Source organism: Tenacibaculum sp. M341 (assembly GCF_004337695.1).
Taxonomy (GTDB): domain Bacteria; phylum Bacteroidota; class Bacteroidia; order Flavobacteriales; family Flavobacteriaceae; genus Polaribacter.
On sequence record NZ_SJXJ01000008.1, the window covers coordinates 1 to 115343 of the forward strand.

The 115343-nt window shown below is 30.2% G+C and carries 101 protein-coding genes, 2 pseudogenes and 1 riboswitch (1 of these 104 running past the window's edge); of the genes and pseudogenes, 52 read left to right on the forward strand and 51 right to left on the reverse strand.

The window, feature by feature from the left end; all coding sequences use genetic code 11:
• Together EYW44_RS10180 and EYW44_RS22920 are read left to right on the forward strand one after the other, a co-directional pair.
• A pseudogene (locus tag EYW44_RS10180) lies at positions 1-107 on the forward strand (IS982 family transposase); the annotation flags it as partial.
• 30 nt (positions 108-137) lie between these two features.
• Positions 138-320, forward strand: a pseudogene (locus EYW44_RS22920) (IS982 family transposase); the annotation flags it as partial.
• A 144-nt stretch (positions 321-464) separates the two neighbouring features.
• Here EYW44_RS22920 and EYW44_RS10185 read toward each other — a convergent pair.
• The 11 genes from EYW44_RS10185 to EYW44_RS10235 form a co-directional block, all read right to left on the reverse strand.
• The gene (locus EYW44_RS10185) at positions 465-1247 is read right to left on the reverse strand and encodes a hypothetical protein (protein ID WP_132723564.1); all 783 of its coding nucleotides are present in this window, start codon (positions 1245-1247) and stop codon (positions 465-467) included.
• 325 nt (positions 1248-1572) lie between these two features.
• Positions 1573-3075 (reverse strand): lipocalin-like domain-containing protein, encoded by a 1503-nt coding sequence (locus EYW44_RS10190; RefSeq protein ID WP_132723565.1) that lies wholly within the window; start codon positions 3073-3075, stop codon positions 1573-1575.
• Positions 3076-3086: 11 nt separating this feature from the next.
• The gene (locus EYW44_RS10195) at positions 3087-4631 is read right to left on the reverse strand and encodes a hypothetical protein (RefSeq protein WP_132723566.1); all 1545 of its coding nucleotides are present in this window, start codon (positions 4629-4631) and stop codon (positions 3087-3089) included.
• 79 nt (positions 4632-4710) lie between these two features.
• Complete coding sequence (locus tag EYW44_RS10200; protein ID WP_132723567.1) at positions 4711-5055, reverse strand: hypothetical protein; 345 nt, start codon at positions 5053-5055, stop codon at positions 4711-4713.
• 148 nt (positions 5056-5203) lie between these two features.
• The gene (locus EYW44_RS10205) at positions 5204-5671 is read right to left on the reverse strand and encodes a hypothetical protein (RefSeq protein ID WP_132723568.1); all 468 of its coding nucleotides are present in this window, start codon (positions 5669-5671) and stop codon (positions 5204-5206) included.
• A 602-nt stretch (positions 5672-6273) separates the two neighbouring features.
• Complete coding sequence (locus EYW44_RS10210) at positions 6274-6822, reverse strand: YbhB/YbcL family Raf kinase inhibitor-like protein (RefSeq protein WP_132723569.1); 549 nt, start codon at positions 6820-6822, stop codon at positions 6274-6276.
• Positions 6823-6952: 130 nt separating this feature from the next.
• Positions 6953-7786 carry a helix-turn-helix domain-containing protein gene (locus EYW44_RS10215; RefSeq protein WP_132723570.1) on the reverse strand — a complete coding sequence of 278 codons (834 nt, stop codon included), beginning with the start codon at positions 7784-7786 and terminating at the stop codon, positions 6953-6955.
• A gap of 470 nt (positions 7787-8256) precedes the next feature.
• Positions 8257-9003 (reverse strand): LytR/AlgR family response regulator transcription factor, encoded by a 747-nt coding sequence (locus EYW44_RS10220; protein WP_132723571.1) that lies wholly within the window; start codon positions 9001-9003, stop codon positions 8257-8259.
• Positions 8996-10408, reverse strand: coding sequence for an ATP-binding protein (locus tag EYW44_RS10225; protein WP_243643640.1), 1413 nt, complete (start codon positions 10406-10408; stop codon positions 8996-8998). The genes EYW44_RS10220 and EYW44_RS10225 overlap by 8 nt, the downstream gene beginning before the upstream one ends.
• Before the next feature lie 428 nt (positions 10409-10836).
• On the reverse strand, positions 10837-11148 hold the full coding sequence (locus tag EYW44_RS10230) for a hypothetical protein (protein ID WP_132723573.1): 312 nt from the start codon (positions 11146-11148) through the stop codon (positions 10837-10839).
• A gap of 170 nt (positions 11149-11318) precedes the next feature.
• Positions 11319-12062: a Bax inhibitor-1/YccA family protein gene (locus tag EYW44_RS10235; protein ID WP_132723574.1), complete on the reverse strand. Its 744-nt coding sequence runs from the start codon at positions 12060-12062 to the stop codon at positions 11319-11321.
• Positions 12063-12361: 299 nt separating this feature from the next.
• Here EYW44_RS10235 and ruvC point away from each other — a divergent pair, with 299 nt between their 5' ends.
• From ruvC to EYW44_RS10285, 10 genes are all read left to right on the forward strand, one after another.
• On the forward strand, positions 12362-12916 hold the full coding sequence (ruvC, locus tag EYW44_RS10240; protein ID WP_132723575.1) for a crossover junction endodeoxyribonuclease RuvC: 555 nt from the start codon (positions 12362-12364) through the stop codon (positions 12914-12916).
• 23 nt (positions 12917-12939) lie between these two features.
• Positions 12940-14667, forward strand: a complete 1728-nt coding sequence (locus EYW44_RS10245; RefSeq protein WP_132723576.1) for a leucine-rich repeat domain-containing protein — start codon at positions 12940-12942, stop codon at positions 14665-14667.
• 64 nt (positions 14668-14731) lie between these two features.
• Positions 14732-15865, forward strand: a complete 1134-nt coding sequence (gene hemW / locus EYW44_RS10250) for a radical SAM family heme chaperone HemW (RefSeq protein WP_132723577.1) — start codon at positions 14732-14734, stop codon at positions 15863-15865.
• Between the two features lie 19 nt (positions 15866-15884).
• On the forward strand, positions 15885-16448 hold the full coding sequence (locus EYW44_RS10255) for a hypothetical protein (RefSeq protein ID WP_132723578.1): 564 nt from the start codon (positions 15885-15887) through the stop codon (positions 16446-16448).
• Positions 16435-17013, forward strand: coding sequence for a cupin domain-containing protein (locus EYW44_RS10260; RefSeq protein WP_132723579.1), 579 nt, complete (start codon positions 16435-16437; stop codon positions 17011-17013). Before EYW44_RS10255 ends, EYW44_RS10260 begins: the two co-directional genes overlap by 14 nt.
• 48 nt (positions 17014-17061) lie before the next feature.
• The gene (locus tag EYW44_RS10265) at positions 17062-17673 is read left to right on the forward strand and encodes a hypothetical protein (protein ID WP_132723580.1); all 612 of its coding nucleotides are present in this window, start codon (positions 17062-17064) and stop codon (positions 17671-17673) included.
• Positions 17674-17734: 61 nt separating this feature from the next.
• Positions 17735-19210, forward strand: coding sequence for a serine hydrolase (locus EYW44_RS10270; protein WP_132723581.1), 1476 nt, complete (start codon positions 17735-17737; stop codon positions 19208-19210).
• 12 nt (positions 19211-19222) lie between these two features.
• Positions 19223-19738 (forward strand): hypothetical protein, encoded by a 516-nt coding sequence (locus tag EYW44_RS10275; protein ID WP_132723582.1) that lies wholly within the window; start codon positions 19223-19225, stop codon positions 19736-19738.
• A 12-nt stretch (positions 19739-19750) separates the two neighbouring features.
• Positions 19751-20077, forward strand: a complete 327-nt coding sequence (locus EYW44_RS10280) for a hypothetical protein (RefSeq protein WP_132723583.1) — start codon at positions 19751-19753, stop codon at positions 20075-20077.
• A 70-nt stretch (positions 20078-20147) separates the two neighbouring features.
• Positions 20148-20900: a cyclase family protein gene (locus EYW44_RS10285; RefSeq protein ID WP_132723584.1), complete on the forward strand. Its 753-nt coding sequence runs from the start codon at positions 20148-20150 to the stop codon at positions 20898-20900.
• On the opposite strand, the gene EYW44_RS10290 is transcribed toward EYW44_RS10285, so the two are convergent.
• From EYW44_RS10290 to EYW44_RS10320, 7 genes are all read right to left on the reverse strand, one after another.
• Positions 20897-21892: a hypothetical protein gene (locus EYW44_RS10290; protein ID WP_132723585.1), complete on the reverse strand. Its 996-nt coding sequence runs from the start codon at positions 21890-21892 to the stop codon at positions 20897-20899. The two genes, EYW44_RS10285 and EYW44_RS10290, sit on opposite strands and share 4 nt — an antisense overlap.
• Positions 21893-21905: 13 nt before the next feature.
• The gene (locus tag EYW44_RS10295; RefSeq protein ID WP_132723586.1) at positions 21906-22901 is read right to left on the reverse strand and encodes a hypothetical protein; all 996 of its coding nucleotides are present in this window, start codon (positions 22899-22901) and stop codon (positions 21906-21908) included.
• Entirely contained in the window at positions 22898-23482 is a 585-nt protein-coding gene (locus tag EYW44_RS10300) for a hypothetical protein (RefSeq protein WP_132723587.1), read from the reverse strand. The genes EYW44_RS10295 and EYW44_RS10300 overlap by 4 nt, the downstream gene beginning before the upstream one ends.
• Positions 23483-23555: 73 nt before the next feature.
• Complete coding sequence (locus EYW44_RS10305; protein ID WP_132723588.1) at positions 23556-23963, reverse strand: hypothetical protein; 408 nt, start codon at positions 23961-23963, stop codon at positions 23556-23558.
• A 90-nt stretch (positions 23964-24053) separates the two neighbouring features.
• Positions 24054-24752 carry a hypothetical protein gene (locus EYW44_RS10310; protein ID WP_132723589.1) on the reverse strand — a complete coding sequence of 233 codons (699 nt, stop codon included), beginning with the start codon at positions 24750-24752 and terminating at the stop codon, positions 24054-24056.
• Between the two features lie 241 nt (positions 24753-24993).
• Positions 24994-25476 (reverse strand): hypothetical protein, encoded by a 483-nt coding sequence (locus EYW44_RS10315; RefSeq protein ID WP_132723590.1) that lies wholly within the window; start codon positions 25474-25476, stop codon positions 24994-24996.
• An 18-nt stretch (positions 25477-25494) separates the two neighbouring features.
• The gene (locus tag EYW44_RS10320; RefSeq protein WP_132723591.1) at positions 25495-26172 is read right to left on the reverse strand and encodes a hypothetical protein; all 678 of its coding nucleotides are present in this window, start codon (positions 26170-26172) and stop codon (positions 25495-25497) included.
• Positions 26173-26406: 234 nt separating this feature from the next.
• Here EYW44_RS10320 and EYW44_RS10325 point away from each other — a divergent pair, with 234 nt between their 5' ends.
• The 6 genes from EYW44_RS10325 (at position 26407) to EYW44_RS10350 (ending at position 29982) form a co-directional block, all read left to right on the forward strand.
• Positions 26407-27021: a DUF4230 domain-containing protein gene (locus EYW44_RS10325; protein ID WP_132723592.1), complete on the forward strand. Its 615-nt coding sequence runs from the start codon at positions 26407-26409 to the stop codon at positions 27019-27021.
• On the forward strand, positions 27021-27386 hold the full coding sequence (locus EYW44_RS10330) for an MmcQ/YjbR family DNA-binding protein (protein WP_132723593.1): 366 nt from the start codon (positions 27021-27023) through the stop codon (positions 27384-27386). The genes EYW44_RS10325 and EYW44_RS10330 overlap by 1 nt, the downstream gene beginning before the upstream one ends.
• Before the next feature lie 16 nt (positions 27387-27402).
• The gene (locus EYW44_RS10335) at positions 27403-27939 is read left to right on the forward strand and encodes a Crp/Fnr family transcriptional regulator (protein WP_132723594.1); all 537 of its coding nucleotides are present in this window, start codon (positions 27403-27405) and stop codon (positions 27937-27939) included.
• A gap of 54 nt (positions 27940-27993) precedes the next feature.
• Positions 27994-28554: a DinB family protein gene (locus tag EYW44_RS10340; RefSeq protein ID WP_132723595.1), complete on the forward strand. Its 561-nt coding sequence runs from the start codon at positions 27994-27996 to the stop codon at positions 28552-28554.
• A 293-nt stretch (positions 28555-28847) separates the two neighbouring features.
• Positions 28848-29399: a 5-formyltetrahydrofolate cyclo-ligase gene (locus EYW44_RS10345; RefSeq protein ID WP_132723596.1), complete on the forward strand. Its 552-nt coding sequence runs from the start codon at positions 28848-28850 to the stop codon at positions 29397-29399.
• The gene (locus EYW44_RS10350) at positions 29392-29982 is read left to right on the forward strand and encodes a CHAP domain-containing protein (protein ID WP_132723597.1); all 591 of its coding nucleotides are present in this window, start codon (positions 29392-29394) and stop codon (positions 29980-29982) included. Before EYW44_RS10345 ends, EYW44_RS10350 begins: the two co-directional genes overlap by 8 nt.
• A gap of 60 nt (positions 29983-30042) precedes the next feature.
• On the opposite strand, the gene EYW44_RS10355 is transcribed toward EYW44_RS10350, so the two are convergent.
• The 4 genes from EYW44_RS10355 to EYW44_RS10370 all read right to left on the reverse strand — a co-directional run bounded on the left by EYW44_RS10355 (position 30043) and on the right by EYW44_RS10370 (position 32968).
• Positions 30043-30486: a hypothetical protein gene (locus EYW44_RS10355; RefSeq protein WP_132723598.1), complete on the reverse strand. Its 444-nt coding sequence runs from the start codon at positions 30484-30486 to the stop codon at positions 30043-30045.
• 207 nt (positions 30487-30693) lie between these two features.
• On the reverse strand, positions 30694-31137 hold the full coding sequence (locus tag EYW44_RS10360) for a cupin domain-containing protein (RefSeq protein WP_132723599.1): 444 nt from the start codon (positions 31135-31137) through the stop codon (positions 30694-30696).
• Positions 31138-31192: 55 nt separating this feature from the next.
• Positions 31193-31801: a DUF1684 domain-containing protein gene (locus EYW44_RS10365; RefSeq protein ID WP_132723600.1), complete on the reverse strand. Its 609-nt coding sequence runs from the start codon at positions 31799-31801 to the stop codon at positions 31193-31195.
• Between the two features lie 3 nt (positions 31802-31804).
• Positions 31805-32968, reverse strand: a complete 1164-nt coding sequence (locus EYW44_RS10370; protein WP_132723601.1) for a hypothetical protein — start codon at positions 32966-32968, stop codon at positions 31805-31807.
• Positions 32969-33329: 361 nt separating this feature from the next.
• Here EYW44_RS10370 and EYW44_RS10375 point away from each other — a divergent pair, with 361 nt between their 5' ends.
• The 5 genes from EYW44_RS10375 (at position 33330) to EYW44_RS10395 (ending at position 40456) form a co-directional block, all read left to right on the forward strand.
• Complete coding sequence (locus EYW44_RS10375; protein ID WP_132723602.1) at positions 33330-34550, forward strand: MDR family MFS transporter; 1221 nt, start codon at positions 33330-33332, stop codon at positions 34548-34550.
• Between the two features lie 58 nt (positions 34551-34608).
• On the forward strand, positions 34609-36006 hold the full coding sequence (locus tag EYW44_RS10380; RefSeq protein WP_132723603.1) for a glycosyl hydrolase family 8: 1398 nt from the start codon (positions 34609-34611) through the stop codon (positions 36004-36006).
• A 165-nt stretch (positions 36007-36171) separates the two neighbouring features.
• Positions 36172-36498, forward strand: coding sequence for a nucleotide pyrophosphohydrolase (locus EYW44_RS10385; protein ID WP_132723604.1), 327 nt, complete (start codon positions 36172-36174; stop codon positions 36496-36498).
• Positions 36498-36746: a hypothetical protein gene (locus EYW44_RS10390; protein ID WP_132723605.1), complete on the forward strand. Its 249-nt coding sequence runs from the start codon at positions 36498-36500 to the stop codon at positions 36744-36746. Before EYW44_RS10385 ends, EYW44_RS10390 begins: the two co-directional genes overlap by 1 nt.
• A 230-nt stretch (positions 36747-36976) precedes the next feature.
• On the forward strand, positions 36977-40456 hold the full coding sequence (locus tag EYW44_RS10395; protein WP_132723606.1) for a reprolysin-like metallopeptidase: 3480 nt from the start codon (positions 36977-36979) through the stop codon (positions 40454-40456).
• A gap of 65 nt (positions 40457-40521) precedes the next feature.
• On the opposite strand, the gene EYW44_RS10400 is transcribed toward EYW44_RS10395, so the two are convergent.
• Positions 40522-41148 carry a PAS domain-containing protein gene (locus EYW44_RS10400; RefSeq protein ID WP_132723607.1) on the reverse strand — a complete coding sequence of 209 codons (627 nt, stop codon included), beginning with the start codon at positions 41146-41148 and terminating at the stop codon, positions 40522-40524.
• Between the two features lie 488 nt (positions 41149-41636).
• Complete coding sequence (locus tag EYW44_RS10405) at positions 41637-42047, reverse strand: hypothetical protein (RefSeq protein ID WP_132723608.1); 411 nt, start codon at positions 42045-42047, stop codon at positions 41637-41639.
• A gap of 288 nt (positions 42048-42335) precedes the next feature.
• Here EYW44_RS10405 and EYW44_RS10410 point away from each other — a divergent pair, with 288 nt between their 5' ends.
• Positions 42336-43199, forward strand: coding sequence for an RsiV family protein (locus EYW44_RS10410; RefSeq protein ID WP_132723609.1), 864 nt, complete (start codon positions 42336-42338; stop codon positions 43197-43199).
• Positions 43200-43406: 207 nt separating this feature from the next.
• On the opposite strand, the gene EYW44_RS10415 is transcribed toward EYW44_RS10410, so the two are convergent.
• From EYW44_RS10415 to EYW44_RS10460, 10 genes are all read right to left on the reverse strand, one after another.
• Positions 43407-44810, reverse strand: a complete 1404-nt coding sequence (locus EYW44_RS10415; protein WP_132723610.1) for an alkaline phosphatase PhoX — start codon at positions 44808-44810, stop codon at positions 43407-43409.
• A 109-nt stretch (positions 44811-44919) separates the two neighbouring features.
• Positions 44920-46419 (reverse strand): SusD/RagB family nutrient-binding outer membrane lipoprotein, encoded by a 1500-nt coding sequence (locus tag EYW44_RS10420; RefSeq protein WP_132723611.1) that lies wholly within the window; start codon positions 46417-46419, stop codon positions 44920-44922.
• Positions 46420-46423: 4 nt separating this feature from the next.
• Complete coding sequence (locus tag EYW44_RS10425) at positions 46424-49879, reverse strand: SusC/RagA family TonB-linked outer membrane protein (RefSeq protein ID WP_165872199.1); 3456 nt, start codon at positions 49877-49879, stop codon at positions 46424-46426.
• 192 nt (positions 49880-50071) lie between these two features.
• On the reverse strand, positions 50072-51031 hold the full coding sequence (locus EYW44_RS10430) for a FecR family protein (RefSeq protein ID WP_132723613.1): 960 nt from the start codon (positions 51029-51031) through the stop codon (positions 50072-50074).
• A gap of 76 nt (positions 51032-51107) precedes the next feature.
• Positions 51108-51629 carry an RNA polymerase sigma factor gene (locus EYW44_RS10435; RefSeq protein ID WP_132723614.1) on the reverse strand — a complete coding sequence of 174 codons (522 nt, stop codon included), beginning with the start codon at positions 51627-51629 and terminating at the stop codon, positions 51108-51110.
• 1127 nt (positions 51630-52756) lie between these two features.
• Complete coding sequence (locus EYW44_RS10440) at positions 52757-53368, reverse strand: hypothetical protein (protein ID WP_132723615.1); 612 nt, start codon at positions 53366-53368, stop codon at positions 52757-52759.
• Positions 53369-53540: 172 nt separating this feature from the next.
• On the reverse strand, positions 53541-54056 hold the full coding sequence (locus EYW44_RS10445; protein WP_132723616.1) for a hypothetical protein: 516 nt from the start codon (positions 54054-54056) through the stop codon (positions 53541-53543).
• Between the two features lie 147 nt (positions 54057-54203).
• Positions 54204-60821: an Ig-like domain-containing protein gene (locus EYW44_RS10450; protein ID WP_207893771.1), complete on the reverse strand. Its 6618-nt coding sequence runs from the start codon at positions 60819-60821 to the stop codon at positions 54204-54206.
• Between the two features lie 313 nt (positions 60822-61134).
• Positions 61135-61353: a hypothetical protein gene (locus tag EYW44_RS10455; protein ID WP_132723618.1), complete on the reverse strand. Its 219-nt coding sequence runs from the start codon at positions 61351-61353 to the stop codon at positions 61135-61137.
• Between the two features lie 119 nt (positions 61354-61472).
• Entirely contained in the window at positions 61473-64577 is a 3105-nt protein-coding gene (locus EYW44_RS10460) for a VPS10 domain-containing protein (RefSeq protein ID WP_132723619.1), read from the reverse strand.
• A gap of 40 nt (positions 64578-64617) precedes the next feature.
• Here EYW44_RS10460 and EYW44_RS10465 point away from each other — a divergent pair, with 40 nt between their 5' ends.
• The 4 genes from EYW44_RS10465 to EYW44_RS10480 all read left to right on the forward strand — a co-directional run bounded on the left by EYW44_RS10465 (position 64618) and on the right by EYW44_RS10480 (position 68265).
• Positions 64618-65850, forward strand: a complete 1233-nt coding sequence (locus tag EYW44_RS10465; protein WP_132723620.1) for a 3-phosphoshikimate 1-carboxyvinyltransferase — start codon at positions 64618-64620, stop codon at positions 65848-65850.
• A gap of 66 nt (positions 65851-65916) precedes the next feature.
• Complete coding sequence (gene queA, locus EYW44_RS10470; protein ID WP_132723621.1) at positions 65917-66966, forward strand: tRNA preQ1(34) S-adenosylmethionine ribosyltransferase-isomerase QueA; 1050 nt, start codon at positions 65917-65919, stop codon at positions 66964-66966.
• 88 nt (positions 66967-67054) lie between these two features.
• Positions 67055-67630, forward strand: a complete 576-nt coding sequence (locus EYW44_RS10475; protein WP_132723622.1) for a Crp/Fnr family transcriptional regulator — start codon at positions 67055-67057, stop codon at positions 67628-67630.
• Positions 67631-67686: 56 nt separating this feature from the next.
• Positions 67687-68265 carry an NAD(P)H-dependent oxidoreductase gene (locus EYW44_RS10480; protein ID WP_132723623.1) on the forward strand — a complete coding sequence of 193 codons (579 nt, stop codon included), beginning with the start codon at positions 67687-67689 and terminating at the stop codon, positions 68263-68265.
• A gap of 66 nt (positions 68266-68331) precedes the next feature.
• Here the strand turns inward: EYW44_RS10480 and EYW44_RS10485 are convergent, their stop codons facing one another.
• Together EYW44_RS10485 and EYW44_RS10490 are read right to left on the reverse strand one after the other, a co-directional pair.
• Complete coding sequence (locus EYW44_RS10485; protein ID WP_132723624.1) at positions 68332-71658, reverse strand: RHS repeat domain-containing protein; 3327 nt, start codon at positions 71656-71658, stop codon at positions 68332-68334.
• 34 nt (positions 71659-71692) lie between these two features.
• On the reverse strand, positions 71693-72631 hold the full coding sequence (locus EYW44_RS10490) for a hydrogen peroxide-inducible genes activator (RefSeq protein ID WP_132723625.1): 939 nt from the start codon (positions 72629-72631) through the stop codon (positions 71693-71695).
• A 528-nt stretch (positions 72632-73159) separates the two neighbouring features.
• Between EYW44_RS10490 and EYW44_RS10495 the strand changes: the two genes are divergently transcribed.
• The 4 genes from EYW44_RS10495 to EYW44_RS10510 all read left to right on the forward strand — a co-directional run bounded on the left by EYW44_RS10495 (position 73160) and on the right by EYW44_RS10510 (position 77377).
• A complete protein-coding gene (locus tag EYW44_RS10495; RefSeq protein WP_132723626.1) occupies positions 73160-74650 on the forward strand; it encodes a catalase in 1491 nt (496 codons plus the stop codon).
• A 171-nt stretch (positions 74651-74821) separates the two neighbouring features.
• Entirely contained in the window at positions 74822-75340 is a 519-nt protein-coding gene (locus EYW44_RS10500; protein WP_132723627.1) for an ankyrin repeat domain-containing protein, read from the forward strand.
• A 242-nt stretch (positions 75341-75582) separates the two neighbouring features.
• The gene (gene rlmN / locus EYW44_RS10505) at positions 75583-76623 is read left to right on the forward strand and encodes a 23S rRNA (adenine(2503)-C(2))-methyltransferase RlmN (protein ID WP_132723628.1); all 1041 of its coding nucleotides are present in this window, start codon (positions 75583-75585) and stop codon (positions 76621-76623) included.
• Between the two features lies 1 nt (position 76624).
• Positions 76625-77377, forward strand: a complete 753-nt coding sequence (locus tag EYW44_RS10510) for a hypothetical protein (protein ID WP_132723629.1) — start codon at positions 76625-76627, stop codon at positions 77375-77377.
• A gap of 44 nt (positions 77378-77421) precedes the next feature.
• Here EYW44_RS10510 and EYW44_RS10515 read toward each other — a convergent pair whose 3' ends face one another.
• Entirely contained in the window at positions 77422-78018 is a 597-nt protein-coding gene (locus EYW44_RS10515; RefSeq protein ID WP_132723630.1) for a hypothetical protein, read from the reverse strand.
• A gap of 183 nt (positions 78019-78201) precedes the next feature.
• Here EYW44_RS10515 and EYW44_RS10520 point away from each other — a divergent pair, with 183 nt between their 5' ends.
• The 4 genes from EYW44_RS10520 to EYW44_RS10535 all read left to right on the forward strand — a co-directional run bounded on the left by EYW44_RS10520 (position 78202) and on the right by EYW44_RS10535 (position 82471).
• Entirely contained in the window at positions 78202-79179 is a 978-nt protein-coding gene (locus tag EYW44_RS10520; protein WP_132723631.1) for a polyprenyl synthetase family protein, read from the forward strand.
• A gap of 136 nt (positions 79180-79315) precedes the next feature.
• Positions 79316-79735 carry an HYC_CC_PP family protein gene (locus tag EYW44_RS10525; RefSeq protein ID WP_132723632.1) on the forward strand — a complete coding sequence of 140 codons (420 nt, stop codon included), beginning with the start codon at positions 79316-79318 and terminating at the stop codon, positions 79733-79735.
• A 103-nt stretch (positions 79736-79838) separates the two neighbouring features.
• Positions 79839-82073 (forward strand): TonB-dependent receptor, encoded by a 2235-nt coding sequence (locus EYW44_RS10530; RefSeq protein ID WP_132723633.1) that lies wholly within the window; start codon positions 79839-79841, stop codon positions 82071-82073.
• Between the two features lie 38 nt (positions 82074-82111).
• Positions 82112-82471, forward strand: coding sequence for a heavy-metal-associated domain-containing protein (locus EYW44_RS10535; protein WP_132723634.1), 360 nt, complete (start codon positions 82112-82114; stop codon positions 82469-82471).
• A 32-nt stretch (positions 82472-82503) separates the two neighbouring features.
• Here the strand turns inward: EYW44_RS10535 and EYW44_RS10540 are convergent, their stop codons facing one another.
• The 3 genes from EYW44_RS10540 to EYW44_RS10550 all read right to left on the reverse strand — a co-directional run bounded on the left by EYW44_RS10540 (position 82504) and on the right by EYW44_RS10550 (position 86405).
• Entirely contained in the window at positions 82504-84669 is a 2166-nt protein-coding gene (locus EYW44_RS10540; RefSeq protein WP_132723635.1) for a hypothetical protein, read from the reverse strand.
• 371 nt (positions 84670-85040) lie between these two features.
• Positions 85041-85760, reverse strand: a complete 720-nt coding sequence (locus EYW44_RS10545) for a hypothetical protein (protein ID WP_132723636.1) — start codon at positions 85758-85760, stop codon at positions 85041-85043.
• 78 nt (positions 85761-85838) lie between these two features.
• Positions 85839-86405, reverse strand: a complete 567-nt coding sequence (locus tag EYW44_RS10550) for a Crp/Fnr family transcriptional regulator (protein ID WP_132723637.1) — start codon at positions 86403-86405, stop codon at positions 85839-85841.
• Between the two features lie 177 nt (positions 86406-86582).
• On the opposite strand from EYW44_RS10550, the gene EYW44_RS10555 reads away from it, so the two are divergent.
• Complete coding sequence (locus tag EYW44_RS10555; RefSeq protein ID WP_132723638.1) at positions 86583-87557, forward strand: hypothetical protein; 975 nt, start codon at positions 86583-86585, stop codon at positions 87555-87557.
• Positions 87558-87625: 68 nt separating this feature from the next.
• Here the strand turns inward: EYW44_RS10555 and groL are convergent, their stop codons facing one another.
• The 9 genes from groL to miaB form a co-directional block, all read right to left on the reverse strand.
• On the reverse strand, positions 87626-89260 hold the full coding sequence (groL, locus tag EYW44_RS10560; RefSeq protein WP_132723639.1) for a chaperonin GroEL: 1635 nt from the start codon (positions 89258-89260) through the stop codon (positions 87626-87628).
• Between the two features lie 45 nt (positions 89261-89305).
• Positions 89306-89656, reverse strand: coding sequence for a four helix bundle protein (locus tag EYW44_RS10565; RefSeq protein WP_132723640.1), 351 nt, complete (start codon positions 89654-89656; stop codon positions 89306-89308).
• Between the two features lie 28 nt (positions 89657-89684).
• On the reverse strand, positions 89685-89960 hold the full coding sequence (locus EYW44_RS10570; RefSeq protein ID WP_132723641.1) for a co-chaperone GroES: 276 nt from the start codon (positions 89958-89960) through the stop codon (positions 89685-89687).
• A 169-nt stretch (positions 89961-90129) separates the two neighbouring features.
• Complete coding sequence (gene secG / locus EYW44_RS10575) at positions 90130-90471, reverse strand: preprotein translocase subunit SecG (protein ID WP_132723642.1); 342 nt, start codon at positions 90469-90471, stop codon at positions 90130-90132.
• Positions 90472-90475: 4 nt separating this feature from the next.
• The gene (locus EYW44_RS10580) at positions 90476-91213 is read right to left on the reverse strand and encodes a hypothetical protein (RefSeq protein WP_132723643.1); all 738 of its coding nucleotides are present in this window, start codon (positions 91211-91213) and stop codon (positions 90476-90478) included.
• The gene (locus tag EYW44_RS10585; protein WP_132723644.1) at positions 91207-91725 is read right to left on the reverse strand and encodes an LptE family protein; all 519 of its coding nucleotides are present in this window, start codon (positions 91723-91725) and stop codon (positions 91207-91209) included. The genes EYW44_RS10580 and EYW44_RS10585 overlap by 7 nt, the downstream gene beginning before the upstream one ends.
• 36 nt (positions 91726-91761) lie before the next feature.
• Positions 91762-93006, reverse strand: coding sequence for a sigma 54-interacting transcriptional regulator (locus EYW44_RS10590; protein WP_132723645.1), 1245 nt, complete (start codon positions 93004-93006; stop codon positions 91762-91764).
• Positions 93007-93195 (reverse strand): hypothetical protein, encoded by a 189-nt coding sequence (locus tag EYW44_RS10595; protein WP_132723646.1) that lies wholly within the window; start codon positions 93193-93195, stop codon positions 93007-93009.
• A 22-nt stretch (positions 93196-93217) separates the two neighbouring features.
• A complete protein-coding gene (gene miaB / locus EYW44_RS10600; RefSeq protein WP_132723647.1) occupies positions 93218-94672 on the reverse strand; it encodes a tRNA (N6-isopentenyl adenosine(37)-C2)-methylthiotransferase MiaB in 1455 nt (484 codons plus the stop codon).
• 317 nt (positions 94673-94989) lie between these two features.
• Here miaB and topA point away from each other — a divergent pair, with 317 nt between their 5' ends.
• From topA to EYW44_RS10635, 7 genes are all read left to right on the forward strand, one after another.
• The gene (gene topA / locus EYW44_RS10605) at positions 94990-97476 is read left to right on the forward strand and encodes a type I DNA topoisomerase (protein ID WP_132723648.1); all 2487 of its coding nucleotides are present in this window, start codon (positions 94990-94992) and stop codon (positions 97474-97476) included.
• 38 nt (positions 97477-97514) lie between these two features.
• The gene (locus EYW44_RS10610) at positions 97515-98675 is read left to right on the forward strand and encodes a formimidoylglutamase (RefSeq protein ID WP_132723649.1); all 1161 of its coding nucleotides are present in this window, start codon (positions 97515-97517) and stop codon (positions 98673-98675) included.
• Positions 98676-98766: 91 nt separating this feature from the next.
• Positions 98767-100143, forward strand: coding sequence for a type IX secretion system lipoprotein PorK/GldK (gldK, locus tag EYW44_RS10615; protein WP_132723650.1), 1377 nt, complete (start codon positions 98767-98769; stop codon positions 100141-100143).
• Between the two features lie 44 nt (positions 100144-100187).
• Entirely contained in the window at positions 100188-100835 is a 648-nt protein-coding gene (gene gldL, locus EYW44_RS10620) for a T9SS inner membrane protein PorL/GldL (RefSeq protein ID WP_132723651.1), read from the forward strand.
• 33 nt (positions 100836-100868) lie between these two features.
• On the forward strand, positions 100869-102401 hold the full coding sequence (gldM, locus tag EYW44_RS10625) for a type IX secretion system protein PorM/GldM (RefSeq protein WP_132723652.1): 1533 nt from the start codon (positions 100869-100871) through the stop codon (positions 102399-102401).
• A 20-nt stretch (positions 102402-102421) separates the two neighbouring features.
• The gene (gene gldN / locus EYW44_RS10630; RefSeq protein WP_132723653.1) at positions 102422-103297 is read left to right on the forward strand and encodes a type IX secretion system protein PorN/GldN; all 876 of its coding nucleotides are present in this window, start codon (positions 102422-102424) and stop codon (positions 103295-103297) included.
• 115 nt (positions 103298-103412) lie between these two features.
• A complete protein-coding gene (locus tag EYW44_RS10635; protein WP_132723654.1) occupies positions 103413-104456 on the forward strand; it encodes an NAD(P)/FAD-dependent oxidoreductase in 1044 nt (347 codons plus the stop codon).
• A gap of 5 nt (positions 104457-104461) precedes the next feature.
• Here EYW44_RS10635 and EYW44_RS10640 read toward each other — a convergent pair whose 3' ends face one another.
• Positions 104462-104845, reverse strand: a complete 384-nt coding sequence (locus EYW44_RS10640; RefSeq protein WP_132723655.1) for a DUF983 domain-containing protein — start codon at positions 104843-104845, stop codon at positions 104462-104464.
• Positions 104846-104980: 135 nt separating this feature from the next.
• On the opposite strand from EYW44_RS10640, the gene EYW44_RS10645 reads away from it, so the two are divergent.
• The 6 genes from EYW44_RS10645 (at position 104981) to EYW44_RS10670 (ending at position 112687) form a co-directional block, all read left to right on the forward strand.
• The gene (locus tag EYW44_RS10645) at positions 104981-106900 is read left to right on the forward strand and encodes an ABC-F family ATP-binding cassette domain-containing protein (RefSeq protein WP_132723656.1); all 1920 of its coding nucleotides are present in this window, start codon (positions 104981-104983) and stop codon (positions 106898-106900) included.
• A 43-nt stretch (positions 106901-106943) separates the two neighbouring features.
• Positions 106944-107882 carry a 1-aminocyclopropane-1-carboxylate deaminase/D-cysteine desulfhydrase gene (locus tag EYW44_RS10650; protein WP_243643641.1) on the forward strand — a complete coding sequence of 313 codons (939 nt, stop codon included), beginning with the start codon at positions 106944-106946 and terminating at the stop codon, positions 107880-107882.
• Positions 107883-108758, forward strand: coding sequence for a glucosaminidase domain-containing protein (locus EYW44_RS10655; protein ID WP_132723657.1), 876 nt, complete (start codon positions 107883-107885; stop codon positions 108756-108758). It abuts the gene before it with no gap.
• 389 nt (positions 108759-109147) lie between these two features.
• On the forward strand, positions 109148-111274 hold the full coding sequence (locus EYW44_RS10660; RefSeq protein ID WP_132723658.1) for a tetratricopeptide repeat-containing sensor histidine kinase: 2127 nt from the start codon (positions 109148-109150) through the stop codon (positions 111272-111274).
• A gap of 2 nt (positions 111275-111276) precedes the next feature.
• Positions 111277-112011 (forward strand): LytR/AlgR family response regulator transcription factor, encoded by a 735-nt coding sequence (locus tag EYW44_RS10665; protein WP_132723659.1) that lies wholly within the window; start codon positions 111277-111279, stop codon positions 112009-112011.
• A gap of 160 nt (positions 112012-112171) precedes the next feature.
• Positions 112172-112687 (forward strand): gamma carbonic anhydrase family protein, encoded by a 516-nt coding sequence (locus tag EYW44_RS10670; RefSeq protein WP_132723660.1) that lies wholly within the window; start codon positions 112172-112174, stop codon positions 112685-112687.
• A gap of 102 nt (positions 112688-112789) precedes the next feature.
• Here EYW44_RS10670 and EYW44_RS10675 read toward each other — a convergent pair whose 3' ends face one another.
• The gene (locus EYW44_RS10675) at positions 112790-113206 is read right to left on the reverse strand and encodes a hypothetical protein (protein WP_132723661.1); all 417 of its coding nucleotides are present in this window, start codon (positions 113204-113206) and stop codon (positions 112790-112792) included.
• Between the two features lie 155 nt (positions 113207-113361).
• Positions 113362-113505: riboswitch (SAM riboswitch) on the forward strand.
• Between the two features lie 139 nt (positions 113506-113644).
• On the opposite strand from EYW44_RS10675, the gene EYW44_RS10680 reads away from it, so the two are divergent.
• Entirely contained in the window at positions 113645-114937 is a 1293-nt protein-coding gene (locus EYW44_RS10680; protein WP_132723662.1) for an O-acetylhomoserine aminocarboxypropyltransferase/cysteine synthase family protein, read from the forward strand.
• A 45-nt stretch (positions 114938-114982) separates the two neighbouring features.
• Positions 114983-115343: the start of a bifunctional aspartate kinase/homoserine dehydrogenase I gene (gene thrA / locus EYW44_RS10685; protein WP_132723663.1), read on the forward strand. The gene runs 3035 nt beyond the window's last position; only the first 361 of its 3396 coding nucleotides appear in the window; the start codon lies at positions 114983-114985; the stop codon falls past the right edge of the window.

Below are 115343 nucleotides of genomic sequence, written 5' to 3' on the forward strand. Positions count from 1 at the left end.
TTAAAACTAGGATACTATCCAAAATAACAGCGCTAACATTGATTCAATATATAAATAAGTTCATTTTCAATAGAAATATAAACAATATCAAAATCAATATTACTTAAAATGCACAACGGGTTATGGTTTATAAAATAAGAATTGAAACTTTGTTCTTTAAGTTGTTAGATTAGTTTATGATTCGTAGAAATTATGCTAAATCTTTTGATAATTTTAAAGATCGAATCTTATCCAAAGTAACAGTAGCAACAATAATTAAGTACATTAATAGGTTTGAATTAAATAGGAATATCAATAGCTTAAAAACTAATTTTTCCTAAATGTATAACGGATTAAATAAGCTATTTCCAAATTAAAATATTGATCATTGTTTATTGACGAACAGATAGATCATTGAAAATGTCAGTTAGAGCACTGCTAAAAACAACGTTTTAAATCTGCACTAACTGACACTTGTATATAGTTTATCCTCTACAACCTCTAATAACTCCGAATAAATAATCATCAGCAGCTTCTGCATATTCGTCACCACATTCGCTGTCAAAAGGATTAGTGCTACCACCGTTTACACGACCACATCTGTCATGATCTAAACAATCTTTAGTCCAAGCACTAGCTAAAGAGAAAAAAGAACCACAACCAGAACCACAACGACCAATACAATCGCTTCCGTTTACTAAAATAGATTCACGTACATTACCGCTATCATCATCATATTCAGCAGTTACATAAGTGTTTTTTCTAATACAAGTAATACCTTCATCTCTGCTTTTTAAAGGTTGATCAATGTTAGAAATAACACTTCTTTTTGAGTGAGCATAACCATTTGGAGATTTTGCCCAATACTCTAACAATCTTAATAAGGTAAATTCAGTCATTGTAAAATCTTCTACAGATTTATCTTCAAATAAATACTGAGAAATTTCATTACCTAAATCTAATAAAGTTTCTTTTTGTTCTAAAGTTAATACCGCGTTTTTACCATCAAAGTCAATTGATTGATTGTCGTATTTTACATTTGCTTGTAACGTAAAATCGTCAATTTTTACAGTAGTAGTAAAGCTTAATTCGTTTAACGCTTTTACTTGGTAAACTAATTGATGTCCGTTGATTGTTGTTTTACCAGAAAATGAATTTTCTTGTTGTTCATCTAAACCAATAGCATCTGCATTTTCGTTGTTATTACATCCAACAATACCAAAACTAATAGCTGTTGCTATGATTAAAGATTTAAAGTAATTTTTCATTTTTAAAAATTTATATGATTATACATTCTTAAAATTAGCTTGGGTGTATGATGGTAAAATGTATTTTACATTACTATAGCATTAAGTAAGTAATAGGAAAAAAAGAAAGTGTTGGGAAGTTATAGTAAGAGTTAACTGTTTGTTTTGTAGTGGGTTGTTTTTTTAGAGGCTTGGTTTTTACGAAGTTTTTAGTTAACATTAATTTTGTATGTACTTGAAGTTAGGATAATAAAAATTTAAAATGATTTGTTTGAAAATAAAAGAAGCTGAATTTCAGACTATAAAAGAAATGAAATTCAGCTAAATATTTAAAAATTAGTGCTTTTTATTCCGTAGTTTCAAAAACTAAACCTTGTAAAACACTTAAAGCATAGGCTCTATATTGATTTACTTCTTCTAAACCAACAGATTCTAAATAACCAACTCCGTTAGGGTGACTATTTGGATTGCCACTTACAAAATTTGCAGGAAATTCTGCACAGAAACTTCCATCAGGATTATTAAAAGTGCCATTATTAAACCAAGGAATCGCTTGTCCTTCAATAGGGTGAAATAATAATGCTAATTCTTCAGCAAGACTTCCATCTACACTATAAAGTTTATAATCTCTCTTGATAGGTATTTTTACTGGTGTACTATGTGGATTGTTACAGTCTGATGGGAACTCTTGATAATCATCCACATCAATATTACCTAAAATAAAAGTAGCGTTCCACGATTTGTTTTCATAATTCGGCTGTAAAAAATATCCATAATCCATTTTTACAGTATTATTGGTAGGATAGTCTCCTAAAATAAATCCTGCACCTGTAAATGACGTATCATTTTCAAGATTGAAATATTGCCAAATCCAACCATTAATAGGAAAATTAGTAGGTGTATGTTGGAATAATTTAGTGTCAGGCTGTCCTTTTGAATTTAAAAGAGAAGCAGTCATTAACTGATGATCTATCCAACCCGTTCCAGCATCAACTTTATATGTTTTGCCTCCTACAGAAATGATACCTGTAACTTGAACTTGAGGCCAGCTATAATACATACCTGGAGTAGGTAATGGAGTAAAACCTGTACCACCGTTTTTTGTTGGCATTCCTTGTAAGAAAAAAGAAGATTCAGTATCAACAAAATAAGATTTTGTTAAGGTTATATCTATTTGCATGTTGTCACCATCATTCACAACTAACCTTAGAGGTAATACATCGATACTTCCAGTTAAAGAATCAGCACCAGAAATAAAAGAAAAAGCATCACCAGGTTTGCTAAAAGAAGTAGTACCACCTTTTAATCCCCATTGTTGATTTTTAGTTCTTCTATAATAACTAGTTTCATCATTAGCATCCATTTTTACGGTTACTGTAGCAATATTACATGTCAAAGCAACTTGTTCATCTGTCCAGTTATTTTCAGCTTGAATATCAGTACCTACAGATCTAATTTTTTGCATGGTATCCATAATAGATAACTTTCCTTTATTACCGTTTTCATCAGTAACATCTAAATGACAACCTATCCAATACCATTCACTTCCCATTTTAGGATGCAATGCATGATCTTGTGGAAAAGAAAGTTGTGATGTTGGTTGACCGTTATCAAATTGAACACTTTCAGATCCAACATTGTTTGCTCTTCCTAGTAAAGAATTGATGGTATACATAATCTCTGTAGGGTTATCAACAGTATCTAATTTTCCTGCTGCTGTATATAAATCAGCGTAATTCGGAATTTGAATTGGATTTCCGTCAGAATCGTTAATTTTTCCTATGGTAGTTTTTACGCTTTCCAGATATTTTTGAATAGCTGCTGCTACATTTTGTGTTGTTGTACTCATGGTTTTTTCATTTAATTGTTAATTGCGCATACAAATAAAGTTTTTGGAGGAGTCACTGAGTAATCGGTAATAATACACGAGTTTCCTTTTACACTATCTGGTCCGAAAGACATTACTAAAGTTGTATTTTCTATAGGATATGCAAGTATGTACATAAGTGGTACATAAATGAAACTTTTCATAGTAATACCGTTGTAAATGATTTCATTATCATTTATAATTTCAAGACTAAGATTTTCAGTTTTACCATTTTCTAAAGTGGTAGTTCCTGTTAAAATTGCACCTCCAAAAGCAGTTAATGGAACTGGGTTGAATGGTGTGTATCCATTGATAGTTTGATTTGCTATTAGCGAACCATTAGCACTTTTTGTTGTGATAATGTTACCAGAAATAGTTACTAATGATCTGTTGGTAGCATCGTAAGTTCTGTTAAATGTAATATGAAAAGAATAGTCTACACCATTAGCGCTTGCCTTTGCTGTTAACACATTATTATTAAAAGACATATTGTTTTCATCAAAATAAAAACCATTAGAAGTTGTTCCATCAGCAGAATAGCTAATAATTACTCCGTAAATGTCAAAAGAATCAATGTTATTGTATTCAGCTTGAATAGAAAAAAAGGCGTTAGGCGCAACTGATGGAAGTGTGTAGTATGCACTAAACTTAGCCAATTCATTACTACTTAAATTAGGAAAACCAGGTTTATCGCTATTAGGAAAAGGTATGGTTAACAACTGTCTGTTTGCAACAGTTTTTTTACCTTCCTTAGGTGTTGTAATTATCATGTTTCCAGCTACCAATCCTTTAGCAGCTCCCGTTCCCATTATTAAGTGGTATTTTTTCTTTTCTTCTGCATCTTTTTTTGAAAAAGAAAAGAAATACATGTTTAAGTTATAAGTATACGAAGGAACTTTTACAAGAGTTCCGTCGTTACTATCGTAATCGAATAAAATTTCATAACCGTTTTTAATTTGTAAAGCTTCCACTTTTGTACCTGGTTTGTTTTCTTTTTTATTTGTACCTATTACATTGTAGTAAGTTCCCTCATAAATTTCATATTTAATAGGGTTGTTGTAGGTAACACCAGATACTTGCACAGGAGAGGCTCCTGGTAAAGCAATATTTCCTGAAAGACTAGCTGTAGTTCCTTTGCTATTATCTTCTCTGGTAAACGTTAAATTTAAGTCTACACTAGTATTATCATTACTAGTTTGTGTTAGTACATTACCATTAAAATAACCTGTAAAAGCATATCTTTTACAAGTTATACCATCTAAGCAAATAAGAAAAGATACATCGTAAATAGGTTTAGTAGCACCTTTTTTCATATGCATATTAGTATCAACTGCAAAAAAAGCTCCTTTTACAGTAGTAGTATTAATAGCATAATAGCCATTAAAATTTATCAATGCTTTTTCACCAGTTTTAAATACCACGTGTTCAGGATCAGTATTTTGATATTTTTCAGTTAATTCTGAATGGTATTTAGCGGTTGCTTCCATAGGAATAGAAGAAGGTGATGTTTGTATTTCTGTAGGTTGTAAAGTATTCATGTAGGTTAATTTTGTATAATTAAATAGTTAGTTTTTTTAGTTGAATGCTGTGGAAGTCTTCTTAACTCTTATTAAAAATTTACCAATCTAAAAGTGTTACGTTTCCACGGTAAATTGTTTTGCCCATCATATTAACATCTACAAAACCGTATAATTTTTTTTCTTGAAAGTTGATAGCAATAGTGGCATTCACATTATATAAACTGACATTTCCTCCAAATTGAGCTTGAGGTTTTTCTAAGGAAAGTGTACTAGAACCAAGAGAAACTCCCAGCATAGAGGCTGCAACCGTAGCTGTTTCTGTGTTTGTATTTACACTATAAGTAAATTTTACAGGACCAAAAGATCTAGATCCGTTATGTATAGCTCCAATTTGAGTAATATCTTTATCGTTATTTATTTTTTGAACTGTTTCTTGTGACATAATAAATTAGTTTTTTTTGTTATAAAAAGCTGTTTGAGCAATGCCTAATTTTGATTTGGTCATTACAAGACAATAAGTAATCTTGATGCTTATAGTTTTTTAAAAATCAAATAGTAGTACTCAAACAGAAAAAGTTGAAAAGTATGTGTTATGCACTTACAGGATTTCCATGTAACCTAGGATTTAATATTCCTGCAGTAAGTGTGTATATATATCCGTTAGGACCTTTTTGAGCAAAACCGATGATTCCATTTTCACCTTTTGAATAAATTTGATTTACTCTATCGTTAAAAGGTTCTGTAACCCAACCTATAACAGTATCTTCTGTTACTGTAATTTTAGTTGTTGGATATGAAGGGTCTGAAGCAGATGAAATAACAACATCAAAAGAAGGTGTTCCTTCACCATTAGGAACTAAAAACCAAGTTGGTGTAGCTGGTGCTGGGTTAGCTTCTCCTGGAGGTATTGGTAATGGTACTTCTTTATTTATAGGAAAAGAGCCTGCAGCTAAAGTACCATTATGAATTGCAGTAATTTCAATTTGTAATTTATCTCCGTCTGCTGCTCCTAGATCGTTTTGACTTAAAGCTGATAATTGAAAAACGTTTGTAGCCATGTTATGTGTTTTTTAAGATTAGTAATATTTGTTTGAAACCTTTATAAGTGAGATGTTTCTGACATAAAATTACTTGAGATGTAGCTGTAAAACGTTTAAAATGGAATAAGAGCGAAGTTTTTTTCCATGAATACAGAAAAAAAAGGAATAAAAAATTACATAATTAGAAACGGCTGTTTTTTTTGTTTTTAATGTATTGATTTTTAGTTCATTGTGTGGGGTTGATGCTGTTTGGTGTAATTTTCAGAGTGATCAGCGCGAGGTGCTGATGATATTGCAGAGTTTCAGAGTGATCAGCGCGAGGTGCTGATGGTATTGCAGAGTTTCAGAGTGATCAGCGCGAGGTGCTGATGGTATTGCAGAGTTTCAGAGTGATCAGCGTGAGGTGCTGATGGTATTGTAGAGTTTCAGAGTGATCAGCGTGAGGTGCTGATGATATTGTAGAGTTTCAGAGTGATCAGCGTGAGGTGCTGATGGTATTGTAGAGTTTCAGAGTGATCAGCGTAAGGTGCTGATGAGATAATAAATATTTACAAGCTATAATACTTTATACAATAAATAGTGGCTCAAACTTTTGCTTAAACCACTATCTATTAGGAATATTATCTTTTATAGTATGCAACAATACTAGCCTTAGCAATAGTTTGATTCCAAAGATTAAAACCAACTACAGCCGGATTTATCGTATCATTTAAACCTAATTTATCAGTTTTTAAAGCATAAACTGTAATAATATATTGATGTAATCCGTGACCTTTTGGAGGACAAGGTCCGCCGAAACCTTTAATTCCATAGTCTGTTAAACTTTGAATAGCACCTTTTGGGGCTAAGTTTAATTTTGGATTCCCAGCGTTTGTTACTAATTCTGTTACATTTGATGGAATATCAAAAACAACCCAGTGCCAAAATCCACTTCTGGTTGGTGCATCAGGATCGTACATTGTTATGGCAAAACTTTTGGTTCCTTTAGGTGCATTTTTCCAAGATAATTGCGGTGATTGATTATCACCAGTACAACCAAAACCATTAAACTCTTGAGTTTTTGTAGTCGATCCACCTAAATCGTTACTTGTTAATGTAAAGGTGTTTTGACTAAAAACAATAGTAGATATAAATAAAGATAGGACTAAAATTAAATTTGAATTCTTCATGATGCTATATTTTAAAGTTTACAGCAAAATTAGATGGTTGCATACAGAATGAGTAGCGTTAGAAATTCAAAAAGTGTTGCTAAAAGCTCATTCTAATTACAAGTAAATAAGTAAGAATACTGATATTATTTTAGTTCATAGACTGTTGTTTTGGAGTTACTCCGTATTTTGTTTTGTAAGCTTGAATAAAGCTAGATAAGTTTTCATAACCAACATTGTAGTAAATCTCTGAAGAGCTTTTCTTCTCTTTATGAATCAAATAATGTGCATGTTCAAGTCTTTGGTTTTGAAACCATTTTATAGGCGATTCAGCATATTGTTTTTCAAACTGTCTTTTGAAAGAAGAAACACTCATATTACATAAAAAAGCCAATTCTTTTAATGTTAGTTTGTTTAGTTTGTTGCTTTCAATGGTTTGCATGAATTTGTTGGTAACATTATCGCTATTAGCTATTAAAGAATACAAAAAATCTGTTCCAAATTTATCAGAAAGGTATAGGATTATTTCTTCTAACTTTAATTTGAGCATTCTTTGTTGAGTGTTTTTTGATAGTTTAGATATGTCAATAAGACTTTTCACAAATCCTGTAACAAAGCTGTCGTAATTAAAAGCGTATACTGATGTGTATGCTTTTTGTTTTGAAGGTAATAGTTTGTTTTTTTGTGCTAATTTCAATAATATTTCATTAGAGAAGAATAAAAGAAAACTTCTGTATTGTTGTTTTTCAGATAGCTTTTCTGTCATTAAACAATGCCCCGATTTCATCACAAGAAACTCAGAGTTTTCAATAGATAAAGTAGAGTTATTACCATATACTTCTTTACTTCCTTGTAAAAGAAAACTAATGGTGTTGTAGTTAAGTGTTATTTGTTGTTTTGTAATTTCTTTAGCACTATGATAATCATAAATTTGAATATCATTTAAGTCTATATTTAGTTCATTAGGAAGTATGATTGTTCTCATTAAAAGTAGAATTGCCTAGCTAAATTAATTGATCTGATACAACTATCAAAGAGGATTTTTTATTTAGAACTAAGTTAATGTGAGTTCGATGTGTTTTTACCTTTAACTACTTGTAAATAGAGAAGTCTTTGCGAAGAAGTGCAACGGATGAAGCAATCTGTGTCTATAAAAAGAGGTTTTCGTTAATTAAAATAACAGATTACTTCTTCACTTCACTAAGTTTCGTTCATCGTAATGACATAATTCATTAATTTTCTTACTTATAAAAATGCATTCTTAAACCAAATTCATGTTAAGTTAAAAATTAAAATTACCCTAAATTGTCAGTTCGAGTGCTTTTGAGGCACGAAAAAGTATATCGAGAACTATTTTGGAGTTACAATTTTCCTTTACTTAATTAAGAAAAAAATACTCGAATTGACAGCATTTTACTCCAAATGCACAAATAGTGTAAAGTTTAATACATAAACTTATTTAAGTGTACGGAACTTTTTAATAATTTGCTTGTAACGCTCGCTAAGAGTAACATGATGCTTTCCTTGTAGTAAAATAAGATTATCTGAAGGAACAATTTCCACTACTTTATCAATATTTACAATATAGTTTCTATGTGTTCTACAGAAAACATTTTCATCTAACAGTTTCAAAATTTTAGTTAAAGAAATAAGAATAACAAACTTCTCTTTTTCTGTAATAATATTACAGTATTTTTCTTCTACTCCAATGTAAATAATATCAGATAATTGTACTTTTTTAAGCGATTTACCTTTTTTAATAAATAAGTTATCATTGCTAATAACGGTGTCTTCTTCTTCTGTAAAAAACACATCATTTTGATCGTAAAACTTTTCAATAGCCATTTCAATAGCATACAATACTTCTAACTCATTAAAAGGTTTTAGTAAAAAACTATAAGGCTTTGTTAGTTTAGCACGCTCAAAAATTTGCCTGTCGGTAGAACTGGTTAAAAACACAAAAGGTTTTGAAGCCTCAGGAACGGTGTTAATAGTTTCTGCAAAGGTAATACCTTCGGGTACACCATTTAAAAAGATATCAATAATAACAATATCAACCTTTACTTTGTAAAATAAACTAAGTGCTTCTTGAAAATTTCTGGCAACCCCTGCAACTGTATAATTATTGTCTTCTAGTAGTTTAGAAAGTTTATCACTTTGTGCAACGGTGTCTTCAATAATTAATATACTAACATTATCCATTTGGCTGAGTTTTGGGTAAAGATACAATCATTTTTGTTCCTTTTCCTAACTCGCTTTTTATATTGAATTTTCCGTGGTTTTTATGAATCATAGATTTCACTAAACTCAAGCCTAAACCAGTACCCAATACTTCTTCATGTTCTTTTTTATGCAATAGTGCAGAATCTTTTAATAATTCTTGTCTGGTGGCTTCGCTCATTCCTAAACCAGTATCTTCTACAATTAAGTTCCAAAAATCACCAGCTTCTTCTGAATATACTTTTAAAGCTCCGTTTGGTTTTGAAAACTTAATAGCGTTATCTAACAAGTTTCTAAGTATAATTTTTAAAGATTCCTGATCAGCGTAAATTAATGCTTTTTTGCTAATTGAATTTTCAAAACTTAATTCTTTTTCAAAAAGGAGGGGTTTGTAATTATACGCAACATGCTCTACTATAATAAACAAACGTAACGACTCAATATGAAAATAGCCTTGATTGGTTTGGAGCAATGCCCAGTTTAATAAGTTATCTAGTAATCCGTAAGCACCATTTACAATAGCACTGTTTTTTTGTAATAAACCTTCTAAAGCATTAATGTTTTTTGATTGTAAATTGTCTAACAAAACGGTATTACTAGTTTTTAACGCATTTACTGATGAACGTAAATCATGACTTACAATAGAAAATAATTTGTCCTTTGTATTGTTTAATGCATCTAAGTTTTCTTTTTGTTCAGCAATAATTTTATTTCGTTTTACCTTTTCTCTATAGAAATAGATACTTACAAATAACAATAGTAAAAGAACACTTGCAATGTAAATAACATTGTTTCGTTGGGTTTCTTTTAATTCATTTTCTACTTGTAAAAAGTCTACTTCTTTTTGCTTTTCTTTTACAGCGAATTCTTTCTCTTTTTTTGCGACTTCATAGATTCTATTTTGATTATTTAAGGAATCACTCCATTTCAACATTTCTTTTCTATAAACTAGAGCTTTTTTAAAATCTTTACGATTTTCTTCTACTACAGACATATTTTCAGAAGTAGTTTCTCTGTATTTGAAAACTTCACGTCTCTTTTCATCAGATTTAATATGTTCTATCTTTCTATGAGATATACTTAAATCTTTAGATAGTTTATAAGCCTTTTCAAAGTAAGGTATTGCTATATCATCTTGATATCTTGTATAGTATAAATTTGCGATATTTACATACTTACGGATTAGTTTTATAGTATCTGTTTCATTTTGATAGCTTTTCTTCAGATATATCTCCGATTTCTCATATTTCTTCAAAAACAAATAGCATAATCCGATATTATCAAAAATATCATTATAATTCAAATAAAGTAATTTATTTTTAGGAATAGATTCTAGTTGTTTAAAATATGATAAAGCTTTATTGTATTTCTCTAATTTTAAATTCAAAATTCCAAGATAAAATTTTATTCTATCAGAAAATTTAAAATTATTAGAAACTAACCTTAGTTGGTTAATTGCTTCTTCATAAACTTCTTTTTTATTTAAAGCAATTCCTCGGAATAAATAACAATAGTTTTTAACTTGTATATCTTGTTTTTTTATACTCAGTTGTTTTTGTGTATAAATTAAAGTTGAATCCCATTCTTTTTGAGAAAAGTAGTAAGATGCTTTCTTAAAATTTTTGAAATGTTGAAAATTAGAAGTTTTTTTTAGAACATTTGAGAAAAAAATACTATCGTTAATATTTTTTTCTTGAGAATGAATTGAATTGACTAAAAAAATAAAAAAAATAAAAAAAAGTTTGCTATGTGACATAATAGCAAACTTAATCAAAAGATTATTTTTTTTTTGATTTATTTTTATTTTAAAATAAATTAATCAACTATGACTCTTGTACCTCTAGGAGTTGTAGGATCACCTACTGTGTCGTCACCTTCAGGTAATACAGTCCATACATTGATTGATTCACCAGAGTAACCAGCATGAGTTACAGTTAAAGAAGCACCAGCTTGTGCGATTATTTCATATTGTATACCATAGGTACCAGTAGCTCCAGGTTCATTGTTTTCAACAAAAGCGTAACCAGTTACTGTACCGTCTGCAGTTGTTCCAGTTAAAGTAAAATCAGTACCAGATAAACTAGCTGATAAAGTAATGTCAATTCCGTTAATAGTTAAATTTGCCATAATAAATTTTAGTGTTTGGTTAAACATTTTAGACTATGACAACAAAACAACAAAAACTATGTTAAGTATTAAAGTAAAATAGGTATAAACGTGTTAATTTTTTGGTACAAGTGTAATTATTATTGGCATAGGAAATAATATAACAATAATTAGAGGGCATTGCAATACGATTAAAACCGAATGGCTAATTTTTTCATTAGTCGTAGTACTTCAACATACAACCAAACTAAGGTAATTAACAATCCCCAAGTAGCTAACCATTCTCGCTCTTTAGGATATCGTCCAACTTGCTTATCTATGTAATAAAAATCTAGCATTAAAGAAAAAGAAGCAACTATTGTAGTAACTACATTAAATCCAATGGCTGTCCAAGAAGTGCCCCATAAAAAAGAAACATCAATATTAATAAACCATAAAATCCAGCCAATAAAATAAAACAAAAATATAGTGGTAGTAGCCGAAATGATGATTGCTTTAAACTGTTGGGTTACTCGTATTAATTTAGTTTTGTATAAGAAAAGCATAACAAAAAAAGTAGTAATGGTAACCGCAATTGCTTGGAAAGGTAGATTTGGAAATTGTTTATGAGCATAAGCACTAATTCCGCCTAAGAAAAAAACTTTAGCAATGGCATAAATAGGTAATAAATATTTTGCAGCACTATGTTTAAATGAAATAAACAAACTACAAATAATAGCCAAAAACATTCCAATAGCGGTGTGCCATTTGATAATAACTCCAGAGAAAAATAATTTCCAAGTATAAGAAGAAGAAATCAATACAATGGTAAGCATGGCAAAAGATTTTAGAATGATTCCGCCAATACTCATTTTACTTTTACTAAATGAACGTTGTTTTTTCCAAAAGTATCTGTTGAAAGCAGGATTAGAAGTGCGTAAACCAAAAACAGCCATTTGTTGTAATGTGTTGATTATCTTGTTTAAGATACGGAAAATAGTTGTATGTTAGGAGTTAAGGAGTTAAGGAGTGGAGGAGTTATATTGAATTTTTATAGAGCTGTTGATTATTATAGTGTTACGAAAAACTCTCTTTTCTTTGTTCTATCAGCGAAGCGGTCTACAGTCTTTAACTAGGTGTCAATAATACCTAATTTAAGAACATTTTGCAAAGACTTCCAATCTCAAACCTTCTGTCTTTAACCTTTCAAACCAAAAGAATTGACTAATTTTGTATTTGTAGAAAGTTTGAATATTTGAAGACAGAAAAAATTATATTAGGAATAGATCCAGGTACTTCCATTATGGGGTTTGGTATTATAAAGGTGATTGGAAAAAAAATGGAGTTTGTTCAAATGAACGAATTGATATTGAAAAAGTACGATGATCATTATTTGAAGTTGAAACTGATTTTTGAAAGAACGATTCAATTAATTGACACTTACAATCCTGATGAAATTGCTTTAGAAGCTCCGTTTTTTGGTAAGAATGTTCAGTCGATGTTAAAATTAGGACGTGCACAAGGTGTAGCAATGGCTGCAGGATTATCTCGTGAAATTCCTGTTACTGAATATGCACCGTTAAAAATAAAAATGGCTATTACAGGTAATGGTAAAGCGAGTAAAGAACAGGTAGCTTTGATGTTAAAATCGTTATTGAATTTAAAATCGATACCTAAAAATTTAGATGCTACCGATGGTTTGGCAGCTGCAGTTTGTCATTTTTATAATTCAGGAACTAAAGTAGGTGGAAAGAATTATACCGGCTGGGCTGCATTTGTAAAGCAGAATGAAAAAAGAGTGAAAAAATAAATAATCAATTTGAAGATTTGAAAATGAAAATTAGAGTTTTGTTATTTCTATTGCTAAGTGTTTTTTTAAATTCATGTACAAGAGAATTAACAAACGAAGAGTTAGCTTTAAATTACGAAAAAGCAGTAAAAGAGAAAGATTGGAAAAGTGTAGTTTTGTTGTTAGACGAACAAATAAAAAGAACTCCTAGTAAAGCCGATTGTTATTTTTCTAGAGCAATGGCATTATCAAATCTAAAAGAAAATAATCAAGAAAGAATTATAAAAGATTTGACAAAATATTTGGAGTTTGTGCCAGAGGATGAAGTTGCTATATTTATTCGGATGCAAGCATATTTTGTTAATTTAGAATATAAAAAAGCTTTAAAAGAAGTCGAATATTTGATAAATAAAGTAGGAGAGAATCCTTTTTTATTAACTTGGAAAGGTTGTATTGCTTTTGCTGATAGAGATTTTGATTTGGCAGAACAAGCATATGATAAAAGATTACATTTACCAGGTGTTTACGACGATTTAAAGAATGCTTATTACTACTGGGTATATTCAAAGTATTTTGGAGGGAATAAAGTTGGAGCAGAATGGGATGCTTCTTTTTTAGAAGCCAGAGGATTTAAAAAAGATGACTCTTTATTGAAAGCTATAGTCAATGAAGACCTGGTTTTTGAGGAGTTGATTAATTTTGAAATACCATCAATAACTCTTAAAGAAACTAGAGAACAATTAAAGAGTGAATGTTCAGATTTAGATATATTTCAAGGGAAAAATTATTTCAGATCTGAGTTAATGGAACAATTAGCACATCTTGAACGCGTGACTAACTTGAAAGAATTATTAAATGATAAAGAAAATATATATAATTTAAATTTATCGTATTCAGACTTAACTGAATTGCCTAAAGAGATATTTCAATTTATTAATTTACAAACATTAAATATTTCTAATAATAAATTTAAAGATAAAAGTAAATTGTTCAAAGATTTGAGTAAGTTACCTAACTTGAAGGTCATATCGCTTAATAATTGCTATTTGAGAAAACTTCCAGATGAAATAAAGTTATTAAAAAATATAGAGGTATTAGAATTGGCAACTAATGGGTTTTCAGAAATAAATGAAAGCATAGGAGAATTAAAGAGATTAAAGTTATTGGGAGTCAGTAATAATTCAAGGTTAAAAAATTTACCAATGTCTATTTCTCAATTAAAATGTTTACAGCGTTTAGATGTTTCAGGAACAGGCTTAGAAAGTTTGAGAGATGAATTAGCCTATTGTTCAGAATTAGTTAGTGTTTCTGCAAATGCATGTAAAATTAAAAAGTTACCTAAACAAATAGGATATCTAACGAAACTTAAACACTTTAATTTAGGTGCTAATAAAATTCAAAAATTGCCTGAAAGTTTTGTGAAACTAAGTTCATTAGAAGCATTGAATTTAGGAGGGAATGATTTAACAGAATTACCTAAAAATATTCAAGAGTTAAAAAGTGTTACATGGGTAAGTTTAGATTTTAATAGATTTAAAGTTTTTCCTGAAGAGATTTTTACTTTAAAAAACGTAACAACTATTTGGGTTCATAATAATGCCTTTGCAAACATTCCAGAAGAAGTCGCAACTTTACCGAAACTAACTCATCTTTTAGTAGATCATGAGATGATTTCTAATGATAATATTCAAAGATTAAAGGAAATTAATCCTAAATTATATGTGGTGAAGGAAGACTCTAGAAAATATGTAAAAGGAAAAAAGAGAAAATAAAAGATAGCCTCAATAACTATTAAAGTTTGAGGTAGAGTGAAAAAATAAATAACTCATTAAGAAATTGTCAGGAATATACATTCACATACCATTTTGCAAACAAGCATGTCATTATTGCGATTTTCATTTTTCTACTTCTTTGAAACGAAAAGAAGAAATGATTCAAGCCTTAATAACAGAACTCAAATTGCGTAAAAAAGAATTTGAAAAAGAACAAATAGCGACTATTTATTTTGGAGGCGGAACCCCAAGTGTGTTACATCAATCTGAGATTGAACAGATCATATCAGCAGTGTATGAGTATTATGATGTGATTTCAAATCCTGAGATTACTTTAGAGGCAAATCCTGATGATTTATCTGAAGAAAGAATTTTAGAAATAGCAAAATCTCCAGTAAATAGATTAAGCATTGGTATTCAATCTTTTTTTGAACACGATTTAAAACTAATGAATCGTGCACACAATGCAGAAGAAGCAAAAAAAAGTTTGTCAATTGCAACTCGCTATTTTGATAATATTTCGATCGATTTAATTTACGGAATTCCGAATGTTTCTAATGAAGCATGGAGAGAGAATATACAAACAGCACTGTCATTTGGAGTTCCACATATTTCTAGTTATGCTTTAACCGTTGAACCCAAAACAGCTTTAGAACGATTTATTGAAAAAGGTGTGATTGATAATGTGGATGATGAAGCTGCACAAGAGCAATTTTTAATTTTAATTGATGAGTTAAATAAAGCAGAATTTGTCCATTACGAATTATCAAACTTTGGAAAAGAAGGCTTTTTTAGCAAGAATAACTCTGCCTATTGGCAAGGGAAAAAATATATAGGAATTGGTCCGTCGGCACATTCATTTAATGGCAAAGAAAGAAGTTGGAATATAGCTAACAATGCAAAGTATATAAAGACTTTAGAGCAGAATGAATTGCCAAATGAAATAGAAGAACTTTCTATAACAGATAGATACAATGAATATGTAATGACTGGTTTGCGAACTATTTGGGGGGTGTCTTTTGATAAAATAGAAAGAGATTTTGGAGCACAGTATTTAAAGTACTTGAAAATGCAGTGTAAAAAGTTTATTACTGAAGAGTTGTTGTTTATTGAAAATGAAACATTAAAAACAACACGAAAAGGGAAGTTTTTAACAGATGGAATTGCGTCTGATTTATTTATGCTGAATTTGATGTAGTTTATATTACTTAATGTTTATGAAAAAGGGAATTGAAATTATTAAAGCTATTTTGTTAATGGCTTTTTTGGTGTTTTTATATTATTTCTCAAAAGAATTTTTAAAGAGTGAACGTGTGTATTATTCTGAAATAGACGTTGAAAATTTAAAAGAAAATAGTTTTTGGTTTATATTGATTTTAGTTTGTTTCATTGTAATATTACGTTTCTTTAGTAATTTTAAAATGTTGAAGGGAGTTGATGAAGTTTTCGGATTCATTTTTAATACTGGATTTGTATGTTACTTTCTTTTTAGTATGTTTCAGGCGTCAATACTAGGTTCATATTTATATTTTAATAGAATAATTGAAAACTCAAAAAATGAAGAACTATTTCATTCATATAGAATACATGGAATGTATCCATATGATGAATCGTATAAGTTAAGATGGTTGTATGATTTTGAGTCTGAAGAAATAGTGAGAGAAGATTTTATAGTCAATTATGAGGATTATATGAGCTTGAATGAAGGAGATTCAGTAAGATTTAAGTTTAAAGAAGGTTACTTTGGGATTAAACATTCTCCTGAATATGAAAGAAAATAACCTATTTGATGAAGCTTTAATTGATAATATGAAATTTTCAAACCCTATAATTAAAGATCAGATTGAAATACTAGAAAGTTCAAAACATCAATTATTGTTTCGAACTATTTTAGCAGCCAATGGAGGACAGAATCAATTGCATTATCATACAGCCATAAAAGAAATTTTTAAAGTCAGAAAAGGTAAATTAACAGTTGTAGTTGGTGATTCAAAAAAGGTTTTAACAGAAGGGGATGAGGCAATTATAAATAGTGGAGTACATCATATGTTTTTGAATGTATCGGAAGAAGAAGCAGTATTTGATGTAACAGTTGAAAATCCGAAGAGAATGATTGAGGGTTTACAGATTATGTATGGATTGGCTAGTGATGGAAAAATAAACAGCAAAGGATTACCAAAAAATATTTTTCATACTGTTATAGCATTAAAAATGCTGGATGCTTTTTCTCCTAAATATCCTTTTGTAATTCAAAAGAGTATAATTTCTTTACTATCATTTTTAGGTACACTTTTCGGAGTGAAAAAAAAATTACTAGATAAATATTGTTTAATAAAATTGACCTAAAGACTTTTTGAATAAGGAAATTAGGAGAAACAAAGTATTACTTTACACATGGGCACTTTTTTAAACGGAATTAAAACGAAGTTTTCTAAAATAGATGAACTAAAACATAGAATTCATCATTCAGATTTTGATTATATAGAGTTAACTGAGCATGCCGCTTCGGAAGAGCTTAGTTTAAATATAAGAACATCAAAGTTGATAATTTATAGTAGCTCAATAGAGTATGCAACGAAGTGTTTTTCAGTAACAGAGAAAAGGTTTTACAATACATTTTTTTATCATTTATTCTGGACTACTTTTGATGAAGATGACGAAATATTTATTGATAAAAACAAGTATTCACAAAATGATTTTAATGACGATTTAGGTTGGTTAAAAATAGATAAAGAGGCATATTGGAAAGCTTTTGAGGTACATACACTAAAAAATATTATCTGCGATTTTGATAATGTAGATTTTAAGTTAATTCAAAAAGGATATGAAAAAGCTAGGTTAAAATTTGAACAAGAATTCATAGGACTACCAGATTTTAATTCAGAGAAATATCAGCAAGAAACCAAAGAAATATTCATAGCTTTTAGAACTATTACGTTAGAAATGATTGAGCTTTACAAAGGCTGTGTAAAAGAAAACAAAGATTTAATATTGGAGTTTGTGTAAAAGTATTAGGTAACAAAAAGCTAATTGATCAGTCTTAAATATGAACTACACATTATAATTTATGAAAAAATACGCTATTCTATTACTACTTTTAACATCCTATTTAATCAATGCACAAGTCGGTAAAAAAACTAAATTATACAAAACAATCATGGCTAAAGATAGTTTGTTGTTTAATGTAGGTTTTAATACTTGCGATATTAGTCAATTTGAAAACCTATACAGTGAAGATTTTGAGTTTTTTCATGATAAAGATAGTATTTCAAATAAAAAACAGTTTTTGTTAAATCTTAAAAAAGGACTTTGTGGGACTTCTGGAGAGTATCAATCACGAAGAGAATTAGTAAAAGGAAGTACTAAAATATACCCTTTATTTAAAAAGGGAAAAACTTATGGAGCTATTCAAATAGGAGTTCATAACTTTTACGAAACAATTGGAAAGCAAAATGAAAAATTTGCAAGTTCAGCCGATTTTACGCACGTTTGGATACTTATTAATGGGGATTGGAAGTTGAAACGTAGTTTGAGTTATAATCACAAGAAAGAGTTATTACAACAAGATTTTAGTGTGGATAATACAAATGAATTTATAAGTTGGCTGAAGGAGAATAATGTGCCTACTCTTGGAATCGGTGTTATTAATAAAGGGAAACTTCAAGAGATTAAAGTTTTAGGGAATTTGAAATCAGATGAAAAAGCACCGTATAATACTATTTTTAATGTAGCTTCTTTAACTAAACCAGTAACAGCAATAGTTGCTTTAAAATTGATTAGTTTGAATAAATGGAGTTTAGATGAACCTATTTATAGATATTGGATTGATCCGGATTTGGAAAATGATAAAAGAGTAAAGTTATTAACTACAAGACATGTTTTAAGTCATCAAACAGGATTTCCTAATTGGAGAAAGAAAAAATTGAGTTTTAAGTTTACTCCAGGAACTCAATATGGTTATTCAGGGGAAGGGTTTGAGTTTTTACGAAGAGCTTTAGAAAAGAAGTTTAATAAAACTTTAAATCAGTTAGCTACAGAACTTATTTTTGAACCATTAAAAATGAATGATACGTCTTATTTTTGGGATGATGACAAAATAGAAGAAGGTAGGGTGGCTTTAGAATTTGATAAGGAAGGAAACAACTATGAAAGGATAAAAAGGAGAACAGAAAATGGTGCAGATGATTTACTAACAACGATTGAAGATTATAGTAAGTTTTTGATTAGTGTAATGAATGGTGATGGTTTTTCAGAAAAAGTTTTTAAAGAAATACAACGTAAACAAGTAGCAAGTAAAAATGGTAAGCATTTTGGACTTGGATTTGAAAGGTATGATTTTAAAGATGGGAATTTTGCCTTATCTCATGGAGGAGCTGATAAAGGAGTACAAACGATAGTGTTTATTTTTCCAAAAACAAAACAAGGAATTTTAATTTTTACTAATGTAGATGATGGTTATAAAGTATATGAAAAATTATTATCACATTATTTAGGTAATTATGGTAAAGAAATATTTGATATTGAAATGGGGAAAAATAAATAAGTTTTGATAAAAATGCGCGAAAAAATAAACTTGTATTTGAGTGAAATGCAAGAAGAATCTACAAACTCAGGAGGTCATTATCATTTCTCAAAATTAGATTTACCAGAAGGAGAAAATTTAGCTAATAGGTTAAAGAGTTATTTGTTAAAAATTGAAGCCTATAAAAATCCGTATGTAAAAACAGAAAAAGGAAACACAATAGTAGCATCTAGAAATGTAGAAAATTTAAAGCTAGTTTTAGTATTTGATTTTAAGATTTTTATAGAACAAAAGTTAGCGTATTGGAGTAAACACAGAACTAGTTTAGATGATAGAGATGAGCTTACACAATTATATTTTGGAAAAGAACAATTGTTTAAAAGGTCTATTTACGATTTTTTAAACAAGGTGGATAATTTAAATATATACGAACTAAAAGGTATTGATACATATTTTGTTGATAAAATAGGGGGAGACATGGTTGGAGATGACATTATTTTTGAAATTGAGAATGCTGTATATGTACTTCATTTTGGATGGAGTTCTTAAAAACGAATAATTATGGTAAATCAAGAAAGGTTAATGACTATTGAATCTGATAGAGACAGTGTTTGTGCCGGTGATGATATGTCTAGGCACAATGTGTTTTCTGAGTTTTCAGAAGATACAACGATTGAAAATATGATGACTGAATTAATGAAAATTCATACAATTGGTTCAACTTGGGCAGTTTGGGCAGGAACCTATACTAATTATAAGTGCATAAGGGATAGAAAAGGTAATTGGTTGATTGATGAGAAAACACGAATTAAGGATTTTTTTCAGGATATTGAGAAATTTGTGTTTTTTGATAAAGAATTTATGGGAAGTATTCGCTGCGAAAAATAAAATTTCAATAGATTTGAATAAGACAGTTCACACGATAATATTGTGAGAATCTTTACCATATATTGGAAAAATGAAAGCAGAAATTACATACAAATCAGAAAAATACACCATAGACTTATCCAAACCCTTAGATATTTCCATTCCTATTGATGTAGCAAAACAGAATGTAAATGCTTGGTATATTGATGATCCTAAAATATTTCCGGTTGCAGATGGAGATTGGATAGGAAACGTTGCACAAGGTGCAGATGTCAATTTTAATAATATTCATTTCAATCCGCATTCACACATAACACATACAGAGTGTGCTGGTCACATTACTAAAAAAATACATTCAGTAAATGAAAATTTAGCTCAATTCTTCTTTTTAGCAGAAGTTGTAACTATAGCTCCTGAAAGTTTAAATGATGATTTAGTAATTTCTAAAAAACAACTACAATCAGCATTGAAAAATAAAAAAGTAGACGCAGTAGTAATAAGAACGTTACCAAATTTTGAAGATAAAAGATCAAGGCGATATTCTAATACCAATCCGCCTTATTTATTGGAAGAGGCAGCAATCTTTTTAAGAGAAATGGGCGTAAACCATTTATTAATAGATTTACCTTCTGTAGATAGAGAGCGAGATGAAGGTAAATTATTAGCTCATAATGCTTTTTGGAATACAAGTGGTAAACTACGATTAAACGCTACCATCACAGAATTTATTTATGTAGATAATTCTATAGAAGACGGTATTTATTTTTTGAATTTAATGATTGCTCCTTTCGAGAATGATGCTACACCAAGTAAACCAGTATTGTATAGCTTATTAAAAGATTAATCCAATAGCAAACTACAAGTTAAAGATTCATCTACACCATTAGAATTAGTTGCTTCAATAGTTAGTACCCATTCAATAGAAACATTTTTGTATTTAAAAGGATATAAGTTTTTATTATCAGGGAAGTCAAATTCAATAGATGCGTTTTCAAGTTTCGTTAATTTTTGTTTAGGAGATTTATATAATGTTTCAATATGAGTGTAATCAGAAGTTCCTCTAGTGTCAACTACTTTTTCGTTTATTTTGTAATAAACTATAACATTATTTAGTTTAATTTTTTTTTGAGTATTTATTTCACAAGAAAATCCATTTTCTTTTTCGAATGTATTTAAAAATACATCGCCCATGCTATTTTCTTTACTTTTTTGCATAATTACAAACAGTAATCCTCCTGGAATGAGGATAAAGAAGATATGAGCAAAGTTTGGAGTAAATTTAAAAATAGCATACAGTATTAAATAAATAATACCAATAATAAAAAAAGAGCTAAAAAAAGTGGTAGAATTTGCTTTAAGTAATAACTGTGTTTTTTGTGCTATAATTTTATAGGTTTTAGGTGTAGTAGGTTTGTTAAAACTGTAGGTTGGGGTGATTATTGACTTGTCTGTTGATAGAAGAGATTTTATTTTAGAAAAAGCACTTGTGTTTAACTTGTCTAAATCATTTTCATTTACATAAAAAATAGCTCCACATTTATATGAAATATTAGCACTTTTACCTTCGTAAGCATCAATCGTATTTTCAGGTAATTCAAACGTAAAAGGAATTATTTGAGTTCCTTTTGTTAAGTTTAGTTGTTGGGTTTCAATATTAAATGTTACAAGTTTTTCTTTGAAACTGTTCATTTTTCCACGCCCTTCTAAATCAACAAAACCTTTAATAAGATCTATTGTTAAATCTTCTGAAGAGGTTATGGTTAAATTACCTTCATAGAAGTTTTTTTGTGTAGACTTTTCTACTTCAATATTGTATGTTAAAACAGCGTTTCCCATTTATAAGTTATATTTAAACATAGTAAACGTTAATACCACAAGTCATTTTTTCTTTCATACCATTATGTGTCCCGGTAATAACAACTTGCCAATAAATAGAAACATCTTCAAACTTTAAACTAGGCAATACTTTTTTTTCAGGAAAAGGAAATCGAACTTCGGAACTACCTTTACTTTTTAAATTTGTTATTGGAGATGTGTATATAGATGATGTATAGGTTTTAGAAGAAGTTCCTCTTCTGTCTACTACTTCTTCAACAATTTGATAGTACATTTTAGCTTGTTTTAAGCTAAAGTTTTTGGCTGGTTTTACCATACAAATAAAGCCATCACCATCATTAACTGTTTGTAAAGAAATTTGACCTATTTTTTTAGAGTTAATTTTAAAGTTTATAATAGTTGCTATAATCATAGCAATTATTAATATAAGAATATGTACATCATGAAACTCAAACAGAGAAGAAAATAACATTCCAATATAGCCTCCTCCAACAATTAGTAGTGGTATTAATACGTTTGAAAAGCTAAAAGATAGTTTAAAAGGTTGGTGCTTTTCTGAAAGGTCAAATTGCTGTTTGGAGCTAACTCTATCAAAATATGTAGAGAAAGTAGAAGAATAATCAGAAGTAAAAAAAGATTTTACACGAGTAAAAACTCCTCTGTCTAATTTATCTAAATCATTTTCATCTACATGTACCTTAATTTCACAGTTATAATAAAAACTAGCATTTTTACCTGAATAGGTTTCTAAATTACTTTCTTCTAATTTAAAATTAAAAGGAATTTCAAGAGTTTCATTTTGTGAAATTCTTTTGTTTGTGTCAATTTTAAAACTTAACAATCTTCTTTTTATACTAGACATTCTACCTCTGGCTTCAAAAGAAATAGCAGCATCTATCGTATCAAAATTCAATGTCTCTTTAGAATGAAGTTTTAGTATTCCTTCAAATTCATTGTCTGCATTGTTTTCAGATATGTGTATAGTTGCGTTTAGTATAGAATTGCTCATTGATATTTTTCGTATAAATGGTTCATAATACCTCTGTAGTTATCGCCAAACTTTTTGATTAAATCAGAAGAGTCTTGGATAGAGAATAAGTCGTTATTCGTTAATTCAGATTTTGTAGCTAAAGTTAATCGTCTATTTAAAATAGCTGTTAAAGTCTCTGAATTAATACCTTTAAAAGAAAGTGAATAGTGATTTTTTTTAGCAATCATACTTTCAAGCTTTCTACTCCAGTGTGTGGTGTAAATAACAATTTTTTTATGTTTAAATAATTGAATTCTTTTTTTGAAGTTCAAATGATGAATACTGTCAACAAAAACAATCTCAGATTCATGCTCCATAATTTCAGAAAATTTAGAAGCATCATCCAATAGAAAAACAGGGTATTTATCTAATATCTGTTGAAGGTATAGTAAATGACTGGTTTTTCCTCGTCCTTGTTTTCCAATAAACTCAACAGAAAGTGCATTTGAACTTTCAATTTTAGATACAACAGTATCAATATTAAAATTAGGTAAGATTGCTTTTTGAATGTCTTCATGAAAAACACCAGAGAAAGGATTGTAATGAAAATCTTTTTTCAAAAGCCTGAATTTTTAAACAAAGTTATTAGAAATAAGTTTAAAAATCAAGTTTTAAGGAAGCTACAGGAATATGTTAAGATACAGTTTTCGGTTTTATGATACATAATAAACAGTACCCAAAGATTACACCTATAATTGAAAATATAACATCATTTATATCATAAACATTAGCACCTCCTAAATTGTGAACTTTAAATTCTTGAAGAATTGTGTAGGCAGCAGTTAAAAAGCAAGCAATAAAGTAGATGAATTGGTTATGCATATTCGCTTTTATTTTATGGTCTAATAATAAGAGTAATAATGAGAGTATAAGGACACCTAAAAGAGCTTCACAAAAATTTGGGTATGATAACACAAAAACAGTGAGAGGTTTTGAAGTAAACTCTTTTAAAACATAAGGTCTAGCTATAAATTTCACCAGAACAAAAGAAATAAGAGTTATGATTTGAATTTTTAAAAGTATGGATTGTTTTGTAATCAATAGAATTATTTTAACAAACAAAAACTAGTTATTATTAATAAATCTAATTTACCATTTTAAAACCATAAATGTTAAATTCTAAAATAAAGATTATTCAACATAATCTTCACAGAAGTAACAATGATTTCCCCATTCTTCCGCTTCTTTTCTTTCTTGCTCAATAAAGTCCTTGTAAGTGAATGTTTTGTTTTTGTGTATGTCTTTGTTTTTTTCAAATAAATAATCACCATAATATTGAAATCCATCAGCAATTCTGTAGTTATATAACTCTTTATTATTCATATTTACCACATACAAATGACAAGAAACAAATGGACGTTTATTATAAGTCCCTGTATGATTTGTTTCAAAGAAGTACGCCATTCCATCTTTTTCCCATATTCTATAGCTAAATTTTGAATTTCGATAGTAAAAATCGGTATGACCAAATTTTTTCTCAAGTAGTTTTTCGAACTGTAAAGTCTGTTCGGTTGTAGAAATATTAATTTCGTATTTATCAATAGTTTTATCTTCAATACTTTCACAAAATGAAACATAGTTTGCAACAAAAAAAGATTTTTTATTGCTGTTTAATGATCCGGCAATAGAAAGATCATCAAAATACATAATTTCAGAAGCTTTAGAATTATATAATACATATCCTTTAAAGAATCGATCTTCTTTAAACGTTACATTTTTAGGTAAGCTATCTTTTAAAAAAGGAAATGAAACGCTGGCTATATCAAATTCTTTCTGTTTACATGAAAACAAAAAAATGAAAGAACTAAGAATAATAAGGTATTTGGTCATTGGTTTAAGTTTTTTTTAAAATGATAAAAGCCGTTTTGCATTTAAAAATTTAGGAAATCCTAAATTGTCAGTTCGAGTGCTTTTGAGGTACGAAAAAAGTGTATCGAGAACTATTTTGAAGTTAAAATTCGTATTATCGATACAATTTTTCTTCATTTCATTTTGAAAAACCACTCGAATTGACAGGTTTTTAACTCAAACGAATAACGGGGTAATCGATAATAAAGTTTATTAATGATCCCTATTTTTTATAAAGTTCAAAAAGTCCGTAGTGTAATAATACTCCAAAAACTCCCGAGTTAGTAATAAACGTATCGTTACCTAAAGAAATTGTTGAGTTGGGTTTTGCTTTACAGATAAACATATTACCACCATCTACACATTTAATAGCATCTTTTTTATAAAGATCAGTCCAACCAAACTCTTGGTAATCATCAACATTTTCAGAAAAAGAAAAAGCACGTAAAACCTTTTTATCATTTGTATCAACCATATTTTTTATAGTCCATTGATTAGGAATAGATAGGTGGTAGGGAGAACTACTATTATCGTGATCTAATACAATCTTTTGAATTTTATAAAATTGTTTCAGAGAAATACTATCAGATACTTTTCCGTAGGGTTCTAAACGATAAATTCCACTCCATTCATCTATCTCTTTTTGAGAAAAAAGTTGTACCGATACTAAAGAAATAAGTAAGAAAAGGAGTGGGGAATTTTTCATTGGTATTTTATAAATTTATTAAGAAACTAATATTGCTTTTGAAGCTTTTAAATTTGGATACTTTTCAGCTAGTTTCTCAAAAAATGTTTTACAAATTACATTGGCAATCATAGAATCTTCAGTATAACTATTGCTTCCCATTTCATACATTTCAAAAGGTAACACAACTTTATCGTGTGCTTGGATGGTTAACTCTTCTTTATCGCCTTTAAAAGTGATAGCAAATACATTTATCATATTTTCTTCTTTATTTAGCTTTTTGCTAATAGTATCTGTAATACCACTTGCTAAATCAACACCTTTTTTAGGTCCTCTATATTCAATTTTAGCGTTCGATAGTTGGTCTGGAGTAAAAGTTAGATGAGTTTGCAAGTTTCCATCAACATCAGCGTCTACAAAGTGTAAATGATCATTGCTCAATATTAAATGAGAAATGGTTTCTACACGTCTATATTTTGCTTTTACTCCAACAGCAGCCCAAGCCACACTTTTTACAGCGTCAACAGCAGCATTTTTAGCTTTATCTTTAGTCGATATGGCTATACTAGCATCAGTAAAAACGTCTATAGGCTTATCTTTCATCCACTTTTTTAAGTAGTTTAGTTTATCATTAGTTAAATTGTTTATGTGCTTTTCTAAATCTTCTTTTACAGCATTTTCATCAAAATTAGCAGCAATTGCATTAGTTTTTTTCATTGAGTACTTGTAGTAAAAAAAAGACCCAGCACAAAGTACCCCCATAATTAAAATAGATTGAAACATAGTTTTAGTTTTTATATTTATATAGTTCACTAACAAATGTATAAAGGCATTACAGATTTTTTTACAGCATATTAATAAGTGTGTGTTGTTAATATTTATTTGAGGTATTTTTAAGTAAATTCGATTTTATGCCTACAATTATATTTTTAAAAGCTTAATTTCGTAATTATGGAATTATTATTTTTAGGTTTAGCTTTTGGAGCTGTGGTATCTTACTTTATTCTCCAAAAATTTTCTAAAGTAAAAACAAAAAATTTAGCTGAAAGTCAGTCTGTAATTTTATTAGATAAAATAAAAAAAGTAGCAAAGTTAATTACTGTAGAAGGCGATTTTGCTGAAATTTATCATCATGAAGATACACAGGATAAATTTTTAGGATTGATATCTAGTAAGAAGAAAGCAATCATATTAATTAATGCTAAAACCTATATAGGATTTGATTTTAGAAAGATTAAGATGGAAGCAGATCCTAAGAAAAAGGTGATAAAATTAGCTAGCTTTCCAGAAGCAGAAGTATTATCTATAGAACCTAATATTCGTTTTTATGATATTAAAGACGGATTTTTAAATAAATTTAGTTCAGAAGATTTAACAAAAGTAAATCAGGCAGCCAAAGAACATGTATTGCAAAAAATTCCAGAAAGTAATTTAATGCAAGCAGCAAACAGAGAAGCTATTGAAGCCATTGTTTTAATGCAGAATTTAGTGGAAATGATAGGCTGGGAGCTAGATTATTCTTTGTTAGAATTACCAGATGATGTACCAAATAAATTATTAGAATAATGCATATTGATCAACTTAGAGAGTATTGTATTCAAAAAAAAGGAGTAACTGAAGAGTTTCCTTTTGACGAAGTTACATTAGTTTTTAAAGTAATGGGTAAAATGTTTGCTTTGGTTGGTTTAGAGAAATGGGAGCGAGGAGAAACCAAAATAAACTTAAAATGCGATCCTGATTGGGCAGAAGAACTAAGAGGCGAGTATGAAAGTATTAAACCTGGTTTTCATATGAATAAAAAACATTGGAATACAGTTACTTTTAATCATGATGTAGCAGATAGTTTTGCTTTTGAATTAATTGATCATTCTTATGATTTAGTGGTAAAAGGAATGACTAAAAAATTGAGAGAAGAATTAAAAAGTTTGTAAATGTTGATTTTTGAGTATGAGTATACTTGCTACTTTAATATCTAAAATTGATAAAGAGAACCTTTGGCAAAAAGAAGTAACATTAGAACGAAATGAATACTTAAAAGTAAAAGGATCAACAGATACCAATTTATATTATGTGAAAAATGGTAGTTTAAGAATTTTTTTACTTGATGAACAAGAAGAGCAAACTATTAGGTTTGGATATAAGAATAATTTAATTACTGCTTTAGATTCTTTTTTAAATGATCAACCTTCAGATTTTTATATTCAAGCATTAAAAAAAACAACAGTTAAAGTATTAACTAAACAAGATTACTTAGCTTTTATAAACGCTTCTTTAGAGCATAAAGAAATTTGGAATGAAATTTTAAAAAGCTTTGTATTGCAACAAATGGAGCGAGAAAGAGATATTTTAACAACGTCACCAGTAGAGAGATATCGTAGAGTATTGAAAAGAAGTCCACAACTTTTTCAAGAAATTCCCAATAAATACATTGCTTCTTATTTAAGAATGACTCCAGAAACATTATCTAGAATTAAAAAATCTTAATTTCAATCAAGATTTAAACTATTTTTTAGACTCAAATTTGTAATAAAAAAGAACATGGAGTTATCATCAGAACAATTATTACAAGATTTATCAGCATTAACAACGCAAAATAGTAAAGCAATAGCATTGTTAAAAGAACAACCTACAGCAATATTAAACTGGAAAGAAAATGCAGAAAGTTGGAGTATTTTAGAGTGTATAGAACATTTAAACAGATATGGTGATTTTTACATTCCTGAAATAACCAAACGTATACAATCTGCAAAACACAAAAAATCAAAAATATTTAAGAGTAATTGGTTAGGAAGGTACTTTAGCAAGGCAGTAGGTTACCGAGAGGATTTGAATAAAATGAAAACATTCAAAGTAATGAATCCTTTAAATTCTAATTTAAGTGCCGATACGCTTGAAAAATTTCTACATCATCAAAATCAAATCATAGCTTTATTAAATCAAGCAAAAAAAGTAAATTTAGATAAAACTAAAACAGCAATTTCAATATCTAAAATTATCAAATTAAAGTTAGGAGATACCTTTCGAGTTTTAATATATCATAATGAAAGACACGTAAAACAAGCTGAAAGAGTTTTAAATAGCGCTAAAGGAGTTATGTAGGAAACCGTAAACTAAAAAAGATAAATACTTTTGTCAGATCGAGCGCAGTCGAGATCAATGAGTAATACATTAGCTAAATAACCTCTCGACTGCGCTCGAGGAAGACAGACTGATAAATTTTTTAATACTGCAAACTACACCACTGCACACTGCGAACTAATATTTCAGCCAAACAACTTCTCGACTGCGCTCGAAGAGACAGATTGAAATATTTTAAAGACTGCAAACTACATCACTGCATACTGCTAACTAAATTACCGTATACTGCGAACTAATCTCAGTATATTTGTTACATGTACAAAAAGGAATTACGTAAACTATACAAAGAGAAAAGAAAAAGTTTAACAACAGTTGAAATTGAATCTCTTCAAGAAAGTATTTACAAACAAGTTTTTGCATTCGATTTTTCATCAGTAAAAAAGGTGCATATTTTTTTACCTATAGAAAAGCAGGCAGAAATAAACACGTATCCAATAATTTCGTTTTTAAGAGAAAAAGGAAAGGAAGTTGTGATAAGTAAAAGTAATTTTACAAATGCTACATTACAACATTACTTGTTTGAAGAAAGTACTGTTTTAGAAATAAATAAATACGGAATTCCAGAACCAGTTGGAGCAATAGCAATAGATGTAAAAGAAATAGATTTGGTTTTTGTACCGTTGTTAATTTCTGATGAAAAGAACTATAGAGTAGGGTATGGAAAAGGTTTTTACGATCGATTTTTATCTGGCTGTAAACCAAATGTAATTACAATTGGTTTGAATTTCTTTAGTCCAATTGAAAAGATTGAAGATATTAACGAATTTGATATAGCATTACAACATATAATTGTGCCTAATGAGTAAAATAAAACAAGGAATTATAATAATAGTAGCGCTTATTGCATGCTATCGATTATACAGAGGATTGAAAAAGATCAATTTTAATAGTAAATATGAAGTAGGACAAAAAATAGATAGCTTGAATAATGTAATAGTGTATTACAATGGAGGAGTAGATAATGTTGAGAAACGAAATACAAGAGATGGCTACAATCTTGGTTTAGAGTTTCAGTGTGTTGAGTTCGTTAAAAGATATTACTACGAGTATTACAATCATAAAATGCCAGATAGCTATGGACACGCCATTAGTTTTTTTGATAAAAGTATTACTGACGGACAGTTAAATGCAAAGAGAGATTTAATTCAGTATACAAATCCAAGTACATCAAAACCAGAAGAAGGAGATTTATTGGTTATAAAAGGTAGCTTTTTTAATAAATATGGTCATGTTGCTATTGTATCAGCTGTAACCGATGCAAGTATTGAAATCATTCAGCAAAATCCAGGACCATTTTCGCCATCAAGAGAAACATTTCTATTAGAAAAATTAGCTTCAGGAAAATGGGAAATGAAGAATGACCGTATTTTAGGTTGGTTAAGAAAATAAAAAAAGCAGTAACCCTAAAATTACCGCTCTTTTCTAATGTTTACTTCTCCCTTTCTTATATTAAGCTGTAGTGGTTTCTTCTTCATCATCTTCGTTTGAAGAAATGAATTTACTGTAAACAAAATACCCAATTACAATAAGATATATTAATTTACCTCCAATTTTCTTCCACAATGAGAGTGGATTTGAAGAAAGACTCAATTCGTATTTTTCTTTGATTTCAGCTAGTTGTTTTTCATCTACTTCATAATAAATAGACTGATCTTCGTTGGTAAGCACATATTTTCCACCGCTGTTCCAAGCAGGAATAAAAATGATTCCATATTCATTATGTAAATAACCAAGATTTAAATAGCTCCCATCTTGTTGTAAATATTCATCGTCTGGTAAATCTTTTACAAGGGCAATTTTCTCACAAGGAATACACACTGGAATTCCACGCCTTCTCGCATGTGCTTTAAAAGCAAATAACGATATAAAGAATAATAGTATAATTTGTTTCATAGTATATATAATTAGTTAGTTGAACCTCAATATACAAACAAAATTATGTATATACCTGTGTTATAGTAATACTAAATTCATTTTCGTAGTCAATCAAACAATATTTGATGTTAATTAGTTAAAAAGAGTATTTCTTAAAGAATTTCAAACAAAAAAAGGAACTAAAATAAATCAGTTCCTCTTATATATCATATTATTGGTTGTTATTTAAGCATTTTCATCTTCATAAATATCAAATTCAGCATTAATTGCTTTCATAAGTTTAGCATCGGCAAATTGTTCGTCTGTCATTTTAGACAATCTATTCAAGTACAAATCGAACTGACCATTTTTAAAAATAGTCAACATTTTTCCACCTTTTTCACATTTAGCAGCGTGCCAAACATTTGGCGGAACAGTAATGGTATCACCAGGTTTAGCAACCACCGTTTCATCATCAAAAATTAAAGATACTTCACCTTCAAGAATATAAAAAACCTCAGTCATTATTTTATGATGATGCCTTTTTAAATAAAAACCAGGTTTTAAAGTATCTTCTACAAAAGATAATTCACCGTTGGTACGAAGAGAAGAAAGTTTTACAAAACAATGATCTTGTGAATAATTGTAGTTTTCACCTTCGCCATTTCTAATGGTTTCTTGTTTTCTCATATGTATAATGAAGTTTTAAATAATGTAAAATTGATCATTTAAAGATAATGAATTCTTATTTTGTATACTTCATCACACCAGCAGTTACTTCAATATCTAAAAAGTTATTTCGTGGCGTAATAGGACAAGAAAACTTTTCGTTATATGCACAATATGGATTGTAAGCTTTATTAAAATCGATAGTTATAGTACCGTTGTCCATTTCATCAGAAGTTAATACACTAATAAATCTTCCCCCAGCATAAGAGGTTTTACCATTAGTTTTGTCTAAGAAAGGCAAAAACAAATCATTAATATATTCTGGTTCAGGATCGGTGTCTTTGTAAATATCTAATTGTAATTTTTTTCCTTTAATTGTAAAATTAACAACACCATATTTTTTATAAGTAGCAACTCTATCAGTAGTGGTAGGAAAATTAAATACAGGTGCATCTGGTGTTTTAGTTAATTTAGCCACCACAGTAAAAGCGCTATCAATAGGAAAAAATGATAATCCTTTAAAGTTTCGTAAGCCTTTCTTTGTTAGAGGTGAAGTAGAAGCGTCTTTAAACTTTGCATTCATTTCTTTTTGAAATTCAGACTCTCCTTTTAGTTCTCGCTTACCATGAGAAGAGCAAGAAAAAACAAAGTACAATAGGCATAAAACAATAGAATATTTATTCATTATTTAATCAATTAATTTTAATTCTTCAATATCGTTTTTATCAAACATATTTTTTACAGAACCGATCAAAGCTGTTTTCTTTTCTGTTGCTGTTGTTTTCTGTTTAGATTCAAAATGAATACCTAAAGTATTGGCAATACTTTCTAAATGTTTTCGATACGATCTATTTAATAATAACGTAAAACTATCGTCACCATTTTTAATTTTAGAGCTAAGTTTACCTTCTGTAATAGACAAATCGTTGATGTCAATAACTTCTTCAATAGTATTCACAAAAAAACGTTTCTTGGTAAGTACAAAGGTATTTGATTTTTCGGTTAAAGTAGCTATCGTTCCTTTTTTAAACTTCTTTGTTTTTGTAGCACAATACACTCTAATAGCAAAAGTGTTGTTACGCTCTAATAAAGTTGTTTTCTTTTTAAAAAGCTGTAAAACAGGGTGGATAAATAAATAAGAAGTTTTATTGACCATTCGTACGGACTTTCTGTACATACTTAAGGCAATTAAAAAGGTAATTACTGCTAAAATAACAGAGAAAGTAGGGTAAAAAACACTGATTAAAACAAATAAAACAGTCACCACAATTTTAGCTACTTCTAAAATAGAATCTATAAAAGGAATAGGTGATAAGAATATTAAAATATCAATAAAAAAGCGAACAGTAGTTACTACCATTAAAAAGTAAACAGAAACAATTAATACTAAAATAGTTTGTAAGCCAATAGAAAATATACCAGCTTCTTGCACCGCCGGATGTTCTGCTGTTTGTGTAAAAATAGCAGGAGCTATCATTACAATAATATTAATAAAAATAGCTGCATGATTAGATAAATAATTATCTGCTAATCCAATAACAGCAGTAGCTTTATTTGTTTTAAAAACGGTTCCTACCAAAGCTGTAAATAAAAACAAAATACCAAATATTCCTAAAATAAGCCAGTTGTCAAAAAAAGGATTAGTGCCCACAAAATCGTTATGAATACCCATTTTAGATAAAATAGACGTTAAAAAAACGGTTGCATACGGATTAATTCCCATTGGAAGTAACTGTGCTAATTGTGATACCAAACTACTATTAGAATCAACTGCAGCCATAGGACTAGCATGTTGAGCAATTAATAAAAAAGGTATAGAAAGCAATAGTGGTAATAAAATTCTTTTCTTCATTTTGTTAAAGCTGATTTTTCAAGTTGAGTTAAGCAATAATATATGCTTGTTCCCCAAAAATAAAGAATCCAATTAAATTTATACCTAGCAGATAGTATTTTATACATTCAAGCTATCAAAAAGAAAGAATTTTACAAATCATGTTTTGAACTTTAAAAGGGATTGTATATGTTTGTAGTATAATTATTTAAGAAATGACAAATACGTGTACATATAAACAATGGAGATCGGTTGAAAAACCGCCCTTAAGTTGGTCTATGTATGTAATAACGTTATAACAATATAAAATTATACAATTGCTTAAAGTCCGGCTTCACAGCCGGACTTTTTATTTTTACACTAACAACTAAAACTAAAAACTATGAGAAAATTAATTAGAAATTATGTAAACACTTTTAAAGGGCTCTCAACAGAGGTATGGTGGTTGGCTTTAATTACCTTAATTAACAGAGCTGGTACTATGGTAATTCCTTTTTTGTCGTTGTATTTAACTGAAAGTTTATCTTTAACTAAAGGTAATGTTGGTTGGATTATGTCTTGTTTCGGACTAGGATCTGTAGTTGGATCTTGGCTAGGAGGTAAGCTTACAGATAAAATAGGAGCTTATAAAGTAATGAAAACCAGTTTGTTTATAACAGGGCTAATGTTTGTTGCTTTACAGTTTGTTACTACATTCTACGGATTCTGTGTTGGTATTTTTTTAGTAATGCTAGTAGCAGATACTTTCAGACCAGCCATGTTTGTAGCATTAAGCGCATATAGCAAACCAGAAAATAAAACAAGATCGGTTACTTTAATCCGTTTGGCTATTAATTTAGGTTTTTCTGCAGGTCCTGTTGTAGGTGGAATAATCGTAACTTATTTAAGTTACAAGGGGCTGTTTTGGGTAGATGGTATTACATGTGTGTTAGCAACCCTATTATTGATTAAAGTATTAAATCCGAAGAAAGCAAAAACATCAGATGAAATAAAAGTAGAAAATCCAGTTTCAGTATTTTCAGATAAAGCATTTTGGGTGTTTTTTATAGGAATGTTTGTATTCGGATTCATCTTTTTACAGTATTTCTCAACAGTACCATTATACTACAGAGAAGGATATCATTTAACAGAGTTAGAAATTGGAATCTTAATGGGAATGAATGGTTTTGTCATTTTTGTTCTAGAAATGCCATTGATTAAATGGTTAGAAGGAAGCAAATATTCTAAAGAGTATTTAATTTTTATAGGGCTATTTTTAACAGGATTAAGTTTTTGGGTATTAACCATGACCAATTGGGCAGGTGTTTTAGTCATAGGAATGTTATTAATGACCATTGGAGAAATGATATTATTTCCTTTCTCAAATGCCTTTGTAATTGACAGAGCCAAAAAAGGAAATCAAGGGGAGTACATGGCGTTTTATAGTATTGCTTTTTCTGCTTCGCATATCTTCGGACATAATTCAGGAATGCATTTAGCAGAAGGAGTTGGGTTTGATACCACTTGGAACATTATGACGATAGCTTCTGTTGTTGGTTTACTATTTTTACTTTTATTGATACGAATTGTGCAACAAGAGAAAAAGCAAGTTATTAAGAGTTAAATTATAATATTTTAAAGTTAAATTAGTTATCTATTAATGACTATTTAATTCCCTAAAAATGAAAACACTTATTACACTAGTAACCTTGTTGTTACACCTTTCAATGTTTGCACAGTATACCTTTGAGAGTAAAGCTTATGACCATGGAATTTTACCTAGTAATTTCCAAAACTCAGATTTAGAAGCTGCCTATACCGATTGGAAAAGTCGATTTGCTGATACAAATTGTACCAACGGAAGAGCAAGAGTAAAATTTGACGATCCTAACTTTACAGTTTCTGAAGGAATTGCCTATGGAATGTTATTATCTGTGTATGCAGATGACCAAGCATTGTTTGATGGTTTATGGAAATATTACCAAAGCCACACGAATGCAAATGGAGTAATGCACTGGAAAATTCAAGGATGCGATACTGTAAACGGACAAAATGGAGCAACAGATGCCGAATTAGATGTAGCAGTTTCATTAATTACTGCCGGATATCGTTTTGGTAATACAGGAGCTATTAATTATCACCAAGATGCGAGAGATTTAATAGCAATAATGAAGCAGCACGAAGTAGAAGCAAACACGTATGTTTTAAAACCTGGTGATGCTTGGGGTGGTTCTAACAATACCAATCCTTCATATTTAGCGCCAGGATATTTTAGATTGTATGGTGAATTTACAGGCGATACACAGTTTTGGAATAATGTTGCAGATAAGTCGTATGAAATATTAAATGCAAACTTATCAGTAAACAATGCAAAAGAGTGTTTAGTATCAGATTGGTGTAAGGCAGATGGTTCGTATTCAGATATTGTAGGATGGGCATTTAATTCTGGTAAATCATATTATTATGATGCTGCTCGTACTCCATGGAGAATAGCAACAGATTATGTTTGGTATGGAAATGCAGATGCACTTGATTACATGAAAAAATGTGAAAACTTTATAAACGAAGTAGGAGGAATTGATCAAATTACAGCTGGATATCATCAAGATGGAACAGTAATACTTGGTAACTCTGGTACTACTTATAAAGATGTAGTTTTTACAGGAGCTTTTGCTTCAGCATTATTAACAGTAGGAAATCAAAGTACAGTAGACTTTGCATATACAACGACAAAAAGTCAAACGTCAACAGGATACTTTGCCAATACTTTAAGAGCTTTGTATATGTTTACCATGACAGGTAATTTGTTTAAGCCTACTGGTACTTCTTTAAGTACTAGTGATGTTGTGCCATCAAAAGAAAAAGAGATCATTGTATACCCAAATCCTTCTACAGAAAAGTTACATGTAACTAATTTTAAATTAGGAAGTAAAGTAAAGGTATATAATTTATTAGGAAAGCAAGTAATGGAAACATCTGTAAAAGATGAGAATGTAGATGTAATTGATGTTTCTGATTTAACTGCTGGAATTTATTTTATTAGAAGTAACAATGTGAAATTACGTTTTGTAAAAGAGTAGTTTAGAAAACTTATTTATTGTAATTATAAATGCGCCTAATTGATATACTATTGATTAGGCGCATTTTTTATTTCTTTACTTAATTTCTTTCTTCGTAAATTATTATTTATCCATGTATTTTAGTGAATAGATTGTACTATTTTTGAACTTTAAAAACAGGATACAATGAACATACAAGACGCTCAAAAACAAGTAGACGATTGGATTAAAAATCATGGTGTTCGTTATTTTAACGAACTAACCAATATGGCACAATTAACCGAAGAAGTAGGAGAGGTTGCAAGAATTATTGCTCGTAGATACGGAGAACAAAGTGAAAAGGAGAGCGATAAAAACAAAGATTTAGGAGAAGAGTTGGCAGATGTTGTTTTTGTAGTATTATGTTTGGCAAATCAAACTGGAGTTAATTTACAAGAGGCTTTTGATAAAAAATTAGATTTAAAAACGAAAAGAGATCACGATCGTCATCATAATAACGAAAAACTTAAATAATGTCGTTTCAAAAAAATATAACCAAAAAACTTTTTTGGATTAATGTATTAAAAGTGAGTATTCCTTTTTTACTAGCTGTAACTGTATTCTCACTATTATTTAACAGTGCTGGTGATATTTTCTCAGGAGATTTTAAAGCAGTAAATGAAACTCATTTCTCTAATAAAAAGTGGGTTCGTTTTTGGTTGTCAAAAATAGTAATTAGTGTTATCTATGCTATTTATATGGTGAATAAACGAATGAAATAGAGTGATTTAGTAAATGTTAAAAAAACGAGGTTCTGATGTTAAGAATCTCGTTTTTTTTGCGTTTTTGTAAATAAGATACTTCTCAAATTACATATCTAGGGCTTTTTAATTAGGTCTCAAGTTAAAATTTTATTGTTTTGATAAAAATTCAAAATTTTAATAAAAAAAATGAATTTATGTTAAATAATACTTAAATTCGTGATTGAAATCATTGAAAAACCCTTTAAAAAATGAAAAACAAGTTACTCGTAGCCATGTTCATGGCTAGTACTGCCTTATTTTCTCAAAGCAGTAATTTTTGGAAAAAAGAAACCGCGTCCAAAAACTCAGCAAGCAAGTCTGCAATTGAGAAAAAACTCCCTACAAAAAATGTGTACAGTTTAAACATTGACGCATTAAGAAATGCCTTAACAGCAGCCCCACAAAGAGGCGTTGCAAGAAAGTCAGATTTAATTATTTCTTTCCCTAATGAACATGGAGTTTTAGAAAACTATCGTGTTTTTGAAGCTTCAGTATTACATCCAGATTTAGCAGCTAAATACCCAGGTATTAAGTCGTATGCTGGGGTAAATGTAGATAATGCAGGAGACAGAATTCGTTTTAGTATTTCTCCTGAAGGATTACAAAGTATGCGTTTAGGTGTTGATAAATCAACTGTATTTATTGAGCCTTACTCTACATCAGCACAAACCTATGCTGTTTTTAGTAGAGCAGACAAACCAAAGCGTATTGGTGGAATGAACTGTTCAACAGAACCAGAAGTGCACAATCATGCAGAAAAATCTGGAGCTGTTAAAAGAAATGCAGACGATGGAATTTTAAGAACTTATCGTATTGCAGTTTCAACAACAGGTGAGTACGGATCTTATCACGGAGGAACGGTAGCAGGTGCTTTAGCAGCTATCAACTCAACTATGACAAGAGTAAACGGTCTTTACGAATCTGATTTTAATGTTACTATGATTGTAGTAGCAAATACAGATGATGTAATTTACACAAATGCGAATACAGATCCTTACACAGGAAGTTTAAATTCGCAATTACAAAGAACATTAACCAATGAAATAGGAGAAGCAAATTATGATATAGGACACTTATTTCATAGAGCATCTAATAATGGTAATGCAGGATGTATTGGTTGTGTTTGTGTTAATGGTAGAAAAGGTAGTGGATTTAGTGCTACAACAATTCCTGAAGGAGAAGTGTTTGATGTAGATTATGTAGCTCATGAAATTGGTCATCAATTTGGTGGAAATCACACATGGACTTTTGGAGGTAACGAAGGAACCAATGTACAAATGGAGCCAGGTAGTGGATCAACTATTATGGGATATGCTGGTATTACAGGTGCTACTGATGTACAAGCAAACAGTGATCCTTACTTCCATGCAGCTACTATAGAGCAAATTACTGACTATATTAAAACAACTTCTTGTCAAACTGATACAGCTACAGGTAACAGTGTACCAGTGGTAAATGCAGGAAGTAATTATACCATTCCAAGAGGTACTCCTTTTGTGTTAACAGGTTCAGCAACGGATGCTAATAGCGGAGATGTATTATCATATTGTTGGGAGCAAGTTGATGAAAATAATGCATCAACAACAAACCCTAGTGCAACAGCTACTTCAGGTGTAGCATTCAGATCATATGAGCCAACAGCAAGCACATCAAGATATTTCCCGAGATTAGAAACTGTAAAAACAGGTGCTACATCATGGAGATGGGAAGCAGTACCTAATGTAAACAGAAATTTAAACTTTAGATTAACGGTAAGAGATAACAGAGCTGGTGGAGGAACTAACAATAGTGATGATATGAGAGTAACTGTTAACGCAAGTGCAGGACCTTTTGTAGTAAATTCACCAAATACAAGTGTTAGTTATGCAGCCGGTAGTGTACAAACTGTAACTTGGAATGTAGCTGGTACTACAGGTAATGGGGTGAATGCAGCAAATGTAGATATTTTATTATCTACAGATGGTGGTGATACATACCCTATTACATTGGCTAGTGGAGTAACAAATGACGGATCTCAAGATGTTACAATTCCAAATCAAACAGGAAGTCAAAATAGAATTATGGTAAAAGGAAGTAACCATATTTTCTTTGATATTTCAAATGCGAATTTTACAATTACAGGAGCAGTTGCATGTAATGCAACGGTTCCAACAGGAGTTTCAACTTCAAGTGTTTCAAATAATGGAGCAACTGTATCTTGGAATTCTGTAGCTGGAGCAACTTATGGGGTAAGATATCGTCAGGTAGGTACTACTTCATGGACTACTAATAGTGTTTCTGGTACTACCACTACATTATCAGGTTTATCAGCAGCAACACAATACGAAGTACAAGTACGTAGCCAATGTACAAGTAGCAATTCAGCATATAGTTCTTCAGTAAGTTTTACTACTACCGGAGGAGGTGGTGGTGGTTCTTGTGAATCATTACCTTACAGCGAAAGTTTTGAAACAAATGATGGTTGGACACAAGTTACTGGAGATGATGGTAACTGGGTTAGAGATGCTAATGGAACTCCTTCAAGTAATACAGGACCAGCCTCAGCTACTGATGGTAGTTTCTATATGTTCTTAGAGGCTTCAAGCAATGGAAGTACAGGAGAAATAGGAGCAAATGCAACTGCAATTTTAGAGAGTCCTTGTTTTGATTTATCTGGTGAGTCTTCAGCAACCATTACATTTAGCAATCATATGTTTGGTAATAATGTTGGTTCATTAACATTACAAGCCTCTACTAATGGAAGTTCTTGGACAAACCTTTGGACAGATTCAGGAAACAACGGTAACCAATGGAATAATGTATCTGTAAACTTAAATGCTTATGTAGGTGGAAATGTTAGTTTAAGATTTGTAGGTGTTACTGGTAACGGATGGTCTAGTGATATTGCTATTGATAACATTGAAATTAATGGTGGAGGTACTACTACACCAGGATGTGCTTCATTAGATTTTAACAATTTTACAATTAATTCATTCTCTAATCAAGATAGTGCGGGTAACTTCTCTATTGGTGCGGGTGGTGATGCATTAACATTAACTAACAATACTTGGAAATCTATTGATTATGATTATACAGTAACTGCAAATACAGTAATCGAATTTGAATTTAGCAGTACTTCTCAAGGAGAAATTCACGGTATTGGTTTTGAAAATGATAATAACTTAACTTCTAGTAGATATTTTAAATTACACGGAACACAAAACTATGGTGTTACTAATTTTGATAACTATACTAGCGGAACAAGAACATATGTAATTCCTGTAGGAGATTCATATACAGGAACTATGGATAGATTAGTGTTTATTAATGACAATGATGGAGGATCTGGAAATAACTCTACGTTCTCTAACGTAAGAATTTACGAAACATCTTGTGCTAGAAGTACAGCTCGAACTGAAATTGTTTTTGGTGAAAGAGTTGATGTATTAGGAAACGAGGATGAAGGTGTATTATCTTCTTTAAGATTTGCTCCAAATCCAGTAGCTAAAGGAAGTGTGTTAAAAGTATTATCGTCTGGTAAAGACATGTCAAATACTTCATTTGCTATTATTAATATGTTAGGACAAACTTTAAGTACAGGAACTTTACAAAAAGGTGAAATTAGTACAGAAAAGTTAAATCCAGGAGTGTATTTAATTCATTTAACAAATGACTTTACCAATACATCCGAACGTATTATAGTAAAATAAATGTATTTATTATAAACGATAAAAGAGACTCTGAAAAGAGTCTCTTTTTTTGTAGTATATATAGTTTACACTTCAAAGGTTCCATGAAAGAACCAATTAAGCCCTTTTTGTAACACCGTATTTTTTTCTTTTGGTGTTTCTTCTATTGTTTCTTGCTTCTTTAACTCTTCATTAAATAAATGGAGGATAAAGTCGTTGTAATTTTTTCCAGTTTCTTCTTTTAAATAAGCATTAAAATAAAGTTCGCTCGCTTTTTCATTTTTTTGTTGTTCAATCTCTAAAAGAGTTTTGTATAAAGGGGCTATTTTAGTCACAACACTTTCAGGAACAGCTTTTCTTCTGGCAGTATAACCGGCAATTTCTCCAGCGTCATTAGTATCAATAGTAAAATCGGTAATCACCCAATAATATCTACCAGATTTGGTTAGGTTTTTTATAATAGCATGAAAGTTTTTGCCTTCTTTTAAATGCTGCCATAATACTTTAAAAATAACTTTAGGCATATCGGGGTGCCTTATCACATTATGGGGTTCGCCAACAATTTCTAGTTTGCTGTATTCACTAGTGTTGCTAAAAGCATCATTAGCATATAATATGGTTCCAAATAGGTCAGTTTTACTAACAATAACCTGACTTTTGTCCCATGTAATCTCTTCATCTAAAATTTTCGGGGGTCTTAAAACAGTATTCATTTGTTCTTTTTTAGAATTTGTACATGTAAATTTCTGAGAAAGTCCGTTTTTAAAGAATGATTTTTATCATGTTTTAAAATAAATGAATTCCTATTTTATGTATATGGTTTTAAAGTAAAGTTATGTGGTTGATTGTTAGTTGTTATAAGTGTGTTTGCTAGTTTTTATAATCTCCTCTGTCTTGTAATATTGCATTGGGCGTTCCTTACAGGTCGGGCTTTCCGCAGTCGCTTTTAAAATGTATGTTATATACATTTTAAAGAGCTCCAACAAATGCTCCAATCCCTAACGCAATTAGTTTACAGTTTGAATGTTTTTTAATAAAAAATAATACTACCAGTATCTAAGTTGTGAATCTTACATGTAGAGTTTAAAGTAAACAAAAAACCACAACACTTTTAAAAATGCTGTGGTTATTATATTTAGTTATTGTTCTTGTTTGCCCAAATATGCTTACTCATACCCGCCACTAGAAAGGATTCTAGCCATTACTTTGTAATTCTAGGACCAGCAGGAGTGTTTCTTAAAAAATTCATTACCTCTATAGAGCCTTTATAATATTTACCCTTATACATTATAGTACCGTTTCTACTTATAAATAATTTATGAATTTTTCCTCCTTCTTGTTTCAAAAGCACTTTGGTTCTAATATCTATACTTTTATAACCATTTAATAAACGCCCAATATTCAAATCTACTGCTTTGACATCAAAGGCAATAACTTTTTTTTTATCATTAAAAGCAGAATCAAAACGACTCTCTGAATAAACTCCTATTCTAGTATCTAATTCATTTGGTAATAAAACAGCTTCTATTCTTTCAACATTATTAATGTATTCAACAGATGAACAATTAAAACATAATACGACTATTAATATGGTTAAAATTATCTTATTCATGATACATAATATTTTTTTACGTTTAAATCTGTTATAGCGGATATATACCTTTTCTCGTCTAAAAAAAGCAAAACTATTCAATAAATTAAAGCAAAGCAGTTTATTTATTACTAATATGAGTTAACATAGTTGAACTATTCAGTAAAATAATGGTTAGCGCTCGACTCCTGTCGAGTGATTTGTTAACTAAATTTATTCATTCGGGTGCTAGCTGGTAAAAACTATGATTTTGATCATTTTTTAGTAATACTTAGGTATATACTTTTACCATTATTAAATATATAAATTATGAGAATTGTATCTTTTTTAATGATAGTACTATTAATTATTGGGTGTAAAATAGATAAAGAACTTACTCAAAGCTCTGTTGAGATTAGAAGTAAAGATTCATTAATTGTTTCTGATACAGTTACCGTTCAACTTAACTCAAAAGAATTACAGCATAATATAAAAATCAATCCAATAAAATCAGATTTAGATGATAGTAATATCATTAAAGATTATGTGATAAACAGACAGTTTTATAAGAACACAGATAATTATATAATTGATTTTTGTTATCCACAGTTAGATGAAAATTATAATCCGAAATTTGAGCTTTTTAATGATTTTGTAAAGAATGAATTAATGCAACTTTCTAAGATAGAACAAAACATTTTGGAGAGTCAAGAGTTATTATGTGATACATTACAAAAGAATCTTATAAGAGAACACAGAATTGCAGAGTATAAGATTTATCAGCAAAAAGAAACACATATTAGTGTGCTCTTTTATTTAGAGAATCATTATGCAGAAACTAAAGGAGCTTATTATACTTTTAAAACAGTAAATTTTGATAAAATTAAAGGCAAGCTACTTTATTTTGAAGATTACTTTTTACCAGGAAGTTTATCAGAAGTTCATGATATCCTAAATTCAGAAATTAGAATTCAAAAAGCAAAAGGAGATTTGTTTTACGAGTGTTTTGAGGTGGGTTTAGAAGATTTTAAAATTGCTAAAAACGACTTTGTAATTAATGATGATCATATTGTATACTACTTTAATGATTGTGTAATGTGTCCTTCTTTTGTAGGAACATATTGCATTGAAATTCCTCTAGAAAAACTTAAGTCAGTATTAAAACAAAACTGGTCTAATCGTTTTGTTTTTTAAATCCTGTTATAACAGATTTGTAATTCGTGAGTTTATATACTCTAATGATTTTCTTATCTGTTTACAGAAAAATAAAAACCACAACATTTCTAAAAATGCTGTGGTTATTATATTTAATTATTTTTTTTAACTTAGAATTTAATCCCTTTTGATTAAAAATTGTTTAACAACACGGAATTCATAAAAGGGGGAAATTAAGATGTTTTTTTAGATAAACTTTTCCCACGGACCAGTAATTGCTAAGGTATGACCACTCTCTTGAACGTTTACAAATAGGGTTTTTCCAGTAGGAGAAAATGTTAATCCAGTTAATTCAGAAGTAGAACTTTTATTGCAAGCAAACGTATAGTGATTTCCTTGTTTATCGATTCCTCTAATATGGTTAAGTTCTCCATTATCTTCACATAAAAAAAGATCTCCCCATGGGGTAATGTTTAAATTATCACACATATGCAATACAGTTTTGTCTTCAGATTCAGCATAAAGTTCTAAAGTTGCAGGAGTATTAGCTTCTTCAGAAGTGCCCTCAGCTTTAGATAACTTATACCTAAAAACTTGTCCAAAATGATTAGGTCCTCCATTGGTACAGGCAAAATATAATTCGTTCTCTCCCATCCAAATTCCTTCACCTCTTGCAAATCTTGCTGCACCTAATTCAAAACCACGAAAGCGTAAATCGTCTTCTTTAGGATCTACATTATCAATAGGAATCCAATACACTTCCATAGGTTTATTTTTAAGAATTTTAGGACTTTCCCAGTTTCTAGTATCTAAACTTTTTTCTGCTGTTATTGCAAGCACTTCGAGTTTGCCTCCTTTTTGTAAATTCTCTTTTTCATTCGGTATAAATCGATATAGCAAGCCATCAGGTCTGTCTTCTGTAAGATAGATACAACCCGATTTTGGGTCGACTGCTACGGCTTCATGGTTAAATCTTCCCATGTCTTTTATAGGAACTGGAGTAATCATTTCTTTGACATTCATAGGAACTTCAAAAACATATCCATGATTTTTTTGAATTTCATTCCCATTAGCCATAGTAACATCTTCTTCACAGGTAATCCAACTTCCCCAAGGAGTAATACCTCCAGCACAGTTTCTGTACGTACCAGCTAAACTCATAAATTCATCGACTACGTTCCCTGTCTGTTCATCATAAACTAGGGTAGTAGTACCACCTAAACCAACTATAGCTCCATTTCCAGCATCGTATAATTTGTCTTTTATAGTATCTGTAAATAATTTGTTGTCATTTCCAAAAGGACTATTTTCTAATGGAATGGGACTATTTTCATGGTTTCGTATAATAATAGTTTTTCCCGATTCATCTAAAAAAGTTCCCATACCATCAGGTCTACCAGGAACTAAGAAACCATCGGACATTTTGTTCCCTTTTTGAGAGATAATTTTATACTGAAATCCTTCTGGAAGATCTAAATATCCTTTAGGATCAGGGATTAAATTTAAAGAACCGGTTTTAGTTGTTTTGTTAGAAGAATTTCCTTTTTTGTTTTCTGAATTACAACTAAGTAATAGAGTTAAACCTATAGAGGTTAAAGCTGTTTTTTCAATAAAATGTCTTCTTGTATACTTGGTGTGTTGACTAGACATGATTTTAAGAAATTAGTTTATGTGTGTATTTATAGTAGTATATGTTCAAAAATTAGGGAGTACTACAAAGAGGTACTCCCAAAATCTTTGACGTTAAATTATTATGTATTTAGTTTACATCCCACCAAACCTTAGCTTGTGGAGTGTTATTTCCGTTTAAAGGAGCTCTGTTGATCGCAATATCTGCATTTGCTTGGTTTTTATCAGTCGTTTTACTTGAATAAAAATAGCGGGTAGGTATTTGAGTAGCTACAACATCAGGACCTAAAGATAATGTAGGGAAATTCATACGTCTCCAAACAGCATATCCTTCAAAACCGTTGTTTACTTGGTCTAACCATCGTTGGATAGCAATATGAGCTATTTGATTAGAAGCAAAATTTGTAACGGCGTCGTTAATATAAGCTGTACTTGTAGCTGAAGAAACATCAATTCCATAACGCTGTAATGAAGCATTTATTCCTGTTCGATAATAATCAGCAGCGTTACCTGAAATCATACCTCTGAAAGCAGCTTCTGCTTTGATAAAGTTGATTTCTGCAAAGGTTAACAACCAAAATGTATTTAAGTTTTTAAAATTATCACTTAATAAAGAACGATCATCACTTTCTGTGATATCAGAAGCTAGACCAACAGGTTGTCCTACAAACTCAGGAGTTCCAGTAGCAACAGAATTTGCAGTTGGAGATAATAACCAAGATAAACGAGGATCTTCTACAGTACTAATAGAATTTACACCACCATTTCCTTTCATAATTTCCACTACAGTTTCTGAAATTCTAATTTCATCAATAACAGGATTTGAATTATCAAATGGCCAATTATTAATTGAGTTATAAGAAAAACTAGGCTCATCTGAAATAGAAGTGAAAACAGGATTGTTTGTTGGGTTGTTAAAGATATCTGCAACTCTAGCTGATACATTGGTAGCTTCTGAAATACGTAATAAAAAACGTAATCGTAGAGAGTTAGCAAACTTTCTCCAAGCTAATTTGTTTCCAGAAAAAAGTAAATCTCTGCTAGGATCAATGATTTCTGTAGCAGGAGAATTGGCTAGTACACTATTTGCATTTTCTAGATCAGTTAGCATTGTGTTATAGATTTCTTCTTGAGCATCATATGTAGGAAATAAATAACGATCTTCCAATTTAAATCCTTGTCCTGCATCTTTGTAAGGAATATCTCCAAACAAATCCGTCAGTTGAGAAAGTATATAGGTTTTTAAAATATTAGCAATGGCTTGATAGGTTTGATGATTTTGGTTTTCTGCTTCAAATTTTAGTAACTCAACATTTCGTAAAGCTCCTCCATTTTCAGAATAGAAAATTTCCCAAGTTCTTCTAGAAATAGCATCGTCATCTTGTGTTAATGTTCCTTCTTCAGAGTTTTTAATAGCAAATTGTTGTGCAAACTGACCAGGAACTTGATATGAGTTGATACTTTGTCCTATAAATCCAGGTACAATAGCGCCAAATAATAAGTCTAAACTAGGTCCTTGGTTAGATTGATTAGGATTAGTATTAATTTCTTCAAAATCTGTAGTACATCCTTTTATTAAGAATACTACGCTGAATAAAATAGTTAAAAGTTTATATTTTTTAGTTGTCATTTTCTTAGAAATTAGCGGTTAGTGAAAATCCAAATGTGCGTGCTGAAGGAAGTGCAAAAAACTCTCCTCCAATCAATTCACCACTATAACCAGCAGCTTCAGGATCTATATGAGGAACGTTGTCCCATAATAAAAGATTTCTTCCATATATTGTAAATGATGCGTCTTGAATTGAAAGTAGATCAGTAAAAGATTTTGGAATCTGGTAAGCAAGTTTTACTTCTCTTAATTTTACAAAAGTTCTGTCGAAAGTACCTATGGCATCATTATCAAAATAACGTCTGTATACGTTTTGAGTTCTTGCTGCAAAATTAGCAGGAGTAGTAGAGCCATCTGTTTTGTCTAAAAAAGCACCATTTAGTATTACCCAATGTTCTCCTGGCGTAACAGTTTGACCTTCGGCTATAGCTTGAGATGCTGCAGCTTGAGCATCTCTTTCAAATACTTGAGTAGATTCTATTAATGAACCAAAATTATTTCCAATAACAAATGTTCTTGAATGTACTTGTCCTCCCTTGTTTATGTCAAATAAAAAGCTGAAATTAAGATTTTTATATTTGAAAGAGTTGTTGATTCCACCAATCCAATCTGGATTTGCATTTCCTATCAATGGCTTTGCTTCAGCAACTAAACTACCTACATCATCAGATTCTTCCGAACGACCATCAGGTCTAAAAATCTGTAATCCTGTACGTCCTAAATTTCCGTTCTCATCAACTCTTAATAGGTAATCGCCGTAAAAATCGCCATAACTCCCTCCATTTACAATATCTAAATTAATCCATCGCTCAGCTAAAGTAATACGATCGCTTTCACCAATTTGAAAATCTTCTATCTTATTCGTGTTCTTTGCCCAGTTTAACGTAAGATCCCATTGAAAATCCTCATTTTTAATTGGCGTTATTGTGGTAGAAAGTTCAATACCTCGGTTTTTAATTTTTGCAGGAACATTAATTGTTCTTTCTAAAAAACCACTTTCTGTTGCCAAAGGCACAACAGCAATTTGATTCGTATTTTGAATACTATATACAGAAGCATCAAAGAATAATCTGTTGTTAAACAAGCTACCTTCAACACCAAATTCATAAGACGTTATGTTTTCTGGCTTTAATTGTGTATTTCCTAGCGTTTCGTTTACAGTATTTGCAGTAATTCCTTCTACAGAACTTCCATTAATACTAACACTATTTGTTTGATAAGGATCTGTATCATTACCTACTTCTGCATAACTAAACCTAGTTTTTAAATATTCACCACTATCTCCTAAATCCAAATCTAAAATATCAGATACAATTCCACTTAAAGAAACAGAAGGATAGAAAAAAGAGTTGTTATCTAAAGGTAAAGCACTAGACCAATCGTTTCTTCCAGTAACATCTAAAAATAGATAATCATTAAATCCTAGGGATACACTACCGTAAATACTATTAATTCTTTTGTGAGATGAAAAATTATTTGCAATTACTGGAGATCTACTATTTGATATATTGAATACTCCTGGTACCACTAAACCATCAATATCAGTACTGGCTCTTAACTCTTCATATCGTTGATCTAATCTGTTAGCCCCTGCAATCACTTTTAAAGAGACGTTTTTAATGTCTTTTTTATAAGTGAAAAGTATATCAGTATTATTTTCTTGATAGAAGATATCGGCTTCAGAATAAAATCCATTGGTATATGGAAAATGAGAAAATGATTTTTTACTAGTTCGTTTATCTCTATAAAAATCTAACCCTGTTCTAAATTGCATAGAAAGGTCATTTGTAATCTCATAATTGAATTTGAAATTACCAAACAAACGATTTCTAGAATTACCATTTAGGTTTTCATAAGCTAAGAAATATGGATTATTAACTGTTCTATCTGATGTTGCTTGTCTAACATTAGTTTGAAAAGGTTCCCAATAATTTTGTAAGTCATTTAAGCTTTCATTGGTTCCAGTTTGAAGGAAAGCAAATAAAATATTAGACGGATTTTTAGCTCCTATTTCAGGACGATTATCACTACCACTATTAATGTAGTTAAAACTTGTTCCAATAGAAAGTTTAGAACTTAAATTATAGTTTGAATTTAAACTTAATGAGTTTCGTTCTAAGTCGGTATTAGGCACCATTCCTTTTTGATCTAATCTACTGAATGATAATCTGAAATTTCCATCTTCATTTCCTCGTGTAATAGATAGGTTATAATTATGTGTAATTCCTGTTTCTAAAAAATCACCAATAGGATCAGAACCTAATCTATTAATCCACGGAATATTTCTTGGAACCGCAGGATTGTTAGGGTTGTACTGTGGAATATTCTGACCAGAAAATCTAGGTCCAAAATTTCTTCTAGAATTCGCATTTAGGTTAGGGAAACTATATAGACCATTACTACCTTTTCCAAATTGTGTTTGAAATTCGGGAGTTTTTAGAGCAGTTTGTATAGAGGTATCAAAAGTTAAAGAGATTCCTAACCCATTTTTTTGTCTTCCTTTTTTAGTTGTAATTAAAATAACACCATTGGCAGCTCTAGCTCCATAAAGGGCAGATGCTGTAGCACCTTTTAGCACTTGAACTTCTTGGATGTCTTGAGGATTTATTTCTGCAGCTGCATTTCCATAATCAACCTGAATCTCACCATCAGTACCACTGAATTGTCCTTCTCCAAAAAAACCACTTTGATTTGGATTAGATGGTCCACCAAATGACCTAGTAGATTGGTGTACTTCATTACTAATAGGAATACCATCCACTACAAATAACGGTTGATTTCTTCCAGAAAGAGAGTTATAACCACGTAAAACAATTGTAGATGACGATCCAACATTACCACCAGTATTGGTAATTTGCGCTCCTGCTATTTTACCACTAAAACTGCTTAATAAATTAGGCTCTGCAGTTTGTGCAATTTCTGTACCTGAAATTTTTTGAGTAGCATATCCTAATGTTTTTTTTCCTCTTTTAATGTTTAATGCAGTAACAACTACTTCATCTAAACTTTGAGAAGCTTCTTCTAAAACAATAGTAAATTCTAAATCATTTGTAATAGGTACTTCTTTTTTTATGTAACCTAAATATGAAACAACTAATGTTGTAGCATTTTCAGGAAGTTTAAGTGTAAAAGTACCATCCAGTCCTGTATTAATACCTACAGAAGTTCCTTTTACTACTACACTCGCTCCAGGTAAAGTTTCTCCAGTTTTATCTACTACTTTACCTTTTATGATTTTATCTTGTCTAGTGTTTTTTTGAGTAGATTGATTTCTTATAATTACATCTTTATTTTCTACGATGTATGAAAAGTTAGCTTTGCCACCTAATTCATCAAGTATCTTAGCGATACTTGTGTTTTTGTAAATTGCATTATATACTTGTTTATCTTTGGTAATATTATTTCCATAGGTAATATTAAATTGTGTTACCTTTGATATTGTAGTAAAAATTTGTTGTAATGTAACATTTTTTTTATTCAAGGATATCTTTGTTGTATTTATGTTTTGTGATACACCATAAGAAAAAAATGTACAGAAAGTAATTGCTAATGTTAGCAGTTTCGTTTTGTTTTTTAATAACGATTTCATATGCTTTATTAAGTATTGATTCATTGATATTTCGATGCTTAAATATTAGGGTCTGGTGCGAACAGGCCCTTTTTCTTTATAGTTTTATTTAGATGTTATTTCAATCATATTTTTGTGTATTTTAAGTTGAACTTCATTTATGTAATTAATTCTCTTAATAATTGTTTGTAGAGAATCTTTGGTATTTAATCTAAGTGAGTAGAGCTTTTTAAGTTTTGCATTTTCATCTTTAAAAAATACCGGCATCTTGTATGTCTTTTCTAAATACTTACTAAATTGATTCATAGATACGCTATCAATAATAGCTTCATTATGAATCCACATAGTATATAAAGCGGTGAGAGTTTCTCTTTTAATAAGTGATTTAGAATTGGAGTTGTAAATAACTTCTTGATTAGGAATAACGTCTATAAACTTATCTTTTGCTGCAACTCTTACAGCACCCGTAGCTACAGAAACTTCTACTAAACTATCTATAGTATTAATATTAAAAGAAGTACCTAAAACTGTAGTTAAAACTTCTCCAGATCTAATAGTAAAAGGCTTTTTCTTGTTTTTAGTAACTTCAAAAAAAGCTTTTCCTTTTAATTTAGTTTCTCTTTTTGATGCTCCAAATTCTGACGGATATTCTAAAGTACTTTGACTTGCTAACCAAACAGATGAATGATCTGGTAATGTTATTTTTTTAGCTAAAGCAGTAGTATTTTTAATAGATATCCATTTAGGGGTATTTCTATTATATTTCCATAAAAAGAATAAATTAAGAAGTAAAGCAATACTGGCAGCAACTCCAATAATTCGCTTGCGTAGAATTTTTTTATTTGAAACAGTTGCTTTTGAATTGATTTCTTTTTCAATAGCTGACCATGTTTTTTTTGAAACAGTAAGATTAGTATGGTTCTCTTCTATGATGTTTTCAAACTCTTGTGTAAGATGTTTTTGAACAAGTTGATCTTGCTGAAGTAGTATTTTTAGTTCGTTTAATTCATCCTCAGAACACGAATTATTTTGTAATCGTTCTAACAGGTAATTCAATCGTTTCATTAATTTCTTTTTGTATAAAGAGACAAATGCACAAAAAATTACTTAGTTGTTAATGTTAAGCAACGGTTAAGGAATGTTAAACAATCTTTTTTAATCTTAAAATGGCCTCTCTTAAGTTTGATTCTACTGTTCTTTTTGAAACTTTAAGCTCTTGAGCTGCTTCTAAATATGATAATCCTTGTAGTTTTATGAGTTCAAAAACACTACGTTGTTTTTCGGGAAGTTTACTCAAAATATCTGAAATTTTGATTTCGTTAGCAGCAATACCTTTTATAATTATTGGATCTTTTTCATTATTCAGTGTACGCTGTTGTTCAAAAATTAAATTGGCTTGTTGTTCAGAAATCTTTCGTTTGTAATTTTTGACTAGTTCAACACGAATAACTTTAAATAAATAAGCCTCAAAGAAATGTTGCTCAGGTTTAATTTTACTTCTGTTTTCCCAGAGTATTATATAAGCTTTTTGGAGTATTTCTTGAGAAAGATCTTTATCATGTGTTTTTGAAAAAATGAAGGTATAGAGCCTTTGATGAGTTTCATAATAAAAACTCTCAAAAGCTTTTTGATTTCCTTCAATTATTTTTCTGATATTTCCCATGAATCAGCGCCAAAAATAGATTAAAAAAGAAAGTTGTTTATTAATTTATTGTAAAGTAAACTTCAAAAAAAAATGATTGACATAACTTTTGATGTTGTACTAATATTGTTTTTTGTAGTGAAATTCGTGTTTTGTATTCATGGCTTTTCAAATATAAAAACTACCTCAATCATTACAATTAAGGTAGTTTATATAGTTATTTTGTTTTGATTTATAGGTAAATAATTGTTTTCTTATTCGTTTACAGAAAAATAAATAACCACAACATTTTTTTAAAGTGTTGTGGTTATTTAATTACTGTGCCCACTTACTCATACCCGCCACTAGAAAGGATTATAGTGCATTTGATTTTTCCTCTTGCAACCATTGTAAAAGAATCAGCAAGCTTTGAAATTTAGTTTTGTGTGCAGTTCAAATTTTCTTAATATTATCACATAAAAAGAATACTATTTACTTCAATTTTAAGAATTAAAAGAAAACTAAATGCTATGAATAAAGTACCTGAAATAAGTAAACTATATATTGAAACTTTAATTGAATTAATTTCTTTTAGAAGCACTTTGTAAAAAGTTTTTGAAAATCGATGATAGCTCTGTAAAAAAGAATTAAATTCTTAAATTAATATTTAAAAAGACTCAAACCTTATTGGTTTGAGTTTTTTTATACATAAAACTCAAAGTATCACTTGTTTTTCGAATAAAATCAACCTTATGAAATCGAAAAAACATCAAGATCGAAACTAGTTTCGGTCTTGATGTTTTTTAAAAAAGGTCTTGATCAATTTTTTTCTTCTTAAATAACTAGCAAAATTAAAAAGAAGAGGAGTTTTCTTATTGAATAAATTCAATCATTGCTTAAAAAGGTTGTTGTTATTGTAAATAACGCTGCAATGGTTGTTGAAGATTTGTGTGTATTACATGTATTAATAAACAATCTGTTTACCTGTTATCGCGGATTTGTAATCCGTGAGTTTTTTAAACGGTAGCTTTCTTATTTCTTTTTTCTTTACAATAAACAAAACTGCTTTATATTTTACACAACGTTTATTCTTTGAATGGGTACGGATTGCAAATCCGCACTAGCATGTGGTAGCCACTGCTTTGACATTCTAGAATTAGCGAGTGAGATTACTCTATCTCAAAATTTAATAACCATTTATTATTTTCACCTTTAGCTTCATTGTAATAATATAAATTACTATATAACACTGCAATTATTGGAGCCTTAAAAGTTATATTAGACACCTCTCTTTCTGGAACTGAAAATATCATTTTTTTATTCAAAGAAAAATCATTGTATACTGGTCTTTCCATTAACGTATCTATATTTTCTTTAAAATCCCCAAATCTTTCATCTATTTCAAACTCTTCCATTACATTACTAAAACAAACAAAAACAGTAGAAAATACTCCTGGATTCATTAAAACATCAGAATGATATAATTTTTGATTTATTTTCTCATAAATTTTAAAAAATCTATCGTCTTTTTTTGACTTGGCTATATCTAATAATAAATTATAATAAGATTTTTTATCGTTTTTTAATAGTAAATTATTTTCAACTAAAATCTGCTCTATAGCAATACAATAATCATATACATTAAAAGAACTCAATGTGTAAATCTTAGAATTTTTCTCAACACAAAAATGTATAGACTTATTAATTTCCTTCTTATTACTTTGAGCAAAAGATTTCCATGCTAAAACAAATGATAATAAGACATATAAAATTACTTTCATTTTTTAAATATTAATTAATGCTTTATTTCTCTCTTACTTTTTCTTTCAATCTTATTGAATCTAGCTGTAATCGAGGATTTAAGGTGCAAATCCGCACTAGGATATCCGTACTACCTAGATAAAAATCAATTTTTAGTAGCATATATGTGTGATCTGATAATTTCTAAGACTATTATAATTTATCTTTATATGCTTTAACTATTTTCTCTATTGGCTCATAAGACATATCATTTACTATAACTTGCTTATTAGTATTAATGTTTTTTAAAAGTATTGTTTCTGGATAACGAGAACGGTAACTGTTTTTATTTTCATCTCTATAAAAACCTTTATTACGAAGATTTTTTTTCATTATTGATATCTCTTTATTAGACATTTTTACATTTGTGAAAAATGCTATTTTCGACTCATTATAAACTAAAATTTTATCAGGTATTTCTGATTTTTCTAATAAGTTTAATGTCAGTACTATTCTGTGTGCGGTAAATTCATTCTCTAATGAATCTAGCATTACTCTGATTAAATAATCCTTTCTTCCCTTTTTTTCTAATAATTCTTTTGAATCATTAGCATATGTTTTTATCAGTGAGTTTAATTCTATTGTTTCTTTACAAGAAACTAATAGCAGACTTAAAATTATAAAAAAACTAATTACTTTAATGTTTTCAAATACTTTTTCACTTTTCATGTTCTTATACTGTTATCGCGGATTTGTAACCCGTGAGTTTTTTAAACGGTAACTTTCTTATTCCTTTACAATAATAACAAAAATAAACATCAAAAAAGGACCATCTTTTTAGATGGTCCTTATTGTAAGAAAGAAGTTTAGAAAAGTTTATTTCTTTAATAATTTAGTTTGTGTAATTACGTCACCGTTTAGATCAGTAATTCTTAAAATATAAATTCCTTGTGATAAGTTACCTACATTAATTTGTCCTTTCTTTTCGAAGTTTAATTCAAAAGGAATAGGTTGCATAATTGTAAATCCAGATAAGGTATGCACAGAAGCTTTCAACTTCATGTTACTTTCTAGTTTTACAGAAGTACTAGCGCTATCATTTAATGTAATAGTTGCCATATCTACCACAGGACTAGGTGATACTTGAACAGCTAATTCGCTATCGTCAATAACATTGAATGTTACAGATACAGCTTCACCAGCTTTTCCACGACCAAAAATTCTAGTATATGGAGTAGCGGTAATTGTGTGTCTTCTTGCAGGAAGTTGAATTCCGTTAAAGTTTCCAGCAAAATCACCTCCAATACTATATGGAGCAAAGTTTTCAACTTGGAATCTCTTTCTCTCATTAAAATCAAATACCACACTTCTAGTGTCAGAACCTTCAGTATTTGCTAATACAGAGAAATTATTAGTACCATAATCAGCAGTATTAATAACATCACCGTCGTTTAACGGACCAATAGGCTCGTTAGTATCGGCATTAATTAAAGTAAGTCCAGTAACTACAGGAGCATCGCTATCAATAACTTCAAAGTTAATAGTTAAAGAATTTCCGTTACCACCAGTAGCGTCGTTATTTCTGTAAGGAGTAGCTTTAATTGTGTTGTTTCCTACTGCAAAAGGCACTCCAAAGTAAACAGTTCTAAAAGAAGTAAAATCGCCATTAAGTGTAAAAGGAGCACTGTCTTCAGTATTAAAATCTCTTTGATCGTTAAAATCAAACACTACACTACCAGTTCTTGATCCTTCAGTATTTGCAATTACAGAAAAACTATTGCTTCTATAATCAGCAAGATCAATGACATCACCTTCGTTTAAGTCGCCAATAATTTTATTACTACGAGCATCTACTAAAGAGAAACTAGTAACTGTTGGCGGATTAGAATCGATTACTTCAAAAGTAACAGTTAATGGAATACCAGTAACACCTTCACCATTTCTTTTATCAAAAGGAGTGGCAGTAATTGTATTGGTACCAAAAATAAAAGGTACACCTTTAAAGAATCTTCCGAAGAAATCACCATTAATAGCAAATGGAGCTTTGTTTTCAATATTAAAACCAGCATCTCTATTAAAGTCAAATACCACGCTTGGTACTTCTAAAGTTCCTTTGTTAGCTATAACACTAAAGTTGTTAATACCATCATAATCATTTAAATCGATGATATCACCGTCGTTTAACGGACCAATTTCTTCGTGCGTAGTTGCATTGATAAGAGTAAAACTTACAATTTCTTGGTTTTCTGTAACGTTTAAAGTAACAGGTACAGTAACTTCTGGATTTACAGGATCGTTACTGCTTACAATAATGTTAGAGTTATACGTAGTACCAGCTTCAAGTCCTGCCGCAGAGAAAGTAACAGGTACTTCTGCAGTAGTGTTAGGAGCTACACTTCCTCTAATAGGAGGAGTAAATGTAATTGCTAAGTTATCTGTTAAAAATTCTGAGTTAAATACAACTTGCAATCCAGCTTCTCCCATCGGACCTTCTAAACCAACGGTACTACTTGTACTAATTGGAGAATTAACGTTTTTATATTGCACCTTAATGCTACCATCTTTAAATAAAATAATTTGGAAAGTAACAGGTTCTGGTGTATTGAATGAAGGTACGTTTTCGTATTGTACAATAAAGTAATCTTCAAAAGATTGATAGAATACTCCACCACCATTTTGAGGCTCTAAATCGTCCCATAAACCAGCAATTAAAAAGTCTGGATTAGCATCTGATGGAATTTGTTGATTTAAGAACCCTCCAAAAGAAGCTGTAATAGGACTAAAAGTTAAGAATCCGTTTGCAGCAATAATAATATCATCTTGGTCTTCACCAAAGAAGTTAAATGTAAAAGGTAAATCAACAGTTTGGTTACCATCAGCACCTACATTGGCAGTAGTACCAGAAGTACTAATATCGATAAAATCGTAAGCAGGACCATTGCTATTATTGTCTGTCCATATGTATCCAAATGTTCCAGGACCACCGCTTTCATTAATGAATCTTGGTCCAACTCTGTTATCAATTTGCTCTTTAGTTTTAATAGGCTCATTAAATACCATTTTAGCATAGCTTTGTGTAGCTACACTTAAAGAATCGGTAGTTGTATATGGCGTGTTAACTAATGAGTAATTTAAGGTACTTCCACCTGTGTTTTCTATAAATACAGTTTCTGTAGTACTGTTTTCTCTTTTTAAAGTGATGTTAAACTCTTCTGGAGCAACATTTATTACAGGAGGTGCTACACCAACTCCAGTTAATACTACGTTTACAGTTTCGTTACCAAAAGCATCGTTACTATTAATTACTAAAGTATCTTCAATAGTTCCTACAGAAGTAGGAGCGAAGCTAACGGTTACTAATTGACTTTCTCCTGGTAAAATAGGCTGAGAGTTATCAGAAGTTACTATAAAATCAGTATTCTGATTGCTTAAATTAATTTCAAGTGCTTTGGTACCAGTATTTTCAATTAATACATCGTTACTGCTTTGTAAACCAATAAAAATAGGTTGATACGCAATTGTATCTTTAACAACTACAATTTCTGGGAATCCTTTTACTGTTAATTCAATAAGAGAAGAACTTTTTGAAGTATCAGGAGAATTACTTGAAACCTCTAATTGATCGTAGTATACACCGTCATTTAAACCATTACCATCTAAGGTAACTGTTAAGTTTTTAGCACTTCCAGCAGGAACAATTCCTGATAAAGGAGTTACGCTTGAAATGAATGGAGTTAAACCAAATGCAGGTTTTACAAAGCGAAGCGCTAATTTATCTTTAATATATGTTGAATTAAATACTACTTGTGCACCATCAGAAGCATCTTCGTTTTCAATACCAACAGTAGCAGCTGTAAGGAAAGGAGCAGTTTCTACATCGTCATAAAAAACATCAATATTACCATCCGCATTTAATACAATTTGGAAAGTAACCGTTTCTGTAGCTGATCCTAAGAAAACTGAAGCTTTGGTCCATTGTACAATAAAAGCATCACCAATAGTTTGGTAGTGTACTGCACCGTCAAAGTTTTGAGGCTCTAAATCGTCCCATAAACCAGCAATAACATTATTTATAGAGTTGTCAACAGGAATTTGAGAGTTTACAAAAGTAGATCCAGTAGGCTCAGTAAAAGAAATAAATCCGTTTGCATTTACAAAAACACTTCCGTATTGATTTCCGTAGAATTCAAATGGGAAACCTAAGCTAACACTTGTAGTACCATCACCACCAAGATCAGAAGTAATTTCAGTACCAGTTTCAGAAATATCAACAAAGTTGTATACAGGTCCGCCAGTTTCATCACTATCAATCCAAGTATAACCAAATCCGTTATCAGTACCAACACTTGCAATTACAGGAGTACCTACACGTGTGTCTTTATCACCTTTGCGTAAGTTACTAGCTTTAAAGCTTAAAATACGAGTATCGTTTAATTGTACATCTGGTTTTGCTAATGCTGCTTTTACAGCAAGATCTGGGAATGAGTAAAATAAAGGAGCAGAACCTTCATTTTTTAATGAAATTTGAGTATCAACGGTATTACCAGTATCAACGCTTTCAAAAACTTCAGCCGGATCAAGTACTGCAAATGGAGGCTCTACACCAATACCATTTACAATTACTTGTAAGGTAGTAGCGTTAGAAGCATCACTTTCAATAGTAATAATTCCGTTAATGTTGCCCGTTACATTTGGTACAAAGTTTACAGGAACTTCTACTGTTTCACCAGCGCCAATAGTTGCAGGTACATTGTTAAGTACAAAAGCACTATTGTCTGAAGTAATAGAAGTAATGTTTATTTGTGCTAAACCTGAATTGGATAACGTGAATGTTTTTTCAAGTGTATCTCCAATAAATATGTTGTTGAATAAAATAAATTCATCAGATAATTCAATGAATGATGTTTGACCAGATACATCTAAACTAGTAGCAACGTTTGTTTGAGGTGTAACAGGATCATTACTAGAAATAATAATGTCTGAAGCATAGTTTCCGTTTGATAAGCCATCGGCATTAAAAGTAACAGTAACCTCAACAGTTTCACCTGGTGCAACTTCACCTTCAGAAGGCGCTATGGTAATATAAGAAGCATCGCTACCTGTTTCACCGCTAAGTGCTCTTACTAAAAAGGCAAAATCTACATTTGTATAGCTACCACCACCATCACTACTAATAAAATAAGTGTTTGGTCTTATCGTAGCATTATCATCAATACCTTGTGGAAAAGTAATTACTTGAGAGTATTTATGAACTACCCAAAAAACATCACCAGCAGAAAAGTTAAAAGCTTCATCTAACTCTGTAATAGCAAAAACACCATCAGTACTTGCTTCAGTGATTGTTTTAGTCGTTAATAATGTTCCGTCAGCAGGAGTTGCTCCTCCTTGGTAAATTTCAAGAATAACAGGATCAGTAGATGTTTCTGTTCTGTATGCATTACGAACGGCTGTAAGCGTAAAATCGCGATCAACATCAAATTTTACTGCAGCAGTTAACGCTGTTACACCATCGTTAAAACCAACAAAATCATCTGGAAAGTTGATACCAGTATCGTAAAAAATAGAATCGCCAAAGTTTTTAGTGTTCTTATAGGCTTGATCTTTTAGCTTCGCTACACTAACACCTGATTTTACAGCCGATTTTAATTCTTTCATTGGTGTATTTGCTACTCCGTATTTAGATAAGTCTAAAGGAGTAGTTTCGGCATCAGCAGGAGTAAAAGTGGTACTACCAAGTGCAGTAGTAAAAGTTAAACCAGATTGTCCGCTGTTGGTAACTGTAAATGTTTCGGTTTTAACCGCAGGATTATCAGTTTGAATGTCAATAGCTGTACTTAATTCAGTAGGATTCACAACAATTGTTGGAGGTGCTGAAACAACTAATGATACAGGAATGTTAAAGTTAGAATGTGTAGTATCATTACTAATAATATTGATAGCTGCATTATACTCACCAGGAGCTAAAGCTCTAGCATCGAACTTTACAGCTAATGTAGTTTCTTGTCCTACACCAACACTACCATTCGATGGTGATACTGAAACAAAAAAAGCATCAGGATCTCCGTCAATAATTTCAATATTATCAACATCCATTGTAGAGGTGCTTCCTTCCATTTCAGATAATAAAACAATTTGTTCTATTTGCCCTGTAGCAGCTCTTCCTGCATGAAGTAATTCGTCATCAATAAAAATAGTTAATGCAGCATCATCTCTATCAACAATAATACGGATATTAAAGTAACCGCTTGGTGTTGTTTTACCAGTATCAACAAAATCACCTACATCAGAATCAAAAACAGTAATAATTCCTTCAGGAGTAAAACGTACTCTGGTATTTACTAATTCTGCAGTATTAGATTGAGGAATGAATTCCCAAGTTACACCTGTACCTTCAATATTAATATCAGCTGACGCAATCATAAAAGGTTCACTTCCTGGCGTAATAGAAGGTGTAAAAGCTAAAGCTCTACTAGCACTTCCATCTGCTTGAAGTCTTACAGCTTGTTCTCCTTCTGAAGGATTAACATCTGTAACTAACCAAGAGTTTGCTGGTGAAGTTTGCCAACCAAATTGATTGTTTAAATCGCCGATAGTGTAATTTTCAAAATCAGTAGCATATAAATTAGTTGCTAATTTATTAATAGTACCTCTTTGTGTTGTAAGCTGAGCTTCTTTAATAAGAGAAGAAGAACGAGCTACAGTTGTAGTTGCTGCTTTAAAACCATTTTCGTTTATAAAAGCATTTGATTTGTTTACAACAGCGTTTTCAGGAGCATCATTAATACTAATACTATATACAAGGTCGTTATCGCCTGTATTTTGTAGTACTAAATCGCGCGTTACAACTTCTAGTTGTTCTAATGTTTCATTAAAAGAAGTAGGACTGACACTAATAATTGGTGCTTCGTTACCATCAGTAACCACAATTCTTACAGGAATGCTAACTGATTCTGAAGCTTCATCAAAAGTAAGTTCAATACTTTCATTGTAAGTTCCTCTTTCAAGCCCCACAGTACTTAACTCTACATTTAAAGCAATACTTTCATTAGCTTCTAAAGTAAAAGACTCTAAAGTAAAAGACTCTAAAGTAAAAGATCTTATAATTACAGCATTTGAACTTGATGAAGTAGCAATGCTTACAGGTTCTTCAGAGTTGTTAGTTACAGTAATTTCTTTAGAAATCACATCATTTAAATCTAACTCCTCAGTAATTTGGTTTGGTACCAAGTTCACAGAAGCTTTTGAAGATAAGCTCCATTCTTTTTCTTTGAAAAACACGTCTGTAATGTCTTCAGTATCAAAACTTGCTTCTGCTTTATTTGATAGTGATTGTACAAAAGAGTTTTCGTTTGCGTTATTAAGGTCGGCTAACGCATATTCTTCATCAGCCAAAACATACATTTGGGCATTGGTAGATTGAAGAAATAAATAAAAAAATAGCACAGATAATAGCGCTATTCGCAATTTGAATAAAGGGTGTTCTTTCCCCTTCACAAAAAACAGGTAACTGTTCATCATGTCATTTGATTTATTAGGTTAATTAGTAGCTGTTAAGATACTTAAATAATTTTAATTGGGAGAGTAGAAATACAGTAAGGAGCAATATTTTGTACTAAATCGGTGTATAAAAAAAGGATGATGTTTCTATCGTATCTAAGAATGATAATTTATTTAAAAACGTTGATAAAACAATTGTACGAAGTTAAAATACTGACACAGAGTGTTAAATGTTTTTTTAGGAAGTTAAAACTACTTTCTTATTAATGTGTGAGAAAGTAGTTTTTAGTTTTTTTAGAAAAAAATTAGTTTAACATCCAAAAAGAGAGTTACAATTTGAACTTGGACATGCTTCTAAGCCTAATTCAACTAAACAATGATATTCATTTAGCGCAGGAAAACATAAAGGATCACCCCCCACATTAAAATTACAGCTAAATGTTCCGTTAGAAATTAAATTACCTCCATGAATGTTTTTTTGTTCTTTTTTAGAGATGATTTGTCCAATGTTTAAAATTGATTTTTTCATGATGATTATATAAAGGTTGACTCCTTTAAATTAAGAATTTATGATATAAAAAAAGCTTAAAAATTATAAGCGTAGTGTTATAATTTTTAAGCCTCTTGTAAAAATGTATAAGCGTTGTATTAGTTTAATTGGATAAAATCAATTTGACTTTGCTTTACTTTTGAATTCAATTCTTTTACATCTTCATTAAATAAACGATAAAGTTTAGAAAGCTCAATGTCTATTTGTTTGGTAATTTCATTTTTAAAAGCAACCGCTTGATCGGTTGGTTTATAATTTCCAATACGAGTTAACGAATTTAAATGCCCTAATTTGTTATTTAATTTGATAGGGAAATTTAAAGGGTCTTGATTACTCTTACTTTTCGTTTGATATAAATTGTTTTCTACAACGGTCAAGTCTTTTACCAGTCTAGTTGCATAATCAATCAGTTCTTTATGTTTCTTCTTATCAGTGATAGACTTTTTAAGTTGTGACACTTGAGCACGAACTTTTTTTACATTCTTTAAAGCTTTGTGAATCTCTGTCATTTTAGTATTGATACTATTGATAAAATCAAATTGTTGCTTTAAATCACTGTCAGAAGCTTCAGTGTTTGGTTTTTTAACAATAGTAAAATTCTGTTCTTTTACTTTTCCGTTTACATAAAGTTGAACTTTGTAGTTACCAGGTAACGCCATAGGACCATCTAAAGAAGCCCACCATAAAATCATTCCCTTTACTCTGTCGGCACCAGTATACATCATATTCCAGTAAAACTGATTGTCACCTTGTTTCGGTTTTAATTTTCCTTCTTTCTTTTCTTTGTTAGGGAAATTGCTAAACGAACGAATTAAGTTTTTGTTTTGATCGTAAAAATGAAGTGCCACGGTATCTTTTTCATTTAAAGATTTTAAATAATAATTAATACCTACACCACCGTAATGATTCGTACCACTTCTTTTTGATTTAGCACCTCTACCACCGCTCATTCTGTAAGAATCCTTTGGCTTGTAAACAAAAAAGTCTTCTTTGTTATTATTTAATTGTTGTAACGGAGTAATGTCATCAATAATCCATAAAGATCTACCTTGAGTAGCAGCAATTAAGTTATTGTCTTTAATAGCTAGGTCAGTAATAGGAACCATTGGTAAGTTTAATTGGAACTTTTGCCAGTTTTTTCCATCGTTAAAAGAAATATACATTCCTCTTTCTGTACCCGCATATAATAAACCTTTACGTTGTTTATCTGCTCTTAAAGCTCTAGTAAAGTCTTCGTTTCCAATACCTGTTGTGATTTTTTTCCAAGACTTACCATAGTTTTCTGTTTTATAAATATATGGTTGATAATCTCCTGTTTTATATTTTGTACCAACAATGTAGGCTCCTCCTTTGGTGTGAGGATCAATTTCTATACAGTTAATCATCATCCATTCAGGCATGTTTTTAGGAGTAATGTTTTCCCAATTAGCACCATTATTTTTGGTAATGTGTACCAAACCATCATCTGAACCAGTATAAATAACACCTTCTTCATTTGGAACTTCGGCAACAGCGAAAATAGTTCCGTAATATTCAACTCCGGTGTTGTCTTTAGTAATAGGACCTCCAGAACTACCTAATGTTTTAGGATCGTTTCTTGTTAAATCAGGACTTATAATATCCCATGATTGTCCTTCATTTGTAGTACTGTGTAAATGGTTGGAAGCAGCATACAATCTTTTAGAATTGTTTGGAGAGAATACTACAGGGAAGTTCCATTGGAAACGGTATTTAAAATCTTCAGCTCCGTGTCCCATTGGATCATCTGGCCACACATTTATAGCTCTAGTTTCTCCAGTTTTATGATTGGTACGTGTTAATAATCCACCATAACTACCACCATATACGATATCGTTATTTAAAGGATCTACGGCAATATGAGCGCTTTCACCACCAGCAGTACTTTCCCAATCTTGTTCAGAAATAAATCTGCCTTGTGTTCTATGAGAAATTCTCATAGTACTATTATCTTGTTGTGCTACATATATTCTGTAAGGAAAATGGTTATCTGTAGTTACTCTATAAAATTGAGAAGTAGGTTGGTTTAAGTAAGTAGACCAGTTTTCACCAGCATCAAAAGAAATTTGCCCACCACCATCATCTGCAATAATCATACGTTGGTTGTCTTCAGGAGCAATCCATAAATCATGATGATCTCCATGAGGAGCATTATATGTTTTATAGGTTTTACCACCATCTGTAGATTTATGGTAACGTACATTCATTACATATACAATATTTTCATCTTGTGTATCGGCATAAATACGTGTGTAATACCACGCACGTTGACGTAATTTACGTTCTTTATTAATTAACTTCCATGTTTTACCTCCGTTAACAGATTTGTAAACACCACCTTTTTCATTTTCAATAAGCGCCCACACGATATCAGAGTTTAAAGGAGAAACTGCTACACCAGAAATTCCCCAAATACCTTTTGGTAATCCGTCATTAGTAGAGATGTTTTTCCAAGTTTCACCATTATCGGTACTTTTCCATAAAGCAGAACCTTCACCACCGCTCGATAAACTATAAGGAGTTCTTCTTACATTCCAAGTACTTGCAAATAAAGTTCTAGGGTTAGATGGATCAATAACTAAATCAATAGCTCCAGCATCTTGATTGCTGTATAAAACTCTTTTCCAGTTTTTACCACCGTCAACAGATTTATATACACCTCTTTCTGTAGAAGATTTGTATAAATCACCTAACACAGCAGCATATACGATATCAGGATTTTTAGGGTGAATTCGAATTCTTGGTATGTGTCTAGAGTTAGGTAATCCCATGTGTTTCCATGTTTTACCAGCGTCTTCAGATTTGTATACACCATCACCAGAAGAAACGTTTCCACGAACCGTTTTTTCACCCATTCCTACATAAATCACATTGTTATCCCATTCACTAACAGCTATAGAACCTACTGATCCGCCAAAAAAGCCATCAGAAATGTTTTGCCATGAGTTACCTGCATCTATGGTTTTCCATATACCACCACCAGTAGTACCCATGTAAAATAAATTTGGTTTTTTAGGAACACCTGTAACAGCACAACTACGTCCGCCTCGAAACGGACCAATGTTTCTCCATTCAATTGCGTTAAAATATTCCTCAGAAAATTGGCTATTGTTTTTTTGCGCAGTAACTTTGAAGTTTAGTATAAAAAGCAAAAAGACAGCCACAAATAAAAGTGTTTTTTTCATTTTGTATGGTTGTTGAGAAAGCTAATATAAAATTTTGTTAATGGACTTATTGTTAAAGAATCTTAAAAATCAATTAATTGAAAATAATATTGTAATCTCTGGTTCTAAAAGTGAATCGAATCGATTATTAATTTTACAACAATTATTTCCGGAAGTAGCTATACATAATTTATCAGATTCTGATGATGCTGTTCATATGCAGCATGCGTTGGCAGGAGAAGGTAAAGTAGCAGATATTGGACATGCCGGAACTGCAATGCGTTTTTTAACAGCTTTCTTTGCTGTACAAGAAGGGAAAACGAAAGTTTTACAAGGATCGGATAGAATGCACAACCGACCAATAAAGATATTGGTAGATGCTTTACGTGATTTAGGTGCTGAAATTAGTTACTTAGAGAAAGACGGATATCCTCCTATAGAAATTAAAGGACAAAAATTAACAAAAGATAAAGTAGCTATTAATGGGAATGTTAGTAGTCAGTATATTTCTGCATTGTTATTAATAGCACCTAGTTTACCAAACGGATTAGAAGTAACATTAGTAGGAAAAGTTACTTCTGTACCGTATATAAAAATGACATTAAGTTTATTAAGTCAGTTAGGTATTGAATCGAGTTTTGAAGAAAACATAATAACAATTAAACCAACAGCTTCTTTAAATGAGAAAGCTTTAACTGTAGAGGCAGACTGGAGTTCTGCTTCTTATTTTTACTCGTTAGCCGCATTAAGCGAAGTTGGTTCAGAAATTACTTTATCATCTTATAAAAAAGAAAGTTTACAGGGTGATAGTTGTTTAGCAGATATTTACCAACATTTTGGTGTAGCAACTACTTTTACTGAAAACACAATAGTTTTAAAGAAAACAAAAGTACACAACACTGAAACTTTAGTGTTAGATTTAAAAAATGCGCCTGATATTGCACAAACTATTGCCGTTACCTGTTTTGCTAGTGGTATAGGATGTGATTTAGAGGGCTTACATACATTAAAAATTAAAGAAACAGATCGTTTAGAAGCTTTAAAAGAAGAGTTAACCAAATTAGGAGCAACCATAGAGGTAACTAATGAAAGTTTACATTTAAAAGCATCAAACGAGATAAAAGATAGCGTGTCAATTGAAACATATAATGATCATAGAATGGCTATGGCATTTGCTCCGTTGGCATTACGAACTAACTTAATTATTTTAGACGCAGAAGTGGTAACAAAGTCATATCAAAAGTTTTGGAATGATATGGAAGTGATAGGTATTCAGCAAGAAGTATTAAAATAAAGTTCGAAACGCTTGACAAGCCCTATCTCTAAATCGTATATTTGCCGCCTTAACAAATAGTATTTAATGAAACTATCTCAATTTAATTTCGACTTACCTAAAGAATTATTAGCAGAATATCCATCAGAGCACAGAGATGAAGCTCGTTTAATGGTATTAAATCGTAAAGAACAAACTATAGAACACAAGCAGTTCAAAGATTTAATCAATTACTTTGATGAAGGAGATGTAATGATGTTAAATAACACGAAAGTATTTCCTGCTCGTATGTTTGGTAACAAAGAAAAAACAGGAGCTAGAATTGAAGTATTTTTATTACGTGAATTGAATGCTGAGCATAGATTATGGGATGTTTTAGTAGATCCTGCTCGTAAAATACGTATTGGAAATAAATTATTCTTTGGTGAAGATGAAAGTTTAGTAGCTGAAGTTATTGACAATACTACTTCTAGAGGTAGAACTTTACGTTTCTTATTTGACGGATCATATGAAGAATTCCGTCATAAATTATTAGAGTTAGGTCAAACTCCTTTACCAAAATACATTAAGAGAGAGGTAGAGCCATCTGATGAAGAGCGTTACCAAACTATTTTTGCAAAGCATGAAGGTGCAGTAGCAGCTCCAACTGCAGGTTTACACTTTTCTAAGCATTTAATGAAGCGTTTAGAAATTAAAGGTGTTGATTTTGCTGAAATGACTTTACACGTAGGATTAGGAACTTTTAATCCTGTTGAAGTAGAAGATTTATCTAAACATAAAATGGATTCTGAGCAAATTATCATTCCTCAAGAGTCTTGTGATGTTGTTAATAAAGCACTTGAAGAAAAAAGAAGAATTTGTGCTGTTGGTACTACGGTAATGAGAACAGTAGAATCTTCTGTTTCTGCTGATAATCGTTTAAATACTTTTAATGGTTGGACTAATAAATTTATTTTCCCTCCATATGATTTTAGTATTGCTAACTGTATGGTTACAAACTTCCATACACCTAAGTCTACATTATTAATGATGATTTCTGCTTTTGCTGGTCATGATTTTGTAATGGAAGCTTATCAAGAGGCAATTAAAGAAAAATATAAGTTTTACTCGTACGGAGATGCGATGTTAATTATATAAGTTATAAAGCATATTAGTATGTTTTTAAAAACTGACAGCTTTATGTTGTCAGTTTTTTTATTTTAAGAGAGAATTAAACAATACCATTTTGAAATCAGCGTCTTTACAAGTATTATTACAATCATTTGATTTTCTTACTGAAGATGAAAAGGAAAGTTTTCAGCAGTTAGCAACTTTTAGAAAAATACCAAAAGGAGATTTTTTAATAAAAGGAGGGAGTGTGTGTACTGAGGTAGCTTTTGTGATGAAAGGAATTTTAAGATCTTTTTATTTGTCTTCTACAGAAGAAGAGGTAACGTATTGTTTTCGTTTTTCAAATTCTTTTTCTTCAGCATATTCTTCTTTTTTACAAGGAGTACCAAGTCAAGAAAGTTTAGAAGCTATTACCGATGTAGAGGTACTTGTTTGGTCTAAAGAGCAAATTCAACAATTAGAAACCAAGAGTTGTAATTGGACGCGTGTGCTAAAGATATTAACAGAGTATGAGTATATTGAATTAGAAAAGAGAATTTTTATACTTCAAAGAGAATCGGCAGAGAATAGATATGCAGATTTACTTCAAAATCACCCAAATTTAATTAAAGAAATTCCTTTAAACTATTTAGCTTCTTATTTAGGAATTACTCAAAGACACTTAAGCAGAATTCGCAAAGCTGTTTATTAGACATTTGTCCTTTTTATTAGGTTTTAACAGTCATTACTTTGCAAAAAAGTAATAAAATGAATGTACTAATTATAAATGGCCACCCAGATACCGAAAGTTACAATAAAGCTTTAGCAGATGCCTATTATGAAGGAGTACTAACGAATGTTGATGTTAATACGACATTGATAGAGGTTGGTGCTTTAGAGTTTAATCTTAATTTAAAATATGGCTATAGAAGAAGAATGGAATTAGAGCCCGATTTAGAGTTTGCCATTAAAGAAATAAAAAAAGCGAATCATATTGTTTGGGTATTACCTTTATGGTGGGGTGGAATGCCGGCGGTTTTAAAAGGTTTTTTAGATAGAATCTTATTACCAGGTATTGCATTTGAGTTGGAAGAAGGTAAAACGTTTCAAAAAAAATTATTTAAAAATAAAACAAGTAGTATCATTTTAACTGCAGATACTCCTAAGTGGTACTATAGATTGTTTTTAAAAAGTGCTTTACTTTATCAATTTAAAAAAGGAATTTTAGAGTTTTGCGGAATTAAACTTAAAAAGACTACTTATATAGCTCCGATTAGAAATTCTACACTAACATTTAGAGAAAATTGGCTTAAAAAGATAAAAATGTTAGGGAAACAGTTGACATAAAAAGTAAGTAGATTTTTATAAGTTAAAACCTCATGGTAATTATGGCATGAGGCTTTTAAATGATAATTATTTTATTGAGTAAGGAGAGTATGTATGTGTTTGTTCAGTTGCTACATCAGGATTCATCCAACGAGCAAGAATACTGTTGTAGTTTCTCCCATCATAATCATACCATTGTATTCCAAATTCTTCATTTAATTCTTTTGAGCGATATCCAAATTTTTGAGCTATACTGTTTCCTTGTGAGTTAACGATAGAGTTATAACCTTTATGCTCCTCACCAAATGGATAGTAGTTTTTTTCTTGTATTATTTCGGTATCAGAAGTTATGATTCCATCATTGTTTATGTCAGTATAAAATAATCTAATATTGTTTAAGTGATCTTTGTATTGATATACATATTTAAACTTTTTACCTTCTTGCTTTAAGTAACCTTCTGGATGTTTAATAAACTGTAGTATGTTTTTTTCATACGTAAAGTTTCCTATGTAATCTGTATTGGTAACTTTTTTATTGTTAATTATTGTTTTTTGAAGTTTCAAACCGGAAGCATCATAAATATATTGTACTTTTTTAGAGTTAGAATTGCCGAATTTAATTTCTGAGGGTAGATTTAAGTAATTGTAGTAAATACCATCTAAAGATGTACTACCAATATTTTTATTAAGGTTTTTAATAATATTACCGTTTGAATCATAGGTGTATTCAATATCTAAATTAACACGATTTTTAAATCCAGTTAGTACACTTCCTTTAGATACTTCTTCTACTTTAATTAATTGATTGCCTGAGTAAGTATATTCTAAATTATCCATTAAACCAAAACTTGAAACATTGGAGTCAATATGCCCTCTTCTTTGAAGTTTTAAGATATTTCCATTTTTATCATATTCAATATTTGAAATATCATAGTTATTGTTCAAATACCCTTTTGCAGCTATAATTCTGTTTAAAGAATCATAAGTGTATTTATATCCTCTTATTTCATTTGAAGTATTGTTTGTTCGCCATAAAAAATCGCTGATATTTTTGTTAAAAGAATTATTATGATTTGTGGCAGAGTTATAATTTAATTTAAAAGCAAACAAATCATCTCCCATATTATGTATATCATTCATTTTTATTAGAGAACCTTTGTTAGTATAGCTATAATCTAAAGATTGCAGTCCTTTGTTTAAATCTATAAGAACAAAATTTTTTATACTTGCTTCTTTATCATAAATAGCAATATCACCAACCATAGAGTTGGTAGTAGTTGAAATATTAGAGATGTAAAAAACTTCTCTATTTTTTAAATAGTAAACAATATTATTTCTTCGTTCGATACTAAAATCATCATTAGTTACATAATTTGTTTTAATGCCTTTATCAATTCCTGATTCGTAAATATGAACTTCTCCATTTTTGTTTTGAATAGCATAGTTAATGTCATCAGGTTTTAAGTTATTGTCAGAATAAGATAAACCAACTATGATATTTTTTTTATGATCTGTTATAGTGTAACTAATGTAACCGTCACCATGTATTTTATTTAAAGTAGATAAGCCTGCATTCCAATCGTTAGTAGTATTAGAATTTTTAATAATTAAATTTTTTTTCACAATAACATTGTCACTTTTGTTTGTATAGTTACTTAAACTTAATAAATGCCCTCCTACTAACTTTTGGAGTACTTTTCCGAAAGAATTATAGGTGTTTTTAAAAATGAGTTCTTTTGATTGGTTGTTAATTTGTTGTTCTTGACGAATTAAAAGGTTAGCATTGTTATAAGTATAAAAGTTTTGTATGATTATAGGTTTCTCATTTTCTTTTGTGTGTATTTGAGTTTCTTTTAATATTCTACCTTGATCATCTAATGTTTTACCCGTTTGATTACGAACTTTTAGGTATTCATTTTTAGAGGTTTTGTATATAGGTTTTTTGTTAGTGTTGTAATAAATAACATTAGTAATCCATTTATTAGTGCTTAAAACGCGAAGTTTACTGCCTGTTTTTAACGATGTAGTATTGTTTGTAAACGATTGTCCAGAATGTGAAAACCCGACGAATACATCATTTAAGGTTGCGTCTTTGTCATAAAAAGAACTATTAGCGTATAAAGAAATATCTTTATTAACAATACTTCGATGAAGTATTTGATCATTTTTTTTATATAAGACATATTTTCCTGAACGTTCTACTTTAAATACATCATAAGTTTTGTAATAAGTAGTTAATATTGGTTGTAATATACCTGATTCATAAATTAAAACTTCTCCTTCTGAGTTTAAAAGAACCGCATAGTTGATTGAGTTAAAAGGAGTATTTTTTTCTTTTGATTTACTTAAACCTACGGCAACTTTTTTGTTAGTTTGAGCAGGAGTGAATTGAATATAACCATCATTTTTTATTGTTTGTTTAAATACAAATCCATTGTCCCATCCGTTTTTACTAATTTTAATAATCGATTTTTCTTTTTTAGTAAGTGTATTGTTCATTTCAAGATCATAGGAAATATCTAATTTATTACCAGTATCCCAATTATAATCATCATAATAATTTATGGTATAAATTTTAGAGGGATTAGCAGGAAAAGCTCTTGATGTATAATACAAATTAGTAGCTGTATCTGAAGGTATAATAAGGTTTGTTTTTGTTCTAATTTCAAAAAGTAATTCTGAATCTGTATTGGAGTGTGCTGTTACACTGCTTTGCAATACTGCTCTTTCAGAGTTATCAAGATACAAGCCAGTATAAATAATTCTACTATCTTTATCGTACTTAGTAAATAACCATTCTTTAGGGTTTTGTTTCCTTTGATTAGCATCTTGAGTTAGAATAGGACGATCTAATTTATCATATATGATATATTTTTTTCCTTTACCTGGAATTTTTCTTTCTACTAATCTATTTCTGGTATCATAGCTATATTGATAACAAAGAGCATCTAATATTGAAAATTGTATTTCATTATTCTCATTTAAAATTTGAGAAGAGCCTTCAGGAGATAGTACATATACTAAATTTCCATAATCATCATACACGTAATAAGTATCATGTTCACTTTTTGAGGTCTCAATAGAGTTATAACTCCTTTTCAATACAATCTGACCTTGCTTGTTTTTAAATTCAATCGTGGTATAATCTCTTAATTTTGTGTGTTTGGAATTCCAGTTTTTACTTTTAATGATATTTTTTGATAATTGATTTTCTATATAATAGCCACCATAGTTTAATCTGGGTGAACTATGTTCATTTTGATAAGTTACATAAAAAAGACGAACTTCATTTTCAAGGTTCATTGATGAAGTTATTTTATGACTTACACATTTATTTGAATATGAATATGATTGAAAATCATTAAAAAATAGTATAGTGAAAAATAAAAAACTATTTAAAATAAATTTTTTCATTACTTAAGAAGTTTAAAAAAGTGTTTTTAAAAAATTAAATAGCTGGCTCTTTCCATCTTACTCTCACGTAATTATCTATTTTATGAAGGTTTTCAGGAATATTCTTTTTAATAGTCATTAATAAATTTTCTATTAATTTTTCTCGAGTAAAGTTTTTATTAACAACAATGCTTACTTCTCTGGTAGGAATTGGAGGTTTAAATTTTTTTATGAATTTTTCATCATAAGGATATTCTATAGAAAGTTGAGGAACTAAACTATATCCTAAACCAGCTTGTACTAAATTTTTAATGGTTTGAATAGAACCACTTTCGAACGTGAAATTGTTACGTCCTTCTGTTTTTTTTTCGCAAATATTTAAAACTTGGTTTCTAAAACAATGTCCTTCTTCCAAAAGCAAAAGTTTTTCAGGAGAGAGGTCTTTTCCGTCTATTCCGTTTACATCTTTAAATAGTTTAGAATTTTTGCAGTACAAGAAAAAAGGCTCTTGATAAAGATTAATTTCACGTAATCTTGAATCTTCTATAGGGGTTGATAAGATACTTAAATCTAAAGTTCCATTACTTAAAGCTTCTATAATTTGATTGGTATTCATTTCTTTTATAATTAGCTTTAATTCAGGATGATTTTTAACAAATTCCTCAAGAAATAACGGTAGTAAGTAAGGAGCAATGGTAGGTATTATTCCTAGAGTATATTCTCCTGTTAAGTTAATTCTATCCTCATAAGCAAATTTATTAAACTCATTAACCTCTTGTAAAATCAGTTTAGCTCGTGCTATTAACACTTCACCTATAGGGGTTGGACAGAGAGGAGATTTATCACGATTAAAAATAGTCGTTCCAATTTCTTCTTCTAGTTTTTTTACTTGAACGGTTAAGGTAGGTTGAGTAACAAAACAGGCTTCAGCAGCTTTTACATAATGCCTTTTTTCATTTAAAGCAATAATGTACTTAAGTTGTTGTATAGTCATTTGATATTAAATTTAGGAGGTTGGTTGATTAAATTTTGATACAGATAAACTATGCGATTAAAAAAACATGTAATCTGATTCTATACCATTGAAAAGTCTATTAATTGAATACTTCCTTACAAAGGGGAGTGTTAACTTAATTTGAAGATTGGTTTTATGGAGATAAATATAGTTTTGTCATTTTGAATTTTTAAATAGTGAAAATAGATTAGATATTACATTAAAATAGCATTTAGAAGTTATACCATTTTTAGAGAGTAACAATTTATAATTGTATTTAAATTTGTTACTTAAAATACTACGTGTTTAAAAGAATTTCTTTAAAAAGGTATACTTAAAAAGTTTTACTTTTTTAAATAGTACTATCTAGTATTTTATATACAAATATCAAAAATATTTCCTTTTTCCCTTAAAAAGTAGTTTGTCTTTCATATTAGTTTTATTAATAAGCTCATATAAAGTATTAATAAAAGATATGCAGATTTTAATTATACCTTAGATACCAGATAACCTTTTAAAATTTTAAAAATGAAAAAAACAGCAATTTTAATCGCCGTTTTTACTTGTTCCGTTGTTTTTGGACAAGTAATAACCACTAATGGAGGAGTTCCGGTAGGTGACAATCAAAACTCAAAAACAATAGGTAGGTATGGTGAAGTTCTTTTAGAAGATATACATCTTATAGAAAAGTTAGCAGCATTTGATCGTGAACGTATACCAGAAAGAGTTGTGCATGCTAGAGGAACCGGAGCTTTTGGGCACTTTATAAGCACTAAAGATATGTCTAATTTTACAAGAGCCTCGTTGTTTCAAGGAGGTAATAAAAAAACAGATGTAGCAGTACGTTTTTCTACGGTTATTCATGGAAAAGGATCTCCAGAAACATTAAGAGACCCAAGAGGTTTTGCCGTTAAGTTTTATACAGATAAAGGGAATTATGATATTGTAGGAAATAATTTACCTGTATTTTTTATTAGAGATGCCATTAAGTTTCCTGATATGGTTCATTCATTGAAACCGTCTCCAGTGACTAACAAACAAGATCCAAATAGGTTTTTTGATTTCTTCAGTAATATACCAGAAGCTACACATATGATTACACGTTTATATACCGATTTAGGTATCCCCAAAGGATATCAGTTTATGAACGGGAGTAGTGTGCATGGTTTTAAATGGGTAAATAATAATGGAGAGGTAACTTACGTGAAATACACATGGGTAAGTAAACAAGGTGAGATAAATTTAAATATTGATGAAGCTGCTGAACAACAGGCTAGAGATTGGCAACATGCTACAGTTAGTTTAAGAGATGATATTGATAATAATAGGTTTCCTCAGTGGGATTTATTTGTACAGTTAATTAAGCCTAAAGATTTAAATAGTTTTGATTTTTGGCCCTTAGATGCAACTAAAGATTGGCCTGCTGATCAAATTCAAAGAATTAAAATAGGAACAATGATTTTAAATAGAAATCCTGTTAACTTTTTTGAAGAGGTAGAATCAATAGCAATGGCACCTGGAAATTTAGTACCTGGTATTGAACCATCTGAAGATAAATTACTTCAAGGTCGATTATTTTCATATTTTGATACACAACGCCATAGATTAGGTCCAAATAATCAGCAATTAGCAGTAAATAGACCTAAGATACCTGTAGTAAATTATAATTCAGATAGTTTTTCAAGCGCTGATAATTCGAAATTTCCAAACCCAGATGTAAATTATGAACCAAGTAATAAAGTAAATCTTTCAGATAATCCAACTTACAGGGCTAGTGAAAGAAAGATAAAATTCACTAAAATAACACAAGGGAGTATTACTAAAACGAACAATTTTGGGCAGGCAGGAGATTTTTATAGATCCTTATCAGAACAAGAAAAGAATAGCTTGATAAGAAATTTAACAGGAGATTTAGGTCAGGTTAAAGATAAAAGAATTCAGAGAAAAATGATAACATTCTTCTATAGAGCAGATAGTGATTATGGAGCTAGGGTAGCAAAGGCTTTAGGAATTTATTAGAAAATAAAATTAGTAAACTAAGTAACAAAATTAATATACCCAGTATTTCTTTAAAATTTGTATTTGACCGTTAGATTTAGAGGCATAGATACTGGGTACTATTTTTTTAATCTTAGTAAGTATATAAGAGAGTATATTCAATTAAATAATCCATTTTCAATATTTTAAAATATGAAAAAAAATATTTTTTTAATTTTTATTTTATTATCAAACACTATTATTTATTGTCAAAAAGATATTTTTCAATATAGTAGAGAAGGAGATACTGCTGCTATTGAGGTATTGTATAAAGAAAATCCAGAAATAATAAATAGTGTAAATAATAAAGGATTTAGTCCTTTAATATTAGCGGTTTATAATGATCAAGAAGAAACAGTACGTTTTTTATTGAAAAATAAAGTTAATACAGAGGCACAAGGAATGCATGGAAATACTGCTTTAATGGGAGCATGTTTTAAAGGATACTTAAACATTGTTAAATTATTGATGATGTATAAAGCTGATGTTAATAAAAAGAACTACAATAATGCAACTGCATTAATTTATGCAGCAACTTTTGGGCATACAGAGATTGTAAAAGAGTTGCTTAAAAATGGAGCCGATGTTAATTTAAAAGATAGTAGAGGAAATACAGCATTAGATCATGCGATTATGCAGGATAACAAAGAAGTTGTTGAAGCTTTAAAATAACATTTATGTTCACCGTTATACTAAGAATATAAAAGAAGAAATAATAAATACCTCTATATATGATCTTAAAACTATTTTTAATGTGTCCTAAATAAATAGTTTACTAAGTATTATAGGGGTATTCTATAGTTTGTTTATCAAAAGCCTGAATTATTATTAAAACTAATAAATTCAGGTTTTTAATAAGGTAATAAAATACTTTTCATTTCTTACTATTATCACAATACTGTATTTTTGCACTAATGAAGTCGCAAAAAAAGGATATTAGATCTTTAACTAAAGAGCAGTTAAGAGATGTTTTTGTAGCAAACGGAGACAAAGCGTTTAGAGGAAATCAGGTATATGAATGGTTGTGGAATAAAGGGGCACACTCTTTTGACGACATGACTAATATTTCAAAAGCTACCAGAGAAATGTTAGATGCTAATTTTGTAATTAATCATATTGAGGTAGATAGTATGCAACGAAGTAAAGATGGTACTATTAAAAATGCGATTAAATTACATGATGGTTTAATTGTTGAATCAGTTTTAATTCCTACAGAAAAAAGAACCACCGCTTGTGTGTCTAGTCAGGTTGGTTGTAGTTTAGATTGCAAGTTTTGTGCGACAGCTCGTTTAAAGAGAATGCGAAACTTAAATCCTGATGAAATTTATGATCAGGTATTAGCAATCGATCAACAAAGTAGATTATATCACGATCATAAGCTTACCAATATTGTTTTTATGGGAATGGGAGAGCCATTGATGAATTATAATAATGTGATAAAAGCGATTGACAAAATCACTTCTCCTGAAGGATTAGGAATGTCTGCTAAAAGAATTACTTTATCCACGTCAGGAGTACCAAAAATGATTAAAAAGATGGCAGATGATGAAGTGAAGTTTAATTTAGCGGTTTCATTACATTCTGCAATTGATGAAGTAAGAACTTCAATAATGCCTTTTAATAGTACTTTTCCATTAAAAGATTTAAAAGAAGCTTTAGAATACTGGTACGAAAAAACAAATCGTAAAATTACTTATGAATATGTAGTTTGGAGAGGTATTAATGATAGAAAAGAAGATATTGATGCGTTAGTGGCTTTTTGTAAACATGTACCAGCCAAAGTAAACCTGATTGAATACAATCCAATTGATGATGGAGAGTTTCAACAAGCATCAGATAGAGCTTTAAATAATTACATTTCTAACTTAGAAATGCACGATATCGTAGTGAATGTTCGTAGATCTAGAGGTAAAGATATTGATGCAGCTTGCGGACAGTTAGCTAATAAGTCGTAATATGAATTACGCAAATTCTTTATTAAAACAAACGTTAGATTCGTTAGGGTGGCTTTTTGGAATTATTTTTCTAGGACTGTTTTTAGATAGTTCTTTTTTTTCTGAAAATTATATTGAACACTCACAATGGATTAATAATATATTGGTACTTTGTGTATTTATGTTTCTTTACTATAAAGGAACTTCAAGAGTAAAAGAACAACTGATTTACGCTTTTTTAATAGGAATTATAGGGGAACATATTTTTTCTTTAGGTTTTGGTATGTATACGTATCGTTTACAGAATATTCCACATTATGTTCCTTTTGGGCATGCTGTTGTATTTTTAGGAGTCTATTATTTTGGAAGAAAGCCTAAAGTAAGAAGCAATCAAAAAGCAATAGAACTCTTTTTAACCATTGCAATTAGCGCATATGCACTTTTTTTTCTGCTATTTAAAAACGATATTTTTGGATTTGTAATGACTGTTTTAGTTTTTATTTCTTTAAGAAAATATCCAAAGGAAAGGTTGTTTTATTTAGCGATGTTTGCGGTAGTAGTTTGTGTAGAAATTGTAGGAACTTCTTTCGATTGTTGGGTGTGGCCAGAGATAGCTTTTGACACTTTTGAGTTTTTACCAAGTGCGAATCCACCTTCGGGTATTTGCTTGTTTTATTATGGTTTAGATAGAGGTACAATGTCTATTTACAAAAGAAGACATAAAGAAACTTGGAAACGTTTTAAAAGCATACGTGCAATTCAAACAAAAAAATAAGAGAGCTTGTTTTATAAAACCAACTCTCTTTATTTAAATGATTATTATCCTCTTCGTCTTTCTAAAAGTACAAACATCATAAGTGATAACATAATCCTGTCATCGTCATCATTGTCTAACTCACCAACTTTTGAAACTTCAAAAGTTTTACCTAAAAAAGATTTTGACTTCGTTAATTTTACAATTTCTTTTCCTTCATTATTCTTTACAATGTAAGTAGGGTTGAATAAATATCCAGTAAAGAAATTCAGAATAGGAATTTCACCAATTAAAGAGTCTAGAACTTTTACCCAAGGATTTTGTTCGTTAATTACATATTGTTGCTTTTGGTGCTGATCTATAATTTCATAGTGCGCTTTCCAAAGAGATTTCCATCCTTTTCTAACTACTTTACCAAACTCTTTACCTTCACGGTTAAAAAAGGCATAAGCTGTTGAAAAATCTAACCACTTGTCGGCTTTAATTTGATACTCTAATCTAGACTTTGTATCATCATTATATACTGAAATGTCTTCTTTTAGCTTAAACATTTTTTGGCGTACGTAAGCAATTGTTTTTCCACTACTATCAGTAGCAGTAAAATCGTTGGCTATTGTTGAAACTTTAAAATTAAAAGTAACTGGAAAATGTATGTTCTGCATAGTAATTTGTTTTGTTTGATAGTTTAACATGTAGCTCTGAAAAAAAGTATTGTTTTCTATTTCAAAGCAGTTCAAAAGTATATAATATTTTTTAATCAATCTTAATAGAGTGCAAATTGATATAAAGGTTTAAGTTATTGATTAATTTCTTTACTTTTGATGTTTCATTGTGAACATGCATTAATGAAACCAGTTGAACAAATAAAACTTCCAATTGCTAAAGAAATGGAGCTGTTTGAATCTAAGTTTAAAGATTCAATGTTATCCAAAGTTCCGCTACTTAACAGAATTACCTATTACATTGTAAGAAGAAAAGGAAAGCAAATGCGTCCGATGTTTGTTTTTTTAGTCGCTAAAATGGTATCTAAAGGAGGTTTTGACGAACGTACTTATAGAGGAGCTTCTATTGTAGAGTTAATTCATACAGCTACTTTGGTACACGATGATGTAGTAGATGATAGTAATAGAAGAAGAGGTTTTTTCTCTATTAATGCGTTATGGAAAAATAAGATTGCAGTTTTAGTTGGTGATTTTTTATTATCTAAAGGTTTGTTACTTTCTATTGATAACGAAGATTTTGATTTGTTAAAATTGATATCAATAGCGGTAAGAGAAATGAGTGAAGGAGAGCTGTTACAAATTGAAAAAGCAAGAAAATTAGATATAACAGAAGAGGTTTACTTTGAAATTATTCGTCAAAAAACAGCTACTTTAATTGCAGCTTGTTGTGGTATTGGTGCTGCTTCTGTAGGAGCCAATAATGAAACAGTACAACAAATGAGAAAGTTTGGAGAGTACATTGGAATTGCTTTTCAAATTAAAGATGACTTATTTGATTATTCAGATGAAAAAATAGGGAAACCAACAGGGATTGATATTAAAGAGCAAAAAATGACCTTGCCATTAATCTACACACTAAACAATTGCAGTGAGAAAGATAAAAAGTGGTTAATTAATTCTGTTAAAAAGCACAACACCAATAAAAAGAGAGTTAAAGAAGTGATCGCTTTTGTAAAAGAGAGCGGGGGGATGGAATATACCATTAAAAAAATGCATAATTACAAGAATAGAGCAATCGCTATTTTACAAGATTATCCAGATTCTGAATACAAACAATCATTACTTCAAATGATTGACTACGTCGTAGAGAGAAAAATTTAGTAATATAGAATTACTTTTTTATTCGAAGTTGTTGTAAAACCATTCGTCTAAAGAAAACTACCTTTTAACTTTGAATTAGTTAGTAAAATGTTAATTATTAAGCTTACATCAAGATAGTTTTGTAATTTCGTAAGAGATGAAAACGTATTTCACAAAAATAACAACCATTTTAATGGCACTTATTGTGCTATTTTCTACCTTTTCTATTACTATAGAAAAGCATTTTTGTGGAGATTTTTTAGTTGATGTTTCTTATTTTGGAAAAACTAAAGGTTGTGCAGATGAACCTGGTGAAGATGACTGCGACAAACCTGAAGTAATTCAAAAAAAGAATTGTTGTAAAGATGAAGTTCAGCAAATTGAAGGACAAGATGATTTACAAACAGCTACAAAAAAGGTAACGATTGAAAAAGAACAGCAATTTTTAATTGCTTTCATTCATTCGTATAATAATTTGTTTTTAGACTTAAAAAAACAAATTGATTCTAATCAAGAGTATTCTCCACCGAAATTAATTTTCGACATCCAATTACTTCACGAGGTATTTATCATATGATTCTTGCATCTTTTTAATAGATGTTAAGTCTTAATAGTACTACAATTTAGGTAACTAATATATTATCTATGGTAGTAATTATAAATCATATAATAATTATAAAATGAATAAACATATAATATTCAGTATGCTTATACTGATGTTTATAACAGATTCATTAGCACAAGAAACTTTAAAAGGTAAAATAACCGATACCGATAAGTTAGAAATTTTTGGTGCTAATGTATATTGGTTGCACAACGATATTGGAGTAACTACCAAGGAAAACGGAACCTTTGAAATACCGTATAAAGCGTCTTACAAAAAACTAATTATAAGTTTTGTTGGGTATAAAACAGATACCATAAATGTTAGTAGCAATACTTTTGTAAATCATGTATTAACAGAGCAAGGCAAATTAGATGAGATTAGAATAGATAGCAAGAAAAAAGCAACTGCTAAATCATTTTTACAAACTCAAAATGTATTTACAGTTAATAGTGAGGAGTTATTAAAAGCAGCTTGTTGTAATCTTGCAGAGAGCTTTGAAACGAATCCATCTATTGATGTCAATTTCTCTGATGCATTAACAGGAACACGACAAATTCAAATGTTAGGGTTAAATAGCCCATATTTGCTAATAGCTCAAGAAAATATACCTATGGTACGTGGTGCATCTCAGGTATACGGATTAACATTTACGCCAGGTACTTGGGTAGAAAGTATACAAATAACAAAAGGAGCTGGTAGCGTAGTCAATGGTTTTGAAAGTATTTCAGGACAAATAAATGCCGAATTGGTAAAGCCAACTACCGATAAAAAGTTCTTTGTAAATGGATATGGTAATTTAAATGGACGTTTAGAGTTGAATACTCATTTTAATCAAAAAGTAAGTGAAAAATGGAATACAGGTTTGTATGTACATGGAAATATTCGCTCAGAAAAATTTGATAATAACAACGATAATTTTTTAGATAATCCTTTAGCAGAACAAATTAATGTAATGAATCGTTGGCAGTTTACTGATAATGATAACGGATGGGTAAGTTTTTTTAATGTTCGTTTTTTAAATGATAGAAAACAAACAGGAAATTTAAATTTTAATCCAGATACCGATAAAGGATCAACAACCATTTGGGGTAGTGAAATAAAAACCAATCGTTTCGATTTCTCAGGAAAATTAGGATATGTTTTTCCAGAGTTACCTTATCAAAGTATGGGCTTACAATTGGCATATAGTAGTCATGATCAGGAATCTTATTTTGGTTTAAGAACCTATGAAATTAATCATCAAAGTGTTTACTCAAATGTGTTGTTCAATTCCATTATTGGAGACACAAGAAGTAAGTTTAAAACAGGACTTAGTTTTACGTATGATAAATATGAAGAACTAGTTGAAGCTAGAGATTTTAGTAGAACAGAAACATCTGTAGGTGCTTTTTTTGAGTATGCATACGATAATACAGAAAACTTTAGTGCTACTTTAGGTTTGCGTATAGATCATCATAACTTATTGAAAACTTTTGTAACCCCTAGAATTCACTTAAGATATGTTCCTTGGGAGAAAGGTGTGTTAAGAGCATCAGTAGGAAGAGGTAAGAGAAGTGCTAATATTTTTGCAGAAAATCAGCAACTTTTTGCTTCAGCACGTCAAATTAATATTAATGATGTCGGAGGTAGTATTTATGGATTAGATCCTGAGATAGCATGGAACTATGGAGTTTCTTTTTTACAAGGTTTCCGCTTATTTGATAAAAAGGGAGATATTTCTTTTGATTTTTATCAAACAAACTTTGAGAATCAAGTCGTAGTTGATTGGGAGAATCCGCAGGAAATTTCTTTTTATAATTTAAATGGAAAAAGTATCGCAAATAGTTTTCAAACTGAAGTAAATTATCATCCTATTCATAAAGTTGATGTAAGGTTAGCTTATAAATTTTTTGATGTTGCTACAGATTATAATTCAGGAAATTTAGCAAAACCATTACAACCTAAACATCGTTTTTTTACAAATGTTTCAGTGCAAACAAATAAAAAAGAAAATGGTGCACAATGGAAGTTTGATACTACTTATAATTTGATAGGAACACAACGATTACCTAATACATCTTCAAGTCCTGTGCAATTTCAACTGCCAGCATATACAGATAGTTTTAACTTGCTAAACTTTCAAGTAACAAAAGTTTTTTCTGAAAAGGTTGAAGTGTATGTAGGAGGTGATAATATAACGAATGTAAAACAAAAAAATCCAATATTAGAAAGCGAGAATCCTTTTGGAGCAAATTTTGATAGTACTATTGTATATGCTCCAATTTTTGGAAGTACCTTTTATACAGGATTTAGATTTAAAATAGATTAACCAATACTAATTTGATTAGTATTAATAAAAAGAATATTATGAAGAAAGTAACATTACTTATTTGCTTGTTAACCATGGTTTTTTCGGTACAGGCACAAAAAAAGAAGAAAAATGCAAAAGTTGCCATAGAAGTAGACGGTGTTTGCATGATGTGTAAAAAGCGTATTGAAAAAGCAGCTTTAAATACCAAAGGAGTAAAATTTGCTAATTGGAATGTAAATACTCATGAACTAAACTTAATAATTGACGAACGTAAAACAAATAAAAAAATGGTTTGTGAAAGCGTAGCAAAAGTTGGTCATGATACTAAAGAAGTAAAAGCACCACAAGAAGCATATGATGCTTTACATGGATGTTGTAAATATAGAGATGGTGAAGTTATTAAAGAGCATCATTAAATGTAAAAAGCACCTCAAATGAGGTGCTTTTTTTAGTTTAACGATTTTAAATCTAAAATAATTTCTTTGCTAAGAAGCTGTCCTTTGTCATTAATCCCCTCAATATAGATTTTTACTTTCTCTTGATCTAACGGATTAAATTTATAGCTAGCTGGTTTGTTTTTATCAATGATGATATTTGGTTCCCAGTGAATTGCTCCGTAATTGTAAAATATTTTATTCTGAGTCGAAGCATATAAAGGTTGATAATATTTCTTTTCTGTCATAAAACCAAAAGGAACTTTGTATGATGAGTATCTTTTGTTATTTGTATTCCCTTTAAAAGTTTTTTTAGTGTATAAGAAAATTTCACCACCAAATGCTTTAGATATAAAAATTTCTTCAAAATCTTTAACCCAGTTAAATTCAATTAAATCTAAATTTTGATTTACTTGACCATAAATAATTGCATCATCTAAGTAAACTCGAGTAATAATATCTTCAAGAATATTATCTCTGTTTGATTCTATTGTGTAACCAGTGCTTGTTTTTCGAATTCTAAAACCTTGTTGACGTAAAAACGTTAAAATATTTATGTTTTTAAGACTAGTATCAAAGTCATCAACTTTAATTTTATCAGATATAATGCCTCTAGTAAAAGTAGGAGTATTGTTAAACGTTCGTTTTACTTTAACTTCTATTTCGTCTAATAAGTTACTTTCATCAAATATAAATTTATCAAATTTTAAATTTGCATCTACGTTTTTATCTGTGTATTCATTTAAACTTATTTTAGGAGTTATTTCACTAAAACTTTTTGGAAAAAACTGAACAACACCTTTTATTTTTGAAGTTTTTCTTTTAGATGATAAGAATAACTGAATATCTGTAGAATCATTTAAAAATACATTCTCAAAGGAGAATTTACCGTTATCTATAATGCTAGGTAAGTAAACATTATTTCTTTTTGATGATAAAAAGATGTTTTCATGTTTCTTTTTGTCATAAGAGTTTAAAGTTCCTTTTACAGTAATACCTCTTTCAAAAGAGTGGATTTCTTTTGGCGGGTTTCCGTATATGTTATTCCAATCATATTTGCTCCAACCTTGTGTAAGAAGCAATAAATCTAGTTCAAATAACTTCCTACGATTACAATTTTCAAAATAATAGCTAGGATTGGCAACATCTCCTTTAATATAAGGAGTTATTAAAAACTTAGAATAAATTGAGTTTTTAGGCTTATAACTTTTAGTTTTTAAAGGTAATATAGAAGCGCTTAGGTAAAGATTTGTAGAGTCTTTTACATCTTTTTTAAAAATACTAACAGAAATTGAGTCATTTTCAGTGATAGTGTGATTTAAATTGACATCTGTAAACAAAGATTTATTATAAGTAAAAAATACTCTCTCTGCTACAGGCATATTATTTTCATTGAAAAGAGTAATAATATTAGTCCCAGGCTGAAGTAATTCATTTTCTATAACAAAAGCATACTCTTTTTTAGTGTTACTTATTTCAAGTAAATTTTTTCTGTAAGAATTCGTGTTGTGAATTAGTGTTTTGTAAATTTTACCATGTAATTTATCAACTGTAGCTTGATTACTGGTTAATTTAACTTTAGTGAATCTTCCGTTTTGATTGTTTACAGATAATAAAATACCTGTTTGCTTAACATCGTTTACTTTTTTACTAACTGTACTACCATCATCTAATGTAATTTCAAGCGTGTATTCTTCATTCTTTTTAATAGAAAATACAGATTTTCCGTAACCAAGATGGTTTGTAGAAAAGTTTCCAATAATTTTATTTTGTGAATCTGTAATTTTTCCAGAAGCTATTTTTATACCCTTATTGTTACTGTCTTTAACAACTATTCCTACAGAGTTGATAGCGTCAGCTAAAAAATGACCTCCCTCTGGTAATATTTGAAAATCGATGTTATTTTTTGTTGTTGTCTGTGAAATAGATGAAAGATTATCAATAATTTTAATTCTCTGTACATAAGAGTTGTCTTCATTAAAATTCTTCATCCATTTAGTAGAAGCTTTAATAAAGTAATTTTTATTGATAAAAGTAGAGTCGACTTTGATACTACCGCTTCCAATTCCTTTTTTTAATCTTAAAAGTCTTTGAGTTTGAAGTTTACCGTTTTCATCAAATATAGATATATAAAGATTACTACTGTTTTGGTGGAGTTTTTGACTACTTTGATTTAGCATATATGTTTTAAACCAAATTTCTTCACCTTTAAAAAAGTTTGTTTTGTTTAAATGTAAATAAGGAATCTCTCTTTTTAAATCGAAATATTTTACATAGCTACTATCAATATTTTGTTGACTTGATATTTTAAACTTATAAAAAGTAACGAAAGGAAAAATAGTATTTTTCTCAGAGTAATTAGTTTTTTAAGTTGTAAATATAATAACAAAAACTAAACGGTATGATTGAAGTAGATATTTAACTGTTTTTTTAAGTGTTGTTTTAGAGTGTTTTAAGTTTTTTGATGAGCTGATATAATTGAAAAAGAAAAAATAACTCTAGTAAAGATTTTTAAAATAGTTACGTTTACTAGAGTTGTTAATAATGTCTTTTAATTTTTAGATAGCTTTTTAAAAACTAAAATATGCAAGAAAATGATGGTAGCAGGAGCAAAGGCAGGAATCCAACTAAAAGGAAAAGAACCAAAATCTAAAACTCCTTCATTATTGTTTGAAATTGCAGTTTGAGTTAAATAAATAGCGGTGCTTAAAACAGATAAAATGTCTACAAGTCCAATGATATTCCAAACAAGTACAAAGTTTTTAGCGCCTCTAATCTTCTTTTTTAAAGTATAAATTACAGGAAACACAAGTATAGCTGATAAGATATCTCCTATACCACCAATATTAGCAAAAACCTTAGGTAAGCTACCATAATATGCTACCAAAAAGAAAAATATTCCAACGAACCTAAAAATATGGATGAATACTAGTTCTTCTAATTTTATATGATTCATAACTACACGAAACCATTCTTTTTTTTGGATAATAAATATGTAAAACAAAAATAAAGGTAGTACAGTTACAATGATAATTCTTGGAGGTAGTGTGTTCACAGAGAAAAATCCAGTTAAAGAAATGATAGAAATCAAAATAAAATACACCCAATAAAATATGAGTATGTTTCTTTTAATTGTTATAGCATAAGATTGCTTTGCTCTAATAATTGCTTTTTTAGCCGCATTAGCTATTAATATAGGTGGAACTAAAAAAAACACAACACTAAATATAGTTGATAACCAAATTGGTACTTGAGTAATAGATAGATTCATAATAAACTTATTTTTATACAAAGTAAGTTTAGATTCTAAACTCGTCAGTTGCCCTATGACAACTTTTGAAATAAAGATTTAAGAAATCATTTTTCTAATTCTACTCAATGAAAATTTAGTAACTCCTAAATATGAAGCAATAATTTTTAATGGAACTTCTTTTATAATTTCAGGGTGTTTTTTGATTAAGTTTTCGTATCGTTCTTGTGCAGTAAGCTTATGAAAAGAAACCATGTGTTTGTGCATTTTTACATAATTGAGAGTCAATAACATTCTACCCCATTCTCTAAATTCAGGAATGTTGTGGAAGCAATGTTGCACATTTTCATGATTAATACTCCAAACAGTACATTCTGTTAGCGTTTCATAGTATTCTTCACTTGGTTTCTGTGTAAAAAACGATAAATAATCATTTAAAAAATCAGGAGCAGAGTAAAATCGTGTGGTTACTTCATTCCCATTTAAATCGATAATATAACATCGTATAATACCAGTTTCTAAAAAATAAGATTTTCTGCTGATTTTACCTTCTTTAATGATTAATTGGTGCTTATTTATAGTTTCTTTTTTAAAAAACGTAGCAATATAATCTGCTTTCTCATCAGACATTGGATTTAATTTTTTGAGATAAGCTTGAAGGTGCATTTTTTAAGTTGTTTAGATGATTGATCATACCAATTTAAATAAAAATAATGGAATTTAAATGAAGTAATTAATGATGAAAAAGAGAATGAAAAACATGAATTATAAAAAAGAGGGTAGGGGATTTTTATTTCTAGGTGTTTAGATATTGTGATAAATAAAACCATTACCCATAAAATTATGAAGAAAAGTATTTTTTTAAGATTGAAACCTTTATTATTTCTAGTAGCATTGAATTTGATTTCATGTAGTAAAGATGATCAACAAGAAGGAGTAAAAGATGAAGAAGGAGTAACCGTAGATGTAGAAAGAACAAAAGGTTTAGTTGAAATTAATGCATTGGTTGTGTATGAATTTAAAAATAATGAATATGTGAAAACCAAGCTATATAAAGTTTCTGATGAACAAAATGGATTGCAAAATGATAATGTTAAACAAAAGAAGATTTTAGATTTAGTTGATAAAATAATTCCACAGAATTATAAAAGCTTTATAAACGAGATTGTGCTTTTTGATGTAGAAGACTTAGGAGGCTATGTACATCCGTTAAAAGGAGATTTTTCAAGTCTTCAATTAGGTTTGTCATTGACTGCACTTGAGGACGAAACGATAGATATTGAAGAAGTAATTGTTCATGAATTAGGACATGTGTTAACTTTTAACAGTACTCAGTTTAAAGAAGGATTAGCAGATTGTGAAACTTTTAAGGTAGATATTCCGGGAGCAGAATTAATTACTGAAGTAGGAGTAAAGGCGTGTGCTAATAATGCTTCTTATGTTAATGATTTTGAACAAAAATTTTGGAAAGTAATTAGAGGTGAATTAGAAAGATTAAATGAATTAGATGAAAATGATGATCCAAGTTATTTTCAGGAAAAATTTGAATTTGATGAAAGACACCGAGATCGTTTTGTTTCAGATTATGCAGCTACTAGTTTTATAGAAGATATAGCAGAGGTATTCAATTATTTTGTTAGAGGAGATAAACCGACAACAAATAGTAAAATTAAAGATCAAAAGATATTATATATGTATGAAAATGATGAGTTAAACTCAGTGAGAGATTTTATAAGAAGTAATATCACTTTTAATATTTCTGCCAGAAAAGTAAATAAAAAGAATAAACAATTTAAATACTGTTTAGGAAAGCATTAACGAAGTTAAAAGCCATAAAAAAAGCAATCTCGTATGAGATTGCTTTTGATTTTATATTCAGTTCCGATTTACATCATTCCTGGCATTCCACCACCCATTGGAGGCATTCCACCAGTAGGAGCATCTTCTTTAATATCTACTAAAGCACATTCAGTAGTTAAAATCATACCAGATACAGAAGCTGCGTTCTCTAAAGCAACACGAGTTACTTTCTTAGGATCAATAATCCCTGCTTCTAACATATCTACATATGTCTCAGATTTAGCATCGTATCCAAAGTCTTTTTCACCTTCTAATACTTTGTTAATTACAACAGAACCTTCACCACCAGCATTCTCAACAATAGTTCTTAATGGAGATTCAATAGCTTTGTTTACTATTTGTATACCTGTAGTTTCGTCTAAGTTGTCAGAAGTTAATGTTTCTAATACTTTTTTAGCACGAACTAAAGCAACACCACCACCAGCAACAATACCTTCTTCTACAGCAGCACGAGTAGCATGTAAAGCATCATCAACACGGTCTTTCTTTTCTTTCATCTCTACTTCAGAAGCAGCACCAACATATAATACAGCAACACCACCAGCTAACTTAGCTAAACGCTCTTGTAACTTTTCACGATCGTAATCAGAAGTAGTAGTTTCAATTTGTGCTTTAATTTGGTTTACACGAGCTTTAATTTGCTCTTCATTTCCAGCACCATTAACAACTGTAGTATTATCTTTATCAATAGTAACAGTTTCTGCAGTACCTAATAAATCTAAAGTAGCATTTTCTAAAGAGAAACCTCTTTCTTCAGAAATTACAGTACCACCAGTTAAAATTGCGATGTCTTCTAACATTGCTTTTCTTCTGTCACCAAATCCAGGTGCTTTAACAGCAGCAATCTTTAAACCACCTCTTAATTTATTTACAACTAAAGTAGCTAATGCTTGTCCGTCAACATCTTCTGCAATAATTAATAATGGACGACCTGATTGAGCAACTGGCTCTAAAATTGGTAAAATTTCTTGTAAGTTAGAAATCTTTTTATCAAATAATAAGATGTAAGGATTCTCTAACTCAGCAATCATTTTATCAGCGTTCGTTACAAAGTAAGGAGATAAATATCCTCTGTCAAATTGCATACCTTCAACAACATCAACATACGTATCAGTTCCTTTAGCTTCTTCAACAGTAATCACACCTTCTTTACCTACTTTTCCGAAAGCAGTAGCAATTAAATCACCAATAACAGAATCGTTGTTAGCAGAAATAGAAGCAACTTGTTGAATTTTTTCAGAAGAATCACCAACTTCTTTAGCTTGTTTAGCTAAATCATCAGTAATAGCAGCAACAGCTTTATCAATACCACGCTTTAAATCCATTGGATTTGCACCAGCTGCTACGTTTTTTAATCCTTCTTTTACAATAGCTTGTGCTAATACCGTTGCAGTAGTAGTACCATCACCAGCTAAATCATTGGTCTTAGAAGCAACTTCTTTTACCATTTGTGCTCCCATATTTTCAAGAGCATCTTCTAATTCTACTTCTTTTGCTACAGAAACTCCATCTTTAGTTACATGAGGAGCTCCAAAAGATTTTGAAATAATTACATTACGACCTTTTGGTCCTAAAGTAACTTTTACAGCATTAGCTAATGCATCTACACCACGTTTTAATCCGTCACGTGCTTCAATATCAAATTTTATATCTTTTGCCATTTTTTAATACTTTATGCTTTAGGTTTTATGCCTTAAGCAAGTTTTTTAATTTAGTTTTTGTTTAAGAGAATATATTTTTCTTTTAATTAAGTTGATGTTTTTATCAAGTTTTTCAAATTGTTGTTCAGTAATGAACTTTAAGTCTTTTGATAAAATCAATAAATATTCAACTTCAGATGCTGAGCCTTGTGCTATTGTTAAAAATCTTCCAAATTCAGCTTGGCTATCTCTACCACAACCTTCAGCAATATTGGTTGGAATAGATAATGAAGCTCTTCTTATTTGAGAAGTTATTCCATAAGTTTCAAAAGATGGATAATTATTTGTCAACTCATAAATATCTAATGTAAGTTGATGACTAATTTTCCATATTTCGTAGTTCTTGAAATTTCTCATAGCATAAGACTTATAGCATAAAGCGCTATTAGATAATAGCTAATATATCTGACTCTCTCATCATTAAATAATCGTTACCTTCGAATTTTAATTCTGTACCAGAATATTTTCCATACAATACAGTATCTCCAACTTTTACTGTTAATGGTTCGTCTTTTTTACCATTTCCTATGGCAACAACAGTACCTTTTTGAGGTTTTTCTTTTGCGTTATCAGGAATGATAATTCCAGATGCGGTTGTAGTTTCAGCTGCAGCTGGTTCTACAAGAACTCTATCTGCTAAAGGTTTAATGTTTAATCCCATTTTATATTAAAAATTATTGATTAATTCTATTATTTTTCTTCGTGAATTGAAATGACAGAAATTATGCCATTACATAAAAACTGACAATTTTACTTAGCTTCATTTATATGTATAAAAAAAATGCCATCGTGTCAAAACCGATGGCATTTGTTTTTGTATGATATGTATCTTATTTTACAGTGTCTTTTGTAGCGCTGTCAGCTTCAGCAGGAGTAGTAGTTTCAGGAGTTGTAACTTCTACACCATCTAAAGTGTTGTCTAATTCAGGAGCACTTTCTCTTCCACCTCTTTCGATAGCAAAATTTGATAATAAAATCAAAGCAAACATTGCAATAGCTAATGTCCATGTAGTTCTATCTAAGAAGTTATTTGTGTTTTGTACACCACCAATATTCATTCCTCCGCCACCGAACGTAGAAGATAATCCTCCTCCTTTTGGGTTTTGTACCATTACAATTAATATTAGTGCAATTGCAACTATGATGATTAAGATTAAAATTGGTAAATACATATATTTAAAGTTTTTGTAAAATTCGTATCTTTTTTATTTGGTCTGCAAAGAAACCACTTTTTTCTGGATATTTCAAACTTAATATTTCATATGCTTTAACAGCATTGTCATATTTTTTTTGTTCTAAGTATATTTTAGCCAATGTTTCTGTCATTGGTAAGATATCTTGCTCTGCTTGTTTCGGTTTAGATTTTACAGGAGCATGTTTATCTATTCTCGATATTTTCGGGTTGTTTGTGATAAAACGATCAATAATATTGTCTTGTAAAGATTTAGAGTCGTCTTTTGGTTTTTCTTCAACAGTAGGTGCATCTTCTACTTCTTTTTCAGGCGGTGTGTCACCTGATAACTGTAACCATTGATTAAAAGAAAAGGTTTCATTTCTGGTAAAAGAAAGCGGTTTTCCTATTTCCAAATCACTTTCTACCTGTTCTTTTACATTTAAAGATTCTTTTGCAACTGAAGTCTCTTTTTTACTTCCTGTAGGCTCAGAGATTTTAGTATTAAAAATTTCCGAAGTAATGAAATCAAATAAAACAGTTCTGTCTGTGGTGTAAGCAGCCGCTTTTTTTAATTCATTATTATATTTGAAACTTTCATCGTTTTTTAATGCTTTTAAATACAATGCTCTTGCAGACTGAAAATAAGGATATTGATTTACTATATCGTTAAGGTTATTAGCGATTTTTCCTTCTATTTTTTCAGGATGGTTAAGTATTTCTACAAATGATTCTTTTACCATTTTGCTACAGATGCATTAAAGATATCTTGATGAATACGTGTTAAAATTTCTTCTAAAGCTGTTTCTAAAACACTTCCAGAAAGTTGTGCAGAAGCATCAAAATCAGAATAAAAAGAGAATCGTTGTTCAAAATCGTCTTTTTCGTTTAGTTTATTTGTAAAACGAACATTTACTGTAATTGTTAATCTGTTTTGAGCAGCTGCTTGCGTTCCCTGGCTAGCAGTAGCACTCATCGGACTAATTCTGTAACCTGTAATTTCTCCCTCAAAATGTAAATCACCACCATTTCTAACCAAGGTTAAATTTGTTTGACGTGTAAACAAATCCTGAAAATCTTGAGTGAATTTCTGACTTAAAGTAGGTTCTACTAAAGGAGCTTGATTAGGGAAAAAATCTATTTGAATAGTTTTTGCATCTCCAGTGTTTCCTCCAGTAAAAGAATATACACCACATGCACTTAGTAAAATTAAGCTACAAAAGATTAGTATAGATTGATATATTTTTTGCTTCATTTTTAATTGTTTTGATTGAGAACGAGATAGAAAGTATTACAAATCGTATTGCTTAATTTTTCGGTATAAAGTTCTTTCAGATATACCAAGCTCTTTGGCTGCTAGTTTACGTTTTCCTTTGTTTCTATCTAATGATTTTCTAATCATTTCTACTTCTTTTTCTTGTAAAGATAAACTTTCGTGTTCTTCAATTGTCTCAATAAAATCATAATTGTTTTGAGAAGAAGTTTCAGGTATTTGTACTACTTCCACATCATGAGAAACATTAGAGTTAACAGGGGTAATCTCTTCTTTATTGTCGTAAATACGTTGAATGATATTTCTGTTTTCTTCTTGAACCTCTTTATTGTTCCCATTTTGCATTAAATCAAGAGTCAACTTTTTCAAGTCATTGATGTCATTACGCATATCAAATAATATCTTATACATAATGTCTCGTTCACTAGCAAAATCACTAGAAGAAGATTTATCTTCTACTAAAACAGGCAAGTTTCCAGTAGTATTTGGTAAATATTGAATCAAAATTTCAGGAGAGATAATTCTATCTTCTTCCATTATAGAAATTTGTTCAGCAATATTTTTTAATTGTCTAATATTTCCAGGGAATGTATAATTTTGTAAAACTCTACTAGCGTTTTCATCTAAACGAATGACAGGAATTCGGTTTTTTTGAGCAAAATCAGAAGCAAACTTTCTAAACAATAAATTAATATCATTTCCTCTTTCCCTTAAAGGAGGTAAAGAAATTTCAATAGTACTTAAACGATAATATAAGTCTTCTCTAAACTTACCTTTTCTAATTGCTTCATGCATTTTTACATTTGTAGCAGCTACAATTCGAACGTTCGTTTTTTGTACTTGAGAAGAACCTACCTTTATAAATTCACCATTCTCTAAAACACGTAATAATCTTACTTGAGTAGTAAGTGGTAACTCTCCAACTTCATCTAAAAAAATGGTACCGCCATCAGCCACTTCAAAATATCCTTTTCTAGTGGTAGTTGCACCTGTAAAAGCACCTTTCTCATGTCCAAAAAGTTCACTGTCAATAGTTCCTTCAGGAATCGCTCCACAGTTTACAGCAATATACTTAGCATGTTTTCTATGTGAAAGTTGGTGTATAATTTTAGGAATACTTTCTTTACCAACTCCACTTTCTCCAGTAGCAAGTACAGAAATATCAGTAGGTGCTACTCGAACAGCTTTTTCAATAGCTCTGTTCAATTGTACATCGTTACCAATAATACCGAAGCGTTGTTTTATTCCGTGTGAGTTTTCCATTTAAAAATTATACTTTTCTTTACAGTGATGCTCTTTCTTTTTTACGGTTGTACCGTCTGCTTTTATTTCAAGGATTTCTTTTTCTTCACATTCTTTATGGTCATTACTTTTTATAATGAATAAGACTATAAAAATCGTAAACACGATTAATGAAGAAATAAAAAAAATATTTTTCTTTTGGTTATTCATTTTATAGTAATAGGAGTTTTAATTAATTATTATCTGAATACCCTACAGCAGTTCCTTTTAATGTAGTAGTTGTACAATCTTCAATTTTTACATTTACAAATTCTCCCATTTTATAATTTTCTTTAGGGAAAACAACTACTGTGTTCTGAGTGTTACGTCCTTTCCATTCGTTTTCATTCTTTTTAGAAGTTCCTTCAATTAAAACTTCTTGAACTTGACCAACATGTTCTTTAGCTCTGTATAAACTATGTTTTTGTTGTAAGTTGATGATTTCTTGTAAGCGACGTTTTTTTACTGCTAAAGGAATATCGTCTTCCATCTTTTTAGCAGCTAAAGTTCCTGGTCTTTCAGAATAAGCAAACATAAACCCGAAGCTATATTTTACTCTTTCCATTAAGTCAAGAGTGTCTTTGTGGTCTTCTTCTGTTTCTCCACAGAATCCAGCAATCATATCTTGACTTAAGTTCATTTCAGGAACTATCTTATAAATATTCTCTACCAATTCTAAATACTCTTCTCTAGTATGTAAACGATTCATTGCTTTTAACATACTATTACTTCCACTTTGAATAGGTAGGTGAATGTATTTACAAATATTTTTATGCTTAGCCATCACATGAATTACATCTAAAGTCATGTCTTGTGGATTAGAAGTAGAAAAACGAAAACGCATTTTCGGGAACTCATTAGCACACATATCTAAAAGTTGCGCAAAATTTACAGCGGTAGCTTTCGCCATTTCAGATGCTTTTTTGAAATCTTTTTTCAATCCGCCACCATACCATAAATAAGAATCAACATTTTGTCCTAATAAAGTAATTTCTTTAAAATTCTTTTCATGCATCGAACGAATTTCAGCAATAATACTTTGTGGATCTCTACTACGCTCTCTACCACGAGTAAACGGAACAACACAGAAAGTACACATATTATCACAACCACGAGTAATAGAAACAAACGCAGAAACCCCATTAGAGTTTAAACGGACAGGAGAAACATCAGCATAGGTTTCTTCTTTAGAAAGAATCACATTTACAGCATCTCGTCCAGCTTCAACTTCTTCAACTAAATTAGGTAAATCTCTGTAGGCATCTGGCCCTACAACTAAGTCAACAATTTTTTCTTCTTCTAAAAACTTAGCTTTTAAACGTTCTGCCATACAACCTAATACACCAACCTTCATTTTAGGATTGTGTTTTTTAGCGTGGTTGTATTTTTGTAAACGATTACGTACCGTTTGTTCAGCTTTTTCTCTAATAGAACAAGTATTTACTAGTACTAAATCAGCTTCTTCAATATTACCAGTGGTATTGAAACCTTCTTCAGCTAAAATAGCTGCAACAATTTCACTATCATTCATGTTCATTTGGCAACCGTAGCTTTCTATAAAAAGCTTTTTTGTATTGCCATCCTTCTGTTCTGTTAATAAAGGTTTCCCCTGTATTTTCTCGTTGATTACTTTTTCAGTCGGTTTCATATTCTAATAAATCGTTCTAAGTAGGCGGCAAAGATACAACCAAAATATATGTTTTGTGACAAATTGTCATAAAAAATAAAATCATTTAACAAACAACTAGCTGTTTTGTGTTAGGGAAATAGGATGTTGATCTTATAGATTTGTAAGAAAAAGTATAAAAAGGATGTAATTTGAAAGTTTTTTTTGAAAAAAAAAGGTAAATTTTCATTTAAATTAGCGTTAATTCTTTCAAAAGGATTTCAAATAAAAAAAAACTATATACTTTTGCACTTTAAAAAATGTTGTACTTTTCAGCATTAAAAAGAAAAAAATAATACATGGCAAAAAATTTAGTAATTGTTGAGTCACCCGCGAAGGCTAAGACTATTGAAAAGTTTTTAGGTAAAGATTTTCAAGTAGAATCTAGTTTCGGACATATTGCTGATTTACCCTCTAAGGAGTTAGGAGTTGATGTTGAAGGAGACTTTAGTCCCAAGTACATTGTATCGTCAGATAAAAAATCTGTTGTTAAAAAATTAAAGGATTTAGCAAAGAAAGCAGAAATTGTTTGGCTAGCATCCGATGAGGATCGTGAGGGAGAAGCAATTGCTTGGCACTTGGCAGAGCAATTAAAATTAAAAAAAGACAATACTAAAAGGATTGTATTTAACTCTATTACAAAGAATGCAATTTTAAAAGCCATAGAAAATCCAAGAACAATTAACTATAACTTAGTAGATGCGCAACAAGCACGAAGAGTTTTAGATAGAATTGTAGGTTACGAATTATCTCCTGTATTATGGAGAAAAGTAAAAGCAGGTTTATCTGCGGGTAGAGTCCAATCTGTAGCTGTTAGATTAATTGTTGAGCGTGAAAGAAGTATTGAAGAGTTTACACCTAAAGCTTCCTACAGAGTAGATGCTGAGTTTATAAATGCTGATGGAAAAAAGGTAAAAGCTAAATTATCTAAAAACTTTAGTACTAAAGAAGAGGCCGAAGCATTTTTAAAGTCATGTGTAAATGCAGTCTTTAATGTTGCAGATTTACAAACAAAACCTGCAAAAAAATCTCCAGCTGCTCCTTTTACAACTTCTACATTGCAACAGGAAGCTTCAAGAAAGCTTGGATTTCCAGTAGCAAAAACGATGTTAATGGCACAACGTTTATATGAAGCCGGATTAATAACATACATGAGAACAGATAGTGTGCATTTATCTCCTGAAGCAATGGATGCAGCTGCTCAAGAAATTGAAAGTTCTTATGGTAAAGAATACAGTAAGCCGAGAAAATTTTCAACAAAATCAAAAGGAGCTCAAGAAGCACACGAGGCTATTCGTCCAACGAATTTAGATAGGCACGATGTTTCGGTTGATTTTGATCAAGATAGATTGTATAGCTTAATTTGGAAAAGAACAATTGCTTCTCAAATGAGTGAGGCGCAGTTGGAGAGAACCAATGTTAAAATAGCTAATAATAAAAATGATAAGGAGTTTACTGCAAATGGAGAGGTAATTACTTTTGAAGGATTTTTAAAAGTCTATTTAGAAGGTACTGATAATGAAGATGAAGAGCAAGCAGGAATGTTACCTAAAATGAATGTAGGTGAGGAGTTAAGTAATGAATATATTACTACTACAGAAAGATATACAAGGCCACCAGCAAGATATACTGAAGCTTCTTTGGTAAAACATTTAGAAGAATTAGGTATTGGAAGACCATCTACATATGCTCCGACTATTTCTACAGTGCAAAGAAGGGGGTATGTTGAAAAGGGAACTGCTGAAGGAGTTGAAAGAAACTATGTTCAGATTCTTTTAAAACAAAATGAAATATCTGAAAAAGTATTAATAGAGAAGGTAGGAGCTGACAAAGGGAAGTTAATGCCAACAGATATTGGTAATATTGTAAATGATTTTCTTGTAGAGAATTTTAAAGGTATTCTTGATTACGGTTTTACAGCAAAAGTTGAGTCTGATTTTGATGAAATTGCTGAAGGGAAAGAAAATTGGATTTCTATGATTAAAGATTTCTATAAAGATTTTCATCCGAATGTAAAAGATGTAGCTGAAAATGCAGAAAGAGCTAGTGGACAACGTTTGTTAGGTATAGACCCAGACTCTGGAAAGAATGTGTATGTAAGATTAGGAAGATTTGGAGCAATGATTCAAATTGGTGAAGCTACAGATGAAGAGAAACCTAAATTCGCAAGTCTTCAAGGAGATCAAACAATGAGTTCGATTACTTATGAAGAAGCAATGGACTTGTTTAAGTTGCCTAAAACATTAGGTGAGTACGAAGCAAAAGAAGTTGTAGTGGCAAACGGACGCTTTGGACCTTACATTAAATTTGATGGTAAATATGTTTCTTTAGATAAAGCTGAAAATCCAATGTCTGTAGATATGGATAGAGCTATAGAATTAATTGAGGCTAAAAGAAAAGCAGATGCGCCTATTGGAGAGTATGAAGGAATGCCAATTCAAAAAGGTGTAGGGCGTTTTGGACCATTTATTAAATGGAACTCAATTTTTATCAATGTAAATAAGAAATATGACTTCGATAATCTTACGCAAGCAGATTTAGAGGAATTGATTGAAGATAAGAAGAAAAAAGAACGAGAAAAATTAATCCATAACTGGGAAGATGAAGGTATTAGAGTTGAAAAAGCAAGATGGGGTAGATTTAATGTAATTAAAGGAAAAACTAAGATTGAGTTGCCTAAAACAACTGAAATCGAAAAGTTTACTAAGGAAGATGCTATTAAGTTAATTGATTCGCAGAAAAAAACTACGAAAAAATCAACTAGAAAGACTTCAAAAAAGAAATAAATTTTTATATTGCCAACCATTCACTAATCCCCAAATTAATGAATATCGATTTTTTGTCTCCAGTAAATGAAAAGGTTTTTGCAAGCATAGAGCCGCAATCACCATCAACACTTGGAAAAAATATTGAAATTTACACTGCTCAAAACGGGTTTCCCGATTTGGATGGAGTTTCTTTGGCGATTATTGGAGTTAAAGAAGGTAGGGCTGCCATAGATAACGAGGGCTGTGGTAACGATCTGTCTAAAATAAGAACAAATTTTTATAAATTATTTCCTGGAAAATGGGAGCTTAAAATAGCTGACATAGGAAATATAGAACCAGGTAATACAATAAGTGATACTTATTTTGCAGTTTCACAAGTTGTATCATCTTTAGTGAAAAAAAATATTGTAGTTCTTATAATAGGAGGAAGCCAAGATATTACATATGCGAATTACAGGGCTTACGATTCTTTAGAACAAACAATAAATTTAGCTGTTGTAGACAGCCATTTTGATTTAGGTACAATTGAAGATGAACTTAATTCAAAATCATATTTGAGTAAAATTATTATGGATACACCAAATAATTTATTCAATTTTAGTAATATTGGCTATCAAACATATTATAATTCTCAAGAGGAAATAGATTTATTACAAAAATTATATTTCGATGCGTTTAGATTAGGTGAAGTGAGAAGAATGGAGTTGATAGAGCCAATTTTAAGAGATGCAGATATAGTAAGTATAGATATAGGAAGTGTTAAACAGTCAGATGCACCTGCAAATTATAATGCAAACCCGAATGGGTTTTATGGAGAACAATTATGTTCTATAGCAAGATATGCAGGAATAAGTGACAAAGTTACCTCTTTTGGTGTCTATGAATATAACGATGTGTTAGATGTTAACAATCAAACTTCTAAATTAATAGCACAAAGTATGTGGTATTTTATAGAAGGAGTTAATTATAGAGCAAAAGATTATCCATATTCAAGTAAAGAGAGTTACCAGAAGTTTAGCGTAGTTCTTGAAGACGATGACCCAATAAACTTTTATAAAAGTGATAAAAGTGGACGCTGGTGGATGGAGATAAATTTAATTACGGATAATAAATATAAAAGACATGCGTTAATACCATGTGCACATCAAGATTATATAAAGGCGATTGAGCAAAAAATACCTGAAAGGTGGTATAAAGCTCTTCAGAAACTTATATAAAAAAAAGTTATATTTGCAACCCTGATATAAAAATGTTGAATAAAAATATATTTTTAACGAAAAAAGTTACGAACTCTTTAATAAAAAAAGTATGAAGAAAGCAGCACTATTTGCCCTACTATTAGTATTCATGTATAGTTGTGGATCTAGTAACGAAAGAGGTGAACTAGTTGGAGTGAAGTCCAAAAGGAAATGGTTTGCCGAAAAACCTTATGGTATGGTTTCGATCAAAGGAGGTTCGTTTACTATGGGTAAACAAGATGAAGACCCTTTAGGAGCAATGAATGCCCCAACTAGAACAGTGACGGTTCAACCTTTTTACATGGATGAGACTGAAATAACAAATAGTGAGTATAAGCAATTTGTTTATTGGGTAAGAGATTCTATAGTAAGAACAAAATTAGCTTATCAAGCTGAGTTTGCTTCAGGTGATGAAGAGCCAGATCCTGCAGGTAAAAACAAAGCAGAAGGAATTCAATTATATGCGTTTGCATCTAAAGATACTGTAAATGAGTCTCCATATCAGAAGTATATGAGAGAAAACTATTATGAAATAGGTGAAGGTATCGATTCTATCAAGCCTTTAAACTGGGAAGAAGAGTTATTTTGGAATAGAGAAGACTACCCAGATACTGATTATGTAGAAGTAATGGATTCTTTATACATTAAAAAAGATGAAGCTTTAAACGGAATTAGATCTTTTAATACAAAGTTATTAGAATACAGGTATTTCTGGTTTGATAATGAAGAAGCTGCTAGGACAGGTAAAAACAGAAAAGACTTCTTAAAGGATGAAGTATTAAATGTATACCCTGATACTACAGTTTGGATTAAAGATTTTAACTATTCATACAATGATCCAATGCACCAAGAATATTTTGCACACAAAGCATTTGAAGGTTATCCAGTAGTAGGGGTAAGCTGGAATCAAGCAAGAGCATTCTGTCATTGGAGAACAAAGAATAAGAACTCTTATCAAAGAAAAAAGAAAAACTTAGGTCTAGTACCTGCATTTAGATTACCTACCGAGGCAGAATGGGAATATGCCGCTAGAGGAGGTTTAGATTATGCAAAATATCCTTGGGGAGGTCCTAGTACAACTAGTGATAGAGGTTGCTTCTTAGCAAACTTTAAACCGGTGCGTGGAGATTATGCAGCTGATGGTGCCTTATATACTGTTGAGGCGGTTTCTTACAATCCTAACGGATTTGGACTTTATAATATGGCAGGAAATGTGTCTGAATGGACAAATACTGCATACAACCAAATGTCTTATTATATGGGATCAACTATGAACCCAAATGTTGAAAACAGAGAAAATCGCAGAAAGATTGTTCGTGGTGGATCTTGGAAAGATGTAGCTTACTTCTTAGAAGTTGGTTCTCGTGACTGGGAGTACGCCGATACAGCAAGAAGTTATATCGGTTTTAGAACCGTACAAGACTATCTTGGTACTAAAAAACAGTAAATAATTAATACAGTAAATATCCCTAATTAAAAAATTCAAAAATTATGGCACAATCAAAATCAACAAAGAGAATGTTCAACATGGCTTACGGTTTCGGAGCTGCAATTGTAATCGCTGGAGCATTATTTAAAATTATGCACTTCCCAGGAGCTAACATTATGCTTATCGTAGGTATGTCTGTTGAAGCATTAGTATTTGCATTATCTGCTTTTGAACCAGTTGAAGACGAATTAGATTGGACAAAAGTATATCCTGAATTAGCGGATGGATCAGCTTCAGGAAGAGGTAAGAAGAAAGAAAAAGTAGCTACTCCAGAAGAAGCACAATCTTTATTATCTCAAAAATTAGATAATATTTTAAAAGACGCAAAGTTAGACGCTAGTTTAGTATCTCGTTTAGGAGATAGCATTAAGAGTTTCCAAGGAGCAGTAGAGCCTTTAGCTTCAGCTTCTCAATCTATTTCCGCTACAAATACTTATAACGAGCAAATGTCTAAAGCAGCTTCTCAAATGGCTTCTTTAAATAGCTTATACCAAACACAAGTAGAGAATGCTTCTAAACAAGCTGAGTTAAATACTGCAATGGTAGAAAACTCTCAACGTTTACAAGATCAAATGCAATCATTAGCAACTAACTTATCTTCTTTAAACGGAGTATACGGAGGAATGCTTTCTGCAATGAGTTCAAAATAATTTAATATTAACTAAGCAAACGTATTTTAAATTATGGCAGGTGGTAAACAATCTCCAAGGCAGAAGATGATTAACCTTATGTATCTTGTATTCTTAGCAATGATGGCTATGAATATGGGTAAAGAGGTATTATCAGCTTTTGGTTTAATGAATGAAAAATTAACAGATGCTAACAGAAGAGCAACTGAAACAAATGCAGCAGCTTATGCTAACTTAGCAACAAAAGCAGCTGAACAAGCTAAACAATATGGTGAAGCTAAAGAAAAGACTGATGTCTTAAAAGCTAGAGCCAATGAATTGTATGTGTATTTAGATGATTTGAAATCTAAAATGACAGCAGACGTAGAAGATAAAAAAGACTACGAGTTAATGGATAAGTCTAGCTATTTAGATTCTTATTTCTTTGAAAGTGGAACTATTAGTCCAAATGGTAAAGAATTTGTTTCTAAAGTAGATGAGTTTAGAAAAGCAGCTTTAGAAGTTTTAGGTGAAACAGATTTAGGAACAGTAGTAGAATCTCGTTTTGATACTAATCCAGTTAAAAATAGAGAAGGTTTACAGTTAAACTGGTTAAACTACAACTATGAAGGTTTCCCTTTAATTGCTTCTTTAACAAAATTAACTCAAATTCAGGCTGATATTAAAGCTACGGAATCTGATGCATTATCTAAATTACTACAAGGAGAGTTAGAAAGTGCTGTGTCTATGACTAACTATGATGCAATGGTAGTTTTCGATAAGAACGCTTACTATCCAGGAGAGAAATTATCTGGTAGAATTGTATTAGGTAAGAATGATCCAAATTTAACAGCTGAAAAGGTTGTAATTAATGGTAAGGATTGGCCAGAAGATAAAATTAAAGCAGGTCAGGTAATATTAGATGGTCCTGCAGGAAGTGTTGGAGATAGAGATATTAAAGGTAGTTTCTTTTTCAAAGAGAATGATTCTTTAGTTGAGATTCCTATTAAAGGAGGTTATTCTGTAATTCCAAGACCAAATGAAGCGGTAATCTCAGCTGATAAAATGAATGCTGTATATCGTGGATTATCAAATCCAATGACAATTTCTATGCCAGGTGTACCTTCAAACAAGGTTTCAGCGTCAGCTCCTGGTTTAAGAAAGAAGAGTGGTGACAGTTATGTTATGACTCCAGGTAAAGGAAGTGAAGTTACCATTAGAGTAACAGGAGTATTACCAGGAGGTAATAAAGTAAGTTCAAATAAGAAATTTAGAATTAAAGACATTCCACCAGCTGTAGGTGCTGTTAGAGGTCAGTATGGTACTGTATCTATGCCAAAAGGTAGTGTTGGAAATGTTACTGTAGGTGCATTGTTACCAGATTTCTTATTCGATTTAAAATTAAAAGTATCAAGCTTTAAAATAAAAGTACCTGGTCAACCAGCAGTACCTGTAACTGGAACAAGAATGAGTTCTAGAGCTAAGAAAGCAATTTCTAAAGCAAGAAGAGGTGAGGTGATCAATATTTTTGACATTAAAGCTACAGTATCAGGTTCAGGAGCACCAGTTAAAAAGGTGGTTGGAGTTGGTATAAAAGTTTCAAACTAATAATTAAAAATAAAGATAGTATGAATTGGAAGCGTTTTAACATGGTTATTATAGCATTAACTTCTACAATAGTAGTTGGCGCTCAGGCTAATCTATTAAATGCTAAAAAAGTAGTGGAGATTGGTGTAAAAAGTCAAGCAGAAATCGACTCTGATGCTGATAAACCGCTACCTTATGGTTATATAAGTGATAGAGATGTTTTATGGTCTAAAGTGGTATGGGAGTTTGTAGATTTGAACCAAAAAATTAATTTACCTTACTATTATCCAGTTGATACTACAAGTACATCTAATAGTAGACGATCTTTATTTGATACCTTAATGGGAGGTATTAGAAAGGGTAAGATTAAAGAAGTATATTCAGATTCTTATTTCACAACAAGGATTGGAACAAAAGAAATAGATGAAAAAACCTACAGTGTTAGAGAAGTAGATGGAGGTGAAGAAAACGGAGGTTATTCTGATGAATATTTCATCCAGTCTGAAGATATCAAAGGATATTTAATCAAAGGAATTTGGTATTTTGACAAACGTCAAGGAGAATTAAAGTACAGAATGTTAGCTTTAGCTCCAATGGGACCTGATGTACAAGTATTAGGTGTTGATGAAATCGAAGATGATGAAATTTATGAGTTATTTTGGGTGTTTTTCCCAGACGCACGTGAAGTTTTACATGCTTCAAAAGTATTCAATCCTAAGAATTCTGCACACCCTATTTCGTATGATAACTTGTTAAATGCTCGTAGATTTAACTCTACAGTAATTAAAGAAGAGAACTTGTACGGTGATAGAGAGATTAAAGACTATATTAGAGGTAATTCTTTATTCCAATTATTAGAAGCTGATAGAATTAAAGAAGGTGTTCGTGATAGAGAAATGGACATGTGGAATTATTAAGATTCTATTCTAAATAAAATTAAAAGCGTTCTGAATTTTCAGAGCGCTTTTTTTATATCTTAAAAGAATATTAGTTTTTATAATATTTAAAAATCTATCTTTCTATTTTTGTGTTATGGAATTAGATTACATAGTTGTAGGTTTAGGATTGGCTGGTTTAGCATTTGTAGAACAATTAATTCAGCATAATAAAAAGTTTATTGTGTTTGAAAATGATTCTCAAAACTCATCAAGTGTAGCTAGTGGTACTTATAATCCTGTTATATTAAAACGTTTTACACCTGTGTGGAATGGACATGAACAGCTTCAGTTAGCACTTCCTTTTTATGATAAAGTATCAGAAAAATTACAAAAAGAGTTTGATACTAGATTTATTACAAAAAAAGTTTTTACATCTGTAGGAGACGAAAATAATTGGTTTATTGCCTTAGATAAGCCTATGTTGTCACATTATATGAAACCAGAAATATCTAAAGATAAAATCCCTGGCATTATAGGAGATTTTGGGTTTGGTGAATTACAAGGAACAGGTAGAATTGATACAAAAGATTTAATCAATACATACAGAAATTACTTGTTAAATCAAGAGTTATTAAAGAAAGAGGCGTTTGATTACAGTCAAGTTCAGTTAAATGAAGAAAAAGTAATTTATAAAAATATAAGTACGTCCAAAGTTGTTTTTTGTGAAGGCTATGGATTAAAAGAAAATCCTTTTTTTAATAATCTTCCATTAAATGGTACCAAAGGAGAGATTATAACAATACATGCACCAGAGTTAAAGATTGATTTTTTATTAAAATCATCTGTTTTTATGTTACCAATAGGAAATGATTACTACAAAGTAGGAGCTACGTTTAATTGGACAGACAAAACTTTAGATCCGACAGAAGAAGGTAAACAAGAACTAGTTGATAAACTACAAAAAACAATAGATGTTCCATATACAATTGTTGATCAAACAGCAGGAATTAGACCTACGGTAAAAGATAGGAGACCTTTGGTAGGTGTGCATTCAGAATTTGATCAATTAGTTGTTTTAAACGGCTTAGGAACCCGTGGTGTTATGATTGCCCCAACTGTTGCTCAAAACTTATTTAATCATCTTGAAAAAGGTGAAAAACTAGATAAAGAAATTGATATTAAACGTTTTTCAGAATAAATATATTATTTCTTCTTTTTACTCTTGTCGTAACTCACAAAAATATTAATCCAAATTATTCTAGATAAACGTAATGTAAAAGGAGTTAATAATAGTGAGACTACTACAATTGAAATAAAGCTTTGTAAAATTGTAAGACCGATAAAAACTTTACAAATAATAAAAATAGCTACAAATAAAGCTACAGCTAAAGCATAGTTTACATACATGGCACCAAAAAAGAATGAAGGCTCCATCATATACTTTAAATCACAATGAGAACAATTTTCATGTAACGTAGTTACTTTTTTAGGATTAAAAGAAGCTTTGTGTTTAAAAAAATCACCTTCTTGACATCTTGGACATTTATTATTAAAAATACTGTAGAGTTTTGTGCCTTTACGTAACATATATTCTAGAAATTATATGACCCTTATAGGTTCAGTTTTGTAAGTTTGTACAAATTTCAGAAAAATTACCTATTTAACATCTTTTTTACTGTTAAAGTGCGCGTATTTTTTCTACTTGATAATATAAAAACGCTTATGTTAAACGTACACGATTTAACTGTTTCCTTTATGGGAACAGATTTGTTTTCAGGAATCACTTTCAAATTAAATAAAGGAGATAGAATAGGCTTGATTGGAAAAAATGGAGCAGGAAAATCTACACTTCTAAAAGTTTTATCTAAAGATATTGAAAGTAGTGGAGGAACGATGGCGTTTGATAAAGATGTAAAAATTGGTTTTTTACGCCAGGATATTGATTTTGTTCAAGGAAGAACAATTTTAGAAGAAGCTTATCAAGCATTTGAAGAAATTAAAGAAATAGAAGCAAAGCTTGCTGAAATAAATGAGCAATTAGCAGAAAGAACTGATTATGAAAGTGAAAGTTACAATCAGTTAATCATTGATTTAAATGAGTTTACTGAGCGTTACGAACTTTTAGGAGGATATAACTATCAAGGTGATACAGAAAAAATACTACAAGGTTTAGGGTTTCAGAGAGAAGATTTTGATAAGTTAACCGATACTTTTTCTGGAGGATGGAGAATGCGTATTGAGTTAGCAAAGCTATTACTTCAGAATAATGATATATTATTACTGGATGAGCCTACCAACCACTTAGATATTGAATCAATTATTTGGTTAGAAAATTTTTTAAAGAATTATGCAGGTGCAATTGTTCTGGTTTCACATGATAAAATGTTTTTAGATAATGTAACCAATAGAACCATTGAAATCTCTCTTGGGCAGATTTATGATTATAAGAAGCCTTATTCACAGTTTTTAGAATTAAGAGCTGAAATTAAAGAGAAACAATTACAGGCTCAGAAGAATCAAGAAAAAGAGATTCAACATACACAAAAACTAATTGAAAAATTTAGGGCTAAGGCAAACAAAGCTTCTATGGCTCAATCGTTGATAAAAAAGTTAGATAAAGTTGAACGTATTGAGGTAGATCAAGATGATAATGCAGTAATGAATGTTCGTTTTGAAATTTCAAAAGAGCCTGGGAAAATTGTAGTTGAAGCAGAGAATTTAGCAAAGAATTATGGAAGCAAGCAAGTATTACAAAATGTTGATTTATTAATTGAGCGTAACAGTAAAATTGCATTTGTAGGACAGAATGGTCAAGGAAAATCTACTTTGGCTAAAATGATGGTTGGAGAGATTCCGTTTGAAGGTCATTTAAAGTTAGGTCATAATGTTGAAGTAGGATATTTTGCGCAAAATCAATCAGAACATTTACCACCTGAGAAGACAGTATTGGAAATTATGGAAGATGCTGCTACTGATACCAACAGATTAAAGGTGAGAGATATGTTAGGAGCTTTCTTATTTGGAGGTGAAGCTGTTGATAAAAAAGCAAAAGTATTGTCGGGAGGAGAACGAAATAGATTGGCTTTATGTAAGCTGTTATTATCGCCATTTAATGTGTTGATAATGGATGAGCCTACTAACCATTTAGATATTGCATCAAAAAATGTATTAAAACAAGCGTTGCAAAACTTTAATGGGACATTAATAATTGTATCTCACGACCGTGATTTTTTACAAGGATTAACTAAAACTGTTTATGGTTTTAAAGATAAAGAGATTAAAGAATATTTAGGAGATATTGATTATTTCTTAGAACAGCATAAAATTGAGAGTTTAAGAGAAGCAGAAAAAAGAACTGTTGTAAAAGATGCCAAAGATACAAGCAAGAAGGAAGCATATAAGTTATCTAAAGAGCAAGAAAAAGAATTAAAAAAGCTAAAGAATAAATCTTCTAGAATAGAGAATAAAATATCTGATGTTGAAGCGGAAATAGAAGCTATTGATTTAAGATTGGCTCAGAATTATGAAGAAGTTTCTGCTGAACCTAACTTTTTTGAAAATTATAAAGCAAAAAAAGCAGCATTGGAACAGTTAATGATGGATTGGGAAGAAGTAGAGGAGAAAATCTCTAACTTTCAATAAAAAGTAAACAAGAGCGTTTTTTACTAGGTAAATTTATAAAAGAGTGTTTAATCAATCCATCGAAACTCAAAATGAACAAGTTCAACTTCCTTTCTTAAAAGAGAAGAATATCGAGTTATGGATAAAAAGAGAAGATACTATTCATGAATTTGTATCTGGAAATAAATTTAGAAAATTAAGATATAACATTCTTGAAGCTCAAAAACAAGGCAAAACTACTTTGTTAACTTTTGGTGGAGCTTATTCTAATCATATTGTAGCAACTGCTGTAGCTGGAAATTTAGCAGGTTTTAAAACTATAGGAATTGTTAGAGGTGAAGAATTAGCATTAAAACTAGATACGGTTTTAACAGAGAATAAAACACTTAAAGAAGCTCATAAAAATGGTATGCATTTTGAGTTTATTTCAAGAGATTTATATTCAAAAAAACATACAGAAGAGTTTATAAAGAGTCTTAGAGAAAAGTATGGAGATTTCTATTTAATTCCTGAAGGAGGAACTAATCCATTAGCTATTAAAGGTTGTGAAGAAGTACTATCGGAAAAAGATGAAAAATTCAATTATATTTGTGTGGCTGTCGGTACAGGAGGTACTATAGCTGGAATTATAAATTCTATTACAAATAAAGCAACCAAAGTGTTAGGATTTCCCGCTTTGAAAGGTGATTTTTTACAGGAACCAATAGAAGAATTGGTGAATCAAAAAACAAATTGGAAGTTGGTTACTGATTATCATTTTGGAGGATATGCAAAAGTAAATTCTGAATTAATTACTTTTATCAATGAATTTAAAGCACACAACAATATTCAATTAGATCCTATTTATACAGGAAAAATGATTTTTGGAGTGTTAGATTTGATAAAGAAAAATGAAATTAAGGAAGGAGCTAAGATTTTAGCAATTCATACAGGAGGTTTACAAGGTATAGAAGGAATTAATACAAAATTAAAAAACAAAAGTTTAGCGTTAATAAAGGTATAAATGAAGTTGAGAATATTTATTTTATTGAGCATAGTTTTAATACTATCTAGTTGTGGTTCTAAACGTCAAATAGTTACCAAAACACCACCTAAGCCAATTGTGGTAAAAGAACCTAAACATAAAAATGTTGAAATTCCGGAGGTAAAGCAAACCAAAAAGAAAAAAACTTTTACCAAAAAATCATATGCTGAAACAACAGTTGATTATGTAGAAAAATTTGCACCAATTGCTGTTAGAGAAATGCATAAATATAAAATACCAGCAAGTATAACTTTAGCACAAGGAATTCTTGAATCAGGAAGTGGAAGAAGTGATTTAGCAATTAGATCTAACAATCACTTTGGAATAAAGTGCCATAGAGGGTGGAAAGGAAAAAGTGTCACACACGATGATGATAAAAAAGGAGAATGTTTTAGAAAGTACAAGCATCCTGAAAGTTCATATAAAGACCATTCTGTTTTCTTAACAACTAGAAAAAGATATGCTGGTTTATTTAGATTAAGAACGACTGATTATAAAGGTTGGGCTTACGGATTAAAAAGAGCTGGTTATGCTACCGATAGAAAATATCCGAATAAATTAATTGCGTTAATTAAAAAGTTTGATCTAGCTAAGTACGACAGAGAAAAGAAAATGCCTGTAGTTAAATCCTATGAAAGTTCTAAAACAGTAGCAAGTAGTGAAGTTAAAAGAGAAAGGCCTGTTGCATCAAATACTTCAGACGATACTCAAACAAGATTCTTTTATAAAGTAGTGAAAGGTGACACGTTGTATTCTATTTCAAAAAAGTTTAAAATTAATTTAAGTGAATTGAAAAGAATGAATAAACTTAAGAATAATACCATTAGCATTGGTCAGGAATTAATTTTAAAATAAAAAAGAGTAGCAAGTGCTACTCTTATAAGAATTAACTTTCCCTTCTTCAATTATACGATTTCAAGTTTGATACATAGCTTTTGAAATCTTTAGATCATTAGTTTTATTTTCTACACTCAAATCTATGTGTAACTTTTTTCAAAAAAAAAGCATAATGAGTAAACAAACAGAAATAATTAGTGAATTGATTTTAAAAATGAGTAAAGTATTCATTTTAGCTTGTGAAAACCACTCTTAGTTAACAATGCTATTTTTTTTATTGATTTTTTGGTGATAAGTTTACATATTAATTAGTGTAAAATATATAAGAAGTGTATTTTAAAAGTTACATACTTACTTTTTTATTGATTATATCTTTTTTTAAAACGAATGCTCAAAATTTAGAAAAAATGAATGAGCAATTTGATTTAAAAGTAAAGGTGATAGATGAAAATAATAATGAACCTATAACAAATGCCCAAATTAGTGTAAATGCTTATACTTCTTTTGGAAATAATGTTGATGGAATATACATAGTTAAGGCAAGATTAAATGATGAATTAATAGTAAGACATCCAGATTTTGAAACGGTTAGATATACTATAAAGTCTAGAGAAGAAATAAAGATAATGGTACAAGGTTTACCTAAAAAAGGACGATTATCTTTTTTTAGAACCAAGAAAGTTGATATGTATCAACAATCTATTGATTCTGCAATGTTTTATAAAGAAAAAGATTTAGATAAAAGTTTGTGTTTTGTAGAAGAAGCTCTGGAGTTGAATCAATCAAAACAAAGAAGTGCAAATACTTACAAAGTTTTAGGAGATATATATTTTCATTGGAAACAATACGATATTGCTATTAGCAATTATAAAATCTCATTACAGATTTATGAAAAAGTAGAAACATTACTACAGTTAGCCAAAACTCAGTATTTAGCTAAAGAATATCAAGAAAGCGAAAAGTCATATCGTGAATTACAAAGTAAAAGTTTAAGTAATTATGATAAAGTACAAGTTTTTCAAGGTTTGGCAGATGCTCAATTAGCTAGTAAAGAATTTAAAGAAGCTACAGCAAATTATCAAAAAGGATTAGAAATAGCAGAAGTAAAATCTATAAAAGAAATTGTACCAGATTTAAATGCTAAAATAGCGAACTCTTATGCTAAACAAGGAAATATAAGAAAGGCTAAAAAGGTATATAAGAACACCTTAAAAATTTCAGAAGAATCTAAAAATTCATCTTTAGAAGTACAACAAGAAGTAGCAGATTTTTTTAACGAAACAAGGCAATATGATGACGAGATTAAACTTCGAAAAGAAATTTTAAAAAATGTAGATAAAAATCTTAAAAAAAGAAAGAAAAATAAAGAGCATAATTTAAAGGAAAAAATAAAAGCAGAAGCAAAAGATTCACTTACTTCTCAAAAGATGAACTACAAAATTGGTAGTGCTTATGTGTTGAAGCAAGAATATCCTGAAGCAATAGAATATTTGGAGAAAAGTATTGAAGAAGCTGATAAAAAAGAAGATTTAGAAGTGCAAAAGCACGCTACACGAAAATTATCTGAAGTGTATGCTACGGTGGGAGATTATATAAAAGCTTTAAGAAGTTACAGAGATTTTGTTGATATTGTTGATACACTTTATATTAAGAAAGAACAGGAGATTTACCAGATAAAAAGACTCACAAAGAAAATAGCAGATAATCAGAGTAGAATAGCCATTTTAGAAAAGGATAAAGAATTATCTGAAAGTAAAATTAATATTGCAATAAAGGATAAAGAAATTACGATAGAAAAAAGTAGAAGGCAACAGATTGTTATTTATTCTTTAATAGGAGGTTTATTATTGATGAGTTTATTGGCTTTTTATAAGCACAGATCCAATCAAAAACAACAATTAGCAAATAACTTGTTAGCTTTAAAATCAATGCGTTCACAAATGAATCCGCATTTTATTTTTAACGCCTTAAATTCAGTAAATAGTTTTATTGCCGTAAATGATGAAAGAAATGCAAATAGATATTTATCCGAATTTTCAGTATTAATGAGATCTGTTTTAGAGAATTCAGATGAAGATTTCATTCCTTTTACCAAAGAAATTGAATTGTTAGATCTTTATGTAAAACTAGAGCATAATCGCTTTCAAGATAAATTTGATTACGAAATAGATGTGGATAAATCCATAAACTTAGAAGAATACAGAATACCACCAATGCTTTTACAGCCTTATATAGAAAATGCTATTTGGCATGGTTTACGATACAGAAAAGAAAAAGGAAATTTATTTATATGTATAAAACAAGCAAGTGAAGATTCTATAGCTATTATTATACAAGATAATGGTATCGGAAGAAAGCAGTCGCTTGCTATGAAAACAAAAAATCAACTAAAACAAAAGTCAAAAGGAATGAGCACTATTAAAAATAGAATTGCCATTTTAAATGACATGTATCAAGATAAAGTATCAGTACAAATTTCTGATGTAAATGAAGATGGAAGTGGTACAAAAGTAATATTAACCTTAAAAAAATAACTATGACCAAACTAAAGACAATTATTGTAGAAGACGAAAAGATAAGTAGAGATATTTTAAGAAATTACGTAGGAAAATACTGTCCGAATATTGAATTATTAGGAGAAGCATCTAATATTGATGAGGCTCACGAGTTAATTAAAAAGTATGATTTAGATTTGGTGTTTTTAGACGTAGAAATGCCTTTTGGTAATGCTTTTGATTTATTAGAAAAAGTAGAAAATAAAACCTTTGAAACAGTATTTGTAACAGCTTACGATCATTACGCGATAGAGGCATTAAATAATCAGGCAACTTACTATTTATTAAAGCCAATTTCTATTGATGAGCTAATTAAGGCAGTTGCTTTAGTAACAGAGATAAAAGAAAAAGAAAACGAATTACAGAACCAGGTTTTAACACCTAAAACTACAGTAGTAAAAGGAAAAATAACTGTTCCGTCGCAAGATGGTTTTGAGGTTATAAATGTTGAAGAAATTTTATTTTGTAAAGCAGATGATAATTATACAGAAATTCATTTAGCAAACACAAAAAGAATTGTGAGTAAAACACTGAAGCATTTTGAAGAAGTTTTAAAAGAATATCCTTTTGCTAGAATTCATAAATCTTATTTAGTAAATATTAACTCTATCATCAGATATAAAAAAGGAAAAGGCGGAAGTGTTGAGTTAACCAATGGAAAAGAAATTCTAGTATCAGCCTCTAAAAAAGGGAATTTATTAGCGTATTTTAAATAAAAAGTTAAAAAGATAGCGTAAAGTTTATGTTTTTTACTGAGTTATTTTTTGTTGATAAAAAGATGTGTTTTTTTAAAATCAGAAAGGAAAAGAAATAACTTTGATAATTGATAATTGATAATTGATAATTGATAATTGATAATTGATAATTGAAGAAAATATGCCAATAATAAAACCAGTTAGAGGAAAAGCACCTCAAATATCAGAAGATTGTTACATAGCTGAAAATGCTACTATTGTAGGAGAAGTAACTATAGGAAAACAATGTAGTGTATGGTTTAACGCTGTAATAAGAGGAGATGTTCACTTTATAAAAATTGGAAATAAAGTAAACATTCAAGATGGAGCAGTAATTCATGCAACCTATCAAAAATCACCAACCACTATTGGAAATAATGTTTCTATCGGACATAATGCAATTGTACATGGCTGTACAATTCATGACAATGTTTTAGTAGGAATGGGAAGTATCATTATGGACGATTGTATTATTGAAAGTAATACAATAATAGCAGCAGGAGCAGTCGTAACTAAAAATACTCATGTAAAAAGTGGAAGTATATATGCAGGAGTACCAGCAAAAAAAGTAAAAGACATTTCTCCAGAGTTAACTTCTGGAGAGGTAGATAGAATTGCAAACAATTACGTTAAATATTCAAGTTGGTTTAAAGAATAGCAAACAGTAAAGTGTTAAAAAAAGTGAAGCCAAGAATCATTTCACAATCATTCAAGGCTTCAACTACAAAAAACTAATTATCTAATTATCAAAATTCTAAAACTATGCTCGTTTTGTTTTATCTATTTTCATCTTTCTCTTACTCATTCTCCTGTGTTTTCTAGTAAGATGCTTTTCATATTTTTCAAACTGTTGATTATCTAAAATATTCTTCATTCTGTTTTTTAAAGCTATTTTAGCATCCAATTCATTCATTTTTAGTTGAAATCTTTCGTCTTTAGTAAGCTTTTTCATTTCTTCTCTAGACTTTCGATTTTTTTTCTTGGCAATACTTTCGGCAATTAATGGACGAATTTTGTTTTGCTGGCCTTTAGATAAATCTAAATGTAAAGTCATTTTTTTTAAGGTCAGTTCAGTTCTTTGTTCAACTGTAAATTGATCTTTTTTCTCTTTTCTTTTCTGGGCTGTACTAGTGATTACTAATCCTAATACTAGTAAAATTGAAAGTATTTTCTTCATATTTCTCTATCTTTTAAATTACAATTCTAAGACCATAGAAAAATGAAAAGGTTTAATCAAGAAAAAAATATTTTCAAAAAAAATCAATAAAAACTTGCATATTAAAATTTTATAATTGAATATTTGTATTCGAAAAGTTCAATGACTTATTAATTATGTTATCAAGAAAGGTGGAGGGATTAGACCCTATGAAGCCTTAGCAACCCTTTACATTTGCAAAATCTTAATTTGTATGTGTAAAGAAGGTGCTACATTCTACCATATTGAAATTTTAAATTTCAAAAAAGGATAGATAACCAGCAGAAGTTTTTTAATATTCTATGTTACCAAAAAAGCTTCCTATAATTTCTTAATAACATTTTTCTAGTAAGCAACATCTAAGTTTAGATGTGTCTTGACTTTTGTTTTAATTTATTATTAACTCAAAAAATAAGAAAAATGAGTACTCAAAAATTTGCAACAAATGCATTACATGCCGGACACAATGTGACTGAAAACGGTGGAACTAGGGCAGTTCCTATTTATCAAACAACTTCATATGTATTTGATCATTCAGATCATGCAGCAAATTTATTTTCACTAAAAGAATTAGGTTTTATTTATACACGATTAAATAATCCAACTAATCAAATTCTTCAAGAACGTTTAGCTGCTCTAGAAGGGGGAGTAGGAGCGGTAGTTTTTGCCTCAGGAACCGCTGCAATATCTACAGGTTTATTAACTCTATTAAAAGCAGGAGATCACATAGTAGCATCGAGTAGTTTGTACGGAGGAACTTACAATTTATTGAATGTTACCTTACCAAGATTAGGAATTACAACCACTTTTGTTGATGCTTCTAAGCCAGAAAGTTTTTCTGATGCTGTACAAGAAAATACAAGAGCATTTTTCGTTGAGTCATTGGGTAACCCAAAGTTAGATGTATTAGATTTAGAAGAAATTTCAAAGCATGCTAAGGCAGCTAAAGTTCCTTTTATTGTAGACAATACAGTAGCTACACCAGCTTTATTGAATCCGATTAAGCATGGAGCAAATATTGTTATTCATTCATTAACAAAATACATAGGAGGACAAGGGAATTCTTTAGGAGGAGCTATTATTGATGCTGGAACTTTTGATTGGTCTAATGGAAAGTTTCCTGAATTTACAGAACCTTCAGCAGGATATCATGGACTAAAATATCATGAAACTTTAGGAGCTGCTTCCTATACATTTAAATTAATTTTAGAAGGATTAAGAGATTTCGGAGGCGCATTAAGTCCTACCAATGCTTTTAATATCATTCAAGGATTAGAAACTTTAGAAGTTCGAATAGAAAAACATAGTCAAAATGCTTTAGCAATTGCAAAATGGTTAGAAGGTAAAGACGAAGTAAGCTGGGTAAACTATCCTGGTTTAGAAAGTAGTGCACATAACGAAAAAGCAAAAAAATATTTACCAAAAGGACAAAGTGGTATTGTAACTTTTGGAATAAAAGGAGGTTTTGATGCAGCAAAAGCAGTAGCAGATAACACAAAATTATTTTCTTTATTAGCCAATATTGGTGATACAAAATCATTAATTATTCACCCAGCTAGTACTACACATCAACAATTAACAGAGCAAGAACAAGAGAGCGCAGGAGTTACAAGTGATCTTATTCGTTTATCAGTTGGTTTAGAAAATATAGAAGATTTAAAGAACGATTTAGAAGAAGCATTCGCAACTATTCCTAAAGAGATTTTAGTATAAAGGTTACAACTTGTTTTTAAAATAATACCATTTTAAAAGAACATTATGGATCGTAAGTACGATTTACATCAAATAACAATTCTTAGTTATATTACAGAAAGCGGTACTAAAATTACCAACCTACCATTAAGTTACCAACTTTTTGGTAAGCCATTAGGTACCGCACCTGTAATATTAATCAATCATGCTTTAACAGGTAACAGTAATGTAGCAGGAGAAGAAGGTTGGTGGAAAGATATTATTGGAAGCAATAAGGTAATAGATACTGAAAAATATACAACTTTGTGTTTCAATATTCCAGGTAATGGTTATGATAATTTTTTAATTGATAATTATAAAGATTTTGTAGCAAGAGATATTGCAAGTATCTTTTTAGAAGGATTACAGGAGTTAAAAATAGATCAAT

What these genes read in the sequence shown, in the direction of transcription:
- EYW44_RS10410 (WP_132723609.1), top strand. Translation starts at nt 42,336, where the DNA reads ATGAGAATTGTATCTTTTTTAATGATAGTACTATTAATTATTGGGTGT.
- gldK (WP_132723650.1), top strand. Translation starts at nt 98,767, where the DNA reads ATGAAGAAAGCAGCACTATTTGCCCTACTATTAGTATTCATGTATAGT.
- EYW44_RS10415 (WP_132723610.1), bottom strand. Translation starts at nt 44,810, where the DNA reads ATGTCTAGTCAACACACCAAGTATACAAGAAGACATTTTATTGAAAAA.
- EYW44_RS10380 (WP_132723603.1), top strand. Translation starts at nt 34,609, where the DNA reads ATGAAAACACTTATTACACTAGTAACCTTGTTGTTACACCTTTCAATG.
- EYW44_RS10330 (WP_132723593.1), top strand. Translation starts at nt 27,021, where the DNA reads ATGCATATTGATCAACTTAGAGAGTATTGTATTCAAAAAAAAGGAGTA.
- EYW44_RS10530 (WP_132723633.1), top strand. Translation starts at nt 79,839, where the DNA reads ATGAATAAACATATAATATTCAGTATGCTTATACTGATGTTTATAACA.
- EYW44_RS10465 (WP_132723620.1), top strand. Translation starts at nt 64,618, where the DNA reads ATGGACTTATTGTTAAAGAATCTTAAAAATCAATTAATTGAAAATAAT.
- EYW44_RS10350 (WP_132723597.1), top strand. Translation starts at nt 29,392, where the DNA reads ATGAGTAAAATAAAACAAGGAATTATAATAATAGTAGCGCTTATTGCA.
- EYW44_RS10640 (WP_132723655.1), bottom strand. Translation starts at nt 104,845, where the DNA reads ATGTTACGTAAAGGCACAAAACTCTACAGTATTTTTAATAATAAATGT.
- EYW44_RS10540 (WP_132723635.1), bottom strand. Translation starts at nt 84,669, where the DNA reads ATGCTAAATCAAAGTAGTCAAAAACTCCACCAAAACAGTAGTAATCTT.
- EYW44_RS10325 (WP_132723592.1), top strand. Translation starts at nt 26,407, where the DNA reads ATGGAATTATTATTTTTAGGTTTAGCTTTTGGAGCTGTGGTATCTTAC.
- EYW44_RS10580 (WP_132723643.1), bottom strand. Translation starts at nt 91,213, where the DNA reads ATGGTAAAAGAATCATTTGTAGAAATACTTAACCATCCTGAAAAAATA.
- EYW44_RS10200 (WP_132723567.1), bottom strand. Translation starts at nt 5,055, where the DNA reads ATGTCACAAGAAACAGTTCAAAAAATAAATAACGATAAAGATATTACT.
- EYW44_RS10665 (WP_132723659.1), top strand. Translation starts at nt 111,277, where the DNA reads ATGACCAAACTAAAGACAATTATTGTAGAAGACGAAAAGATAAGTAGA.
- EYW44_RS10360 (WP_132723599.1), bottom strand. Translation starts at nt 31,137, where the DNA reads ATGAGAAAACAAGAAACCATTAGAAATGGCGAAGGTGAAAACTACAAT.
- EYW44_RS10365 (WP_132723600.1), bottom strand. Translation starts at nt 31,801, where the DNA reads ATGAATAAATATTCTATTGTTTTATGCCTATTGTACTTTGTTTTTTCT.
- EYW44_RS10550 (WP_132723637.1), bottom strand. Translation starts at nt 86,405, where the DNA reads ATGCACCTTCAAGCTTATCTCAAAAAATTAAATCCAATGTCTGATGAG.
- EYW44_RS10205 (WP_132723568.1), bottom strand. Translation starts at nt 5,671, where the DNA reads ATGGCTACAAACGTTTTTCAATTATCAGCTTTAAGTCAAAACGATCTA.
- gldL (WP_132723651.1), top strand. Translation starts at nt 100,188, where the DNA reads ATGGCACAATCAAAATCAACAAAGAGAATGTTCAACATGGCTTACGGT.
- rlmN (WP_132723628.1), top strand. Translation starts at nt 75,583, where the DNA reads ATGAAGTCGCAAAAAAAGGATATTAGATCTTTAACTAAAGAGCAGTTA.
- EYW44_RS10440 (WP_132723615.1), bottom strand. Translation starts at nt 53,368, where the DNA reads ATGAAAGTAATTTTATATGTCTTATTATCATTTGTTTTAGCATGGAAA.
- EYW44_RS10515 (WP_132723630.1), bottom strand. Translation starts at nt 78,018, where the DNA reads ATGCAGAACATACATTTTCCAGTTACTTTTAATTTTAAAGTTTCAACA.
- EYW44_RS10635 (WP_132723654.1), top strand. Translation starts at nt 103,413, where the DNA reads ATGGAATTAGATTACATAGTTGTAGGTTTAGGATTGGCTGGTTTAGCA.
- EYW44_RS10680 (WP_132723662.1), top strand. Translation starts at nt 113,645, where the DNA reads ATGAGTACTCAAAAATTTGCAACAAATGCATTACATGCCGGACACAAT.
- EYW44_RS10220 (WP_132723571.1), bottom strand. Translation starts at nt 9,003, where the DNA reads ATGGATAATGTTAGTATATTAATTATTGAAGACACCGTTGCACAAAGT.
- EYW44_RS10525 (WP_132723632.1), top strand. Translation starts at nt 79,316, where the DNA reads ATGAAAACGTATTTCACAAAAATAACAACCATTTTAATGGCACTTATT.
- EYW44_RS10445 (WP_132723616.1), bottom strand. Translation starts at nt 54,056, where the DNA reads ATGAAAAGTGAAAAAGTATTTGAAAACATTAAAGTAATTAGTTTTTTT.
- EYW44_RS10370 (WP_132723601.1), bottom strand. Translation starts at nt 32,968, where the DNA reads ATGAAGAAAAGAATTTTATTACCACTATTGCTTTCTATACCTTTTTTA.
- EYW44_RS10260 (WP_132723579.1), top strand. Translation starts at nt 16,435, where the DNA reads ATGAAAGAAAATAACCTATTTGATGAAGCTTTAATTGATAATATGAAA.
- EYW44_RS10390 (WP_132723605.1), top strand. Translation starts at nt 36,498, where the DNA reads ATGTCGTTTCAAAAAAATATAACCAAAAAACTTTTTTGGATTAATGTA.
- EYW44_RS10345 (WP_132723596.1), top strand. Translation starts at nt 28,848, where the DNA reads ATGTACAAAAAGGAATTACGTAAACTATACAAAGAGAAAAGAAAAAGT.
- EYW44_RS10385 (WP_132723604.1), top strand. Translation starts at nt 36,172, where the DNA reads ATGAACATACAAGACGCTCAAAAACAAGTAGACGATTGGATTAAAAAT.
- EYW44_RS10270 (WP_132723581.1), top strand. Translation starts at nt 17,735, where the DNA reads ATGAAAAAATACGCTATTCTATTACTACTTTTAACATCCTATTTAATC.
- EYW44_RS10430 (WP_132723613.1), bottom strand. Translation starts at nt 51,031, where the DNA reads ATGAAACGATTGAATTACCTGTTAGAACGATTACAAAATAATTCGTGT.
- EYW44_RS10645 (WP_132723656.1), top strand. Translation starts at nt 104,981, where the DNA reads ATGTTAAACGTACACGATTTAACTGTTTCCTTTATGGGAACAGATTTG.
- EYW44_RS10195 (WP_132723566.1), bottom strand. Translation starts at nt 4,631, where the DNA reads ATGAATACTTTACAACCTACAGAAATACAAACATCACCTTCTTCTATT.
- EYW44_RS10315 (WP_132723590.1), bottom strand. Translation starts at nt 25,476, where the DNA reads ATGAAAAATTCCCCACTCCTTTTCTTACTTATTTCTTTAGTATCGGTA.
- EYW44_RS10660 (WP_132723658.1), top strand. Translation starts at nt 109,148, where the DNA reads ATGAATGAGCAATTTGATTTAAAAGTAAAGGTGATAGATGAAAATAAT.
- EYW44_RS10210 (WP_132723569.1), bottom strand. Translation starts at nt 6,822, where the DNA reads ATGAAGAATTCAAATTTAATTTTAGTCCTATCTTTATTTATATCTACT.
- EYW44_RS10495 (WP_132723626.1), top strand. Translation starts at nt 73,160, where the DNA reads ATGAAAAAAACAGCAATTTTAATCGCCGTTTTTACTTGTTCCGTTGTT.
- EYW44_RS10490 (WP_132723625.1), bottom strand. Translation starts at nt 72,631, where the DNA reads ATGACTATACAACAACTTAAGTACATTATTGCTTTAAATGAAAAAAGG.
- EYW44_RS10190 (WP_132723565.1), bottom strand. Translation starts at nt 3,075, where the DNA reads ATGAGTACAACAACACAAAATGTAGCAGCAGCTATTCAAAAATATCTG.
- EYW44_RS10500 (WP_132723627.1), top strand. Translation starts at nt 74,822, where the DNA reads ATGAAAAAAAATATTTTTTTAATTTTTATTTTATTATCAAACACTATT.
- EYW44_RS10405 (WP_132723608.1), bottom strand. Translation starts at nt 42,047, where the DNA reads ATGAATAAGATAATTTTAACCATATTAATAGTCGTATTATGTTTTAAT.
- EYW44_RS10480 (WP_132723623.1), top strand. Translation starts at nt 67,687, where the DNA reads ATGAATGTACTAATTATAAATGGCCACCCAGATACCGAAAGTTACAAT.
- EYW44_RS10655 (WP_132723657.1), top strand. Translation starts at nt 107,883, where the DNA reads ATGAAGTTGAGAATATTTATTTTATTGAGCATAGTTTTAATACTATCT.
- EYW44_RS10340 (WP_132723595.1), top strand. Translation starts at nt 27,994, where the DNA reads ATGGAGTTATCATCAGAACAATTATTACAAGATTTATCAGCATTAACA.
- EYW44_RS10420 (WP_132723611.1), bottom strand. Translation starts at nt 46,419, where the DNA reads ATGACAACTAAAAAATATAAACTTTTAACTATTTTATTCAGCGTAGTA.
- EYW44_RS10485 (WP_132723624.1), bottom strand. Translation starts at nt 71,658, where the DNA reads ATGAAAAAATTTATTTTAAATAGTTTTTTATTTTTCACTATACTATTT.
- EYW44_RS10320 (WP_132723591.1), bottom strand. Translation starts at nt 26,172, where the DNA reads ATGAAAAAAACTAATGCAATTGCTGCTAATTTTGATGAAAATGCTGTA.
- topA (WP_132723648.1), top strand. Translation starts at nt 94,990, where the DNA reads ATGGCAAAAAATTTAGTAATTGTTGAGTCACCCGCGAAGGCTAAGACT.
- EYW44_RS10310 (WP_132723589.1), bottom strand. Translation starts at nt 24,752, where the DNA reads ATGACCAAATACCTTATTATTCTTAGTTCTTTCATTTTTTTGTTTTCA.
- EYW44_RS10595 (WP_132723646.1), bottom strand. Translation starts at nt 93,195, where the DNA reads ATGAATAACCAAAAGAAAAATATTTTTTTTATTTCTTCATTAATCGTG.
- gldN (WP_132723653.1), top strand. Translation starts at nt 102,422, where the DNA reads ATGAATTGGAAGCGTTTTAACATGGTTATTATAGCATTAACTTCTACA.
- EYW44_RS10565 (WP_132723640.1), bottom strand. Translation starts at nt 89,656, where the DNA reads ATGAGAAATTTCAAGAACTACGAAATATGGAAAATTAGTCATCAACTT.
- EYW44_RS10275 (WP_132723582.1), top strand. Translation starts at nt 19,223, where the DNA reads ATGCGCGAAAAAATAAACTTGTATTTGAGTGAAATGCAAGAAGAATCT.
- EYW44_RS10460 (WP_132723619.1), bottom strand. Translation starts at nt 64,577, where the DNA reads ATGAAAAAAACACTTTTATTTGTGGCTGTCTTTTTGCTTTTTATACTA.
- EYW44_RS10285 (WP_132723584.1), top strand. Translation starts at nt 20,148, where the DNA reads ATGAAAGCAGAAATTACATACAAATCAGAAAAATACACCATAGACTTA.
- EYW44_RS10535 (WP_132723634.1), top strand. Translation starts at nt 82,112, where the DNA reads ATGAAGAAAGTAACATTACTTATTTGCTTGTTAACCATGGTTTTTTCG.
- EYW44_RS10455 (WP_132723618.1), bottom strand. Translation starts at nt 61,353, where the DNA reads ATGAAAAAATCAATTTTAAACATTGGACAAATCATCTCTAAAAAAGAA.
- EYW44_RS10290 (WP_132723585.1), bottom strand. Translation starts at nt 21,892, where the DNA reads ATGGGAAACGCTGTTTTAACATACAATATTGAAGTAGAAAAGTCTACA.
- EYW44_RS10245 (WP_132723576.1), top strand. Translation starts at nt 12,940, where the DNA reads ATGAAAATTAGAGTTTTGTTATTTCTATTGCTAAGTGTTTTTTTAAAT.
- secG (WP_132723642.1), bottom strand. Translation starts at nt 90,471, where the DNA reads ATGTATTTACCAATTTTAATCTTAATCATCATAGTTGCAATTGCACTA.
- EYW44_RS10235 (WP_132723574.1), bottom strand. Translation starts at nt 12,062, where the DNA reads ATGGCTGTTTTTGGTTTACGCACTTCTAATCCTGCTTTCAACAGATAC.
- EYW44_RS10265 (WP_132723580.1), top strand. Translation starts at nt 17,062, where the DNA reads ATGGGCACTTTTTTAAACGGAATTAAAACGAAGTTTTCTAAAATAGAT.
- EYW44_RS10590 (WP_132723645.1), bottom strand. Translation starts at nt 93,006, where the DNA reads ATGGAAAACTCACACGGAATAAAACAACGCTTCGGTATTATTGGTAAC.
- EYW44_RS10230 (WP_132723573.1), bottom strand. Translation starts at nt 11,148, where the DNA reads ATGGCAAATTTAACTATTAACGGAATTGACATTACTTTATCAGCTAGT.
- EYW44_RS10255 (WP_132723578.1), top strand. Translation starts at nt 15,885, where the DNA reads ATGAAAAAGGGAATTGAAATTATTAAAGCTATTTTGTTAATGGCTTTT.
- EYW44_RS10400 (WP_132723607.1), bottom strand. Translation starts at nt 41,148, where the DNA reads ATGAATACTGTTTTAAGACCCCCGAAAATTTTAGATGAAGAGATTACA.
- EYW44_RS10280 (WP_132723583.1), top strand. Translation starts at nt 19,751, where the DNA reads ATGGTAAATCAAGAAAGGTTAATGACTATTGAATCTGATAGAGACAGT.
- EYW44_RS10585 (WP_132723644.1), bottom strand. Translation starts at nt 91,725, where the DNA reads ATGAAGCAAAAAATATATCAATCTATACTAATCTTTTGTAGCTTAATT.
- EYW44_RS10675 (WP_132723661.1), bottom strand. Translation starts at nt 113,206, where the DNA reads ATGAAGAAAATACTTTCAATTTTACTAGTATTAGGATTAGTAATCACT.
- EYW44_RS10545 (WP_132723636.1), bottom strand. Translation starts at nt 85,760, where the DNA reads ATGAATCTATCTATTACTCAAGTACCAATTTGGTTATCAACTATATTT.
- EYW44_RS10435 (WP_132723614.1), bottom strand. Translation starts at nt 51,629, where the DNA reads ATGGGAAATATCAGAAAAATAATTGAAGGAAATCAAAAAGCTTTTGAG.
- EYW44_RS10215 (WP_132723570.1), bottom strand. Translation starts at nt 7,786, where the DNA reads ATGAGAACAATCATACTTCCTAATGAACTAAATATAGACTTAAATGAT.
- EYW44_RS10610 (WP_132723649.1), top strand. Translation starts at nt 97,515, where the DNA reads ATGAATATCGATTTTTTGTCTCCAGTAAATGAAAAGGTTTTTGCAAGC.
- EYW44_RS10375 (WP_132723602.1), top strand. Translation starts at nt 33,330, where the DNA reads ATGAGAAAATTAATTAGAAATTATGTAAACACTTTTAAAGGGCTCTCA.
- miaB (WP_132723647.1), bottom strand. Translation starts at nt 94,672, where the DNA reads ATGAAACCGACTGAAAAAGTAATCAACGAGAAAATACAGGGGAAACCT.
- EYW44_RS10510 (WP_132723629.1), top strand. Translation starts at nt 76,625, where the DNA reads ATGAATTACGCAAATTCTTTATTAAAACAAACGTTAGATTCGTTAGGG.
- gldM (WP_132723652.1), top strand. Translation starts at nt 100,869, where the DNA reads ATGGCAGGTGGTAAACAATCTCCAAGGCAGAAGATGATTAACCTTATG.
- groL (WP_132723639.1), bottom strand. Translation starts at nt 89,260, where the DNA reads ATGGCAAAAGATATAAAATTTGATATTGAAGCACGTGACGGATTAAAA.
- EYW44_RS10395 (WP_132723606.1), top strand. Translation starts at nt 36,977, where the DNA reads ATGAAAAACAAGTTACTCGTAGCCATGTTCATGGCTAGTACTGCCTTA.
- EYW44_RS10520 (WP_132723631.1), top strand. Translation starts at nt 78,202, where the DNA reads ATGAAACCAGTTGAACAAATAAAACTTCCAATTGCTAAAGAAATGGAG.
- EYW44_RS10295 (WP_132723586.1), bottom strand. Translation starts at nt 22,901, where the DNA reads ATGAGCAATTCTATACTAAACGCAACTATACACATATCTGAAAACAAT.
- EYW44_RS10670 (WP_132723660.1), top strand. Translation starts at nt 112,172, where the DNA reads ATGCCAATAATAAAACCAGTTAGAGGAAAAGCACCTCAAATATCAGAA.
- queA (WP_132723621.1), top strand. Translation starts at nt 65,917, where the DNA reads ATGAAACTATCTCAATTTAATTTCGACTTACCTAAAGAATTATTAGCA.
- EYW44_RS10185 (WP_132723564.1), bottom strand. Translation starts at nt 1,247, where the DNA reads ATGAAAAATTACTTTAAATCTTTAATCATAGCAACAGCTATTAGTTTT.
- EYW44_RS10355 (WP_132723598.1), bottom strand. Translation starts at nt 30,486, where the DNA reads ATGAAACAAATTATACTATTATTCTTTATATCGTTATTTGCTTTTAAA.
- EYW44_RS10335 (WP_132723594.1), top strand. Translation starts at nt 27,403, where the DNA reads ATGAGTATACTTGCTACTTTAATATCTAAAATTGATAAAGAGAACCTT.
- EYW44_RS10570 (WP_132723641.1), bottom strand. Translation starts at nt 89,960, where the DNA reads ATGGGATTAAACATTAAACCTTTAGCAGATAGAGTTCTTGTAGAACCA.
- EYW44_RS10555 (WP_132723638.1), top strand. Translation starts at nt 86,583, where the DNA reads ATGAAGAAAAGTATTTTTTTAAGATTGAAACCTTTATTATTTCTAGTA.